The organism is Pseudomonas sp. GD04091 (genome assembly GCF_029836165.1).
Lineage (GTDB): Bacteria > Pseudomonadota > Gammaproteobacteria > Pseudomonadales > Pseudomonadaceae > Aquipseudomonas.
In genome coordinates this window covers 1-98,902 of the sequence record NZ_JAOEBG010000022.1, presented here as the reverse complement: position 1 = coordinate 98,902, position 98,902 = coordinate 1, and the positions used below count along the sequence as shown (strand labels likewise).

Genomic DNA, 98,902 nt, shown 5'->3' with positions numbered 1-98,902 from the left:
CCCTTTCGCGACGCCAGGCCGCTCCCACAGGGGAGGGGGGACAGTTGCCTGCGCGACAGTGCAGCCCAAAGGAGTACACACAACAGCCGTCAAACAATACCGGCACTGTGCCACTTTTTTATGGCGCCAACCCTCCGTCGTCATCACCCCGTCACAAAATCGCAATAACTTCAGGCCCCGACCTCTCCACTCCCCTCCGCAGGAAGTTCGCGGCTATGCGCCTGAAGTGGCTGACCAATTTCAACACCCTGTTGCTGGTGACCGTGTGTATCGCCCTGGGCGCGACCCTGTGGTGGTCACAACGCGCCCTGGAACGTCCCTATCAACTGATGGAACGCTACCTGGGGCTGTCCCAGCAGTTCCAGAACGACGCCGCGCGCAATATCCAGGCTTACCTGGGCAGCGGCGACGCCCTGCGCCATGCCGCGGCCATGGAAGCCAACCAGCGGCTGCAGGCGGCGCTGGCCGACTGGCCGGAAGATCTGTCGGCCAAGCTACGCCCAAGCCTGGACGGCCTGCAGGGTTTCACCGCCAACGAACTGCTCGCGGCCGGCAAGCTGGCCGGCGATCCCCAGGCCCTGCTGCTGCAGGCCGAACGGGAACTGGGGGCGAACCTCGAACAGCTGGCCGGTTACGCCCGCGACAGTGGCAGCGCCGAGGCCAGCCGTTACCAGGCGCCCTTGTTCGAGGCTTCGCTGCACCTCGCCCGCCTGTCCCTGGCCCGCGACAAGCTGGTCAGCAGCGGCCGCGCCGAGCTGGCCGACGAGGTGGAGCGCGAACTGCAAGTGATCGCCGCCCAGGCCCAGACCATCGACGACCTGCCATTGCTGGGCGTGACCCGCGCCGCCGAGTCCGGCGCCGATGACTTCGCCGCGATGATGGGCCTGGAATCCCAGGCCAACACCCAGCAGGAAGACGTCGCCGTGGGTCTCAAGCGCGAGCTGCACAGCCTGATCGGCCGCTACCCTGCCGAACTGCGGCGCACCCGCGAACAGATCGAACGCCGCGCCGCCCTGGCCACCAGCGCCGGCGAGCGCCTGGAGGCGGTGCAACAGGCCATCGCCGGCCTGGAGCCCGAGGTGCGCGGCCTGCACGCGACCATCGCCAGCGAGGTGCGCATCATCCAGGGCCTGATGATCGGCCTGATCCTGCTGATCGCGCTGCTCATCGACACCCTGCAACGGCGCCTGGCGCGGACCCTGACCGGCCTCGCCCCAGCCCTGTCGCGCTGGGCCGAGGGCGACTTCGCCCAGGCCATCGAACTGGGCAGGACCAACCGCGAGCTGCACGACATCCAGGAATCGCTCAACCGCCTGCGCCAGTACCTGGTGGAGCTGGTCGGCACCATCCGCCACAACGCCGAGCAGGTGGCCGGCAGCAGCCATGCCCTGGCCGGCATGAGCAGCGCGCTGCACGACGGCGCCGAGCGCCAGGCCGGCGACACCGCGCAGATCCGCGATGCCCTCGGCGAGCTGGAGGCGACCATCCAGCAGGTCGCCGGCGATGCCAGCGCCGCCGCCGAGGCCAGCCGCGACGCCGGCCGGGCCGTGGAACAGGGCCAGGCGGTGATCGGCCAGAGCCTGTCCGGCTTGCGCTCGCTGGTCGACGAGGTACAAGGCAACGCACGCATGATCGAGCAGCTCGCCGAGGAGTCCGCGACCATCGGCGGCGTGCTGACGGTGATCCGGGCAATCGCCGAGCAGACCAACCTGCTGGCCCTCAACGCCGCCATCGAGGCGGCCCGGGCTGGCGAGATGGGCCGCGGCTTCGCCGTGGTCGCCGACGAAGTGCGCTCGCTGGCCCAGCGCACCACCGGCGCCACCGGCGAGATCCAGGCGCTGATCGACCGTCTGCAGCAGGCCGCCCGCGATTCGGTGGTCGGCATGCGCGCGCAACTGGAGCATGCCGAGGCCACGGCCAGCCAGGCGCAATCGGCCGATGGCGCGCTGGACGAGATCGTCAGCGCCATCCGCACCATTGCCGACACGGCGGTGCGGATTGCCGACGTGACTGCGCAGCAGACCGGGGCGGTGAGCGAGATCCGCGATCACAGCGAGCGGATTCACGAGCTGGGTGAGGACAACCTGCAGCGCATCGGCGAGGGGCGCGAGCAGGGCGAGCAGTTGCTCAAGCTGGGTGGTGAGCTGAACACGGCGGTGCGGGCGTTCCGGCTATGACATCGGCATGGCCCGGATTGCGAGGGCTCTGCCCTCGATCGCGACACAAGGCCGCTCCTACAGGAAACCGCGCTGCCCTGTAGGAGCGGCCTTGTGTCGCGATGGGCCGCGCAGCGACCCCAATTTCGGCCAACTCCGCTATCATGCCCGCCACGTTCCACCTCGCGAGTCCGCCATGCGCCGCCTGCTTTTCCTGTTGTTCCTGCTGCTGGCCAGCCCCGCCTTCGCCACCGGCCTGCTCGACAACCGCCCCAGTGCCACCCTCGGCGCCACCGCCAACAGCGCCGATTTCCTGCCGGTGCACGAAGCCTTCAAGCTCAGCCTGGTCCAGGCCAACGCCCAGACCCTCAAGCTGCGCTTCGTCGCCACCGACGGCTACTACCTCTACCGTCACCGCTTCCAGTTCCGCACCGAGCCTGCGGACATCAAGCTGGGCACTCCGGACATCCCCAAGGGCGAGGCCAAGCACGACGAGTTCTTCGGCGATGTCGAGGTGTACCACGGGGTAGTCGACATCGAACTGCCACGCAGCGACGCGCGGGCCTTCACCCTAGTGGTGGGCTACCAGGGCTGTGCCGACAAGGGCCTGTGCTATCCGCCGGAAACCGAGCGGTTGCGCATCGACGGCGAAGGCGCCCCGCAGCCGGCGACCGCCGAACCGGGTTGGAACTGGAAATCGCTGCTGCTGTTCTTCCTCGCCGGGGTCGGCCTGACCTTCACCCCTTGCGTGCTGCCGATGCTGCCGATCCTCTCCGGCGTGGTCCTGCGCGGCCAGGTCGGCGGCCTGCGCGGGCTGGCACTGTCGCTGGCCTATGTGCTGCCGATGGCGGCGAGCTTCGCCGTGCTCGGCGCGCTGATGGGCCTGTTCGGCGCCGGCCTGAACCTGCAGGCGCGCCTGCAATCGGCCTGGGTGCTGGTACCGTTCGCCGCGTTCTTCGTGTTGTTCGCCCTGGCCATGTTCGGCCTGTTCGACATCAAGCTGCCGCAGGCGCTGAGCAGTCGCCTGGACCGCCTCGCCCACCGCACCAGGGGCGGCTCGCTACTCGGCGCGGCGGTGCTTGGGGTGCTGTCCAGCCTGCTGGTCTCGCCGTGCGTGTCAGCGCCGCTGGCCGGTGCGCTGCTGTACATCAGCGCCAGCGGTGACGCGCTTGGAGGGGCCCTGAAGCTGTTCGCCCTCGGCCTGGGCATGGGGGCGCCACTGTTGCTGGTGGCCACCGGCGGCGCGGCGTGGCTGCCGAAGAGCGGGCCATGGATGAACACAGTGAAGAACGCCATCGGCGTGCTGTTGCTGGGCCTGGCCATCGGCCTGCTCAGCCGTGTGCTGCCGGGGCCGCTCACCCTGCTGCTGATCGGCCTGCTGGCGGCGGGGGTGGCGTTGTTCCTCGGCGCCCTGGAGTTCGTGGTCAAGACGCCGCGCCAGCGCCTGGCACAACTGCTCGGCCTGGCCCTGCTGGTCTATGCCCTGGCCTGCTGGTATGGCGCCCTGAGCGGCCAGGGCGATCCCCTGCGCCCGCTGCCGCAACCGGTCGTGGCCGGCAGCGCCGTGGTGACCAGAGCCGACGCCTGGCAGACCATCACCACACCCGCCGCCCTCGACGCCGCCCTGGCCGAGGCCAAGGCGGCAGGCCAACCGGTACTGCTCGACTGGTACGCCGACTGGTGCATCAGCTGCAAGGTGATCGAGCATGAAGTACTCAACGCGCCACAGGTCCAGCCGCAACTGGGCGTCTTCCGCCTGCTGCGCTTCGACATCACCGAGAGCAACGCCGAGCAGCGCGCCCTGCTCGACCGCTACCGCCTGTTCGGCCCGCCCGCGCTGATGTTCTTTGCCGCGAACGGCAGCGAAATGACCGCCGATCGGGTCATTGGCGAGATAAATGCCGGCGACTTTGCTGAAGTCGTCGCGCGCGTGCGCGGCCAACTGGGTCTATAACTTCCCGCTACCTGTGAAAAATCTCGCGGCCAGTGACCAGACTTAATCATCTGGTCACATACTTTGCGCGAACCTCGGACATCGTGCTGGCTATTGCCGGGAACTGGACACCCATCACTTGTTGCGGCATAGTCGCCGCGCTATGTCGAATTGCCCTACAAAACCAAGGAATCGCAGATGGCAACGCTACTGGTGCTGCACGGCCCCAACCTGAACCTGCTCGGCACCCGCGAACCGGGCCACTATGGCGCCGCCACCCTGGCGCAGATCAATCAGGACCTGGAGCAGCGCGCCCGCGCCGCCGGCCACCATCTGCAATACCTGCAGAGCAATGCCGAGTACGAATTGATCGATCGCATCCACGCCGCACGCAACGAAGGCGTGGACTTCATCCTGATCAATCCGGCCGCTTTCACCCACACCAGCGTCGCATTACGTGACGCATTGCTCGCGGTGAGCATCCCATTCATCGAAGTGCACCTGTCCAACGTGCACAAGCGTGAACCGTTCCGTCACCACTCCTACTTCTCCGATGTCGCGGTAGGGGTGATCTGCGGCCTTGGCGCCACCGGCTACCGGTTGGCCCTGGAGTCCGCGCTGGAACACCTGGCTGCCAACGCACAGCCCTGATGACACAAGGCCTTGGCCCCTTTCGGGCCGAGGCTCATGAAGAAACGTTTTCGACACGTTTTCAAATTACGTCCCCGACCGAACCTTGGGAGTTGATGATTAATGGATATCCGTAAAGTCAAGAAGCTGATCGAACTGCTGGAAGAGTCTGGCATCGACGAACTGGAGATCAAGGAAGGCGAAGAGTCCGTTCGCATCAGCCGTCACAGCAAGACCCCGGCCGGCGCTCAGTACTTCGCCGCTCCGGCGCCGATGGCCGCTCCGGTCGCCGCCGCACCGGTCGCCGCAGTTGCTCCAGTAGCCGAAGCCGCTGCCGCCGCACCCGCCCTGAAAGGCACCGTGGTCCGCTCGCCGATGGTCGGCACCTTCTACCGCAAGCCGTCGCCGACCTCGCCGAACTTCGCTGAAGTCGGCCAGGCCGTGAAGAAAGGCGACACCCTGTGCATCGTCGAAGCCATGAAGATGATGAACCACATCGAAGCCGACATCGGCGGTGTGATCGACGCCATCCTGGTAGAAGACGGTCAGCCGGTTGAGTTCGACCAGCCGCTGTTCACCATCGTTTGATTCGCGGAGAACCAACGATGTCTGGGAAACTTGAAAAAGTTCTGATCGCCAACCGTGGGGAAATTGCCCTGCGGATCCTGCGTGCCTGCAAAGAGCTGGGCATCAAGACCGTCGCCGTGCACTCCACCGCCGACCGTGAACTGATGCACCTGGGCCTGGCAGACGAGTCGGTCTGCATCGGCCCTGCATCGTCCAAGGAGTCCTACCTGCACATCCCGGCGATCATCGCCGCCGCCGAAGTGACAGGCGCCACCGCCATCCACCCGGGCTACGGCTTCCTCGCGGAAAACGCCGACTTCGCCGAGCAGGTGGAAAAGTCCGGTTTCGCCTTCATCGGCCCGAAAGCCGACACCATTCGCCTGATGGGCGACAAGGTCTCGGCCAAGGACGCGATGATCAAATCGGGCGTGCCGACCGTGCCGGGCTCCGACGGCCCGCTGCCGGAAGATGAAGAAACCGCGCTGGCGATCGCCCGCGAGGTGGGTTACCCGGTGATCATCAAGGCCGCCGGTGGCGGTGGTGGTCGCGGCATGCGCGTGGTGCACAAGGAAGAGGACCTGATTTCCTCGGCCAAGCTCACCCGTACCGAAGCCGGTGCCGCCTTCGGCAACCCGATGGTGTATCTCGAGAAGTTCCTGACCAACCCACGTCACGTGGAAGTCCAGGTACTGTCCGACGGCCAGGGCAACGCCATCCACCTGGGCGACCGCGACTGCTCGCTGCAGCGCCGTCACCAGAAGGTACTGGAAGAAGCCCCGGCCCCGGGCATCGACGAGAAGGCCCGCCAGGAAGTCTTCAAGCGTTGCGTCGATGCGTGCATCGAGATCGGCTACCGCGGTGCCGGTACCTTCGAGTTCCTGTACGAAAACGGCCGCTTCTACTTCATCGAGATGAACACCCGCGTCCAGGTGGAGCACCCGGTTTCGGAAATGGTCACCGGCATCGACATCGTCAAGGAGATGCTCAGCATCGCCGCTGGCAACAAGCTGTCGTTCCGCCAGGAAGACGTGGTGATCCGCGGCCACTCGCTGGAGTGCCGGATCAACGCCGAAGACCCGAAGAAGTTCATCCCGAGCCCTGGCAAGGTGAAGCACTTCCACGCACCGGGCGGCAACGGCGTTCGCGTCGATTCGCACCTGTACAGCGGTTACTCGGTTCCGCCGAACTACGACTCGCTGATCGGCAAGCTGATCACCTACGGCAAGGACCGCGACGAAGCCATGGCGCGCATGCGCAATGCCCTGGACGAGATCGTCGTCGACGGCATCAAGACCAACATCCCGCTGCACCGCGACCTGGTGCGTGATGAAGGTTTCTGCAAAGGCGGCGTCAACATCCACTACCTCGAGCACAAACTGGCCAACCAGGAGTGATCGCGTTAGCGTGATGAACAAGCCCCGGCCCTGTGCCGGGGTTTTTTATTGCCCTTCAGAAGGCCTTCCCGGTCGCTCCCACAACGAGTGCGGTATCTTCAGGTCCACCGTCCTCTACAAACCCCCTGCACTCGCGTAAACTGGCGGCCTTTTCGCGCAGCCTCGGGCTGCCCCTGTCGATTTCCCAAAGGTGCCCGCCATGCCCTGGCTGCAAGTACGCCTGGCCATCAGCCCGGAACAAGCCGAAACCTACGAAGACGCCCTGCTGGAAGTGGGTGCCGTCTCGGTGACCTTCATGGACGCCGAAGACCAGCCGATCTTCGAGCCGGACCTCAACACCACCCCTCTGTGGTCGCACACCCACTTGCTGGCCCTGTTCGAGGCCGACGCCGAGCCCGAGCAGGTATTCGCCCACCTGCGTCTGCTGACCGCCGCCGAACTGCCCGAGCACCACGCCGAGGTGATCGAGGACCAGGACTGGGAGCGCAGCTGGATGGACAACTTCCAGCCCATGCGCTTCGGCCAGCGCCTGTGGATCGTGCCGAGCTGGCACGAGGCCCCGGAGAAGGACGCGGTCAACCTGCTGCTCGACCCGGGCCTGGCCTTCGGCACCGGCACCCATCCGACCACCGCCCTGTGCCTGGAGTGGCTCGACGGCCAGCAGCTCGACGGCACGCAGGTGCTGGACTTCGGCTGCGGCTCGGGCATCCTCGCCATCGCCGCGCTGCTGCTTGGCGCCCGTGAGGCGATCGGTACCGACATCGACGTGCAAGCCCTGGAAGCGTCGCGTGACAATGCCCAGCGCAATGGCATCGCCGACGAACTGTTCGCCCTGTACCTGCCCGAACAGATGCCGGCCATGCAGGCCGACGTGCTGGTCGCCAACATCCTCGCCGGTCCGCTGGTGTCGCTGGCGCCGCAACTGTCCGGCCTGGTGCGCCCCGGCGGCCTGCTGGCATTGTCGGGCATCCTCGCCGAACAGGGCGAGGAAGTGGCCGCCGCCTATGCCGCCGATTTCGACCTCGACCCGATCGTCGTGCGCGACGGCTGGGTACGCATCAGTGGTCGCCGCCGCTAAGCGCGCCTAGAATCAATTCCTGCACAGCTCCCCGGATCGCCGCATGACCGACAGTTTCGTCACCCAGTGCCCGCATTGCCAGACCAGCTTTCGCGTCACCCACCACCAGCTGAGCCTGGCCCGTGGCGTGGTGCGCTGCGGCAACTGCCTGCAGGTGTTCAACGCGGCGAAACAGCTGCTGGAGCAGAACCGCGCGACCAGCGCCGAGGCCAGCGCCGCCGCGCCGACGCCAGAACCCGCCGCGCCAGCGGCACCGGCAGCCGAACCTCTGGGCGAAAGCCCGATACCCGGCGAAGACAGCTGGGCGGTGACTGCCGAGGAGCTGGACGCCCTGGACCTTGACCAGGAACTGGCACGCCTCGAACGGCGCACCCCGGGTGACCGCCGCGGCGCCGGCCCGAAGGGCGTGCTGCAGGCACGGCGTGACGACCAGGGCGCTGACGAACACGCCGACGAACTGTTCGGTACCGCCACCGACGAACCGCTGCAGCCTGCGCCGGAGCGCAATGAGGCGCCGGTACTGGTCGAGCAGGAGCCGCTGGAGCTCGAACCTGTCGACGATGACCGCACGGAGCCTACCCTCGGAACCGCCGACCTCGACCAGGACGACGAGCCACCCGTACGCCATCAGCCCCGCGCCGAAGACCTCGACGAACCGTTGGAGCGCCTTTCCACCCGCGACGAGCCGGTGCCGGAGACTGGCCTGTCGGCGCTCGATGGCGAAGGCCGCAGCGAGCATTTCTCGGCCCGCGACGACGAACCCGACGAGCAGCCCGACCAGCGCCTGGAGCCGAGCCTGGCCAACAAGCCCGAGCGCCCGCGCAAGGAACCCCTGGTCGATGTAGTCGATGACCCGTTGCAGCTGGGCTGGGAAAAACCTGCACCGAACTGGGGCAAGCGCTTGCTGTGGGGTTTCCTGACACTCCTGGCCGCCGGGGCGCTGGCCTTCCAGTATGTCTGGTTCCACTTCGACGAAATGGCCCGCCAGGACCAGTACCGCCCCTGGTTCCAGCAGGTGTGCCCGATGCTCGGCTGCCAGGTGCCGACCCGCGTCGACATCTCGCGGATCAAGAGCAGCAACCTGGTGGTGCGCAGCCACCCCGACTTCAAGGGCGCGCTGATCGTCGACGCGATCATCTACAACCGCGCGCCCTTCGCCCAGCCCTTCCCACTGCTGGAGCTGCGCTTCGCCGACCTCAACGGCCAGCTGATCGCCAGCCGACGCTTCAAGCCCAGCGAGTACCTTTCCGGCGAGCTGGCCGGGCGCGGCGAGATGCCGAGCCAGACCCCGATCCACATCGCCCTGGACATCCTCGACCCGGGACCGAAGGCGGTGAATTACAGCCTCAGCTTCCGCTCCCCTGAATAAGCGACCAGCGGCACGCCCGCCCGGCAGCCACGCCGCACAAGCGGTCTTGTGCCGCGAAAGGGCTGCAAAGCAGCCCGAGATTCGCGCAAACAACGCGAAAACAGGGATTTACAGCTGCAGGTCATAACGCCACAACTGTTCAGATTTTATCCAGATTCATCTTTATCCGGTCATCGAGAGCGGGTATCATGCCAACCCTTTTTCGAACTCCAATGATTCGGCCCCACAACAGGGAACACCTATGTCGGCGGTACGCATCGGCCCTTATACACTGCAGAACAACCTGATCCTGGCACCCATGGCCGGGGTCACGGACCAACCTTTCCGCACCCTGTGCAAACGCCTCGGCGCGGGCATGGTGGTATCGGAGATGGTGTCCAGCGACATGCGCCTGTGGAACAGCCGCAAGTCGAGCCTGCGGCGCATTCACGAAGGCGATCCCGAGCCCCGCTCGGTGCAGATCGCCGGCGGCGACGCGCAGATGATGGCCGAGGCGGCACGCGCGAACGTGGAGGCCGGCGCCCAGATCATCGACATCAACATGGGCTGCCCGGCAAAAAAAGTCTGCAACAAGGCCGCCGGCTCTGCTTTATTGAGAGACGAGGCCCTGGTCAGCGAGATCCTTCACGCCGTGGTCGGCGCTGTGCAGGTTCCGGTGACGCTGAAGATTCGCACCGGCTGGGACCGGGCGAACAAGAACGGCCTGAATGTGGCGAAGATCGCCGAACAGGCCGGCATCCAGGCGCTGGCGGTACATGGCCGCACACGCGCCGACCTGTACACCGGCGAAGCCGAGTACGACACCATCGCCGCCATCAAGCAGGCGGTGTCGATCCCGGTCTTCGCCAACGGCGATATCACCTCGCCACAGAAGGCCCGGGCGGTGCTGGACGCCACCGGGGTCGACGGCCTGCTGATCGGCCGTGCCGCCCAGGGGCGGCCGTGGATCTTCCGCGAGATCGAGCATTACCTGCGCACGGGCGAGCACCTGCCCGCACCGGCGCTGGACGAAGTGGAACGCATTCTGCTGGAACACCTGGCCGCGTTGCATGCCTTCTATGGCGATGTGATGGGCGTGCGTATCGCCCGCAAGCACGTTGGCTGGTACCTGGCGACCCGACCCGGCGGCAAGGAGTTCCGCAGCCGGTTCAACGCTTTGCAAGACACACAAGCGCAGTGCGCCAACGTTCAGGCTTATTTCGCCGAACGTCGACAGAGCCTTGGCACAGAGGACGAACAAGGGGTGGCCGCATGACGATGATGACCGAGACATTAGTGAGTGGAACAACGCCCGTGAGCGACAACGTCAACCTCAAGCAGCACCTGAACACGCCGAGCGAAGAGGGCCAGACCCTTCGCGGCAGTGTCGAGAAGGCGCTGCACAACTACTTCGCCCACCTGGAAGGCGCCACCGTCACGGACGTGTACAACCTGGTGCTCTCGGAAGTCGAGGCACCGCTGCTCGAAAGCGTGATGAACTACGTCAAGGGCAACCAGACCAAGGCCAGCGAGATGCTCGGACTCAACCGAGGCACGCTGCGCAAGAAGCTCAAGCAGTACGATCTGTTGTAAGGCCAGACTCCCATACAGAAAAGGCGCTCATGCAAAAAGGCGCCTTTTTTTGACTTCACCGCGTTATGGAATCCGAAATGACCGACCAGACTACCCGCCTGCCGATCCGCCGCGCCCTGATCAGCGTCTCCGACAAGACCGGTATCCTCGAATTCGCCCGTGAGCTGCAACAGCTCGGTGTCGAGATCCTGTCCACCGGCGGCACCTACAAGCTGCTCAAGGACAACGGCGTGAACGCGGTGGAAGTGGCCGACTACACCGGCTTCGCCGAAATGATGGACGGCCGGGTCAAGACCCTGCATCCGAAGATCCACGGTGGCATCCTCGGCCGTCGCGGCACCGACGACGCCATCATGAACGAGCACGGCATCAAGCCGATCGACCTGGTCGCGGTCAACCTGTATCCGTTCGAAGCCACCATCTCCAAGCCAGGCTGTGACCTGCCGACCGCCATCGAGAACATCGACATCGGCGGCCCGACCATGGTCCGCTCGGCGGCGAAGAACCACAAGGACGTCGCCATCGTGGTCAACGCCAGCGACTACGCCGGCGTCCTGGAAAACCTCAAGGCCGGCGGCCTGACCTACGCCCAGCGCTTCGACCTGATGCTCAAGGCCTTCGAGCACACCGCCGCCTACGACGGCATGATCGCCAACTACATGGGCACCATCGACCAGGCGAAAGAAGCCCTGTCGACCGAAGACCGCAGCGCATTCCCGCGCACCTTCAACAGCCAGTTCGTCAAGGCCCAGGAAATGCGCTACGGCGAGAACCCGCACCAGAGCGCGGCGTTCTACGTCGAGGCGAAGAAGGGCGAGGCCAGCATCTCCACCGCCATCCAGCTGCAAGGCAAGGAGCTGTCGTTCAACAACGTGGCCGACACCGACGCCGCGCTGGAGTGCGTGAAGAGCTTCGTCAAGCCGGCCTGCGTCATCGTCAAGCACGCCAACCCGTGCGGCGTGGCCGTGGTCCCCGAGGACGAAGGCGGCATCCGCAAGGCCTACGACCTGGCCTACGCCACCGACACCGAGTCGGCGTTCGGCGGCATCATCGCCTTCAACCGCGAACTGGACGGTGAAACCGCCAAAGCCATCGTCGAGCGCCAGTTCGTCGAAGTGATCATTGCCCCGAAAATTTCCCAGGCCGCCCGCGAAGTCGTGGCCGCCAAGCAGAACGTGCGTCTGCTCGAGTGCGGCGAGTGGCCAGCCGAGCGCGCCGCGGGTTGGGACTTCAAGCGTGTCAACGGTGGTCTGCTGGTGCAGAGCCGCGACATCGGCATGATCAGCGCCGACGACCTGAAGATCGTCACCAAGCGTGCGCCGACCGAGCAGGAGATCCACGACCTGGTGTTCGCCTGGAAAGTGGCCAAGTTCGTCAAGTCCAACGCTATCGTCTACGCCAAGAACCGTCAGACCATCGGTGTCGGCGCCGGCCAGATGAGCCGCGTCAACTCCGCGCGCATCGCCGCGATCAAGGCCGAGCATGCCGGCCTGCAGGTACAGGGCGCGGTCATGGCCTCGGATGCGTTCTTCCCGTTCCGTGACGGCATCGACAACGCCGCCAAGGTGGGTATCAGCGCCGTGATCCAGCCAGGTGGCTCGATGCGTGATGCCGAGGTGATTGCTGCCGCTGATGAAGCCGGCATCGCCATGGTGTTCACCGGCATGCGCCACTTCCGCCACTAAACAGATGCCGGGCCGATCCCGGTCCCTGCAGGAGCGGCCTTGTGTCGCGAAAGGGCTGCGAAGCAGCCCCAGGGTTGATGCAGCAATTCAGAAATCCTGGGGCCGCTACGCGCCCCTTTCGCGACACAAGGCCGCTCCTGCAGGGAACGCGGATCGCCGTCATACAGCATTCGAGGTTTTGACATGAAAGTTTTGATCATCGGCAGCGGCGGCCGTGAACACGCCCTGGCCTGGAAAGTCGCCCAGGACCCACGCGTCGAGAAAGTCTTCGTCGCCCCCGGCAACGCCGGCACCGCCACCGAAGCCAAGTGCGAGAACGTCGCCATCGACGTCACCGCCCTGGAGCAACTGGCCGACTTCGCCGAGCAGAACGTCGACCTGACCATCGTCGGCCCCGAGGCGCCGCTGGTCATTGGCGTGGTGGACCTGTTCCGCAGCCGTGGCCTGGACTGCTTCGGCCCGACCAAGGGCGCGGCCCAGCTGGAAGGTTCCAAGGCCTTCACCAAGGACTTCCTGGCCCGCCACAAGATCCCCACCGCCGACTACCAGAACTTCACCGAGATCGAGCCGGCCCTGGCCTACCTGCGCGAGAAAGGCGCGCCGATCGTGATCAAGGCCGACGGCCTGGCCGCCGGCAAGGGCGTGATCGTCGCCATGACCCTGCAGGAAGCCGAGGACGCCGTGCGCGACATGCTCGCCGGCAACGCCTTCGGTGAGGCCGGTTCGCGGGTGGTGATCGAAGAGTTCCTCGACGGCGAGGAAGCCAGCTTCATCGTCATGGTCGACGGCCACAACGTGCTGCCAATGGCCACCAGCCAAGACCACAAGCGCGTCGGCAACCAGGACACCGGCCCCAACACCGGCGGCATGGGCGCCTACTCGCCAGCCCCGGTGGTCACCGCCGAGGTGCACCAGCGCGTCATGGACCAGGTGATCTGGCCGACCGTGCGCGGCATGGCCGAGGAAGGCAACGTCTACACCGGTTTCCTCTACGCCGGCCTGATGATCGACAAGGCGGGCAACCCCAAGGTCATCGAGTTCAACTGCCGCTTCGGCGACCCCGAGACCCAGCCGGTCATGCTGCGCCTGGAGTCGAGCCTGGTGCTGCTGATCGAAGCCGCTTTCGCCAAGGCCCTGGACAAGGTCGAGGCGCAATGGGATCCGCGCCCGAGCCTGGGCGTGGTGCTGGCCGCCGGGGGCTACCCGGGCGACTACGCCAAGGGCGCCGTGATCAGCGGCCTGGACGCCGCCGCCAAGCTCGAAGGCAAGGTGTTCCATGCCGGCACCTCGCTCAAGGATGGCCAGGTGGTGACCAATGGCGGCCGCGTGCTGTGCGCCACCGCGATGGGCAGCACCGTTGCCCAGGCCCAGCAGCAAGCCTACCGCCTGGCCGAGCAGGTCAAGTGGGACGGCAGCTTCTACCGTACCGACATCGGCTACCGGGCCATCGCCCGCGAGCGCGGTGAACACCAGCAGTAAATCGCAGCGCATGGCCGCGACGCTTCGCGCGCGGCCTTCGGCTCGTCGTCGGGGCCCCCTGGGGCCTTGCCTTCGCCTTGGCGCGCCGCGCATAGTGGTTACCCGGCACATCAGCTAAGAAGGGATTTCGTCGTGCGTCGGCTTCGGATTGCCATTGCCCAGATCGTCAGCCTGCTGACCCTGCTCTGCCTGATTCCGGCCTATGCCGAACCGAGCGCGGGTTGGTCCGTGCTGCTCGACGAGCAGGCCAACCTGCAGCTTTCCGACGTACGCTCCGAGCGTTACCGCAACCAGTTCAGCCCGCTGGCCCTCGACGAACTGGACGCCGCCCTCCCTGACCAGGCCCTCTGGCTGCACTATCGCCTCGAGCCTGGCGAGCAGGAGCAACTGGTGCGCATCTTCGCGCCCGACCTTTCACGCATCGACCTCTACGCCCTGGAAGGCGACAGGTTGCTGCGCCAGCTGCACCATGGTCGCCAGAGCGAAAGCAATGCCGCCAGCCTGCATGGCAGTGACCATGTGCTACCCCTGCCGCGCAGCAGCCAACCTGTGGAAATCTACCTGCGGCTGGTCTCGGAGCATCAGCTGCGCCCGGCCATCAGCCTCGAATCCTCGGCCCACGCCGCCTCCGACCAACGCCTGCCCCTGCTGTTCGGCCTGTTGTTCGGCGGCCTGGTGATGCTGATCCTGCACAACCTGATCCGCTTCGCCTATACCCGCTCCTACACCACCTTGACCCTGGCGCTGTACCACGCCCTGATGCTGCTCAGCGCCCTGATCCTGCTCAACCTCAGCGGCCCGTGGTGGCACCTGTGGTACAGCGCCCAGACCCCGGCGGCCTACCTCACCCTGGTGCTGGCGGGCCTGGCCGGGCTGTACTTCACCCTGCACTTCTTTTCCCCCTGCAGTTCGGCGCAGCTCAACCGGCTGCTGCACACCGAGATGCTGGTGGCCGCCGTCAGCGGCCTGGTGCTGCTGTTCGTCGACACGCTCCCGCTGAACCTGATGACCTACGCCCTGCTCGCCCTGGGCAGCGTCAGCATGCTGCTGGTGAGCAGCTATCACTGGTACAAGGGCTACGCCCCGGCTCGCCTGTTCGCCCTGGCCATGCTGGTGTTCAACCTGGGCGGCCTGGTGCTGCTCCCGGCCCTGCTCGGCCTGACCCGTACCTCGATGCCATGGCTGCTGTGCATTCTCATGGCGCTGACCGTGGTCAGCGGCCTGTTGCTCAACCTTGCGGTCAGCGAGCGCCTGCGCCGCATCAGCGAGGAGCGCTTCCGCGCCAGCCGCGCCCTGGCCGCCAGCGACGCCGAGATCAACGCCAAGGCGGAGTTCCTGGCCAAGATCAGCCACGAGATCCGCACACCGATGAACGGTGTGCTGGGCATGACCGAACTGCTGCTGGGCACGCCGCTGTCGGTCAAGCAACGCGACTACGTGCAGACCATCCATAGCGCCGGCAACGAACTGCTCACCCTGATCAACGAGATCCTCGACATCTCCAAGCTCGAGTCGCGGCAGATCGAGCTGGACGACGTGCAGTTCGACCTCAACGCCCTGATCGAAGACTGTCTGAACATCTTCCGGGCCAAGGCCGAGCAGCAGAACATCGAGCTGATCAGCTTCACCCAGCCCCAGGTCCCACGGGTGATCAGCGGCGACCCGACACGCCTGCGCCAGGCGCTGTCCAGCCTGCTGGACAACGCCCTGAAAAACACCGACCAGGGCGAGATCCTGCTGGTGGTGGCGCTGGAGCAGCGCGGCGGTGGCCCACGCCTGCGCATCGCCGTGCAGGACAGCGGCGAGCCGATGCCGCCCGCCGAGCGCGACGCCCTGCTGCAGGCCGAACTGCACAGCCGTCATTTCCTCTCCAGCAACAAGCTCGGCGGCCACCTGGGATTGGTGATCGCCAAGCAACTGATCGGCCTGATGCAGGGCGAGTTCGGCATCAAGACCAGCACCAGCCTGGGCAACACCCTGTGGCTCACCCTACCGCTGGACCCACAGCGCCTGGAACAGCCGCCCACCGACCTCGATGGCCCGTTGCGCGATGCACGGGTGCTGGTGGTGGACGACAACGACACCTGCCGCAAAGTGCTGGTGCAGCAATGCAGCGCCTGGGGCATGAACGTCAGCGCGGTGCCGTCCGGCAAGGAAGCCCTGGCGCTGCTGCGAACCAAGGCGCACCTGCGCGACTACTTCGACGCAGTGCTGCTGGACCAGAACATGCCGGGCATGACCGGCATGCAGCTGGCGGCGAAGATCAAGGAAGACCCGAGCCTGAACCACGACATCCTGGTGGTCATGCTCACCGGCATCAGCAACGCGCCGAGCAAGGTCATCGCCCGCAATGCCGGGGTCAAGCGCATTCTCGCCAAACCGGTGGCCGGCTACACCCTCAAGACCACGCTGGCCGAGGAGCTCGCCCTGCGTGGCCGTGAACAGGCACCGGCGATCCAGCCGCCTGGCACGCCGCCACCGCTGGACCTGCCCAGGGATTTCCGCATCCTGGTGGCCGAAGACAACAGCATCTCCACCAAGGTCATCCGCGGCATGCTCGGCAAGCTCAACCTCGAGCCGGACACCGCCAGCAATGGCGAGGAAGCCCTGCAGGCGATGAAGGCCAAGCATTACGACCTGGTGCTGATGGACTGCGAGATGCCGGTGCTCGACGGCTTCTCCGCCACTCAGCAGCTACGCGCCTGGGAGACCGCCAACCAGCGCCCGCGCACCCCGGTGGTGGCGCTGACCGCGCACATTCTCAGCGAACACAAGGAGCGCGCGCGCCTGGCCGGCATGGATGGACACATGGCCAAGCCGGTGGAGCTGTCGCAGTTGCGCGAGCTGATCCAGTTCTGGGCCGGGCAGCGGCAGGTGGTGTCCGACGACACCACGCAGATCCTGTAGCGCGGTTGTAGCGAAGCAGGCAGCGCAACATGGCACCCGCTCGCGGCTGAAGCCGCTCCCGCAGGTTCCGTGCTATACAGTGGCCACCCATTCCCGCCGCGGACCCGCCCTCATGCTCCATGAGTTGTTCAGCGTCTACCTGAAAATGCTCGTGCTCTACAGCCCGTTCTTCGTGTTGTCGTGCTTCATCGGCCTGACCCGCGGCCACTCCAGCAAGGAACGCAAGCAACTGGCCTGGCGCGTGGCCATCGCCACGCTGATCGCCAGCGTGCTGCTCTACCTGTTCGGGCGGGTGATCTTCGGCGTGTTCGGCATCACCGCCGACGCTTTCCGCATCGGTGCGGGCTCGGTGCTGTTCATCTCGGCGCTGGGCATGGCCCAGGGCAAGTCGGCGATCCAGACCGACAACGTGCAGCAGGACGTGACCATCGTGCCGCTGACCATCCCGTTGACCGTCGGCCCAGGCACCATCGGCGCGTTGCTGGTGATGGGGGTGGGCCAGCCGCACTGGGACGACAAGCTGCTGGCCATCGTCAGCATCGCCCTGGCCAGCTTCACCGTGGGCCTGGTGCTGTACCTCTCGCACCGCATCGAGCGCATCCTCGGCGACCAGGGCCTGCAGATCGTCAGCCGGCTGATGGGGCTGTTCGTCTGCGCCCTGGCGGCGCAGATCATCTTTACCGGGATCAAGGGGTATCTGCTGCCCTGAGCCGCCTCAGGCAGGCCCGGCGCGGCACGTCAAATCTGCAAGGAAAGAATCTGCTGCCGAGCGATCTTCTCCAATTGTTGCTCCACGGCACCGCGATGTGTCCCATCGAAGTTCTGTGTATTGAAACGCACCAGCTCGGCCTGGATGCGGGTCGCTTTACGCCTGCGATAGAGAAACCCCGTGGTCATCTGTTCGACATCGCAAGCTTCATGGTAAAGCACCAGGTCGACATACCCAGGTTTGCTTGGCGCGCACGGCAGCAACTGGAATACCCTGCGCTCCCTGGCGCGACGCTCGAAATTGAACAACGCCCAGTCGTTCTCGGCCAGCCCTCCCATGGCGAGGCCTATCACTGTCGAGTAGCGCTCACCGGCCGTGGCGTCGATACGGCGCAACGCTGCATCCACTACCCTGCCCCGATCGGGTTGCGGCCAAAGCTCCCGATCCGCCGTCCAGGCGTCCCAACCGTAGAACTGCAATTTCCTGCGGTAATAGCTGAACCAGTCGGTCACCAACCCCGCGTCGTAATCCATGCGGGTGGCATATTCAGCGCCCAACGCCGCCAGTTGCACCGCACTGCGCTGCTGCGCCGTGATGCCCGGCAGGAACGCCACCAGGCTGCTGCCCACCACCGCACCTCTGTTCTTGTCCATGCCTCACTTGCCTCCTCACGGCCCCGCCCAGCCACGGGCTGCGCTGGGCAGCCCGCGGCACGTAGGCCAGGAATCAGAATTCGTATTCAAGGACGTTCTGGGTACGCCGCTCACCCAGGCGGGTCTCCACATGCCCGCGCACACGGGCGTAGTGGTTGGTGTTGAAGGCCAGCAGGGCGGTGCCGGAGTAGTGATAGTTGTCGGTGCTTTTCCACTCGAAGGCCACGGTGTCCAGGTCGCGCGCCATGCCCTTGGTGCTGACGGCCGTCAGCAGCATCATCAGCTCGCCCTCCGCCGTCTCGAGGCAGGTGGTCAGGCCGATGGTGCCGCTCTGCCTTTGCGTGTAGTTGTGCTTGAAGATCTCCTGGGCTTCGGTGATGTTGCCCAGGCTCTCGATGGCCTGCATGGCGACGTTGCCCAGCGCCTCGGCGACCGGTCCGCCGAAGGCGGCCTGGCCGACGATCTTGATCGCCTTGAACGCCACGCTACCCAGCGTCAGGGATTGCGCGTCGGTCATCTCCCGCTCGTAGGTGCGACGCACGGTCAGCCAGCCCAGATCCTCCATCACCTTGAGGTTCTGCTTGTACCAGTTCTCGCTCTGGTCCTCGCTGTCGTACAGCCGCGAAGCCACCAGCGACGCGAACTGGTAGGAGTTCATCACATCGATGCGATTCTGCAGGCTCATGCCCGCGGCGAAGGTCATCAGCGACTGCTCGACGACGGCGGCGCTGTTGGTGTCGGTAATCAGCTTGGTGTTCATCATGCGAATCCTTGAGTCAGAACCCGGCGGGCGCCGGGTGAGACTCGAAGGCTATGCATGTCAGAAAGGGCCGTTCAGCAGGTCGGCCTTCCCCGCAGATCAGGCTTTCGCCGGGTACCAGCGCGGGGTGTACACCCACAGGCTGCCGTCGGCGCGGGGGAAGGTGCAGGTGGTTGAGGAGCCGACCAGGACCATGGTGCGCATGTCGACCATTTCCGGCGTCAACTCGCCCAGGGTGACCACCCGCAAGGTCTGCCCTGGCCGGCCGATATCGCGACCCAGCACCACCGGCGTCCGCGCCTCGCGATGCTGGCGCACCACTTCAAGGGCGCGCCCCAACTGGTGCGGACGGGCCTTGGAGATCGGATTGTAGAACGCCAGCACCAGGTCCGCCCGGGCGGCCAGGTCGAGGCGTTTTTCGATGATCGACCAAGGCTTGAGGTTGTCCGACAGCGACATCACGCAGAAGTCGTGCCCCAGGGGCGCGCCAGCCTGCGCGGCGGTGGCCAGCGAGGCCGACACGCCGGGCAGGATCTGCAGGTCGACACGTTGCCAGGCCAGATCGGCGGACTCGTGCAAGGCCTCCAGCACCGCGGCGGCCATGGCGAACACACCAGGGTCGCCCGACGACACCACCACCACTGAACGCCCCTGGGCCGCCAGCTCGAAGGCATGGCGGGCGCGCTGCATTTCTTCGCGGTTGTCGGTGCAGTGCAGCACCTGGTCATCACGGAACGGGCCGGCCATGCGCACATAGGTCTCGTAGCCGAGCACATCCTCGGCCCGCGCCAGCTCGGCCTTGACCGCTGGCACCATCAGTTCGGCGGCGCCCGGGCCCAGACCGATCACCGCCAGGCGGCCACGACGGCGTCCCACGCGCTCGATATCGACTGGCGCGGCGGCAACCGCAATGGCCAGGCCGGCCGCGGGCTCGACGCGCGCCTGTGGCAGTGCGTCGAGCAGCAGCTGCTCCAGGCTCGCCGCCGCCGGGGCAAAGCGCAATGCGACGTTCAGCGCCCGCGCGGCCTCGTGCAGGGCAGGCTCGGCCATGTCGGCCTCGCTCGCCAGCAGGCCGGCCAGCGCGGCGTCGGCGATGCCCGCCGCCTGCAAGGCGTCACGCACGCGCTGCGCGGGGTCGGCGATGCCGGCCGCCACGGCCACCACCACGCACCGCGAATGGATCAGCAGTTCGTCACGGCTGGCCGGGCGCGCGGCACAGCCCACGTGAATGGTGCGCCGGGCGTCATCACTGGCCGGCAGCTGCGCCTGGTCGAGCCATGGCGCGTCACCCTCGATGCGCACGGTTTCGCCGGCCAGCAGGTCAGAGACGAAGCGCTTGCCCTGCTCCAGGTCCGCCAGCGCATAGCCCGGCGGCGGGTCGAGCAGGCAGGTGCCGAAACGCAGCTCGCCGCTGGTGGTGATGGCCGGACTCACGCCCAGCGCCTCGGCGATTTCCCGGGCCATCAGGTTGACCCCGCCCAGGCCGCCGAGCAGCGGCACCACCGCGCTGCCGTCCTCGGCCACCGCCAGCACCGGTGGCTCGGCGCCCTTCTCGTCGAGCAGCGCCGCGAGGCTGCGGATGACGATGCCCGCCGCGCACAGCGCGATGATCGGCGTGCCCTGCCGGTACAACCCGCGCAGGGTGTCGCCGAATGAGGCGTAGAACTGCTCGGCCTGCGCCACGCGCCCCTGCAGGCCATGGATCACGGCCTGTGGATAGCGCTGCTGGATACGCTGCGCGGTGCCCAGGCTGCCCGGGCCGAGAATGACGATCGCCGGCGCGTTGCTCATCCCTGCCATTTTTCACCCGGCACGATGATCAGCGAAAAGTACGGCGAGGACTGCGGATCGACCTCGTCCAGCGGGACGATCTTCTGGTTGGCCATGGTCGCCCGCTCGACGTACAGCGCGCGCCCATCCAGGCCCAGCTCGCCCAGCACCTGGCGGACCTTGGGGAAGTTACGGCCCAGCTTCATGACCACCGCCGCGTCGGCATCGGCCAGTCGGCGCTTGAGCTCGTCATGGGGCAGCACGCCGGAGAGCACGGTGAGGGTCTGGTTGCGATACACCAACGGCGCGCCCAGTACCGAGGCGCCACCGAGCATCGAGCAGACGCCTGGAATCACCTGCGCTTCATAGCGCGAGGCCAGGCGGTCGTGCAGGTACATGTAGGAACCGTAGAAGAACGGGTCGCCTTCGCAGATCACCGCCACATCGCGCCCCGCATCCAGGTGTTCGGCCACCTGCACGCTCGCCTCGTCATAGAAGTCGCTGATCACCTGCTCGTAGGACAGCGGCGCCGGCAACGCCTCGGTGGTCAGCGGGTACACCAGCGGCAGCAGGGTCTGTTCGGTCTGCAAGTGCGTCTCGATGATGCCAAAGGCATTGCCACGCTTGCCCTTGGCGACGAAGTAGGCCACCACCGGCGCCTCGCGCAGCAGGCGCAGGGCCTTGACCGTGATCAGTTCGGGATCGCCCGGGCCCACGCCCAGGCCCAGTAGTCGTCCACGCGCGTGCATCACTCCACCTCCGTGGCCAGGGCGTTGACCGCGGCGGCGGCCATGGCGCTGCCACCCAATCGGCCCTGCATGATCACGAACGGCACGCCACGGCTGTCAGCGGCGAGCATGGCCTTGGACTCGGCAGCGCCGACGAAGCCGACCGGGAAACCGAGGATCAGCGCCGGCTTCGGCGCGCCGGCATCGAGCATCTCCAGCAGGTAGAACAGTGCAGTCGGCGCGTTGCCGATCACCACCACGCTGCCTTCCAGATGAGGCCGCCACAGCTCCAGGGCCACCGCCGAGCGGGTGTTGCCCTCGGCCTTGGCCAGGTCCGGCACGCCCGGGTCGCGCAGGGTGCAGATCACCGGGTTGTTCGCCGGCAGCCGGGCGCGGGTGATGCCTTCGGCGACCATGTGCGCATCACAGAGGATCGGCGCGCCTTTTGCCAGGGCTTCGCGCCCGGCAGTACCGGCACCTTCGGAGAACTGCAGGCCATCGATGGCCTCGACCATGCCGCAGGCATGGATCACGCGCACGGCGAGCTTTTCGAGATCGGCGGGGATTCGCTCGAGCCGGGCTTCCTCGCGGATGATGCGGAAGGAATTGCGATAGATCTCCTGACCATCGCGGATGTAGTCAATCATCAAGGTGCTCCGTCGGCAGGTCGAGCATGGCGCCTGCTTCTTCTGGGGTGAGGTTGGCTGCGCGCAGCCTGCCGAAGCCCGGCAGGCGCGCATCGCGCAAGTAAAGGTCGTAACGGCCCGGGGCACGGGCCAGCAGGGTGGCCGGGGCAACGTGGGCCACGGCGCAGGAACGTGGGCAGGCCGACAGGTGCACGCCGGCAGGCGCGCCCTGGTGCAAGCGGCTGGCCAGGATGAGGGCGTCGGCCTTGGTGTCGGCCTGGGCCTTGGCGCAGCCACGGGAGCCGGTGCAGGCGGTGACGCGCGCCAGTGGATGCTCGCCGTGGCAGAGCATGCCCAACGCCGTCAGTTGGTCGCGAGCGGTCTGCACCTGGTTCGGCGCGAGGGAGGTCAGCACCATGCTCTGCCAGGGGCTCAGGCGCAAGCTGCCATCGCCCCACTGTCGGGCGATACGGGCAGCACCGCGCAACATGGCGGGGGTAAGGCGCCCCAGTGGCGGCGCAACGCCCAGGGCCACGCCCTGGCACTGGGGCAACACGCCCAGCCAAGGGCTCGTCGCCGCCGGGCGCCGCCTGGCCAGCAGCGTGGCGTCACGCTGGATCGGCAGCCCTTCGAGCAAGCGCGCCAGCGGAACGACCTGGAGCAATTGGCGCATGCGCGACTGCTCGGGCGTCGCCAGGTCGAGGAAACGCTCCAGCACCGCACGCACCAGCGCCAGCCCCTGCTCCACCGGCACCGCACCCAGCGCCTGGCCATCCGACGGGCTGCCTGCGAGACCGAACCGCAGCCAGGTATGCCCTTCATGCCGCGTGGCGGACAACCACAGATCATGGGGGTGCTCGAGCATCGCCAGGCTCTCGCCGCCATCGAGCTGCACGGCGAACTTGGCCGACAGTTCATGAAAGCGCGGCGTGTTTTCCAACAGTTCGAGGACCTGCCCGGCCAAAGGCCGGGTGTCGAGCAGCATGCCTGGATCGAGCCCGGCCAGCGGGCTGAGCATCAGGTTGCGCACATCGTCGCCGGCCGCATCACGCGGGCCGAGGCCGGCCGCCAGCAGATGCCCGACCAGGCCTTGATGATCGGCGCCGATGCCGCGAATCTGCAGGTTGGCCCGGTTGGTGGCCTCGATCACGCCGCCGGCGAAGCGCTCGGCGGCCTCGGCCACCGCCTCGGCCTGGTCGGCCAGCAGCAGGCCGCCCGGCAGCTTGATCCGGCAGATGCCGCCGTCGCGCGCGGCGACGATGCGCCACAACCCCGGACAGGCCGAGGGACGGGGGGAAGCTTCGGGGGGCAGGGGCGGCGTCAAGAGGGCATCCGGCAATCGTGAAAGTGCGCTTCAGTGTAGAAGGCGCGGTATTATGCCTGCTTTGTCCGGCGGCATGAAAAGCCGGTGGTCGAACGTTCAATTTCGGGGCTGCTGCGCAGCCCTTTCGCGGCACAAGGCCGCTCCTACAGGGATGGCGTCGTACCTGTAGGAGCGGCCTTGCGCCACGAAAGGGGCACGCAGTGCCCCATCCGGTGTTGAAGAGGACACGATGGCCCCCTGGCTGACAGTAATAGGCATCGGCGAAGACGGTTTCAGCGGCCTGGGCAAACAGGCCCGCCGCGCCCTGCTGTCCGCCACCCGAATCATCGGGGCCCCACGCCAGCTGGCGCTGCTACCACGCTGCGTGACCGCCGAGCAGCTGCACTGGCCCAGCCCTTTCTCGCTGACCCCGGTCATGGCCCTGCGCGGCGAGCCGGTGTGCGTACTGGCCAGCGGCGACCCGATGTTCTACGGCGTCGGCGCCAGCCTGGCGCGCCAGCTGCCCGCCGAGGAACTGCAGGTGCTGTCGATGCCCTCCTCTTGCGCCCTCGCCGCCGCCCGCCTGGCCTGGCCGTTGCAGGACGTGCAGGTGGTCTCGGCGGTGGCCCGCCCGCTGGCCGCGCTCAATGCCCACCTGCACAGCGGCGTGCGCCTGCTGGTGCTGAGCAACGACGAGAGCAGCCCGGCGGCCATTGCCGCGCAGCTGCGCGAGCGTGGCTTCGGCCCCAGCCGTCTCCAGGTGTTCGAACACCTCGGCGGCCCGCAGGAGCGAATGCTGAGCGGCACCGCCGACAACTGGCCACACACCGACATCGCCACGCTCAACCTGGTCGCCATCCAGTGCCAGGCCTCGCCTGACACCCCGCGCCTGCCGCGAGTGGCCGGTCTGCCCGACAGCGCCTTCCGTCACGACGGCCAACTGACCAAGCGCGACGTACGAGCGATCACCCTGGCCCGCCTCGCCCCGCAACCCGGCGAGCTGCTGTGGGACGTGGGCGCCGGTTGCGGTTCCATCGGCATCGAGTGGATGCGCGCCCACCCCAGTTGCCGCACCCTGGCAGTCGAAGCCGACGAAGGCCGCCAGGGCTTCATCGAATACAACCGCGACACCCTCGGCGTACCCGGCCTGCAGCTAGTCTGCGGCAAGGCACCCGAAGCGTTGTCTGGGCTGGAGCGTCCGGATGCAATCTTCATCGGCGGCGGCGTCACCCGCGAAGGCGTGCTCGACCTGTGCTGGGAGCGCCTGCTGCCGGGCGGGCGCCTTGTTGCAAATGCCGTCACGCTGCAAAGCGAGGTCGCCCTGGCACAGTTTCGCGAGCAGCACGGCGGCGAACTGAGCCGCCTTCACATCGCCCATACTCAACCATTGGGCAGTTTCGACACCTGGCGCCAGGCCCTGCCAATCACCCTGCTCGACGTGGTGAAACCCCACGATGCGTGAAGAAACCCGCGAGCAGCCCGCTCCCCTGCGCAGCGGCCTGACCACCGGCAGCTGTGCCACCGCCACCAGCCTGGCCGCGGCACGCCTGCTGTTGACCGGCCAGCACAACGATGCGGTGGAGATCACCCTGCCCAAGGGCAAACAGGTGCAGATGCGCCTGGAGTTCTGCCATCTCAAGGGCGACGCCGCCGAGGCCGGTACCCTGAAGGATGCCGGCGACGACCCCGACGTCACCCACGGTGCCCTGCTCTACAGCCAGGTGCGCCTGCTCGCCGAGCCTGGCGTTCGCTTCGTCGCCGGCAGTGGCGTCGGCACCGTGACTCGCCCGGGGCTAGTGCTGGCGGTCGGTGAACCGGCCATCAACCCGGTCCCCCGCAAGATGATCAGCGACCACCTGCTGCAACTGGCCAGCGACTGTGGCTACAGGGGCGGCTTCGAGGTCACGGTCAACGTGCAGGGCGGCGAGCAGCTGGCCCTGAAGACCATGAACCCCCGCCTGGGCATCCTCGGCGGGCTGTCGATCCTGGGTACCAGCGGTATCGTCCGGCCGTTCTCCTGCTCGGCCTACATCGCCTCGATCCACCAAGGCATCGATGTCGCCCACACCAACGGCTACCCCCATATCGCTGCCTGCACCGGCAACGCCAGCGAAGACACCATGCGCCGGGTCTACAACCTGCCGGAGATCGCCCTGATCGAAATGGGCGACTTCGTCGGCGCCGTGCTCAAGCACTTGCGCAAGGTGCCGGTGCCGCGCCTCACGCTATGCGGTGGCTTCGGCAAGATCAGCAAGCTGGCGGCCGGCCACATGGACCTGCACAGCCGCCATTCGAGCATCGACCTGCCGCAGCTGGCGGGCTGGGCGGCGGCCATTGGCGCGGACCAGGCACTGCAACAGGCGATCATCGCCGCCAACACCAGCCAGCAGGCCCTCGCCCTCGCGCATGCCGCCGGCATCGCCCTGGGCGATGAGGTGTGCCGCCACGCCCTGGCCTTCGCCCGCAGCGTGGTGCCTGCCCTGGTGCAGGTGGAAGTGTTCGCCATCGACCGCCAGGGCGGCATCGTCGGCAAGGCAGGTGTGGCATGAATGGCCGCATCCTGCTGCTCGGCGGCGTCACCGAAGCCCTGGCCATCGCCCGACGACTCGGCCCACAGCATGTCTATAGCCTCGCTGGCATCGGCCGCATTCCCCAGGACCTCACCTGCCAGGTGCGGGTCGGCGGCTATGGCGGCGCCGAAGGCCTGGCCGAGTACCTTCACGATGCCGGCATCGACCTGCTGATCGACGCCACCCATCCCTATGCTGCGCAGATCAGCCGCAACGCGGCTCTCGCCGCACGCAGCGCCGGCATTCCCTGCTGGGCCCTGCGCCGCCCGGCGTGGCAGGCACAACCCGGCGATGACTGGCGCGAAGTCGAGGACTGGGCCGGGCTGATCGAGGCGCTGGCCCCGTTCGAGCGCCCCTTGTTCACCCTTGGTCGCGAGCCCCTGCAACACCTGGACGACATTCCACCACACCAGTTCTGGACCCTGCGCGCGCTCGAGGCGTGCCCTGCCAATGAACGCTGCGAGGTGATCGGTGCTCGCGGGCCCTTCCTCATCGACGATGAGCGTGCCCTGTTCGCACGTCGGCGGATCGACGTGCTGGTGAGCAAGAACAGCGGCAGCACAGCCACCGAGCCGAAACTGGAGGTGGCACGGGAGCGTGGGGTGCCGGTGCTGGTTCTAAAGCGGCCGCTGCTGCCGGAAGTGGATCGGGAGTTTCAAGATTCGGGTCTGCTGCTGGATGCGCTTGGCCTGCCTGAAGCCTGAACCGCACCACGTATATCCCGTTGACATATCCATCTGCGGAATTAAACTCCGGACATACATTTGCGCTTTCAAGGAGGCCCATCATGGACCAAGGTGCAGTCTTCAAAAGCAACCGCAGCCAGGCTATCCGCATGCCAAAAGCCCTCGCCCTTCCAGAAGACGTCACCCGCGTGGACATCGTCGCGGTCGGGCGCTCGCGCATCATCTCGCCCGCCGGCGAAGCCTGGGACAGCTGGTTCGAGGGTGACGACGTGAGTGCGGACTTCATGGCCTGCCGGGAACAGCCCGCCGACCAGGAGCGAGAAGGACTCTGATGCTCAGGTACATGCTCGATACCAACATCTGCATCTTCACCATCAAGAACAAGCCACAGGCCGTGCGTGACGCGTTCAACCGCCACCACGGCCAACTGGCCATGAGCACCATGACGTTGATGGAACTGATCTACGGCGCGGAGAAGTCCGCCGCACCGGAACGCAACCTTGCCATTGTCGAAGGCTTCGCCGCACGGCTCGAAGTGCTCGACTACGACATCCCAGCCGCTGCACACACCGCCCAGCTGCGTGCCGAACTGGCCAAGGCTGGCACACCGATCGGCCCCTATGACCAGATGATCGCCGGACATGCCAGGGCACGTGGCCTGGTACTGGTGACCAACAACCTGCGCGAGTTCCAACGTGTTCCCGGCTTGCGGGTGGAGGACTGGCTTACACCCTGCCCTTGAGCCAGCGATGGCCTGGTGCCACAGACCTGCCGTAAACTCACCCTCCCCCAACTGGAAGGCTCCACCCATATGGAAATGCAATGGTGGATCTGGCTCGTCTTCGGCGTGGCCCTGATCCTGCTGGAACTGGTCCTGCCCACGTTCTTCATTCTCTGGTTCGGCATCGGCGCCGTGCTGGTGTCGCTCATCTCGCTGCTCGCCCCGAGCCTGCAACTCGATATGCAAGGCCTGCTGTGGGTAGTGTTCTCGTCGCTCACCACCGTGCTCTGGTTCAAGGTGTTCCGCCGCAAGAAGCCGGATGTACGCTGGACCGCCGACAGCGTGATCGGCGAGGTCGGCCTGCTGACCACCAGCGTGTCGCAGTTCCAGAAAGGCCGCGTGCGCTTCCAGAAACCGATCCTCGGCAACGAGGAATGGACCTGCGTCGCCGACAACGACATCCCCGCCGGCGAGCGCGTGCGCCTGGCCGCCATCGAAGGCAACATCGCCCGGGTCACCCGGGCCTGAATCCGCACTAAAAGGAAGTTCGCAAGCATGACCAGCCTCATCGTCGTCGGCACCCTCGCCGCATTCGTCCTGATCACCGTGTTCAAGGGGGTGCGCATCGTGCCCCAGGGCGAGGAATGGATCGTCGAGCGCCTGGGCCGCTACCACAGCACCCTCAAGCCCGGCCTGAACATCGTCATCCCTTACATGGACGTGGTCGCCTACCGCCTGCCGACCAAGGACATCATCCTCGACGTGCAGCAGCAGGAGATCATCACCAAGGACAACGCGGTGATCGTCGCCAACGCCCTGTGCTTCGCCAAGGTGGTCGACCCGCAGAAGGCCTCGTACGGCGTGCAGAACTTCTCGTTCGCCGTCACCAGCCTGACCATGACCTCGCTGCGCGCCATCGTCGGCGCCATGGACCTGGACGAGGCGCTGTCCAGCCGCGAGCAGATCAAGGCACGCCTGCGCGAGGCGATGTCCGAGCAGACCGAAGACTGGGGCGTGACCGTGCGCTCGGTGGAGATCCAGGACATCAAGCCATCGCCGAGCATGCAGACCGCCATGGAGCGCCAGGCCGCCGCCGAGCGTGAGCGTAAAGCCGACGTGACCCGCGCCGAAGGCAACAAGCAGGCGGCGATTCTCGAGGCCGAGGCACGCCTGCAGGCGGCCAAGCTGGATGCCGAAGCCCAGGTCAACCTGGCCGAAGCCTCGGCGCGGGCGATCACCCTGGTCAAGGAGGCGGTGGGCAGCGAGACCGTGCCGGCCATGTACCTGCTGGGTGAGCGGTATATCGGGGCAATGGAGAACCTGGCGGCCAGCGACAATTCGAAAGTCGTGGTACTGCCGGCCGACCTGCAGGAGACCGTGCGCGGGCTGCTGGGGCGTGGCAAGGCCTGATAGCGCCGGGGGCGCTTTGCGCCCCTTTCGCGACACAAGGCCGCTCCCACAGGGAATCGCATCCTCCTGTGGAAGCGGCCTTGTGTCGCGACGGCAGCCCCAGGTGCGGCACTTCACCGCACCCCGGCATTTTTACCTATACTCCGCCGTACAATAGCCATCACGATTCCTGACCGGATCTCTCCATGCCCCCACGTCGGCACATCGCCTGGATAGCCTGCCTTGCAGTGCTGTTCAACCTGCTGGCCATGCCGCTGTCCTCCGCCGCGCCCAAGGGCCCGGCCGAGCAGCTGCTGTGGGGGGCTTTCTGCTCCAGCATGGCCGGCAAGGCCAAGGTCGATGTCCAGGGCCTGGCCAAGATCGACCTGGGCACGCAAAACGACGACAGCGCCAGCATGATGAACTGCTGGTGCTGCCTGGGCGCGGCGCCCTTGCTGGCCCTGCCTGGCTACCCGCCACAGTTGCACAACCCTCCCGCGCTCCCCGCAGGTCACCTGCCGCAACTTGCCGACTACCAACCCACGCCGCGCCAGCTCTGGCCCGCGCTCAATCCCCGTGCCTCTCCGCTGGCCTGAGTTCACTACGCTGTCTGCCTGAACCTCAACAGATCGGAGACTCACCCATGCTCAAGCAAGCCCTCGTCCTGGCCGCCCTGCTGCTGCCCACGGCTTTCGCCAACGCCCACGAGTACAGCGTCGGCGACCTGCACATCGCCCACCCTTGGTCGCTGGAGCTGCCGCCGAACGCGCCCAACGTCGCGGCCTACTTCGTCGTGCACAACAACGGCAAGGCCGATGACCGCCTGCTTTCGGTGGACACGCCGATCAGCACCGACGCCCAGCTGCACGAGCATGCGATGAGCGCCGCCGGCGCGATGAAGATGCAGCAGGTGCAGAGCGTGGTGGTGCCCGCCGGCAAAGACCTGTCCTTCGCCCCCAGCGCCTACCACGTGATGATCATGCAGCCCAAGGACCGCAGCCTGCTGACCGATGGCAAGCGCTTCCCGCTGATCCTGCACTTCGAGAAAGCCGGTGACGTCACCGTCGAGGTCGCCGTGCAGAAGCAGCCGCCCGCCGACCAGGCGACGCACGAGCACGCGCACTGATCCATAGCTGACTGGCGCTCGCCATGAGCCTGCCGCGCTACAGCTCCGTCCGCAGCACCCGCCCTGATCGCAGGCGCGTCGGTGGCGGCTGGCTGAGCCTGTTCGCCATGTGGATGATCTTCATCGGCCCGCTGGTTTCCCAGTCGATGCCGATGGAGCATCACGCCGGCATGTCCATGGACATGTCGATGGCCATGCCCATGGAGCACGGCCACGATCACCACCACGGCCAAGGCAACGACGGCCAGCTGCATGTGATGTGGGAGAAGTGCGGCTACTGCAGCCTGCTGTTCAACTGCCCCGCCCTGCCCCAGACCCTCAGCCCGCTCAGCGCGGGCAGCGCCACCCCAGCCGCCCACCTCACCGTCGCCACGCGCCAGGGCCATGCCCGGCAGGCTGTATTCCCCGGCGCCCGCAGCCGCGCGCCACCCCGTTCGATCGTCGCCTGAACACAGCACGCTAAACGCCCGAGGCCAGGAGGCTTCGCGCTGACTCATGACTGATCGACTGGAATCATTATGTCCGGCTGCACCCCTGTTTTTGCCCTTTCCCTGCGTGGCACCGTCGCCGTGCTCTGCGGCTCGCTGCTCGCGCCACTGGCCCTCGCCGCCGAAACCGGCCACGAAGGCCACGGTCACGACCCGGCCGAACTGAGCCCGACGGTGATCACCGCCATCGCCCCGAGCTCGCCGCTGACCGTGGTCACCAACCCCAAGGACCCACGCCAGCCCGTGCCCGCCAGCGACGGCGCCGACTACCTCAAGACCATCCCCGGCTTCTCGGCGATCCGCTCCGGTGGCACCAACGGTGACCCGGTGCTGCGCGGCATGTTCGGCTCGCGCCTGAACATCCTCACCAATGGCGGCGTGATGCTCGGCGCCTGCCCCAACCGCATGGACGCCCCTACCTCGTACATCTCGCCGGAAACCTACGACCGCCTCACCGTGATCAAAGGCCCGCAAAGCGTGATCTGGGGCCCGGGCGGCTCGGCCGGGACGATCCTGTTCGACCGCGAGCCGGAGAAGTTCGGCGAGCTGGGCAGCCGCGTGAACGCCAGCCTGCTGGCCGGCTCCAACGGCCGCTTCGACAAAGTGCTGGATGCCGCCGCCGGCAACCGCCTCGGCTACGTGCGCTTCGTCGGCAACCAGTCGCGCTCGGACGACTACGAGGACGGCAACGGCGACACCGTGCCCTCGCGCTGGGACAAGTGGAACGGCGACGTCGCCCTGGGCTGGACCCCAGACGCAGACACCCTGCTCGAACTCACCGCCGGCAAGGGCGACGGCGAAGCCCGTTACGCCGGGCGCGGCATGGACGGCTCGCAGTTCAAGCGCGAAAGCCTGGGGCTGCGCTTCGAGAAGTCCAACCTCGGCGAGGTGCTCGACAAGGTCGAGGCCCAGGTCTACTACAACTACGCCGACCACGTGATGGACAACTACAGCCTGCGCACCCCGTCGGGCAGCGGCATGATGGGCATGCCCATGGTCAGCAACGTCGACCGCCGCACCCTCGGCGCGCGGATCAAGGCCACCTGGCGCTGGGCCGACGTGCAGCTGATCAGCGGCATCGACGCGCAGACCAACGAACACCGCCAGCGCGGCGGCATGGGCATCGATGCGCACAAGGGCAAGCCCTGGACCAAGGACGCCGACTTCCACAACTACGGCGCCTTCGGCGAGCTGACCTGGTACGCCACCGGCGAGGATCGCCTGATCACCGGCGCACGCCTGGACCGCGCCTCGGCCCGCGACTTCCGCAAGGGCAGCGCCACCGAAGGCGATACCCGCGCCGACACCCTGCCCAGCGGCTTCGTGCGCTACGAGCATGACCTGGCGGCGATCCCGGCCACCACCTACATCGGCCTCGGCCACGCCCAGCGCTTCCCCGACTACTGGGAGCTGTTCTCGCCCAAGCTGGCCCCCGCAGGTTCGGTGAACGCCTTCGACGGCATCAAGCCGGAGAAGACCACCCAGCTCGACTTCGGCATCCAGTACCGCGACGAGCGCCTGGAGGCCTGGGCCTCGGGCTATGTCGGGCAGATCCGCGACTACATCCTGTTCGACTACCGCCCCGGCATGATGGGCATGCTCAGCTCCCAGGCGCAGAACATCGACGCCCGGGTCATGGGCGGCGAGCTGGGCGCGGCCTACAAGCTCACCGAGCGCTGGAAGGCCGATGCGACACTCGCCTACGCTTGGGGCAAGAACAGCAGCGATGGCAAGGCGCTGCCGCAGATGCCACCCTTGGAAAGCCGCCTGGGCCTGACCTACAGCCGCGACGCCTGGAGCGTCGGCACCCTGTGGCGGCTGGTGGCGGCGCAGAACCGCATCGCCCAGAACCAGGGCAACGTGGTCGGCAAGGACTACGAGAAGAGCGGCGGCTTCGGCGTGTTCTCGCTCAACGGCGCCTACAAGGTCAACAGCAACCTCAAGCTCAGCGCGGGCGTCGACAACCTGTTCGACAAGGCTTACGCCGAGCACCTGAACCTGGCCGGGAATGCCGGGTTCGGCTACCCGGCGGCGGACCCGCAACCGGTGAACGAGCCAGGCAGGACCTTCTGGACCAAGGTCGACATCAGCTTCTGACAATAACGAACGGGCGCGGGCCTGACCGCGCCCCACTCAGGTCCAAGGGAGGCTCCCGTGAGCAAACCAACCCCCTCGTTCTACAACCTGGCGTGGCGCTGGCACTTCTATGCCGGGCTGTTCGTCGCGCCGTTCATGATCCTGCTGGCGATCACCGGGATCATCTACCTATTCAAGCCTCAGCTCGATCCACTGATGTACCGCGAGCTGATGGTAGTCGAGGCCGGCCACCACCGGCAGAACGCCGACACGCTGCTGGCCGCTGTGCGCCAGGCTTATCCACAAGGGCACGTGGGCCAGTACCTGCCGCCGGTGAATGCCGAGCGCAGCGCGCAGTTCGTGGTGCATGACGCGGGCCGCGAGCTGAATGTCTTCGTCGACCCGTACAGCGGCAAAGTGCTGGGCGCGCAGGACGGCAAGCAGAATCTGCAGGCCATCGCCCGCGCCCTGCATGGCGAGCTGATGGTCGGCACGCTCGGCGACCGGCTGGTGGAACTGGCCGCCGGCTGGGGCATCGTCCTGGTGGTGTCCGGCCTTTATCTCTGGTGGCCACGCGGACGCAGCAGCGCGGGCGTGCTGTGGCCGCGCTTCAGCGCACGCGGCCGGGTGCTGTGGCGCGACCTGCACGCCGTCACCGGTTTCTGGGGTTCGGCCCTGCTGCTGCTGATGCTGCTCAGCGGCATGACCTGGACCGGGCTGTGGGGCAAACAGTACGCCGACCTGTGGAACCGCTTCCCGGCGGCCATGTGGAACGACGTGCCCAAGTCCGATAAAGAAGCGCGCGACCTCAACAGCGCGCATCGCCAGACCGTGCCCTGGGCCATGGAGAACACGCCGATGCCGGTGTCCGGCGCCCATGCCGAACATGCCGGGCACCACATGATGGACCAGGCACCCGCGGCACCGCAGGTGAGCCTGCAACAGGTCGAGGACGTAGCCAGCCTGCGCAAGGTCGAGCCGGGCTACAGCATCACCCTGCCGACCACTGCCGATGGTGTGTTCACCATCGCGGTGTTCGCCGACGATCCGCGCAACGACGCCACCCTGCATGTGGACCAGTACACCGGGAAGGTGCTGGCCGATGTGCGCTGGCAGGACTACAGCCCGGTGGCCCGCGCCACGGAGCTGGGAGTGATGCTGCACGAAGGGAAGATGTTCGGGCCGCTGAACCAGATCGTGATTTTGATCGTATGCCTGATGATCCTGCTGGGCTCGGTGAGCGGGCTGGTGATGTGGTGGAAGCGCAAGCCGGCCGGTGGGCTGGGCGTGCCGCCGCTGCGTCATGACCTGCCGCGCTGGAAGATGGCGGTGGGGGTGATGGTGGTGCTGGGGGTCGCCTTCCCGCTGGTGGGGATCTCGATGGTGGTGATGTGGGGGGTGGATAGCCTGGTGGTGAGACGCCGAGCCATGGTCCAGGCTTGAGATTGCCGGGGGCGCTTTGCGCCCCTTTCCGACCGGTCCGACGCCTCGGCAAGGCCGCTCCTACAGGGGATCGCGGTCGCCTGTAGGAGCGGCCTTGTGTCGCGAAAGGGCTGCGCAGCAGCCCAGGATCTGTGACGCATCCATTGACCACAGTCATGTCGAACAACGCGCTGCACCGCCAAGATCGTGCCGATCTGCCACACCCGCGATCGGAACGCGACGTGATAGCCTACCCGGCTTTCACTCACAAAAAGACTGACCCTCAATGGAATGCAGCCCATGACCCGGACCTCCCAGACACCCTCCGAAGAGCAGCACCTGCAACGCAACCTGACCAACCGCCACATCCAGCTCATCGCCATCGGCGGCGCCATCGGCACCGGCCTGTTCATGGGTTCGGGCAAGACCATCAGCCTGGCCGGCCCGTCGATCATCTTCGTCTACATGATCATCGGCTTCATGCTGTTCTTCGTCATGCGCGCCATGGGCGAGCTGCTGCTGTCGAACCTCAACTACAAGTCGTTCATCGATTTCTCCGCCGATCTGCTCGGCCCCTGGGCCGGCTACTTCACCGGCTGGACCTACTGGTTCTGCTGGGTGGTCACCGGCATCGCCGACGTGGTGGCGATCGCCGCCTACACACAATTCTGGTTCCCCGACCTGCCACAGTGGATACCGGCGCTGAGCTGCGTGGCCCTGTTGCTGTCGCTGAACCTGGTGACCGTGAAGCTGTTCGGCGAAATGGAATTCTGGTTCGCCCTGATCAAGATCATCGCCATCATGGGCCTGGTCGCCACCGGTCTGTACATGGTCATCACCGGCTTCCAGTCGCCGAGCGGGCACACCGCGACCCTGGCCAACCTGTGGAATGACGGTGGGATGTTCCCCAACGGCATGCTCGGCTTCTTCGCCGGCTTCCAGATCGCCGTGTTCGCCTTCGTCGGCATCGAGCTGGTGGGCACCACCGCCGCCGAGGCGAAGAACCCCGAGCGCACCCTGCCGCGGGCGATCAACTCGATCCCGATCCGCATCATCGTGTTCTACGTGCTGGCGCTGATCGCGATCATGGCGGTCACCCCTTGGCGCGACGTGGTGCCGGGCAAGAGCCCGTTCGTCGAGCTGTTCGTGCTGGCCGGCCTGCCGGCGGCGGCGAGCATCATCAACTTCGTGGTGCTGACCTCGGCGGCCTCGTCGGCCAACAGCGGGGTGTTCTCCACTAGCCGCATGCTGTTCGGCCTGGCCCAGGAGGGCGATGCACCCAAGGCGTTCGAGAAACTCTCACGCCGCGCGGTGCCGGCCAACGGCCTGTACTTCTCCTGCACCTGCCTGCTGCTGGGCGCGGTGCTGATCTACCTGGTACCCAACGTGATCGAAGCCTTCACCCTGGTGACGACGGTGTCGGCGGTGCTGTTCATGTTCGTGTGGACGCTGATCCTGCTGTCGTATCTGAGCTACCGCAAACAGCGTGCGGCGCTGCATGAGCAATCCACCTACAAGATGCCGGGTGGGCGCTTCATGTGCTACGTGTGCCTGGTGTTCTTCGCCGGCATCCTGGTGCTGCTGAGCCTGGAAGCGGATACGCGCTCGGCGCTGCTGGTGACGCCAATCTGGTTCGTGATTCTGGCGGTGACCTATCAGTTCGTGCGCAGCAAGCGCCAGCCACGTGCGGCGGTGCGTGAAGCATCTAACAACTGATCCGGCCAATGGGGCCGCTGCGCGGCCCTTTCGCGACACAAGGCCGCTCCTACAGGGGGAACGCGATCATCTGTAGGAGCGGCCTTGTGTCGCGAAAGGGCTGCGCAGCAGCCCCGGCGATTGTCAGCCTTGCTCCAAGCCTTCGAGCACCGCCTCGGCCAGCGCCAGACCTTTCTCCAGCGAGTTCTCCGTCGCCGTCAGCAAACTACGCAACGGCTCCTGCGCCTTTTCCAGCGCAGCGGCATTGGTCTCATACGCTGCTTTCAACGCCGCCACGGCACACACCAGCGCATCCTCGCTATCGACCCCGGCCTGCACCGAGAGCATCGGATCGTGGGCGTGATTGCAGGTGCCAAAGTGGGCACTGGCGGTGACGGGACGTGATTTGCGGGGGGTGAGGTTGACCAGCGATTCCTGGTTCATGGCTGCACCTCTCGATGAAAGGTGGCGATTTCAGCAAATGCGAACGGTGGATCTGGAACGATCTTCTTGAGCATGGTGCATCTCCTTGCGGCTCTCCGTAATGACGCTCCGCACCCACACGCCAATATGGGTGGACGGAGCCGTGCGGGTTGGCGTGCCGGACAGAGAGAGCCGGTGAGCCCGGAGGCTCCCACACACGGCTCCGCCCATAACGGGTGCAGCCATGCAGGACACTGCTAAAAGTGCCCGCTCTCTGTATCCGGGACGCCAATCCCGAACCGCAGAAACTACTGCGGTGCGGCACGGTACTCAAGTACCGCTTATGTGTCAAAAGTGTTCATCGCCCCCGGCCCCAATCCTGTGCAGGCCCGGCCTGCAAGCACCATCCTGGCCCCACCCCGCGCCCCGATTCGTCGCACAACCGCTCTATCACGCACATTCCATCACCCGGCACAGCCCTTGCAATCTCCGACCAGGCCAACACCCACCATCACATCGGAGTGAGCACATGAAGCGACGCAGTCTGATCAAGGCCTTCACCCTCAGCGCATCGATCGCCGCGATGGGCCTGAGCTGGAGCATCCAGGCCGCCGAGACCATCAAGGTCGGCATCCTGCATTCGCTGTCGGGGACCATGGCGATATCCGAGACCTCGCTCAAGGACATGGCGCTGATGACCATCGACCAGATCAACGCCAAGGGCGGGGTCAACGGCAAGCAGCTCGAGGCGGTGGTGGTGGACCCGGCGTCCAACTGGCCGCTGTTCGCCGAGAAGAGCCGCCAGCTGCTGACCCAGGACAAGGTGGCGGTGGTGTTCGGCTGCTGGACCTCGGTGTCGCGCAAATCCGTGCTGCCGGTGTTCGAGGAGCTCAACGGCCTGCTGTTCTACCCGGTGCAGTACGAGGGTGAAGAGATGTCGCCGAACGTGTTCTACACCGGTGCCGCGCCCAACCAGCAGGCGATCCCCGCCGTCGAGTACCTGATGAGCGAGGACGGCGGCGGCGCCAAGCGCTTCTTCCTGCTGGGCACCGACTATGTCTACCCGCGCACCACCAACAAGATCCTGCGCGCCTTCCTGCACAGCAAGGGCGTGGCCGACAAGGACATCGAGGAGGTGTACACGCCGTTCGGCCACAGCGATTACCAGACCATCGTCGCCAACATCAAGAAGTTCTCCGCCGGCGGCAGGACGGCGGTCATCTCCACGGTCAACGGCGACTCCAACGTGCCGTTCTACAAGGAGCTGGCCAACCAGGGCCTGAAGGCTACCGATGTGCCGGTGGTGGCGTTCTCGGTGGGCGAAGAGGAACTGCGCGGCATCGACACCAAGCCGCTGGTGGGTCACCTGGCGGCGTGGAACTACTTCGAGTCTGTGGATAACCCGGTGAACCAGAAGTTCGTCGCCGACTGGAAGGCCTATGCCAAGGCCAAGAACCTGCCAGGCGCCGACAAGGCGGTGACCAACGACCCGATGGAGGCCACCTACGTGGGCATTCACATGTGGGCGCAGGCGGCGCAGAAGGCTGGCAGCACCGATGTGGACAAGGTGCGCGAGGCGCTGGCCGGGCAGAGCTTCGAGGCGCCGTCGGGTTTCACCCTGACCATGGACAAGAGCAACCACCACCTGCACAAGCCGGTGATGATCGGCGAGATCCAGGATGACGGGCAGTTCAGTGTTGTGTGGGAGACCGAGCAGCCGTTGCGGGCGCAGCCTTGGAGTCCGTTCATTCCGGGGAATGACAAGCGGCCTGATTATGCGGTGAAAGGCAACTGAGTGACTGGGGGCCGCTTTGCGGCCCTTTCGCGACACAAGGCCGCTCCCACAGGTAGATCGCGTTCCAATGTGGGAGCGGCCTTGTGTCGCGATCGAGGGCGAAGCCCTCGCCTTACCCTGACTTCACAGGAATACCTAATGCTCAGATTCCTGCTCACGCTCTTGTTATTACTGCCCCTGGCCACCCAAGCCAGTGAAGGTGAATTCTTCCTCACCGCCAAGCCCGCCGAACAGGCACGCCTGCTCGAAACCTGGGCCGCGCAACCCGATGCCGCCCGCCTGGCGCTGCTGGAAAACCTGCGCCAGGGCCGCATCGCCGACAACGACAACCGCAAACTGCGCCTGAACAATCGCCTGCGCGGCCTGATCGACAACGCCCTGGCCAGCCACCAACTGTTCAGCGACCAGACCAACATCCGCCTGGCCGCCGCCCAGCAATTGCAGAAAACCGCGCAACCCGCGCAGATGGCCTTCCTCGACCGCCGCTTCGCCAGCGAACCGGACGCCGCCGTGCACGCCGCCCTCGGCCTGGCCCTGGCCAACCTGCAACTGGGCGCCAGCGAACCCGCGGTACGCCTGGCCGCCGTGCGCCTGCTCGGCGAAACCGGCGACCCGCTGGCCCGCACCCGCCTTGAAGCGCTGCTGCAACCCGATGCAGAAGCCGACCCGGGCGTGCGCACCGCTGCTGAAACCAGCCTGGCCCAGGTCAAGCGCAAGCTGCTGGTCGGCGAACTGCTCGGCCAGGCCTTCAGCGGCCTGTCGCTGGGCTCGATCCTGCTGCTGGCGGCGCTGGGCCTGGCGATCACCTTCGGCCTGCTGGGCGTGATCAACATGGCCCATGGCGAAATGCTGATGCTCGGCGCCTACAGCACCTACATGGTCCAGGTGCTGCTGCAGCGCTACGCCCCCGGCGCCATCGAGTTCTACCCGCTGATCGCCCTGCCGGTGGCCTTCGCCGTCAGCGCGGGCGTCGGCATGGCGCTGGAGCGCACGGTGATCCGTCACCTCTACGGCCGACCGCTGGAAACCCTGCTGGCCACCTGGGGCATCAGCCTGATCCTGATCCAGGCCGTGCGGTTGATCTTCGGCGCGCAGAACGTCGAGGTGAGCAACCCGGCCTGGCTGTCCGGTGGCATCCAGGTGCTGCCCAACCTGGTGCTGCCCTACAACCGCCTGGTGATCATCGGCTTCGCCCTGGCGGTGGTGCTGCTCACCTGGCTGCTGCTCAACCGCACGCGGCTGGGCCTGAACGTGCGCGCGGTCACCCAGAACCGCAACATGGCGGCTTGCTGTGGGGTATCCACTGGCCGCGTCGACATGCTCGCCTTCGGCCTCGGCTCCGGTATCGCCGGGCTCGGTGGCGTGGCCCTGAGCCAGGTCGGCAACGTCGGGCCGGACCTGGGCCAGAGCTACATCATCGACTCGTTCCTGGTGGTGGTGCTCGGCGGCGTCGGCCAGCTGGCTGGCAGCCTGTGGGCGGCCTTCGGGCTGGGTATCGCCAACAAACTGCTGGAGCCGCAGATCGGTGCGGTGCTGGGCAAGATCCTCATCCTTGCGCTGATCATTCTGTTCATCCAGAAGCGCCCGCAAGGCCTGTTCGCCCTCAAGGGACGGGTAATCGACTGATGAACCAGCCATTGATTGTCACTGCCTCGCGCAAGGCCGGCACCCAGGTGTCGCTGGCCGTCGGCGCCGTTGTCGTCCTGGTGCTGCTGGCCCTGCCGTTGCTGTCGCTGCTGCCCGACGGACACACGCTGCAGGTCTCGGCCTACACCCTGACTCTGGTCGGCAAGATCCTCTGCTACGCCATCGTCGCCCTGGCCCTGGACCTGGTCTGGGGCTATGCCGGGCTGCTGTCGCTGGGCCACGGCCTGTTCTTCGCCCTGGGTGGCTACGCCATGGGCATGTACCTGATGCGCCAGGCGGCCGGCGACGGGCTGCCGGGGTTCATGACCTTCCTGTCGTGGAGCGAGCTGCCCTGGTACTGGGCCGGCACCCAGCACTTCGCCTGGGCGCTGTGCCTGGTGGTGCTCGCACCGGGCTTGCTGGCGCTGGCGTTCGGTTTCTTCGCCTTCCGCTCGCGGATCAAGGGCGTGTACTTCTCGATCATGACCCAGGCGCTGACCTTCGCCGGCATGCTGCTGTTCTTTCGCAACGAGACCGGCTTTGGCGGCAACAACGGCTTCACCAGCTTTCGCACCATCCTCGGCTTCGACATCGCCGCCCAGGGCACCCGGGCCGTGCTGTTCCTGCTCACGGTCGGCCTGCTGCTGGCCAGCCTGTACCTGTGCTGGCGCCTGACCCAGAGCAAGTTCGGTCGCCTGCTCACCGCCGTGCGCGATGCGGAGAACCGCCTGATGTTCTGTGGCTACGACCCGCGTGGTTTCAAGCTGCTGGTATGGGTGCTCAGCGCCGTGCTGTGCGGCCTGGCCGGGGCGCTGTACGTGCCGCAGGTAGGCATCATCAACCCCAGCGAGATGTCGCCGACCAATTCCATCGAGGCCGCCGTGTGGGTGGCCCTGGGCGGGCGCGGCACGCTGATCGGCCCGCTGCTCGGCGCCGGCCTGGTCAATGGCATGAAGAGCTGGTTCACCGTCGCGTTCCCGGAATACTGGCTGTTCTTCCTCGGCGCGCTGTTCATTCTGGTGACCCTGTACCTGCCCAAGGGCGTGGTCGGCCTTGTGAAGAAAAGGAGACAGCCATGAGAGGCGTGCCCCCGGCGCATCCGGAATTCATGCTGGAACCGGTGTTCGACCAGATCGGCAGCGGTCGTGAAGCCATCGGCCTGGGCCGGCGCCGCGAGGCCGGGCTCGACACCCGCCACGGCACGGTGCTGAGCCTGGAGGGCATCAGCGTCAGCTTCGATGGCTTCAAGGCGCTCAACGACCTGAACCTGTACATCGGCGTCGGCGAGCTGCGCTGCATCATCGGCCCCAACGGCGCCGGCAAGACCACGATGATGGACGTGATCACCGGCAAGACCCGCCCCGACACGGGCAGCGCATTCTTCGGCGACACCCTCGACCTGACCCGCATGAGCGAGTGCCAGATCGCCCAGGCCGGCATTGGGCGCAAGTTCCAGAAGCCCACGGTGTTCGAGGCGCTGACAGTGTTCGAGAACCTCGAGCTGGCGCTCAAGGCCGACAAGTCGGTGTGGGCCAGCCTGTTCGCGCGGTTGTCCGGCGAGCAGCGCCAGCGCATCGAAGAGGTGCTGGCCACCCTGCGCCTGCTGCCCCTGGCCCAGCGCCAGGCGGGGTTGCTGTCCCATGGCCAGAAGCAGTTCCTGGAGATCGGCATGCTGCTGGTGCAGGAGCCGCGCCTGCTGTTGCTCGACGAACCGGTGGCAGGGATGACCGATGCCGAGACCGAGTTCACCGCCGAGCTGTTCCGTTCGTTGGCGGGCAAGCATTCGCTGATGGTGGTGGAACATGACATGGGCTTCGTCGGCAGCATTGCCGACCATGTGACGGTGTTGCATCAGGGGAGTGTGCTGGCGGAGGGGTCGCTGGAACAGGTGCAGACGGATGAGCGGGTGGTCGAGGTGTACCTAGGCCGCTGAATCTCTGGGCCTGCTGCGCAGCCCTCTCGCGACACAAGGCCGCAGTCCTGTAGGAGCGGCCTTGTGTCGCGAAAGGGCCGCAAGGCGGCCCCAATAGCCAAAATGCAAACACTCCAGGAACCGCACATGCTGAAAATCGACACCCTGCACCAGTACTACGGCGGCAGCCACATCCTGCGCGGCCTGTCCTTCGAGGCGAAGGTCGGCGAAGTCACCTGCCTGCTGGGCCGCAACGGCGTGGGCAAGACCACCCTGCTGCGCTGCCTGATGGGCCTGCTGCCGGCCCGCGAGGGCCGCGTGGAGTGGGAAGGCAAGCCGATCACCACGCTCAAGCCCCAACAGCGGGTCCAGGCCGGCATCGCCTACGTGCCGCAGGGCCGCGAGATCTTCCCGCGCCTGACCGTCGAGGAAAACCTGCTGATGGGCCTGTCACGCTTCCCCGCCCGCGAGGCGCGGGAAGTCCCGGCCTTCATCTACGAACTGTTCCCGGTGCTGGAGCAGATGAAACAACGCCGTGGCGGCGACCTCTCGGGCGGCCAGCAGCAACAGCTGGCCATCGGCCGCGCGCTGGCCAGCCGCCCGCGCCTGCTGATCCTCGACGAGCCCACCGAAGGCATCCAGCCCTCGGTGATCAAGGAGATCGGCGCGGTGATCCGCAAGCTGGCCGACCGTGGCGACATGGCCATCCTGCTGGTGGAGCAGTTCTACGACTTCGCCGAGGAACTGGCCGACCAATACCTGGTCATGGCCCGCGGCGAAATCGTCCAGCGCGGCCGGGGCGAAAACATGCAGGCCGAAGGTGTGCGCGGCCTGGTTACCATTTAATCTGCAACCACTTCCCTTGCGAGACGCTGTCATGAGTTACCAGATCCGCGACGCCCTGACCGACGACGTGCCGGGCATCCTCGACATCTACAACGACGCCGTGGCCAACACCACGGCGATCTGGAACGAAACCCCGGTGGACCTGGCCAATCGCCTGGCCTGGTTCGAGGCCCGCGCGCAGCAGGGCTATCCGATCCTGGTAGCGGTGGATGACAGTGGCGTGCTGGGCTATGCCTCGTTCGGTGACTGGCGGCCGTTCGAAGGTTTTCGGCATACCGTCGAGCATTCGGTCTATATCCGTGGCGACCAGCGCGGCAAGGGCCTGGGTCCCGTCCTGATGGAGGCGCTGATCGAACGGGCTCGCGGCTGCGACAAGCACGTGATGGTCGCCGCCATCGAGAGTGGCAATGCAGCGTCGATCCGCCTGCACGAACGGCTGGGCTTCAGCATCACCGGACAGATGCCGCAGGTGGGGGTGAAGTTCGGCCGCTGGCTGGACCTGACCTTCATGCAGCTTTACCTGGACGACAATACCCTTCCCCCTTCAAGGACCTGAAGCCCATGAACAGCGCCCAACTGCACCGCGTGACCCACGAAGGCCTGGCGTACTACCGCGACGGCCTGGTGGCCCTTTTGCTCGATGCGGTGCGCCAGGGCGCTTCGGTGGGGTTTCTTGCCGAAATCGATGAACAGCAAGCCAAGGCTTACTTCGATGAGGTGAAGGCAAAGCTGGCCAGTGGCGAGCAACTGCTCTGGGTCATTGCCCTGGGGCAGGAGGTGCTGGGCAGCGTGCAGTTGGGGCTGTGCCTGAAGCCCAACGGGCTGAACCGCGGCGAGGTGCAGAAGCTGCTGGTGCACAGCGATGCGCGGCGGCGTGGGCTGGGGCAGCAGTTGATGGGGGCGCTGGAGGCCGAGGCGCGGCGGATCGGGCGGGGGATGCTGTTTCTCGATACCGAGGCCGGGTCCGAAGCCGAGGCGTTCTATCGGGCGCAGGGGTACAGCAAGGCGGGGGAGATTCCGGATTATGCCTGCGGCCCGGACGGGGTTTATCGGGCGACGGCGTTGTACTTCAAAGTCATCGCGAAAGTCTCGTGAAGCTGGGGGCGCCTTGCGCCCCTTTCGCGACACAAGGCCGCTCCTACAGACGACCGCGATCCCTTGTAGGAGCGGCCTTGTGTCGCGAAAGGGCTGCGCAGCAGCCCCAGATTCTCACAGGTCATACCCGTCACATCTGGGTAAACCTACCCAACCGCTGCTTCAACATGCTGTTCTCGCTGCGCAACTGCTGCACCTCTTCCAGCAATTCCAACGCCAGCGCCACCCCTTCCCACTCCAGCTCCAGCTCCTGATGCAGCTTCACCGCGCGCTTCAACGTCACCGGCGCGCGATCATCGAACACCCATTCCTCCGGCGTTCGCCCCGAAGGTTCAACGATGCCGTGCTCGACGATCTCGATCACCCAGTCGGCCGATACATCGGCCTCCTGGCAAAGGGTACGCATGTCCAGTTGAACGATCAGGGTGCTGCTCATGATCACTTACTCCATTGAGTCCTCGGATTGAACGCGGCTTTCTCGGAGAGCTGGGTCCACAATGCGCGAACTGCGTCATCGGATTGGGTGGGCATGACCACCTTGAGCTGGGCATACAGGTCGCCGCGCTCGCCCTGCTTGTTCAAAAGGCCCATGCCCTTGACCCGCAGGCGCTGGCCGCTCTGGCTGTCGGGGCGGATGGTCAGGTTGATCTTGCCGGTCAGGGTCGGCACCGCCACCTTGGCGCCGAGCGCCGCTTCCCACGGCGCCAGCGGCACGGTGATGATCAGGTCATGACCTTCGACATCGAACAGCGGGTGCGGTGCCATGCGAATGGTCAGGAACAGGTCGCCATTGGCGCCGCCACCGACACCCGGCGCACCCTGGCCCTTGAGGCGGATGCGCTCGCCGTCGGTCACTCCGGCGGGGATCTTCACGTTCAGGGTCTTGGTGGTGAACCCGGTGCGCTGCCCGGCGCCGTTGGTCTGCGGCACCTGGAAGCTGATCTGCTTGGATTCCTTGTTCAGGGTCTCTTCGAGGAAGACCGCCAGTTCCAGTTCCACGTCCTGCCCTCGCCTGCCGGCACTGCGTTGCTGCCGGCCACCGCCGCCACCGAAGGGGTTGCCGCCCCGGGCGCCGAAGATCGAGCTGAAGAAATCGGAAAAATCGCCGCCCTCGAAGCCGCCGCCACTGCCGCCGCGCGACTCCCAGCCAGGCGGCGCCTGGAACGGCCGGCCATGCTGGCCGCCGTACTTGCGGATCTCGTCGTACTCGGCGCGCTTGTCCTTGTCGCCGAGCACTTCGTAGGCCTCGTTGGCCTCCTTGAACTTGTCCTCGGCGTCACGCTCCTTGCTGACGTCGGGGTGATACTTGCGCGCGAGCTTGCGGTACGCGGCCTTGATCGCCTTCTCGTCCGCGCTCGCCTCGACGCCGAGTATCTTGTAATAGTCTTTGAAGTCCATCTATGGATCACCGATGTGAATGTACGTATTGCTACTGAAGATTGGGGTCAAGCATAGCCTTTCAAGGTTCATCCGGGGTTGCGCTATCGCAGACGACCGGTCTTGATTTAGCCGCAGACTCGCATAAACTGCGCGGCCGTTTTGCCTCCGGAAGCTCTCCCTCATGTCTGACGTATCCCCGGCCCGCGCCCTCGGCATCGACTTCGGCACCTCCAACTCCACGGTCGGCTGGCACCGCCCGGGCGTCGAATCGCTGATCGCCCTGGAAGACGGCAAGATCACCCTGCCGTCGGTGGTCTTCTTCAACATCGAGGAGCGTCGACCGGTGTATGGCCGCCTGGCCCTGCACGAATACCTGGAAGGCTACGAAGGCCGCCTGATGCGCTCGCTCAAGAGCCTGCTGGGCTCCAAGCTGATCAAGCACGACACCAGCGTGCTGGGCAGCGCCCTGCCGTTCAAGGACCTGCTGGGCATGTTCATCGGCGAGCTGAAAAAGCGTGCCGAAGCCGATGCCGGTCGTGACTTCGACCAAGTGGTGCTGGGCCGCCCGGTGTTCTTCGTCGACGAAGACCCGGCCGCCGACCAGGAGGCCGAGGACACCCTGGCCGAGGTTGCGCGCAAGATCGGCTTCAAGGACGTGTCGTTCCAGTACGAGCCGATCGCCGCGGCGTTCGACTACGAGTCGGGCATCAGCCGTGAAGAGCTGGTGCTGATCGTCGATATCGGCGGCGGTACCTCGGACTTCACCCTGATCCGCCTGTCGCCCGAGCGCCATCTGGTGGACGAGCGCCAGGACGACATCCTCGCCACCGGCGGCGTGCACATCGGCGGAACCGACTTCGACAAGCAGTTGAGCCTGCAGGGCGTGATGCCGCTGTTCGGCTACGGCAGCCGGATGAAGAGCGGTGCGCTGATGCCCACCAGCTACCACCTCAACCTGGCCACCTGGCACACCATCAACGCCCTGTACGCGCAGAAATCGCAGCTGGCCCTGGGCAACATGCGCTACGACATCGAGGACACCCTCGGCATCGACCGCCTGTTCAACCTGATCGAGCAGCGCGCCGGGCACTGGCTGGCGATGGAAGTGGAGGCCAGCAAGATCGAGCTGACCGACCGCGACAGCCGCCGCATCGACCTGGGCCGGGTCGAGCCGGCCCTGGCCGCCGAGCTGACCCGGGCGCTGTTCGAGGACGCCATCGACGGGTTGCTGCAGCGGGTGCGCGGCAGCGTCACCGAGCTGCTGGCCAAGGCTGGCGTCAGCGAGGGGCAGGTGGACACGGTGTTCTTCACCGGTGGTTCCAGCGGTATCCCGGCGCTGCGCAACAGCGTGGCGGCGATGCTGCCCAATGCGCGGCATGTGGAAGGCAACATCTTCGGCAGCATCGGCAGCGGGCTGGCGATCGAAGCGCGCAAGCGCTACGGCGCCGCCTGAACAATCCCGGGGCCGCCTTGCGGCCCTTTCGCGACACAAGGCCGCTCCCACAGAAGATGTGGGAGCGGCCTTGTGTCGCGAAAGGGCCCCAGCAATCTGTCAGACCAACTCCGCCCGCTTCAACTCACTCTTCAGGTAGGCGTAATAGATCGGCCCCGCCACCACCCCCGGCAACCCGAACGCCGCCTCGAACACCAGCATCGCCAGCAACAGCTCCCAGGCCTTGGCACTGATCTGCCCGCCGACGATCCGCGCGTTGAGGAAATACTCGACCTTGTGGATGACGATCAGGTACCCCAGCGCCGCCGCCGCCACCCAGATCGACAGCGACAAGCCGACAATGGTGATCAGGGTGTTGGACATCAGATTGCCGATCACCGGCAGCAGCCCAAGCAGGAACGTCAGCACGATCAGCGTCTTGGTCAGCGGCAGGTGCACGCCGAACAGTGGCAGCACCACGGCGAGAAAGATGCCGGTGAACACGGTGTTGAGCAGCGAGATCTTGATCTGCGCGAAGACGATGTTGCGAAACGCCTGCACCAGCAGGCTCAGGCGCTCGAACAGCGCCGCGGCCAGGGGCTTGCGCCGGGACAGGTCGGGCAGGCGCTGCAAGGCGACGATGGCGCCGAGGATCATGCCGATCAGCAGCGTCACGAACATGTGCGCCATGCCTTTGCCGACCAGTTGCAGATCGCTCAGGTGGCTCTTGATCCAGTCGCCGATGGCCACCTTGAACTCGGCGGCGCTGGCCGGCAGGTAGGCTTCGATGAACGGCGGCAGCTGGCCACGGGCGCGCTCGACCAGGCCCATGAACTTGTCCAGCGAAGCGCCGGGGTTCTCGGCTTCGTGCAGCAGGAAGCTGAAGGCGCCGGCGATCAGCAGCGTGAGCGTGCTCACCACCAGCGTGCCCAGCAGGGCCACCGCCAGCCAGCGCGCGCGCTGCCCGGCAATCAGCGGCTGCAGCCTGGGGGTGAGCATGTTGACCAGCTCGTAAACCAGCAGGCCGGCCAGCAGGCTCGGCAACAGCTTCAGGGGCAGCGCCAGCAGCAGGCCGGCCATGACGATGACCCAGCTGGCGAGGGTGATCTGGCGAGGGGTGAAGGTCATACGGCCTCAACGGCAGACAGCGGAAGGACCCGCAGTCTGCCAGCGTTCACGGCAGAGGCATAGGCACAGGTCATTTCTTCTTCAGGCAGTCGCTCATGAAGGCCTTGCGCTCGTCGCCCTTGAGGGTCTTGGCGGTGGCGTCGGCGTTGCAGGTCTTCATCTTCTCCTGCTGCGTCTGGGGCACATCCTTCTTCAGGCAGGTGCTCATGAACGCCTTGCGCTCGTCACCCTTGAGGGCCTTGGCGGTGGCGTCGGCGTTGCAGGTTTTCATCTTTTCCTGTTGCGCGGTGGCGGCGAATCCTTGCCCGGCGATCAACATGCCCAACACCAGCAGAGGTACGTGCAGCAGCTTCATGGAGTGGTCTCCTTGTTTGCGCGCCCGATGCGCGCTCGTCGAGCACAGTGTAGACAAGATTTCTTACATCTCCGTGCGCGCCCGGCGCCGGTACTGTTCCGGCGTGCAGTGGGCCTGACGCTGGAACATGGCGATGAAGGCCGAGGCGCTGCTGTAGCCAAGGTCGAAGGCAATCGCCTGGATCGATGTGCCCGCTTCGAGCGCTTCGATCGCCCGCAGAAAGCGCAGGCGCAGGCGCCATTCGCCGAAACTCATCCCCAGCTCGCGCAGGAACTGCCGGGCCAGGGTGCGTTCGCTGACATGCACCTGCGCCGCCCAGTGGGCGAGGGGGCGGTTGTCGCCTGGCTCGCCATGCAGCGCCTCGAGGACCTGGCGCAGGCTGTCGCTGCGGGCGAACGGCAGGTAGCAGGTCTGGGTCGGCGCCAGGTGCAGCTGGTCGACCAGCACCTGGACCAGGCGCTGGTCGCGCTCGTCCTGGGCGATGTGCAGGTCGCGGTGGGCGAAGTCGCCGAGGATGGCCTTGAGGATGTCGCTGATCACCAGACTGCAGGGTTGCGCCGGCAGTTCGGCGCACAGGCTGCGCTCGAGGTAGACCGAGCGGTAGACGATGGCCTGGGGGTTGTAGCAGCCATGCTCGGTGTCCGGCGGTACCCAGACGGCGTAGTGCGGGGGCGAGATGAAACGCTGGCCCTCGACGTCCAGGTGCATCAGGCCGTGGGCGGCGTAGTTGAGCTGGCCCCAGGGGTGACGGTGCGGGGCGCTGTGGGTGTCGGCGCCGAATTCGTCGTAGCGGAAGTACACCGGCGCGGGAAGCTGGTTGAACTGCGGGATGTCGAGGTACTTGCGGGTCATGCTGTCTGCTTCGCGGGGTGGGTTGTCTGGATTGGAGTATAGAGTTTCAGACAGACAGCCGATAATACCGGTCAATCAGGGCCTGCTGCGCAGGCCTTTCGCGGGCAAGCCCGCTCTCACAGGCTCGGCGCCATCCCTGTGGGGGCGGGCTTGCCCGCGAAAGGCGGTAAAGCGGCCCCAGTCTGTCACTTTGAGTACCCGTTGCATGAACTACCTCTTCCCCCTCCTCGCCATCTTCATCTGGGCCGGCAACACGGTGGTCACCAAGCTGTCCGCCGATGCCATCTTCCCCGCCGAGATCGGCTTCTATCGCTGGCTGCTGGCCGGTCTGCTGTTCACCCCGTTCCTGCTGCCGCAGGTCTGGCGCAACCGCGCGGCGATCCGCCCACACCTGGGCAAGGTCTTCGTGCTGGGCGTACTGGGCATGGCCATCTACCAGAGCCTGGCGTACTTCGCCGCCGGCATCACCAGCGCCACCAACATGGGCATCATTCTCTCGCTGATGCCGTTGATGGCCCTGGCGCTGTCCATCGCCTGGCTCGGCCAACGCCTGAGCTATGGCGCGCTGCTGGGCGCGCTGGTGTCGTTCGTCGGCGTGCTGGAGGTGGTCTCGGCCGGCCAGCCCGCCACGTTGCTGCACCACGGCCTGAACGGCGGCGACCTGATGATGCTGGTGGCGACCTTCGCCTACGCGCTGTACAGCTTCCTGCTGAAGAAATGGCAACTGCGCCTGCCGCCGTTGCAACTGCTGTACCTGCAGGTGCTGGTGGCAATCCTGGTGCTGCTGCCGCTGTTCCTGCTGTCAGCGAAAACCGGCTTGAACGCCGGGAACATCGGCCTGGTGCTGTATGCCTGCGTGCTGGCCTCGATGGTCGCGCCGCTGGTGTGGATGCAGGCCGTGCACCGCCTGGGGCCGAGCCGCACCACGCTGTTCTTCAACCTGCTGCCGGTGGTCACGGCGGTGATCGCTGCGGTGGTGCTGGATGAGCAGCTGGCCAGTTATCACCTGGTTGGCGGCCTTCTGACACTGGTCGGCGTGCTGCTGGCTGAACGTTGGACCAAGCCGGTAAGGCGTTGACCGCCGGGGAGCGCTGCGCGCTCCTTTCGCGACACAAGGCCGCTCCCACAGGTCAAGCACATGACTCAAGGACAGCACTGCTCCTGTGGGAGCGGCCTTGTGTCGCGAAAGGGCTGCAAAGCAGCCCCAAGGCTCGTCACAGCCCCGCAGCCTTGAGCCGGGCGGCATGCTCGGCGAACAGCCGCACCGGTTCAGCCCCCTTGCCCACCGCGCCCAGCGACTGGTTGACGATATCCAGGTGATCGAGCGGATAGTCATCACCGATCACCTGACCCAGGTGCGAACTGAAGCGCCCGACCATGCCGTCGCATTGCCCCTTCTCCCTGACAAAGCTGCGGGCAAACAGCCGGCAAAATCGGTTGCTGCCATCGAATCGGTTCAGGCCCTGGTCGGTGCGCCCCGGTTGCAGGGTTCCGGACCAGGAGTAATAGCGCACCCCGTTCACTTCCGGCGGCCCCTCGCCACCCCAGACCTCGGGCAACCCCTGTGGATAAGCCTGGTTGAACAGTGCCACCCCGGCACTGGTCAGCGACTGGTGCGAAGCGTGCACGTCGATCGGCAGCGGATCGCGGCGCCAGCCGGTCTCCAGCCAACCCAGCACCACAGCGAAGCCATGCAGCACGGCCTTGAGGATGCGCCCCCGAGGCGAGTCGCCAGGTGCCGTGCGTTCGAGATGATCGGCCAGCTCCGAGCCATGGTTGGGGCCGGCCACCGACGTCACCGAAGCCACCCGGTCAGGCCGCTTCGCCGCCGCATAGCGGGCGCTGAGCGCGCCCTGGCTATGGCCGATCAGGTTGACCTTCTCGGCTCCGGTGCGCTGACAGATCTCTTCGATGATCAACAGCAACTGCTCGCCCCGCACCTCGCTGGAATGCAACGGCGAAACCTGCACCGGGAACACCTGGGCGCCGCCCCGGCGCAACGCCGGAACGATACCGAACCAGTAGGGATACAGCAGCGCCCGCACGAAACCGAGCATGCCCGGCACCAGCACCAGTGGATAACGCGTGGCCAGTTCCTGACTCATCACCCCTGCCCTCTTCCGTGGACGACCGGCCAACACTACAGCGCCGCCGACGACATTCGCAATCGAACTCCCGGCGCGCCGTGCGGTTCCAAGCAGAACAGACCCTGAGCAAGGAGCGGGACCATGTACAAGCAGACCCTGGCCATCCTTCTGGCAAGCGCCACCCTCGCCGCCTGTGGCAGTCGCCCGGAAAACCCGGTGGACTACGTCACCTACCGCGACGAACCGCTGGTCAAGCAGGTGGAACATGGCATGACCATGCAGAAAGTCATCGCCATCGGTGGCCGTCCGTCGAATGCCGTCGACCTGCCCCACGGCGGCACCTGCAACGACTACATCCTCAACCGCGACGGCCACCAGCAGCCCTACTACGTGCGTTTCGACGCCACCGGCCATGTCGACGCCAAGGGTTTCAAGACCTGCAAGCAGCGCCAGGAAGACAGTGATGCCGTGCCCGGCGCATGACCCCCATGATCCTTTCGGAGATGAACATGAGCGTTGAACTGACCGATGTTAAGACCCTGCGCGAACGCGCCCGCCAGCACGTCGAGCAAGGCGCGGTGACCGAGGGTTACCATGCCGACCGCGAGAAGATCCTGCGCCTGCTCAACGAGTCGCTGGCCACCGAGCTGGTCTGCACCCTGCGCTACAAGCGGCACTACTTCATGGCCAGCGGCATCAAGGCCAGCGTCGCCGCCGAAGAGTTCCTCGAGCACGCCACCCAGGAAGCCGAGCACGCCGACAAGCTGGCCGAGCGCATCGTGCAGCTGGGCGGCGAGCCGGACTTCAACCCGGACAACCTGAGCAAGAACTCCCACGCCCAGTACGTGGCGGGCAGTTCGCTGAAGGAGATGGTGCTGGAAGACCTGGTGGCCGAGCGTATCGCCATCGACAGCTACCGCGAGATCATCCAGTACATCGGTGACAAGGACCCGACCACGCGGCGCATCTTCGAGGACATCCTGGCCCAGGAGGAAGAGCACGCGGACGACATGTCGGATCTGCTGCAAGGGCTTTGACGGTATCCCCCGCGACCCCGCCCGGCGACGTGGTCGCGGGGCGGGCCTCCCTGGCCATCAATCGCGCAACGCCGCGAACGCCTGCCACATTTCCTGGGCGAATACCTGCGGTTGCTCGAACGCCGCGAAATGCCCGCCCCGGTCGACCTCGTTCCAGTAGAACAGCTCGGCATACGCCGCCTGTGCCCAGGCCTTGGGCGGCTGGAAGGTCTCGCCGGGAAACACGGTGGCGGCCATCGGCACCTGAATGCGCTCGGATGACGCGCGCACCGCCGAGAAGAAGCCACGGTCGCGAATGGTCCTGCCCACCCCCTCCCAATACAGCCGCGCGCTGGAGGCGCCGGTACCGGTGAACCAGTACAGCGAGATGTCATCGAGCATCTGGTCATGGCTCAACGCATCTTCCGGCCGCCCCTGGTTGTCGGTCCACTCCCAGAATTTCTCGTACATCCACATGGCCAGCGCCAGCGGTGAATCGTTCAGCGCATAACCGATGGTCTGCGGACGCGTGTTCATCTGGTCGGCATAGCCGGACATCTGGTCCAGGTAGTGCTCCACATCCGCCAGGGCGCGCAGTTCCGCGGCACTGGGTTGCTCCGGAGTCTGCTCGGGCACCACCAGCAACAGGTTCACGTGGGCCGCCAGCAGACCCTGCGGGCGTTGGCTGGCCAAGGCGTGCGTGATCGCCGAACCCCAATCGCCACCCTGGGCCACCCACCGCGAATAACCGAGCCTGTCGTTCATCAGTACTGCCCAGGCGCGGGCAATGCGCTGCGGATTCCAGCCCAGCTCGGTGGGCTTTTCCGAGAAGCCATAGCCGGGGATCGACGGAACCACGACATGGAAGGCGTCCTCGGCCCGCCCGCCAAAGCGGGTGGGATGGGTCAGGCGCTCGATGACATCCAGGAACTCCACCACCGAGCCCGGCCAGCCATGGGTCAGCAGGATCGGCAGCGCCTCGGCATGCGGCGAGCGGGCGTGGATGAAGTGAATGGCGACACCGTCGATCTCGCTGTGGAACTGCTCGAAACGGTTGATGCGCGCCTCGAAACGGCGCCAGTCATAGCGGTGCAGCCAATGCTCGACCAGAGCCTTGGCGGCCTCCAACGGCACGCCCTGTGACCAGTCGTCGACCAGTTCGGGGTCAGGCCAGCGGATCAGGCGCAGGCGCTGGTGCAGGTCGTCGATGGCAGGGCCTGTGGCGCATGGCGTTGGTGGAGTACGAGCGGCCTGCCTTCGAGCGCCAGATCGATGCCTTTCTCACGGCGCTGGGGCTGTAGCCGGTCGCATATCGAGACCCGACTACCGCTCAGCCTTTGCTCTTCACCGCCGCCGGAGCCTTGCCCGACCTCATCTGCTGCAGCAACGGCGTGCACTGGTTCGGTACATCCCCGCTGCTCGGCGCGATCAGCGCCAGCAGCCCCGCCGCCGGCCCCGCCACCACGCCCAACGCGACCATGCCCGCGCCCCGCAGTGCCAGCGGCACTGCCTGCACGCCGGCGCTCGGCTTGGCAAACGGCCCGCGCACGTACAGTGGCGAACGCAGCGAGAACAGGCGCAGCCCCTTGGATTCGGGGCTGATCTTCAGGTCCAGCTGCTCGCTGGCGAAGTTGGCCGTGCCATTGATATGGATGATCGCGTTCTCCGTGTCGAAGACGAACAGGCGGGTGGTGGCCAGGCCCTGCTTGACGCCGACATCGGCCGCCGCGCAGTTGATCTTCACCTCTTCGTCGCCGAACAGCTTGCCGATCACGTAGTTGCCCACGTTGAGCCCGGCGATCTCCATCAGACCGCGACTGATCGCGCCGTCGTTGACCAGCAGGCGCAGGTCGCCGTCGGCTGTGCCCAGCAGCGCCGCCACCGAGTTGCCCCTGCCGCTGATGTCGGCGTCGCCGTTGAGTTCGCCGAAGCTGGTCTGCATGGGCGCGAAACCGGGAAACAGCTGCTTGAGCTTGAAGCCACGGGCGGTCAACTGGGCACGGCCCTGCATCGGCGTGCTGCGCCCGTCCAGGCGGATATTGGCGTCGAGGTTGCCACCGGCCACGCCGAAACGCAGGGGTTGCAGGCGCAGCAGGCCGTCTTCGAGGATCACATGGGCAGAGAGATCGTTGAACGGTAGTTTCTCGCTATGCACGATGCGCTTGCCGGCGAAGGTCACGTCAGCGTCCATGGCCCGCCAGCGTTCGGTACGAAACGCCTCGACCGGCAGCACCTTGTCGGCCGGTTGCTTGCTGGCGCCGCCCCGGGCCTTCTGCTCGCTGTTGGAATCGGCGCCGATCAGAGGTGCCAGGTCCTTGAACAACAGCTGGTTGGACACCAGGTTGCCCGACAATCTGGGCCGGGGCTGGCTGGCGACGAAGGCCAGGTCGCCGTGGATATCGCTGTCGCCGATCTTGCCGTTGAAGCCCTCGTAGCGAAAGTGCGCGCCCTGGGGGTCATGCAGGTTGGCGCTCAGGCGGCCATCGGTGGCGTAGGCCGGCGTGTCGGGCAGGGTCACGCCGGTCAGCGGATAGAGATTGCCCAGACTGCTGCCGGAGAGTTTCAGACGCAGGTCGAGGGCCCCCAGGTTGCGCGGATCGGTCAGGGTGCCGGCGAGGGCCACATGGGTATCGCCGAGGCGCACATCGGCCTGCAGTGGGAACGGCTGGCTGGCGTCCTGCAACGCCAGCAGGCCACCGATCTTGCCGGTACCGGTCACCGACAGGCCCTTGTAACGACCCTGGGCCTTGAGGCCGAACGCGTAGTCCTGGGCCTTGCCGGCCTTCTCGGCGCGGGCCTTGCCGACGATGTCGCTGAACGGTACCGGCTTGCCCAGCGGATCGATCTGCACCTTCATGCTGGTTTTCAGGGTCTGGTCGTCGAAGCTGACGTTGCCTTGATCGAAACCTATGGCGCCGATGTCCAGCACCCATGACGAAGGGGCTTCGTTGTCGTCCTTGGGCCCGAAGTCGAATTCCCAGTTGGCCCGGCCATCGGCCAGGCGGGTGAGACTGGCGGTGGGTTTGACCAGGTCGATACGGGGGATGCTGATGCGCTGGACGATCAACGGCAGCGGCGCCAGGCGCAAGTCCACACGTTCCAGGCCGACCATGCGCGGCTCCTTGAGCCAGTCGGGGTTGCCCAGGGTGAGGTCTTCGGCGGTGAAGTGCGGCCAGGGCACGAACGCGCGCCAGCCACCTTCCTCAGGTTCGGTGCGCCAGTGCACGGCGAGGTTGCCATTGATCGCGAAGGGGCGGTGCAGGGCTTCGGATACTTTCTCGTTGAGCAGCGGCTTGACGCGGTTCCAGTCGAAGGTGGCGATCACCACCACCAGGATCGCCAGCAGGGTGGCGAGGGTGGCGAAGGTCCAGATGAGGATTCTGGCGGGTCGCGTCATTGCGTGATTCTCCTGACTGCGTGGCGACGATGGCACTCAGTATGTCGGACTGATGAAACGTCGCCGGGTTTAATCCGGACGGCATGATAGCGAAGTTTTTCCTGTCGCCTTTCTCAGCTTTTCGTCGAGCAGCCAGCAGGTGTTACCGGGGGAGCAACGTGCCACTATTTCGGCGAATCCCCTGTAAACACTGATCCAGAGCAGCCGCAACCCAGTATCAATTGCATCGATTGTTACCATTATCCTGATGAACTTCTCTCTGGAGTTACCGGGCGTAGCATTGGCTCCGTAACCACTTTCCAGCCCCCGAGAGGAGCACCGAATCATGAAACGCCATCTGCTGCTGAGCCTGACCCTGTCCGTACTGGCTGCCAACGCCTTCGCCCTGCCGGCCGAAGACCAGCACCTGACCGCCGAATCGCGCTCCAGCGCCGCAACCGTCAGCCAGCCGCTGAAGACCTTGGCAGAAGGTGGCGCCGAGCGTCTGCAGGAACGCGCCGGCCGCGTCGCCGAGGGCGGCTCCGATCGTCTGATCGAACGCAACAACCGCGTCGCCGAAGGTGGCTCCGATCGTCTGATCGAACGCAACAACCGCGTCGCCGAAGGTGGCTCCGACCGCCTGATCGAACGCAACAACCGCGTCGCCGAAGGTGGCTCCGATCGCCTGATCGAGCGCAACAACCGCGTCGCCGAAGGTGGCTCCGATCGTCTGAACGAACGCAACAACCGTGTAGCCGAGGGTGGCTCGGATCGTCTGGTCGAAATCAGCCGCGTGAGCTGATCGCCATGGCCACGTACAACAACCCTCCCCACTGCGCCTGCTCCCCTCCAAAGCCCGATCACTGTTGATCGGGCTTTTTCTTTTCTCCCCCCTGTTATTTCTGCCAGTTTCGGCTGCCCTGACCTGTTGGTAGCGTTGCCTAGTCCCGGTCGCTTGTTCAGCCCTAGCGAAACCCGCGTGCCTTACCGGAGCCAATGACTGCAATTGAGCATCAAGCGCACCCAGTGCCAGGAGGCATCGTGAACCGGATTGCATTTCTTCCTTCCCAGCAACCCTACGACTGGCTCACCAGCGATCTCGTGACCCTCATCGCCCGCCCTGCCGAAAGTGCCGAGGCAGCCAGGCACAAGCTGGCGCAGCTGCTGGCTCGACCAGAGCTCAGCGGCGATACCCTGCTGAACGACCTTCCGCGCCTGCTCGACCTGCATCGCGTCAGCGCGATGCATGACGTCGCGCTGGCATCGATGCTGAGCATCCACTTCAACTTGTGCATGGGCACGATCAAGAGCCAGGGCAGCGACAGTGCCTATGTCGGGCATCTGTATGCGCAATTGAACGAGGGCAAGGCCATCGGCGTGTTCCTGGCGACCGAGCTGGGCTATGGCAACAACCTGTTTTCCCTGGAAAGCGAAGCCCACTACAGCCCCGACACGCAGACGTTCGTCCTGACCTCGCCCACCACCCGCTCCTTCAAGTTCATGCCCAATACCACCGCCGGTGGCCTCGGGAAGATTGCCGTGGTCATGGCAAGGCTGCTGTGCAACGGGTGCAATCACGGCGTGTTTCCATTTCTGCTGCCGTTGCACGACCACGAGGGCATTCGCCCGGGCGTGCGTATCAGCCCTCTGGGAGAGAAACCTGGATACCACCTGGACAATGCGATCACCTCGTTCCACAACGTGGTCCTGCCCTTTGACGCATTGCTGCAAAAGGGCATCGCCCGCTTCACGCGAGCAGGCGACTTCGACTCGCTGGGTCGAAGCAGGAGCCAGCGCTTTCTGCTGTCGATGGACCGCGTACAAGCCGGCAAGATGTGCATGGCGGCGTTTTCCCTGGCAGGAACCGAAGCCGCACTGCGGATCAATCTGCGCTACTCGCAGGACCGTCGCAGTTTTGGCGTTCGCGGCTCGCAGCGGCTGCTGGATTACCCGACCTACCGCAACCCGCTGATCTGCGATATCGCCTCGACACACGTCCACAACGCCTGGCTCGACCACTTCGTCGCCCATTTCGGAGACGACGCCATGGCCGTGATGCGACGCGAACAGCTCAATGAACTGGCGATGCTCAAGGCATCGAGCACCTGGAACAATCAACGCGTGCTGGTGCGCATCAGGGAACGATGCGGTGCCCAGGGCCTGTTTTCGGTCAACAGGATCATCGGTTACTTCCAGGCGAACAATGGCGCGATCACCGCCGAGGGCGACAACCTGGTCATCATGCTCAAGGCCGCCAGGTTCTTCTTCGGCATCGGGCACAGCCAGCAGGTATCCACCTCGCTGCCTGGCAGTATCGAATCGCTGCTCGCGCCCCTGAATCGGTGCATCTGCGCGCTGCATGATTCGCACAAGCAGGCAGCGGACTCACCCTCGCATGCAGAGCACCTGCTACTGTCGGCCAGCTTGCTGGGCATCCGCCTGGCGGCATTGCGCTTCACCGAGCAACGGTTCGACCGGGTGCAACTGGCGATGCTGGAGCTGTATCTGCTGGATCAGCTGGAGCACCACTGCGCCACCCTGGTTGGCACGGGCGCGGCCACCCCGGCTCAGGCCCAGGGGTGGCTGAGCCACAGGCGGGCGCTGCTGGACGAATACGGTGAACGGATCCTGGAAATGGCACAGCGGTCCATTCCCGACCGGCTGATGCCACAGACCCCCATCTCCTCGGGCGACTACATCGATCACTTTGCGCGCCAGCATCTTCGATAGCGCTCGGCCGACTCGTCACGGGTTTTGACTTTTTCCGGTGAGCCAATAAAGTGCTGGGTTCCACCCCGATACGATGTGTGCCCATGCTGCCGCGCGCCGAACAGAAGCTACAGACCCGCCAGGCCCTGCTGGATGCCGCCTGCCTGCTCATGGAGAGCGGCCGTGGTTTCGGCAGCATCAGCCTGCGCGAGGTGGCCAAGGCCGCCGGCATCGTGCCCACGGGTTTCTATCGCCACTTCCCCGACCTGGATGCCCTGGGCCTGGCGCTGGTCGCCGAGGTCGACACCACCTTCCGCCAGACCATCCGCCTGGTGCGCCACAACGAGTTCGAGCTGGGCGGCATCACCGACGCCTCGGTGCGCATCTTCCTCGACGTGGTCGCCGCGCACCGGGCGCAGTTCCTGTTCCTCGCCCGCGAGCAGTACGGCGGCTCGCAACCGGTGCGCCAGGCCATCGCCCGGCTGCGTCTGGACATCAGCAGCGACCTGGCGACGGACCTTGCGCGCATGCCGCGCTGGCAGCACCTGGACGGCGCGGCCCTGGCGGTGATGGCCGACCTGGTGGTGAAGACCGTGTTCGCCACCCTGCCCGAACTGATCGACAGCCCGGAGCCTGGTCATCCACAGCTGCTGACAGCGCAAGAGAAGATCACCCAGCAGCTGCGCTTCATCTTCGTCGGCGCACGGCATTGGCAGGGGCTGGGCAATCCGGGTTAGCCACGGCGGCCTCTTCGCGGGCGCAAGCTGACGACACCGTCAGTTCTGCTACCATGGCGCCCTGCCCGACCGTCACGAGCGCCACCATGTCCGACCCCCGCCCCGCATTGACCCGTTTCCGCCAGCATTTCGCCGAGTGCATCGTGCCGCTGTGGCAAGGTCCAGGCTGGAACGCCGACATGGCCCTGCCCTACGAGGCGCTCGACATCCAGCACCGCCCGCTGCCAGTGCAGCGCTACCGGGCCATGGCCTGCGCTCGCCAGCTGTACCTGTTCAGCAGCCGCATCGAGCAACCGGGCGCGGCCGAGCGAGCAGCCGCGCTGTTCCGCTCGCTGCAGAAGCACTTCCACGACGCCGAACACGGCGGCTGGTTCTACAGCATCGATGCCGAAGGCAAGCCGCTGGACCGGCGCAAGGACCTCTACACCCACGCCTTCATCGTCTTCGCCTGCGCCCACTACTGGGGCAAGGTGGGCGACGGGTTGGTGGAAGCCACGCTCAATGGCGCGCTCGAAGTCGTTGCCGGGCAGTTCGCCCGGGACGATGGCCTGTACGAGGCCAGCCTTGGCGAAGACTGGTCGCAGCTGGGCAGCGGCCCGCTGCAGAACCCGCAGATGCACCTGGCCGAGGCGTTCCTGCAGGTGCTGGCCGTGCGCGAGGACGACGATGTGCGCCATGCGCTGCTGCAGCTGTGCGATGCGCTGCAGGCGCAGTTCATCGAGCCGACCCATGGGTTGATGCTGGAAAAGCCGCGCGGGGCTGTGGATAACTGGTTCGAGCCGGGGCACCAGTTCGAATGGTTCTACCTGCTCGACACCTCGCCGCTGCTGCGCGGGAGTGACCTTCACAGCTCCATCAGCCGTGCCTTCGAATATGCCGAACAGTGCGGGGTGAAGGATTCGGCGGTGCTGGCGATGCTGGATGTCGACGGCCAGGTGCTCGATGCGACCCAGCGGATCTGGGCGCAGGCGGAGTATCTGCGGGCGCTGGCGCTACGACAGGGGAGCGAGGCGAAGCTGCTGGAGCAGTTGCAGGCGCTGCAGTCGCGATTCCTGCATGCGGGCGGCTGGCATGAATGCCGCGATGGCAGTGGCGCGGTCAGCCGGCATGACATGCCCTCGACGACCCCTTATCACCTGGCGACCTGCCTGGAAGGCTTGCCACGCCAAGTCTGACGCATTCACGGGTAAACCCGCTCCCACAGACATGCGAGGCCTGTAGGAGCGGGTTTACCCGCGAATGGGCCGCAAAGCGGCCCCCATCACATGATTCAGCCTTTGGCCGACCGATCGATCGAGAATCCCGCCCAGTCCTGGCTCACCGGCATCAGCTCGAGGCTGTTGATGTTGATGTGCGCCGGCTGGTTGAGGATCCAGAAGATGGTCTCGGCGATATCCTGCGGCTGGATCGGCTCGGCGCCCGCATAGGTGGCGTCATACTTGGCCTGATCACCACCGAAGCGCACCAGCGAGAACTCGCTCTCGCACAGCCCTGGCTCGATGTTGCTCACCCGCACACCGGTCCCCCGCAGATCGCAGCGCAGGCTCAGCGAGAACTGGCCGACGAAGGCCTTGGTGCCGCCATACACATTGGCGCCCGGGTACGGATAGTTGCCCGCCACCGACCCGACATTGAGGATCGACGCCCCGCGCCCATGGGCGATCAGCCGCGGCAGCAGCAGGCGCGTGGTGTACATCAGCCCTTTGATGTTGGTGTCGACCATGGTTTCCCAGTCGTCCAGGCTGCAGTTCTGCGCGGCATCCACGCCCAGCGCGAGCCCCGCGTTGTTGACCAGGCCCTGCAGCTTGTCGAAGGTCGGTGGCAGGCTGGCGATGGCAGCCTCCATCGCCTGGCGATCACGCACATCGACCACCAGGCCATGCACTTCGGTCTTGGTCGCCAGTTCCTTGCACAGCGCATCCAGGCGCTCCTTGCGCCGCCCGGTGAGCACCAGTTTCCAGCCGGCGTCGGCGAAACGGCGGGCGGTGGCCTCACCGAAGCCGGAAGTCGCGCCAGTGATGAATACGGTGGATGTCATGCTCTTCTCCTTAGCGGTGGATTGTCGTCGACAGGCCTCGCAGCATGCCCGGCGCAGGGTTCGACGACAACCGTCTCGACAGCTGATCAAAAAACGTACGAAGCCGCCAAACCCCCATGATAGAAGGCTCTGGCCAGGCTATGCGCACCTTATCCACAAGCCTTTCCCCATGGATTGGGGGCAACTCGTCGGGTCAGGGGAACCATTGAGGCTGTGGACATCTGCCCATGATGGCGCAACGCTTTCAATCATGCCGCTTGCGGCGGTCTGTCCAAGGTTTTTGCACAGAGTTATCCACAGACTGCCTATTACTGTGGAGCCTTCCAGGAGACTTGGAAAAACCCTGTGGAATCATCGCTGAACAGCGTCTGATCAAAAAACGAGCAAAGTCATGAAGGCTAGGGAATACACGGGATACAGCCAGGTGCCACCATGTTTTCCACAGGCGGTTCCACATAATCCGTGGAAAGTTTTCAACCTGTGGAAACAAGGGCTTGCAGTGGGGTTGTGGAGTGTTTCAAGAAAGATATGCGACAAGTTGTCCACATTCGTTGCAAAGGGGCTGGGGCTGCCTTGCAGCCCTTTCGCCGGCAAGCCGGCTCCCACAGGGATATTGCATGCCCTGCTCTTGTGGAGCCGGCTTGCCGGCGAAAGGGCCGCGCTGTGGCCCCCGCCACTGTTCAGTGCCCGCCCAGGTAGGCGTTGCGCACCTCCTCGTTGACCAACAGCTCCTGCCCGGTCCCGGTCATGCGGATCTGCCCGTTGACCATCACATAGGCCCGGTCCGACAGCTTCAGCGCATGGTTGGCGTTCTGCTCGACGAGGAAGATGGTCATCCCGGTCTGCGCCAGTTCGCGCAGGGTGGAGAAGATCTGCTTGACCACGATCGGTGCCAGCCCCAGGGACGGCTCGTCGAGCAGCAACAGCTTGGGCCGACTCATCAGCGCCCGGGCGATGGCAAGCATCTGCTGCTCGCCGCCGGACATGGTCATGGCGCGCTGGTTGCGCCGCTCCTTCAACCGCGGGAACAGCTCGAACATGCGCTGCATGTCCTCACCGGCATGCTTGTCGCCGATCGGGATGGTGCCCATCATCAGGTTTTCCTCGACGGTCATGTCGGGGAACACCCGACGACCTTCCGGGGACTGGGCGATGCCGTTGGAGGCGATGTAGTGCGACGACTTGCGGGTGATGTCGGTGCCGCGGTAGACGATCTGCCCGGAAGCCGCCCGCGGCTGCCCGAAGATCGACATCAGCAGCGTCGACTTGCCCGCGCCGTTGGCGCCGATCAGGCTCACCGTCTCGCCTTCGTCGATGTGCATCGAGACTTTCTTCAGGGCCTGGATCGGCCCGTAGAACACGTCCAGGTCCTTCAGTTCGAGAATGGGTGCACTCATGTCAGTTCCTCTTCGTCGGCACCCAGGTAGGCGGCGATCACCGTCGGGTTGTGGCGGATCTCCTGCGGCGCGCCCTCGGCGATCACGTTGCCGTGGTCGAGCACCACGATATGGTCGGAGATGCTCATGACCATGCCCATGTCGTGCTCGATCAGCACCACGGTGATGTCGTGCTCGTCACGCAGCACGCGGATCATCCGGCTCAGCGCCTCGGTCTCCTGCGGGTTGAGGCCGGCCGCCGGTTCGTCCAGGCAGATGATCTTCGGCCGCGTGCACATGGCCCGGGCGATCTCCAGGCGGCGCTGCTGGCCGTAGGACAGTTCGCCGGCCAGACGGTTGGCGCAATCGACCAGGTCGACCACCTCCAGCCAGTAGAACGCATGGTCGAGGGCGTCGCTTTCGGCCTTGCGGTAGCCAGGGGTGTTGAGCACCCCGGCCAGCAGGTTGCGGTTGACCCACATGTGCTGGGCCACCAGCAGGTTCTCCACCACCGACATTTCCTTGAACAGGCGGATGTTCTGGAAGGTGCGTGCCAGCCCCGCGCGGTTGACCAGGTGGGTACCGCCGAACATCTTGTAGTACAGCCGGTTGGCGAAACGGGCCGGGGACACGAAGTCCGCTGCCTGGAAACGCTCGCCGAGCAGCTGGATGACGTTGGTGTGACTGCCGCGCACGTTCAGCTCGATGCGCCCGCCACTGGCCTTGTAGAAACCGGTGAGGCAGTTGAACACGGTGGTCTTGCCCGCGCCGTTGGGGCCGATCAGGGCGAAGATCTGGTTGCGCCTCACCTTGAGGCTGACATCGCTGAGCGCCTTGATGCCACCGAACTGCATCATCAGGTTGTCGACCGACAGAATGATTTCGTCGCTCATGGCGCCACTCCTTTACGCGGGACCACGCCGGTACGGCTGATACGGATCAGCCCCCGCGGCCGCCAGATCATCATCAGCACCATCAGCACGCCGAACAGCAGCACTCGGTATTCGGAGAAGCTGCGCAGCAGCTCCGGCGCCACGGTCAGCACGAAGGCCGCGATCACCACGCCGACGGTAGAGCCCATGCCGCCCAGCACCACGATCGCCAGGATCAGCGCCGACTCGAAGAAGGTGAACGACGAAGGGTTGACGAACCCCTGGTAAGTGGCGAAGAACACCCCCGCCAGGCCAGCGGTGGAGGCGCCCAGGGTGAAAGCCGAGAGCTTGACCAGCACGTGGTTCAGCCCCATGGAACGGCAGGCGATCTCGTCTTCGCGCAGGGCTTCCCAGGCGCGGCCCACCGGCATGCGGGTCAGCCGGTGCTTGATGTACAGCACCGCCAGCACCACCAGGAACAGCACTGCGTAGATGAACACGAACTTCAGGTTGGCGTTGTATTCAAAGCCGAAGAACTCGTGGATCGGCACGCCGCCGTCCTTGGCCCGACGCCCGAACTCCAGGCCCAGGAAGGTCGGCGACGGCGCCGGCATGCCGTTCGGGCCACCGGTGAACGACAGCCAGTTGTTCAACACCAGGCGAATGATTTCACCGAAGCCGAGGGTGACGATGGCCAGGTAGTCCCCGTGCATCCGCAACACCGGAAACCCAAGGATGCATCCAGCCAGCGCCGCGGCGATGGCTGCCAGCGGCAGCACGCTCCAGAAACCCAGGCCCAGGTACTGGTAGCCCAGCGCCAGGCCATAGGCGCCGATGGCATAGAACGCCACGTAGCCCAGGTCGAGCAGACCGGCCAGGCCGACCACGATGTTCAGGCCCAGCCCCAGCAGCACGTAGATCAGGCCGAGGATGACCACGGTCAGCAGGTACTTGTTGGCGAAGATCGGGAACACGATGGCGATGACGATCAGCGCCGGGATGATGTAGCGCAGCCGCGACTTGTAGTCCGGCGCCAGCACATGCACGCCCGAGCCACCGCTGTCGAAGCCCTGGAGTATGCGCTGGCCGGTGGGCGTCTGCAGGAACAGGCTGAGGATGAAGCGCCCGAGCATCACCCCGCCGACCAGCCAGGCGACGCGTTTGGGCTCGGCATTGAAGCTGTAGCCGTCGAGCACCACGCCGACGACCGGGCCAAAGACGATGAGGGCCAGCAGGCCGGCGACCAGGGTCTCCAGCAGGCTGCGTTTGAGATCGAAACCCCTGGCAGGGGCAATGGAGGCAGTATTGGCAGCGGACATGTTCACACCTTAGCCACGAGCGGGCGACCCAGCAGGCCTTGGGGACGGAAGATGAGGATCAGCACCAGCAGCGAGAAGCTGAACACGTCCTTGTAGTCGGAGTTGATCAGGCCCGAGAACAGCGATTCGGAAATGCCCAGGATGATCCCGCCGAGCATCGCCCCTGGCAGCGAGCCGATGCCGCCGAGCACCGCGGCGGTGAACGCCTTGATGCCGATGATGAAGCCGGCGTAGAAGTCGAAGGTGCCGTAGTTCATGGTGATCAGCACGCCGGCCAGCGCCGCCATCACCGCGCCGATGACGAACACGTAGGAGATCACCCGGTCGGTGTTGATGCCCAGGATCGAGGCCATTTTTCGGTCTTGCTGGGTGGCACGGCACATGCGGCCGAGCTTGGTGTACTTGATCACATAGGTCAGCAGGGCCATGCCGGCGAACGCCGCCACCAGGATGAAGATCTTGGTGTAGGTCAATTGCACGAAGCCGGTGCCCACTTCGACGCGCACGGCGCCTTCGAGCAGGGTCGGCACGCCTTGCTGGCGGGCGCCCTGGCTGATCTGCGCGTAGTTCTGCAGGATCAGCGAGATGCCGATGGCGCTGATCAGAGGCGCCAGGCGGGTGGAGTTGCGCAGGGGTTTGTAGGCGATGCGTTCGATGGTGAAGCCATAGACGCCGGTAACGACGATGGTGAACAACAACGTGCCGAGCATCAGCAGCGGGAAGGATTCGATACCGAAGTAGGCCAGCAATGCCAGGCTGATCGCCGCGAGGTACGCGGAGATCATGTACACCTCGCCGTGCGCGAAGTTGATCATGCCGATGATGCCATAGACCATTGTGTAGCCGATGGCGATCAGGCCATAGACCGACCCGAGAGTCAGGCCGTTGACCAGTTGCTGCAGGAAAATACCATCCATAACGCAATCTCACCTGATTGAGATTGCACGAGCGCCGACCACGGCGGGCCACGGATGAGGCGACCCTCGCAGCGCAGAACTGTGCATATCTACGGACAAGGACAGGTACCGCGGGGCTGCGGCCTGGGCGCTCTGGCGCCCAGGCCGGATGCCGTTGTTATTTTTGTTTTTCCAGCTGGTGGTACTTGCCGTTGGCGTCCCACTGGTAGACCACGTAGTCGGAGACGGTCAGGTCACCCTTGCTGTCCCACTTCTTCTCGCCCATGACGGTCTGCACCGGGTTGGCCTTGAGCCACTTGGCGGCATCCTCGCCCTTGTTCGACTTGGCGCCGTTGAACGCGGCGGCCAGCGCCTGGACCGAGGCGTAGGCGTACAGGGTGTAGCCTTCCGGCTCGGTGCCGGCCTTGCGGAACTCCTCGACCACCGCCTTGCTGTCGGGCAGCAGGCGCGGGTCGGCGCCGAAGGTCATGTACACGCCGTTGGTGTACTGCGCGCCGCCCGCGGTGGCCACCAGCTCGTCGGTGACGATGCCGTCGTCGGACATGAACGCCACGTCCTTCAGGCCCTGCTCGCGCAGCTGGCGCACCAGCGGGCCGGCCTCCGGATGCAGGCCGCCGAAGTAGACGACATCGGCGCCCTGCGCGCGGATCTTGGTGACCACGGCGCTGAAGTCCTTCTCGCCACGGGTCAGGCCCTCGTACAACACAGGCTTCACGCCGCGCTTCTCCAGCTGCGCCTTGGTCGCATCGGCCAGGCCCTGGCCATAGGTGTCCTTGTCGTGCAGCACCACGACCTTCTTGCCCTTGAGCACATCGACGATGTAGTTGCCGGCGACGATGCCTTGCTGGTCGTCACGGCCGCACATGCGGAACATCGCGGAAAGACCGCGCTCGGTGACCTGCGGGTTGGTCGAGCCCGGGGTGATGGCGATCACGCCGGCCTCGTCGTAGACCTCGGAGGCGGGGATGGTGTTGGAGGAGCAGAAGTGGCCGACCACGCCGATGACCTTGTCCTGGTCGACCAGGCGGTTGGCCACGGATACGGCCTGCTTGGGCTCGCAGGCGTCGTCGCCCTTGACCAGGACGATCTTCTCGCCGTTCACGCCACCGGCTGCGTTGATCTTGTCGGCAGCCGCCTGGGCACCTTTCATGTACTGCTCGCCAAACGCTGCGTTGGCCCCGGTCATCGGGCCCGCGACGCCGATCTTGATGTCGGCCTGAACATACGAAGAAACACCCAGTGCGGTGGCCACGGCCAGTGCCAGGAAACCTTTCTTGTAAAACGTCTGCGACATGAGGTGGTGCTCCTAGAGTATTTTTTTTGGTTGGCACTACAACTTCTCAGCCCTGTGCTCCGAGCAAGGGCCGTGCCATTGGTTTTGTCTTCCGGGAAAACACACTGTGGGGGGCGCGACGAGGCGACCGGCGGCCTTTTCTTTATTGAGCGTGCAACCGTCTGCCTCACGGCAAGCGCCACCGACACGCCTAGACAAGGAGCAACCACCGAGCGCCATCATTGCAACCCTTGCAAGTGTTAACGTGCAACCGTCCTGTAACAGCGGACGTCACCGAACTGCACACCGCTGGTGCGCGACTGCTACAGGCAGCACTGTTTCAAGGCTAGCCGGTGCACGGAAAAACACCTGCTTTGCCTCTTCACCGCTAAATCCGCCCTTACAGGTGTGCCCGCGGCCCCAGTGAGAGCGGGTTTAGCCGCGAAGAGGCCGGCACAGGCGCAACAACCCCCAAAGGCTGGCACAATAGCCGCCATTGCCCGCCCTGGAGCTTCCCCCTGATGAGCGAAAGCGCATTCGCCGAGCGCATCGTGCACAACCTGCTCGACACCGACTTCTACAAACTGACGATGATGCAGGCGGTACTGCACAACTACCCGGACGCCGACGTCGAATGGGAGTTTCGCTGTCGCAACGGCGAGGACCTGCGCCCTTACCTGGGCGAGATCCGCCACCAGCTCGAACTGCTCAGCGAGCTCACCCTGGACGATGGCCAGCTGGCCTTCCTCGAGCGCATCAGCTTCCTCAAGCCGGACTTCCTGCGCTTCCTGCGCCTGTTCCGTTTCAACCTGCGCTACGTGCGCATCGGCATCGAGCACGACCAGCTGTTCCTGCGCCTGCGTGGCCCCTGGCTGCACGTGATCCTGTTCGAGGTGCCGCTGCTGGCCATCATCAGCGAGGTGCGCAATCGCCACCTGCACCCACGCATGCGTCTGGCCGAGGCCCGCGACCAGCTCTATCGCAAGTTCGACTGGCTGCGCGCCCATGCCAGCGACGACGAGCTGGCCCACCTGCAGGTGGCCGACTTCGGCACCCGCCGGCGCTTTTCCGGCCGGGTGCAGGAAGAGGTGGTGCGCGTGCTGCGCGATGACTTCCCGGCCCGCTTCGTCGGCACCAGCAACGTCGACCTGGCATGGAAACTGGATATCAAGCCCCTGGGCACCATGGCCCACGAGTGGATCATGGCCCACCAGCAGCTCGGCCCCCGGCTGATCGACAGCCAGATCGCCGCGCTGGACTGCTGGGTCCGCGAGTACCGTGGCCTGCTGGGCATCGCCCTGACGGACTGCATCACCATGGATGCCTTCCTCAACGATTTCGATCTGTACTTCGCCAAGCTGTTCGATGGCTTGCGCCACGACTCGGGCGAGCCGGTGGCCTGGGCCGAGAAGGCCATCGCCCATTACCAGAAGCTGGGCATCGACCCGATGACCAAGACGCTGGTGTTCTCCGATGGCCTGAACCTGACCCGCTCGCTGGAAATCTTCCGCGCGCTGCGCGGGCGCATCAATGTCAGCTTCGGCATCGGCACCAACCTGACCTGCGACATCCCCGGCGTGGCACCGATGAACATCGTGCTTAAAATGACCGACTGCAACGGCTCGCCGGTGGCGAAGATCTCCGACGAAGCCGCCAAGACCCAGTGCCGCGACGAGAACTTCGTCGCCTACCTGCGTCATGTATTCAAAGTCCCCAACAAGGAGTAACCCATGCAAGCCGTTCAGCAAGAGATTGCCCAGGCGCTCAAGGTGCAGCCGCCGTTCGCCGACGCCGCCGCGCTCGAGCAGGAAGTCGTCCGGCGCGTGGCCTTCATCAAGGACTGCCTGCACAACGCCCGGCTCAAGACCCTGGTGCTGGGCATCAGCGGTGGCGTCGACTCGCTGACCGCCGCCCTGCTCGCCCAACGCGCCATCGACGAGCTGCGCGCCGAGACAGGCGACAACGCCTACCGCTTCATCGCCGTGCGCCTGCCGTACCAGGTGCAGCATGACGAGCACGACGCCCAGGCTTGCCTGGACGTGATCAAGGCCGACGAGGTGCATACGGTCGATATCGCCCCGGCAGTGCGTACCCTGGCCGCCGAGGTGAAAGCGCTGGAAGGAGGTTCGCCAACCCTGGTGGACTTCGTCGTCGGCAACACCAAGGCACGCATGCGCATGGTGGCGCAGTACACCATCGCCGGCGCCCGCGCGGGGCTGGTGATCGGCACCGATCACGCCGCCGAGGCGGTGATGGGCTTCTTCACCAAGTTCGGTGACGGGGCCTGCGACCTGGCGCCGCTGAGCGGGCTGGTGAAAAACCAGGTGCGGGCGATCGCGCGCAGCTTCGGCGCGCCGGAATCGCTGGTAGAGAAGGTGCCGACCGCGGACCTGGAAGACCTCGAGCCGGGCAAGCCAGACGAAGCGTCACATGGCGTGACCTACCAGCAGATCGATGCCTTCCTGCATGGGCAGCCGGTCGATCAGGAGGCGTTCGACATCATCGTCGCCACCTACCGCAAGACCCAGCACAAGCGCGAGCTGCCGTTCGCGCCTTGAGGACAGTGGGGCTGCTGCGCAGCCCCTTCGCGACACAAGGCCGCTCCCACAGGGAAATGCAATCCCCCTGTGGGAGCGGCCTTGTGTCGCGAAGGGAGGGCAAAGCCCTCCCCTCGTTTCAAATCGTCATTACTTGACGATAACCTTGCCCTTCATCATCGAGATGTGGCCCGGGAAGGTGCAGAAGAAGCTGTAGTCGCCACCGGCTTCCAGCTTGGAAGTGTCGAACTTCACTTCGGTTTCTTTCTCTGGTGCGCCGATCATCGCGGTGTGGGCGATGATGTTGGCGTTGTCTTCCTTCAGGTAGCCCTTGTCGATGCCCTGGCTCATGCCTTCAGTGGCAATGCCCTGCATGTCGGCGGTCTTGCTGATCACCAGGTTGTGGCCCATGACGTTCTTCGGCAGGTTGCCGGAATGGGTCAGTTTGACGGTGAATTCCTTGCAGCTCTTGTCGACGGTGAATTCCTTGGTGTTGAAGGACATCTGGTCAGTCGAGTCGACAGTCACCGAGCACTTGTCAGCAGCGAAGACAGAGGCGCTGGCGAGGGTCAGCAGGGATACCGCTACAGCTTTCGCAAACATCATGAATCTCCTTGGCAGGGTTTTATCAATTGCGAGACTGCCTGAAAACCGGACGCCCGTACCTGATGTGGGTCAAGGGGTGTCAAGTGGCCAGCCAGTAGATTTGTTCAATGGATTGTATACAACCAATCAAAGTGCACATCATGCCCTCTTGATAGACGATGCGACAACCTCTCATTTAGGAGTCGAATGAAATGTCCCTGTCCAATTTCATGAACAGCCTGCTCGCCGCCTACGCCCACGGCGCCAGCGGCTCGGTCCGCGAATTCTCCCGCCCAGAGTGAATCCCCTTGGAAGCGACAGGCATGCGCCTTACCCTGTGCGCGCATGTAAAGGGAGATAAGCAATGCCTGTACGTTCCGTTTGTGTCTTCTGCGGCGCCAGCATCGGCGCCAACCCTGCCTACCGCGAAGCCGCCGTCGCCCTGGGCCAGGCCATCGCCCGCCGTGGCCTGACGCTGGTCTACGGCGGTGGCGCGGTCGGCCTGATGGGTACTGTCGCCGATGCCGCCATGGCCGCAGGAGGCGAAGTCATCGGCATCATCCCCGAAAGCCTGATGAACGCCGAAATAGGCCACAAGGGCCTGACCCGCCTGGAAGTGGTGGACGGCATGCATGCGCGCAAGGCACGCATGGCCGAACTCAGCGATGCCTTCATCGCCCTGCCGGGTGGCCTGGGTACGCTGGAGGAGCTGTTCGAAGTGTGGACCTGGGGGCAACTGGGCTATCACGCCAAGCCGCTGGGGTTGCTCGATGTGAACGGGTTCTACGAGAAGCTGGGCGGGTTCCTCGACCATATCGTCGAAGAGGGCTTCGTGCGGCCGCAGCACCGGGCGATGCTGTTGCTCGGGAAGCAGTCGAATGAACTGCTGGAGGGGATGGAGCGGTTCGAGTCGCCGGTGTTGCCGAAGTGGGTCGACAAGCAGCCGGATTGAAGGCTGAAATCCTGGGACCGCTTCGCGACACAAGGCCGCTCCTACAGGAGATTGCATTCGCCTGTAGGAGCGGCCTTGTGTCGCGAAAGGGCTGCGCAGCAGCCCCCAAATGGACCAGTTAGCGCGGAATGACCGGCTGACGCGGCTTCTTGCCTTTGCCGCCCTTGGCCGCTTCCTTGCGCTCCTTGGCCGCCTGCTGGTTGCGGGCAAACGCCTCGGCCTTGGCCTTCTCGCGCTTGTCCCACGGCTTGCTGCCGTCGCTGGCGCGCGGTGGCAGGCCGGTGTGCTGGGTGAGGATCTTCTGGTCCTTGCCCACCTTGTGGCTGCCGGCCGGGGTCGAGTTCTTGCGCCGGGCACTCTGGTAGGTGTCGGTCTGCGGCTGGTGCAACGGGATCAGCTGGTGCTTGCCCGGCCCGATCAGGTCGGCGCGGCCCATGCGCTGCAGCGCTTCGCGCAGCATCGGCCAGCCCTTCGGGTCGTGGTAGCGCAGGAACGCCTTGTGCAGTCGGCGCTGTTCCTCGCTCTTGACGATCTCCACCCCTTCGCTCTTGTAGGTGACCTTGCGCAGCGGGTTCTTGCCCGAGTGGTACATGGCGGTAGCCGACGCCATCGGCGAGGGGTAGAACGCCTGCACCTGGTCGGCACGGAAACCGTTGCCCTTGAGCCACAGGGCAAGGTTCATCATGTCCTCGTCGGTGGTGCCCGGGTGCGCGGCGATGAAGTACGGGATCAGGTACTGCTCCTTGCCCGCCTCCTTCGAGAACTTCTCGAACATGCGCTTGAAGCGGTCGTAGGTACCGATGCCCGGCTTCATCATCTTGTCCAGCGGGCCACGCTCGGTGTGCTCCGGAGCGATCTTCAGGTAGCCGCCGACGTGGTGGGTGACCAGCTCGCGCACGTACTCCGGCGACTCCACCGCCAGGTCGTAGCGCAGGCCCGAGGCGATCAGGATCTTCTTCACCCCCGGCAGGGCACGGGCCTTGCGGTACAGCTCGATCAGCGAGCTGTGGTCGGTGTTGAGGTTCTCGCAGATGCCCGGGAACACGCACGACGGCTTGCGGCAGTGCTTCTCGATGTCGTGGCTCTTGCAGGCGATGCGGTACATGTTGGCGGTCGGGCCGCCAAGGTCGGAGACCACGCCGGTGAAGCCCGGCACCTTGTCGCGCATCTCCTCGATCTCGTGCAGGATCGACTCGTGGGAGCGGTTCTGGATGATCCGACCTTCGTGCTCGGTGATCGAGCAGAAGGTGCAGCCACCGAAGCAGCCACGCATGATGTTCACCGAGAAACGGATCATCTCGTACGCCGGGATGCGCTCCTTGCCATAGGCCGGGTGCGGAATGCGCGCATAGGGCATGCCGAACACGTAGTCCATCTCTTCGGTGGTCATGGGGATGGGTGGCGGGTTGAACCACACATCCACCTCGCCATGCTTCTGCACCAGGGCGCGGGCGTTGCCCGGGTTGGTCTCCAAGTGCAGCACGCGGTTGGCGTGAGCGTAGAGGACCGGGTCGTTGCGCACCTTCTCGAACGACGGCAGGCGGATCACCGACTTCTCGCGGGTCACCCGTGGGCTGTCGAGGATCTGCACCACCTTGGCTTCGTTCGGGTCTTCCTGCTCGCCTTTGGCCTGCTCGATGGCGCAGGCCTGGGTGTCCTGGGTGTTGACGTACGGATTGATGATCTTGTCCACGCGGCCCGGACGGTCGATGCGGGTGGAGTCGATCTCGTACCAGCCTTCCGGCGTGTCACGACGAATGAACGCGGTACCGCGCACATCGGTGATGCCTTCGATGGCTTCGCCCTGGGACAGGCGCTGGGCGACCTCGACGATCGCCCGCTCGGCGTTGCCGTACAACAGGATGTCGGCGCTGGCGTCGATCAGGATCGAGTGGCGAACCTTGTCCTGCCAGTAGTCGTAGTGGGCGATGCGGCGCAGCGAGGCCTCGATGCCCCCCAGCACGATCGGCACATGCTTGTAGGCTTCCTTGCAGCGCTGGCTGTACACCAGGCTGGCACGGTCCGGGCGCTTGCCGGCCAAGCCGCCAGGGGTGTAGGCGTCGTCGGAACGGATCTTCTTGTCCGCGGTGTAGCGGTTGATCATCGAATCCATGTTGCCGGCCGCGACACCGAAGAACAGGTTCGGCTCGCCGAGCTTCATGAAGTCGTCCTTCGACTGCCAGTTCGGCTGGGCGATGATGCCTACGCGAAAGCCCTGGGCCTCGAGCAGGCGGCCGATGATGGCCATGCCGAACGACGCATGGTCGACGTAGGCGTCACCGGTCACGATGATGATGTCGCAGGAATCCCAGCCGAGCTGATCCATCTCCTCCCTGCTCATCGGCAGGAACGGCGCTGGCCCGAAACATTCGGCCCAGTACTTGGGATAGTCGTAGAGTGGTTTGGCTGCTTGCATGTCAGTGACCGGTTCTGGTGTGCAGGGAAATCGCGGGCGCGGAATATAGCACAAATTTTGACCAAATCCGACGGTGATGGTCGGATTCATCGAGCGCATGGAAAACCCTGTGGGAGCGGGCAAGCCCGCTCCCACAGGGTCCCCAGTCAGGTCTTATTCGTCGTCGTCGAAGTTGTACATGCCCGGCGCGAGGTTCTCGAAGCGGGTGTACTTGCCGATGAACGCCAGGCGCACGAAGCCGATGGGGCCGTTACGCTGCTTGCCGATGATGATCTCGGCCACGCCCTTGTGCTCGGTCTCGGGGTGATACACCTCGTCCCGGTAAACGAACATGATCACGTCGGCGTCCTGCTCGATCGCTCCGGATTCACGCAGGTCGGAGTTGACCGGGCGCTTGTTGGGGCGCTGCTCCAGGGAGCGGTTGAGCTGCGACAGGGCGATCACCGGGCAGTTGAACTCCTTGGCCAGCGCCTTGAGCGAGCGGGAGATCTCGGAAATCTCGTTGGTCCGGTTGTCACCGGCCGATCCTGGAATCTGCATGAGCTGCAGGTAGTCGACCATGATCATGGCGATCTCGCCATGCTCACGCGCCAGTCGGCGGGTACGCGCACGCATCTCCGAAGGGCTGATACCCGCGGTATCGTCGATGAACAGCTTGCGGTCGTTGAGCAGGTTGACCGCCGAGGTCAGCCGCGGCCAGTCGTCGTCGTCCAGCTGGCCGGAACGCACCTTGGTCTGGTCGATACGGCCAAGGGACGAGAGCATACGCATGATCAGCGATTCACCAGGCATCTCGAGGGAGAACACCAGCACCACCTTGTCGCTGCGCAACACGGCGTTTTCCACCAGGTTCATGGCGAAGGTGGTCTTGCCCATCGACGGACGGCCGGCAACGATGACCAGGTCGGCGGCCTGCAGGCCGCTGGTCTTTTCGTCCAGATCGGTGAATCCGGTGGAAACACCGGTGATGTCGCTGTCGGAGTTGAACAGCGTGTCGATGCGGTCGATGGCCATGGTCAACAGCTCGTTGACCCCCACAGGACCACCGGTCTTGGGCCGCGCCTCGGCGATCTGGAAGATCTGCCGTTCGGCGTCATCGAGGATTTCTTCGGCGTTGCGGCCCTGGGGGTTGAAGGCGTTGTCGGCGATATCGGTACTGATGCTGATCAGCTGGCGCAGCGTCGCGCGCTCGCGGATGATCGCGGCGTAGGCCTTGATGTTGGCCACCGATGGCGTGTTCTTGGCCAGTTCGGCGAGGTAGGCCAGGCCGCCCACCTGGGTCGAGACGCCTTCCTTGTCCAGCTGCTCGTGCAGCGTCACCACGTCGAATGGCTGGTTCGCGTCCACCAGCTTGTGGATGGCACGGAAGATCAGGCGGTGGTCATGCCGATAGAAATCGCCGTCCGATACCTGGTCCAGCACCCGCTCCCAGGCGTTGTTGTCCAGCATCAGGCCACCGAGCACGGCCTGTTCGGCCTCGATGGAATGCGGCGGCACCTTCAGGGCAGCGGTTTGCAGGTCGAGTTGCTCGGGGGTGGTGATCTCGTTCATGGCCACGCAGGAATTCGGGTAGATGAAAAAGACAAAGGGCACGGCCTGCAAGACAGGACCGTGCCCGATGTTAACCGCCTGACCCGCAAGGGGCCAGTCGATTACAGCAGCTTAGGCAGCTACGACGACCACGCGTACGGTGGCTTCGACGTCGCTGTGCAGGTGCACGGCTACGTCGTATTCGCCAACCTGACGGATGGTGCCGTTCGGCAGACGAACTTCAGCCTTGGCCACTTCGACGCCGGAGGCGGTCAGGGCGTCAGCGATGTCGTGGGTGCCGATCGAACCGAACAGCTTGCCTTCGTCGCCAGCGGTGGCAGTGATGGTCACTTCCAGCTCGGCCAGTTGGGCAGCGCGGCTTTCAGCCGAAGCTTTCTTGTCTGCTGCGGCTTTTTCCAGCTCGGCGCGGCGCTCTTCGAACGCGGCCAGGTTGGCGGCGTTGGCAACGGTGGCCTTGCCGAACGGCAGCAGGTAGTTACGGCCGTAACCGGCCTTAACATTTACTTTGTCGCCCAGGTTGCCCAGGTTAGCGACTTTTTCCAGCAGGATCAGTTCCATTTGGTAAAACCTCTTAACTTTTAACCTTCACCGTTCGCGGAGTCGTCACCCTGCGAAGGGGACTTGCGACCGCGAAAATCAATCAGGCTGTCGACTATGGCCAGGACCACGAGCAACGGATACATCAACTGCATCAGCAGCGGCAGCGTCACGTACATCCCCACCAGCCAGAATCCGGCCAGTCGCCCCTGTGCCACCAGCCCATGAACCAGGGCGATACCACACAGAAGCAGTACCAGGCTCGACGCCGATGCCAGCACGATGAACTGCGGCCCGAGGAACGGACCCAGCACCATCAGCGACACCAGTGCCAGCATCGGCACCTTGGGCAGCCTCAGTTCGCGGAATTCGCGACCGAAACCACCGGGGTTGTACAACGCAGCCTGCCAATAACGCGCCAGCATCAACGCCAGCACGCTGAACAACTGCAGCATCACTGCACTGGAAGCGATCAGCAGCGGGCCGATCAGCTCACCGGGAAGTACCGGCTTGCCTTCGAACTGCGGCAGGGCTTTTTCAAGCGCCTTGGCCAATACCTCGAAGGTTTCACGCAGTACCAGGTCGAGGATCAGGCTGTACAACAAGCCCAACACGACACTCGCCAGCAGTATCCGGGCCCAGGAATGCTCGGCGCGCAACAGCGCGGCCAGCCCCAGCGTGCCGAGGAACACCAGCAAGGTGCTCGGCTCGCCGAAGACCCACATGGCCAGGCCGGGCAAAAGGCCCCAGGCGATGACCGATGAAGCGTCCTTGAACCCGCGCCGCAGGAACACCAGGCTCCCGGCGGCGGCACTCAACCAGAACAGCAGCGGCAGTACCGCGCTGATGACCACCACCAGGGTGGCCTGCACACGACCGCGCATGATGAAGCTTGCTAACGCTCGCATGCCTATCCCTTGCTACTTAGTCGACGACCCGGTCTCAGCGGCCGTGGCTGTCGGTGTAGGGCAGCAGGGCCAGGAAGCGGGCGCGCTTGATAGCGGTAGCCAGCTGACGCTGATAACGAGCTTTGGTACCGGTGATGCGGCTTGGAACGATCTTGCCGGTTTCGGATACGTAAGCTTTCAGGGTGTTGAGATCTTTGAAGTCGATCTCTTTCACGTCTTCAGCAGTGAAGCGGCAGAATTTACGACGACGGAAGAAACGTGCCATGTGATTGGCTCCTCAAAAGGTCCGTGGATTACTCGTCAGCGTTATCGCTGTTGTCGCTGTCATTGCTGTCGTCGCCTTCGGCGCCATCAGCATGCTCAGGACGTTCACGACGCTCACGGCGCTCGCTGCGGTTCTCTTCGGCCTTGAGCATCTCGGACGGGCCGGTAACGGCTTCGTCACGACGGATGACCAGGTTACGGATCACGGCATCGTTGTAGCGGAAGTTGTCTTCCAGCTCGGCCAGGGCCTTGCCGGTGCACTCAACGTTCAGCATCACGTAGTGAGCCTTGTGAACATTGTTGATTGCGTAGGCCAGCTGACGACGGCCCCAGTCTTCCAGGCGGTGGATCTTGCCACCATCTTCTTCGATCAGCTTGGTGTAACGCTCAACCATGCCGCCGACTTGCTCGCTCTGGTCCGGGTGAACCAGGAAGATGATTTCGTAATGACGCATGAATGCTCCTTACGGGTTAGTAGTCTGCCAGCAACCTGGTCAGACAAGGAGTGAATGACACTGTATGTCTTGCCCCAGCGAGAAGGCACATGTGCGCCTGCCTGCTCGGCAAGGGGCGCAATTGTAGAGAAGGCTGGAGGGACAAGCAAGGAGGCTGGCGATTATTTGAACAGCCGGAAACATATTCAGGCCATACCGTACAAGTCTGAGAAGAGTGGCGTGGGAGCGGGCTTGCCCCGCGATGACGTTATCAAACCTACCATCGCTATCGCGGGGCAAACCCGCTCCACGCACATTACCCGCTCAGCGCTTGCCCTGACGCTGCCTCACGGCCTCGAACAGGCACACCCCGGTCGCCACCGAGACATTGAGGCTGCTGACGCTACCGGCCATCGGCAGCTTGACCAGAAAGTCGCAGTGCTCGCGAGTCAGGCGGCGCATGCCCTTGCCTTCCGCGCCCATGATCATCACCAGCGGCCCGGTCAGGTCCTGCTGGTAGATCTCCTGCTCGGCCTCGCCGGCGGTGCCGACCACCCACAGCCCACGCTGCTGAAGTTTTTCCAGGGTACGGGCCAGGTTGGTCACGGCCACCAGCGGCATCACCTCGGCGGCGCCGCAGGCGACCTTGCGCACCACCCCGGTCAGCGTGGCCGACTTGTCCTTCGGGATCACCACGGCGGTGGCGCCGGCCGCATCGGCGGTGCGCAGGCACGCGCCGAGGTTGTGCGGGTCGGTCACGCCATCGAGCACCAGGATCAAGGGCGGGGTTTCAGTGCGCTCGAGCAGCTCGTCGAGCATCGCCTCGCCCCACACCTGGCTCGGGCTCACCTCGGCGACCACGCCCTGGTGCACGCCCTCGACCCAGGCATCGAGCTCGCGGCGCTCGGCCTGGCCGACCTGGACACGGTTCTCGGCGGCCAGTGCCAGCAATGCCTGGATGCGCGGCTCGCTGCGCCCTTCCGACAACCAGATCTGCTTGACCCGCTTGGGATGGTGCTGCAGCAGTGCCTGCACGGCATGCACGCCGTAGATCTTTTCCAGCTGACTCATGACTTGTTCTTGCCTTTACGTGGCGCGCCGGTCTTCGACGGCCCCTTGCGGTGCTTGGTCTTGCCCGAAGCCTTGGCGCCCTTGTCGGCCTTGCCGGCGGCGTGGCCACCCTGCTTCGCCTCGCTCATCAGCGCCTTTTTCATCTCGCGGCTCTTGCGCACTTCGGCGTTGCGCTGAACGGCGTCTTTCGGGAAGTACGCCTCGGCGCTTTCGCTCTTGCGGCTGCGCGGCTTTGGCGAGATCTTCGCCTCGGTCGCGGGTGCGGCCGGGGTCGCAGGCTCGGTCGAGGCCGCGCGCGGCTTGCGCCCGACCGGTGCATTGACGGCCGCCTCGGACATCTCGAAGTCGATCTTGCGCTGCTCGAGGTCGACGCGCATGACCTTCACCTCCACCGTGTCGCCCAGGCGGAAGCTGCGGCCGCTACGCTCGCCGGACAGACGGTGGTGTACCGGATCGAAGTGGTAGTAGTCGCCCGGCAGGGCACTGACGTGCACCAGGCCTTCGACGTAGATGTCGGTCAGTTCGATGAACAAGCCGAAGCCGGTCACCGCGGTGATCACACCCGGGAACGTCTCGCCGACGCGGTCGCGCATGTACTCGCACTTGAGCCAGTTGACCACGTCACGGGTCGCCTCGTCGGCGCGACGCTCGGTCATCGAGCACTGCTCGCCCAGCTGGTCGAGGGTGTTCTCGTCGTACGGGTAGATGCGCGCCTTGGGAATGCTCATGGCGCCGGCACGCTTGACGTGCGGGGTATCGACCTTCGAGCGGATCACGCTGCGGATGGCGCGGTGCACCAGCAGGTCCGGGTAACGACGGATCGGCGAGGTGAAGTGGGTGTAGGCCTCGTAGTTCAGGCCGAAGTGGCCGTTGTTCTCGACGCTGTACACCGCCTGGCTCAGCGAGCGCAGCATGACGGTCTGGATCAGGTGGAAATCCGGGCGCCCGGCGATGCTCGCCAGCAGTTGCTGGTAGTCCTTCGGCGACGGCTCCTTGCCCTTGTGCAGGCTCAGGCCCAGCTCGCCGAGGAAGGCGCGCAGCTTTTCCAGGCGCTCCGGCGGCGGACCGTCGTGAACACGGTACAGGGCCGGCACGCCGTGCTTGTGCAGGAACTCGGCGGTGGCAACGTTGGCCGCCAGCATGCATTCCTCGATCAGCTTGTGGGCGTCGTTGCGCACGGTCGGACGAATTTCGTCGATCTTGCGGTCTTCACCGAAGATGATCCGGGTTTCCTGGGTTTCGAAGTCGATCGCGCCACGGGTGTGGCGGGCCGCCACCAGCGCCTTGTACAGCGCGTAGAGGTTCTTCAGGTCGGGCACTACCGCGCTGTACTCCTCGCGCAGGGCCTTGCCCTCACGAGTGCGGGCGTGTTCGAGCATGCTGCTGACCTTGTTGTAGGTCAGGCGAGCATGGGAATGGATGACCGCTTCGTAGAACTGGTAGTCGACCATCTGGCCGGCCTTGTTGATGGTCATCTCGCAGACCATGGCCAGGCGATCGACGTGCGGGTTCAGCGAGCACAGGCCGTTGGACAGCTCCTCGGGCAGCATCGGCACGACGCGCTCGGGGAAGTACACCGAGTTACCGCGCTGCTGCGCTTCGATGTCCAGGGCCGAGCCCAGGCGCACGTAGCTGGAAACGTCGGCGATCGCCACGTACAGGCGCCAGCCGCCGGAGAACAGGCGCAGCTTGCCTTGCGGCTCGCAATAAACGGCGTCGTCGAAGTCGCGGGCATCCTCGCCGTCGATGGTGACGAACGGCAGATGGCGCAGGTCGACACGCTTCTCCTTGTCCTTCTCCTCGACTTCGGAGCGGAACTTGCGCGCCTCCTTGATCACCTCTTTCGGCCAGACATGCGGGATGTCATAGCTGCGCAAGGCGATGTCGATCTCCATGCCCGGAGCCATGTAGTTGCCGATGACTTCGATCACGTCGCCCTGGGGCTGGAAGCGCGGGGTCGGCCAGTGGGTGATCTTGATCGACACGAACTGGCCGATCTTGGCCCCACCGTTGCGTCCGGCGGTCACCAGCACTTCCTGCTGGATCTTCGGGTTGTCCGGGGTCACGTAGCCGATGCCGCCTTCTTCGAAGTAACGGCCGACCACGCTCTCGTGGGCACGGGAAATGATCTCGACCAGCACGCCTTCACGGCGTCCACGGCGGTCGACGCCGGAGACCCGGGCCAGACCACGGTCGCCGTCGAACACCAGGCGCATCTGCGCCGGGCTGAGGAACAGGTCCTCGCTGCCGTCGTCGGGGATGAGGAAACCGAAACCGTCACGATGGCCGGAGACGCGGCCGCAGATCAGGTCGAGCTTGTCTACCGGGGCATAGGTGCCGCGCCGGGTATAGATAAGCTGGCCGTCGCGCTCCATGGCGCGCAGCCGGCGACGCAGGGCTTCGATCTGATCTTCCTCGTACAGACCGAACTCGACCGCCAGCTCTTCCCGAGCGGCCGGTTCGCCACGGTCGGCGAGGCGCTGCAAGATCAGCTCACGGCTGGGAATGGGGTTCTCGTATTTTTCCGCTTCGCGAGCGGCCTCGGGATCGAGGGATTGCCAATCGGCCATCAGAAGGGGTTCACCTTGGTGTATATAGAGGGGAATTCTGGCATAGGCGTATTGAAACCGGAAATGTCAGCCTTGGACAGCCCTGATGGAGTGTCCAGCTCGCGGCAATCGCCCTGCGGAATCAACAACTTGAATTTTTTGAATTTTTTTTCGTTTGGGGGCTTTACAGCCTTCAGGAGCGTCCGTATAGTGCGCACCACAACGACGGACAACCCCGAAGTTGTAGTAGAGATGAACGGCGCTGTAAAGCATCTTGTAATCTCGAATGTGTGCCCAGGTGGCGGAATTGGTAGACGCGCTGGTTTCAGGTATCAGTGACTTAACGGTCGTGGAAGTTCGAGTCTTCTCCTGGGCACCAAGATTTTCAAGTAACAGATGACCAAGGATCTGTTACTGCTGTGTGAAAGCGAACGATGGTCGCCTTCAGCAGATGATGCAAAGCTTTGCCCAGGTGGCGGAATTGGTAGACGCGCTGGTTTCAGGTATCAGTGACTTAACGGTCGTGGAAGTTCGAGTCTTCTCCTGGGCACCATACAAAAACCCACTAGCTTGCTAGTGGGTTTTTTCTTGCCTGCGATTTCTAGCAGACCATCACCCACCCCACAGCCCACGCCCCTGCGCTCTGGCGGCGCCCATGAATTTCCCGTCATCCGGCCACTTGAGAAACGATTTCGTTTACCATTGTTTCCAAATATGTAGCCGTAAGCGAGGAAGTACCCGCATGACGATCCGCCCGCAACCGCTGATGCGCACCCTGGCCGCCGCAGTTCTGAGCCTGGTGATCGGCGCTCCGGCCGCCCTGGCAGACGAACCGGTCACGTTGACGATGTACAACGGCCAGCACAAGGAAATCGGCGAAGCCATCGCCAAGGCCTACGAGGCCAAGACCGGCATCCATATCAACATCCGCAAGGGCAGCAGCAACCAGCTGGCCAGCCAGATCATCGAGGAAGGCGCACGCTCGCCGGCCGACATCATCTATACCGAAGAGTCGCCACCCCTGAACAACCTCGGCGAACTGGGCCTGCTGGCGAAGATCGACGACGCCACGCTGAACATGCTGCCCAAGGAATACGTCGGCGCCAATGGCACCTGGATGGGCGTCACCGCCCGTACCCGCGTGGTGGTGTACAACCCGAAGAAGATCGACGAGAAAGACCTGCCGACCACGGTGATGGATTTCTCCGGCCCCGAATGGGACGGTCGCGTCGGTTACGTCCCCACCAGCGGTGCCTTCCAGGAGCAGGCCGTGGCCATCCTCAAGATGCACGGTCGCGAAGCCACCGAAGAGTGGCTGACCGGCCTGAAGGCCTTCGGCAAGACCTACACCAACAACATGGTCGCCCTGAAAGCCGTGGAGAAGGGTGAAGTCACCGCCGTGCTGGTCAACAACTACTACTGGTACGCCCTGGAACGCGAGCGCGGCAAGCTCGACTCCAAGCTGTACTACCTGGCCGACGGCGACGCCGGCAACCTGGTGACCATCTCCGGCGCCGGCGCAGTCAAGGCCAGCAAGCACCCGAAAGAAGCCCAGGCCTTGCTCAACTGGATGGCCAGTGAAGAAGGCCAGCGCGTGATCACCCAGACCACCGCCGAATATCCGCTGCACAAAGGCATGGTCTCGGACCGCGGCCTGAAGCCGTTCGAGGAACTGCGTCCGCCGAAGATCTCGCCGGCCGACCTGGGCAATGCCGAGGAAGCCATCGAGCTCGAGCGCGAGATTGGCCTGCTCTGATGACCGCCGCCCTGCCCTCGCCTGCCTTGTCGCGCTTCGTCCCGAAACGCAAGCGCCCGTCCATCTGGGTGCTGCTGCCGGTGCTGTTCCTCGTGGCGATGAGCCTGCTGCCATTGCTGTACGTCGGGCTCAAGGCCTCGGAAGCCGGCTGGCACGAGGCGCTACGTCTGCTCTGGCGGCCTTTCGTCTGGGGGTTGCTGCGCAATACCCTGCTGCTGATGGTGGGTGTCACCGCGCTGTGCCTGTTGGTCGGCGTGGCCCTGGCCTGGCTGCTGGAGCGTAGCGACCTGCCGGGCCGGCGTCTGTGGGGCGTGGTGCTGTGCCTACCCTTTGCCGTGCCCTCGTTCGTCAGCAGCTTCACCTGGGTGTCGCTGAGTTCGGACTTCGAAGGGCTGGGCGGGGCGATCCTGGTCATGGCGTTGTCCAAGTACCCGCTGGTATTCCTGCCAGTGGCGGCCACCCTGCGCAACCTCGACACATCGCTGGAGGAATCGGCGCGCACTCTTGGCTGCAGCCGCTGGGGCGTGTTCCACCAGATCACCCTGCCCCTGCTGTGGCCATCGATGCTCGGTGGCGCACTACTGATCGCACTGCACATGCTGGTGGAGTTCGGCGCCCTGTCGATCCTTGGCCTGCAGACCTTCACCACGGCGATCTACCAGCAGTTCGAACTGGAATTCAGCAACGCCAACGCCGCCATGCTCTCGGCAGTGTTGCTGGTGCTGTGCCTGGCAATGCTGTGGCTGGAGCTGCGGGTGCGCGGCAAGGGCCGTCATGTGCGCATTGGCCAGGGCGTGGCGCGCCGCGCGCAACCCGTGCGCCTGCGCGCCTGGATGCCGCTGGGGCAGCTGTTCTGCCTGGCCCTGGCGGTGCTGGGCAGCGGCATTCCGCTGGCCATGCTCGGCTACTGGCTGAGTGTCGGCACATCGGCGGCATTCCCGGTGGCGGCCATCGGCAAGGCCCTTGCCACCTCGCTGTCGGTGTCGCTGGGCGGCGCTGGCTTCTGCGTGTTGCTGGCCCTGCCGATCAGCTTCCTGGTGGTGCGCTACAAGGGCCGCCTGGCGATCTGGGCCGAACGCCTGCCATATCTGCTGCACGCCCTGCCCGGCCTGGTCATCGCCCTGACCCTGGTGTTCTTCGCCTTGCACTACGTGCCGGCGCTGTACCAGACCACCGCGCTGCTGATCCTGGCCTACGCGCTGCTGTTCCTGCCCCTGGCCCAGTCGCCGGTGCGCACCGCGCTGAACAAGGCCTCGCCGACCCTGGAGGAGGCCGCTCGCACGCTGGGCGCGAGCAGTTTCGCGGCGTTCTGCCGAGTCACCCTGCCGATCATCTTCCCGGCGATGGCGGCGGCTTTTGCCCTGGTATTCCTGGATGCGATGAAGGAGCTGACCGCGACCCTGCTGCTCAGCCCCACCGGCATGACCACCTTGGCCACCGAGGTGTGGGCGCACACCGCCAACGTCGAGTTCGCGGCGGCGGCGCCTTATGCGGCATTGCTGATCGTGGTGTCGGGGTTGCCGGTGTATCTGCTGACTACGCGGATGTATCTGAACAAGGCGTGACACCTGCCGGGGCCGCTTTGCGGCCCTATCGCGACACAAGGCCGCTCCCACAAGTACTGCACCAACCTCAGGATCAGCGCCGAGCCTATGGGAGCGGCCTTGTGTCGCGATGCGAGGGCGCAGCCCTCGCCCAAGTCAGGCCCTGAACTGCCCCAGGCTGGCCCGCAGCTGCGCCGCCAGGTCATCCAGCACCTTGCTGCTGGCCGTGGTCTGCATCACCACCTCGGCTGAACGCTCGGCCTGGGCATGGATGGTTTCCACCCGCCCACGTACCGCCTGCGCACCATTGGCCTGCTGTTCCGCCGCACGGGTAGCCAGGCCGATCGCCGCATGCACCTGCTCGACCGCCGCCTGCACCGACTGCTGGCGCCGCTCGTTGTCACGCAGCACCAGCAAGCCTTCGCTGGCCTGGCGCCCGGCCTGGCTGATGGTCGCCACCGCTTCCTTGGCCCCTTGCTGCAAGGCGGCGATGTGCGACTGGATATCCCCCGTCGAACTCTGCGTCTTGCTCGCCAGCGCCCGCACCTCGTCAGCCACCACGGCGAAGCCACGCCCGGTTTCCCCCGCACGCGCCGCCTCGATGGCGGCATTGAGCGCCAACAGGTTGGTCTGCTCGGCGATACCATGGATCACCGTCAATACCACTTCGATCTGCTCGCTCTGCTTGGCCAGTCGCTCGATCACCTGCGAGCCGGTCTGCACCTCGCCGGCCAGGTTCTCGATCAATCGCGCCAGTTGCGTCGAGGCACGGCTGTTCTCGTCGGTGGCCTGACGAATGTCCACCACCTGCTGCAACGCCGCCTGCATGGCGTGGCTCTCGGCCTGGGCTTCGTCGGCCATGCTCGACAGGTCGCGCAGGCTGGCCGCCACTTCATCGCGCTGCAGGGCCGCAGCGGCATCGGCACCGGCGTTGCGCTGGGCCATCGCGCCGATCTCGACCCCGGTACGCTGGGCCACCTCGCCCGCCTCGCGCACGATCGGCTGCAGTTTGTCGACAAAACGATTGACCGCCGAGGCCATGTCGCCAATTTCGTCGCGACTGTCCAGGGTCACCCGCTTGGTCAGGTCACCTTCTCCGGCCGCCAGGTCATTCAGGGCCGCGATCAGCAGACGCAACTTGTTCACCACCCGCCGCCCCAGCACCACGGCCACCACCAGCAATACGCCCAGCCCCACCAGCACCAGACCCAGACCGATGCGCCAGCGCAGCTCGGCGGCAGCGTCGCGCACGGTCTGCGCAGTGTTGGCCTGCATCGCGACAGCGCTGTTCTGCGCGGTCTCCAGGCGTGCCCGCAACGCCTTGCCGCTGTCGGCGGCGGCGGCCACCAGGCTGTCGCCGACCAGTTGCTCGCCGCTGGCGATCAGCGCCGCGAAGCGCTGATCGAGAGCCTTGAGCTCCTGGTCGACGCCTGCGGTGGAGACCCCCATCAGCACCTTGCCGATCTCGGCGCCGTTGGGGCTGATCGAGGCCTCGACGAAGTACACCGACGGATCCTTGCGCGCCGCATCCAGCACCTTGTCCAGCGCCCGCTCGCCCTGCCCCTTCTCGATCAACGCCTGGTTGATCGGGTTCTGCCGGTTGAGGTAACGGGTCAGGTGCTGCCCCTGGGCATCGTCGTAGATCACGAACAAGACGTTGGGATTGCGCTGGGCGCGGCGGGCGAAATCCGAGAGCGTCGGCACGTCGTTGTCCCAGATCGCCCTAGGCGCCACCGAGGCCAGCAACTCGGCCATGTCGTTGGCCGAATCCTTGAGGTTCTTCTCGAGGGTCGCGCGCAGTTGCTGCTGCTCGCCCTGCAGGCGCTCGGAAAGACCAGCACTGAGACGCTGGCGGGTACTGGTCGAAAGATTGTCGAGCCCGGCACGGACATCCTGCCCGGCCTGTTCCAGCTCCGTGGCCAGCTGGCGGCTGTCGTTGCCCAGGCGCTCGCCCAGATCGGCCTCCAGCGCGGTGACCGTGCTCCGCGTCAGTGCGACGGCAACCAGCACCTGCACCAGAAGAGCGATACCAAGCGCAACAAACACAGGCCGCAGGAGGCGGCTTCGTAACAGTGAAAGGATGGCAGACACGTTGTAACCCTCGTGTTTCTGGCGCCATTACTTTGATGGCATCTACAGAAACTTCTTACAGCAAGGGTTGTGCCTAAGCAGCAGGTAAAAATGCCAAAGCGAACGGAGAAGGAAGGCATTCATGCGTGGGTGCGGCGAACCACCGCTTCCACGCATCCATCACAAAGCAAAACGCCGCGCCCCCCTTGCGGGAGCACGGCGTTCAATCAGCGACCGAAGTGGCCGATCAGGCGAACGGATGACGCAGCACGATGGTCTCGTTGCGATCCGGGCCGGTCGAGATGATGTCGATCGGCGCGCCGATCAGTTGCTCGATGCGGGTGATGTAGGCACGCGCGTTGGCCGGCAGCTCTTCCAGGGTCTTGGCGCCCAGGGTCGACTCGCTCCAGCCCGGCAGCTCTTCATACACCGGCTGCAGGCCGATGTAGCTGTCGGCATCGGTCGGCGCTTCGATGACTGCGCCGTTCTCGTCCTTGTAGCCGACGCAGATGTTGATGGTCTCCAGGCCGTCCAGCACGTCCAGCTTGGTCAGGCAGATGCCCGAGATGCTGTTGACGTCAATGGCGCGACGCAGGATGACGGCATCGAACCAGCCGCAACGACGGGCACGGCCGGTGGTGGAGCCGAACTCGTGGCCACGCTTGGCCAGGGTCGCACCGGTCTCGTCGAACAGTTCGGTCGGGAACGGACCGGAACCGACGCGAGTGGTGTAGGCCTTGGTGATGCCCAGGATGTAGTCCAGGTACATCGGGCCAACGCCGGAACCGGTGGAGATGCCGCCGGCGGTGGTGTTGGAGCTGGTGACGTACGGGTAGGTACCGTGGTCGATGTCCAGCAGCGAACCCTGGGCGCCTTCGAACATGATATCCTTGCCGGCGCGGCGCAGCTGGTGCAGTTCGGCGGTGACGTCGAGCATCATCGGCTTGAGCTGCTCGGCATAGGCCATGCACTCGTCCAGGGTCTGCTGGAAGTCGATGGCCGGCTCTTTGTAGTAGTTCACCAGCTGGAAGTTATGGTAATCCAGCAGCTCACCGAGCTTGGCGGCGAAACGCTCACGATGGAACAGGTCGCCCACGCGCAGGCCGCGACGCGCCACCTTGTCTTCGTAGGCCGGGCCGATGCCGCGACCGGTGGTGCCGATCTTGGCTTCGCCACGGGCTTTCTCACGGGCCTGGTCGAGGGCCACGTGGTACGACAGGATCAGTGGAGCAGCCGGGCTGATGCGCAGGCGCTCGCGCACTGGCACGCCCTTCTCTTCCAGCTTGGTGATTTCACGCATCAGCGCATCAGGGGCAACGACCACGCCGTTGCCGATCAGGCACTGCACGCCTTCGCGCAGGATGCCGGACGGGATCAGGTGCAGCACGGTCTTCTCACCGTTGATGACCAGGGTGTGGCCCGCGTTGTGACCGCCCTGATAACGCACTACGGCGGCAGCATGTTCGGTCAGCAGATCGACGATCTTGCCTTTGCCCTCATCACCCCACTGGGTGCCCAGGACGACGACATTCTTACCCATAACACTTGTCCTCATTCACGCAAACTTGGTTGCCGGCCCATTGCCGGCGAAGAATCTCAATGGGTCAGCGGCAGAACCTGCCAGCGCCCGTCTTGCTGAATCAATTGTCGATCACAATCCGCCTCGAGAGCAGCACTCAGCGGTTGACCAGGCAGGGCCTGGACCACGCGCTGGCCCTCGGTGCGCAACTGGCAGACCATCTGCCAGAGGGCCGCATCGCTGCTGTCCGGCATCCAGATGCCGCCGGCAGGCAATACGACCTCAGCTCGCCCCAGTGTGACCAGGGTCTTCAAATCCGTGGAGAAACCAGTGGCCGGGCGCGCCCGGCCGAAATCGGCGCCGATGTCGTCGTAGCGACCGCCCTGGGCGATCGACTGACCTTCGCCCGGGACGAACACGGCGAATACCACGCCGGTGTGATAGTGGTAGCCGCGCAGCTCGCCGAGGTCGAAGTACAGCGGCAGGTCCGGGTAACGCGCGGCCAGGCGGTCGGCGATGGCCAGCAGGTCGTCCAGCGCCGCCAGCACGCTGGCCGGGGCACGGCCCAGGCGCACACGGGCCTCGGCCAACACCTCGCGGCCACCGCACAGCTCGACCAGGGCACGCAGCATGCCGCCCAGGTCTTTCGGCAGGTCAGCGGTCAGCGCCTGCACCTCGTCGACGGCCTTGCGTTGCAGGGCATCGAACAGTTGCTGCTCGACCGCGCCCGAGAGGCCCGCGGCACGCGCCAGGCCGCGGTAGATGCCGACATGGCCGAGATCCATGTGTACATCCGGCACATCGGTCAGTTGCAGCGTGGCGAGCATCAGGCTGATCACTTCGACATCGCTGGTGGGGCTGGCGTCGCCATACAGCTCGGCGCCCAGCTGGATCGGGCTGCGCGAGGTGGACAGGGCACGCGGCTGGGCGTGCAGCACGCTGCCGGCGTAGCACAGGCGGCTCGGACCTTCACGGCGCAGGGTGTGGGCGTCGATGCGCGCCACCTGCGGAGTGAAGTCGGCGCGAAAGCCCATCAGGCGGCCCGACTGCGGGTCGACGACCTTGAAGGTGCGCTGGTCCAGGTCCTGGCCGGCGCCGGTGAGCAGCGACTCCAGGTACTCGATATGCGGCGTGACGACCAGTTCGTAACCCCAACTCTGGAACAGGTCCAACACCTGACGCCGCGCGATCTCGATGCGCGCCGCCTCAGGTGGCAGTACTTCCTCGATGCCATCTGGCAGCAGCCAGCGGTCTACCGTTGCCATTACGCCATTTCCCCTCTGGTCCGGGCGGCCTGCCCGCAGGCGGGCCGTGAGTAAAGCAGGCATTGGCGCACAATAGCGGGCAGCACCGATCCCAGCGCAACCACCGTAGCCAATACCCTCGAATTGCCTTGCGTCCTGACCAACCCATCAACTGGCGCTCGACCAATCAACCTTGCAGACGCAAAAAAGCCGGGAATTTCCCGGCTGCCGCATCATACACCCCTTTTCATTCAGGATGCACCCCGCCTGGCATTTTAGCTGCCAGACGGGGGCTTCCCTCATGAGAGCAACATCAGGGCTTGCTCTTGTCCAGGTAACGGAAGAACTCGTTCTTCGGGTCCAGGACCAGCACATCGCTCTTGCTGGAGAAGCTTTCGCGGTAAGCCTGCAGGCTACGGTGGAACGCATAGAAATCGGCGTCCTGGCTGTAGGCCTTGGCGTAGATGGCAGCCGCCTGGGCGTCGCCGTCACCGCGGGTCTCTTCCGCTTCACGATAGGCCTCGGCCAGCAGCACACGGCGCTGACGGTCGGCGTCGGCACGAATACCTTCGGCCAGTTCGTTACCCTTGGCACGGTGCTCGCGGGCCTCACGCTCACGCTCGGTGCTCATGCGGTCGAACACGCTGCGGTTGACTTCCTTGGGCAGGTCGATGGCCTTGACGCGAACGTCGACCACTTCGATACCCAGCTCCTTGCTGGCCATGCGGTTCAGCGAAGCGGTGATGTCAGCCATGAGCGCATCACGCTCACCGGACACCACTTCGTGCAGGGTGCGCTTACCGAACTGGTCACGCAGGCCGCTTTCCAGACGGCGCGACAGACGCTCGTCGGCGATCTGCTTCATGCCCGAGGTCGCAGTGTAGAAGCGCTCGGCGTCCTTGACCCGCCACTTGGCGTAGGCGTCGACCATCACGGCTTTCTTCTCCAGCGTCAGGAAACGCTGGGTCGGGGCATCGAGGGTCATCAGGCGGGCGTCGAACTTGCGCACCTGGTTGACGTACGGCACCTTCACATGCAGGCCAGGCTGGACATCCGCCTTGACCACGCGACCGAACTGCAGCAGCACCGCGCGTTCGGTTTGCGAAACGATGTAGAAGCAGTTCCAGGCGACGATCGCCAGCACCACGGCGCCGATCAGGGCGAACAGCGATTTATTGCTCATCAGCGGCTCTCCCTGGAACGCAGCGGCGGTTGTTGCTGTTGCAGGTCCTGCGCGGCACGCGCGGCGGCATCATTGACCGACGGCGATACGCTGACCGGAGCTGCAGGGTTGTTGCGGCTGCCTTCGACCATCTTGTCCAGTGGCAGGTAGAGCAGGTTGTTCTGCCCATCCTTGGTCGCCACCATGACCTTGCTGGAGTTGCTGTACACCTCCTGCATGGTTTCCAGGTACAGACGCTGACGCGTGACGTCCGGCGCCTTGCGGTACTCGGCAACCAGCTTGGTGAAGCGGTCGGCCTCACCCTTGGCACGGGCGATGACTTCATCGCGGTAGCCGTTGGCGTCCTCGATGATGCGCTGCGCCTGGCCGCGGGCCTCGGGCACCACGCCATTGGCGTAGGACTCGGCCTGGTTGCGGGCACGCTGCTCGTCTTCCCGGGCACGGATCACGTCATCGAAGGCTTCCTGCACTTCACGCGGGGCTGCCGCGCTCTGTACGTTGACCTGGGTAACGGTGATACCGGTGCGGTAGGTGTCGAGGAAGCGCTGCAGGCGTTCGCGGATATCCACGGCCATCTGCTCGCGGCCTTCGGTCAGCACCTGGTCCATCGAGGTGGAACCCACCACGTGGCGCAGGGCGCTGTCGGTCGCATGCTGCAGGCTGACTTCCGGCTGGTCGACGTTGAGCACGAAGTCCTGCAGGTTGCTGATGCGGTACTGCACGGTCAGCGGCACCTCGACGATGTTCTCGTCCTCGGTGAGCATCTGCCCCTGCTTGGTGTAGGCCCGCTCGCGGGTCACGTTTTCCATGAACTTGCGGTCAATGGGCGGGAAGTAGATGTTCAGGCCGGGACCGACGGTCTCGTAGTACTTGCCGAAGCGCAGCACCACGGCCTGCTCCTGCTCGTCCACCACGTACACGGCGTTGTACAGCCAGATGGCCGCCAGCACCGCCAGGCCAATGCCCAGCAGGCCAAGGCTGCCGCCCTTGCCAATGTTGCGGTCACCACCGCCACCGCGTTTCTTGCCACTGCCGAACATGCCGTTCAGGCTGTCCTGCAGCTTGCGGAAGGCCTCGTCCAGATCCGGTGGACCTTTCTTGTCGCCACCACCGCCGCCGCCGTTACGGCGACCGCCCCAGGGATCCTGATTGTTCGAGTTGCCACCCGGCTCGTTCCAAGCCATAGCGCTCTCCATCTGATAAAGCAAAGACGCGCCCACGGCGCGCCGTCCAATGCTACAGAATGCCTGTCACCGCTGCCCGACGACCTCGCCGGGCATTTATTGCAAAGTGTGTTGCTCGACAAACACTTGCGGCTCCATGCCTTCGCGGCTGACCAGGCGATTCAACTCGACCCTGGGCAGTCGCACGCTCAGCAGGCTGCGCCCTTCTTCATCATGCTCTTCACTCTGCACCGCGCCCAAAGCAAAGAATTGCGCGCGCAAGCGGGCAAAACGCTGCTCAAGGCACAGGGTTCCGACGTAAAGATCGTCCCCCAGCAACTCGGCAATCGCCTGGCCGACCAGCTCCAGGCCTCGTCCATCACGTGCCGACACCCAGACCCGCTGCGGCTTGCCGTCGGCATCACGCTGGATCTGCGGCTCGACATCTTCGAGCAGGTCGAGTTTGTTATACACCTCGAGGATCGGCAAGCTCTCGGCACCGATCTCGCCCAGCACCGCCAGCACCTGCTCGATCTGCTCCATGCGCTCGGGCTCATGGGCGTCGATCACGTGCAGCAGCAGGTCGGAGTTGCTCGACTCTTCGAGCGTAGCCCGAAAAGCCTCGACCAGCTTGTGCGGCAGGTGGCGGATGAAGCCCACGGTGTCGGCCAGCACGATCGGCCCCAGGTCGTTCAGCTCCAGCCGGCGCAACGTCGGATCGAGCGTGGCGAACAGTTGGTCCGCGGCATACACCTCGGATTGCGTGAGTGCGTTGAACAGGGTCGACTTGCCGGCGTTGGTGTAGCCCACCAGTGACACCGAAGGGATATCCGCGCGCTTGCGTCCGCGCCGGGCCTGCTCACGCTGGCTGCGCACCTTCTCCAGGCGCGCCTTGATCTGGCGCAGGCGAACCCGCAGCAGACGGCGGTCGGTTTCCAGCTGGGTCTCACCCGGGCCGCGCAGGCCGATACCGCCTTTCTGCCGCTCGAGGTGGGTCCAGCCGCGCACCAGCCGCGTGCTCATGTGCTCGAGCTGGGCCAGTTCGACCTGCAGCTTGCCTTCATGAGTCCGCGCCCGCTGGGCGAAGATATCGAGGATCAGCCCGGTGCGGTCCAGCACGCGACACTCGAAGACGCGTTCGAGGTTGCGTTCCTGGCTGGGCGTGAGGGTGTGATTGAAAATCACCAGGTCGGCTTCGGCGGATTGAACCAGGTCGCGCAACTCCTCGACCTTGCCGCTGCCGATCAGAAACTTGGCGGTGGGCTGATGCCGCGCCACTGTCACCAGCGAAACGATATCGGCTCCGGCCGACAGCGCCAGCTCCTGAAACTCCTGCGGGTCTTCGCGCGCCTCAGGGTTCTGACCTTCCAAGTGAACGAGCAGCGCTCGCTCACCACCACCGTGGCGCTCAAAGAACAATGCAGGCTCCTACTTTCAAGCGTTACCTGGCTCGCTGTCGCCATGTTCGGCGTCGGACGGGCTCGGCAGGCGAATCGCGCGGGCAGGGACGACCGTCGAAATGGCGTGCTTGTAGACCATCTGGCTGACAGTGTTCTTCAGCAGCACGACGAACTGGTCGAAGGATTCGATCTGACCCTGCAGTTTGATCCCGTTGACCAGATAGATCGAAACCGGGACTCGTTCTTTTCTCAAGGTGTTCAAGTAAGGGTCTTGTAGCGAATGCCCTTTTGACATATGCCGCACTCCTGTAAGGATCAATAGTAGAAAATCAAGAAAATCGATAAATTATGCCGCCCTTCGCAAGAATAGACGGCAAATGGCAGGGACTCAGCTCAATATGGAGACGGCCCCCAGGTATTTCAAGGTGCGGGACAGATTGTCGCAGGCCAGGCTATCCAGCCAGTGAACCTCGGACCAGCCGCGCAGCCAGGTGAATTGGCGCTTGGCCAGCTGGCGCGTGGCAATGATACCGCGTTCACGCATCTCATTCTCAGTCAACTTGCCGTCGAGATGATCCCAGACCTGTCGATAGCCCACAGCCCGTATAGACGGCAGTTCCGCGTGCAAGTCACTTCTGGCCCGCAGCGATCGGACCTCATCGACGAAGCCCTGTTCCAGCATCTGCGAAAATCGTAACGCAATTCGCTCATGCAAAATGTGACGATCTGTAGGCGCTATCGCCAGGCTGGCGACAGTATAGGGCAAATGCCCACTCGCGCCTGCGTCTGCGCCGCTACTTTCCGCGAATTGACGCTGACGGTGGACCGTCATGCTCTCGCCGCTCACTCGGTACACCTCGAGCGCGCGGATCACACGCTGCGGGTCATTCGGGTGAATGCGCGCCGCCGACTCCGGGTCGACCTCGGCCAGCTGGCGGTGCAGTTCGGCCAGCCCAAGCGCCTGTGCCTGCGCCTCGAGCTCGGCACGCACCGTGGCATCGGCCGCCGGCATGTCCGCCAGGCCGTCGACCAGCGCCTTGTAATACAGCATGGTGCCGCCCACCAGCAGCGGAATCTTGCCCCGCGCGGTGATCTCGGCCATCGCCTCGAGGGCATCGGTGCAAAAACGCTTGGCCGAGTAGCTTTCGGCCGGGTCGAGAATGTCGATCAACCGATGCGGATGGGCGGCCAGCAGCTCCTTCGACGGTTTGGCGGTGCCGATGTCCATGCCGCGGTAGACCAGCGCCGAGTCGACGCTGATCAGCTCGCACGGCAGCACCTTGGTCAGCTCGATGGCCAGATCGGTCTTGCCGGCCGCGGTCGGGCCCATGAGAAATATCGCCGGGGGCTTGCCACGCATGTCATCGCCCCCGCAGGAACAGCTTGTCCAGGTCGTCCAGGCCCATCTGGGTCCAGGTCGGACGGCCATGGTTGCACTGACCGCTGCGCTCGGTGTTTTCCATGTCACGCAACAGCGCGTTCATCTCGGGGATGGCAAGGCGCCGGTTGGCGCGTACCGCGCCGTGGCAGGCCATGGTCCCGAGCAGTTCGTTCAGGTGGGCCTGGATACGGTCGCTGGTGCCGTACTCCATGAGATCGGCGAGCACGTCCTGGACCAGGCGGTTGGCCTCGGCTTGCTTGAGCAGCGCCGGAATCTGGCGGATGGCCAGGGTTTCCGGGCCCAGGCGCTGCAACTCGAAGCCCAGGCGCTGGAACCACTGGGCGTGCTCCTCGGCGCAGTCGGCCTCGCGCTGGCTCAGCGCCAGCGACTCCGGTACCAGCAATGGCTGGCCGCTGAGGCCTTCGCTGGCCATGGCCACCTTGAGCCGCTCGTACATGATCCGTTCATGGGCCGCGTGCATGTCCACCAACACCAGGCCGACCGCGTTCTCGGCAAGGATATAGATACCCTTGAGCTGCGCCAGCGCATAGCCCAGCGGCGGGATGTCGCCCTGGCTTTCAGGCAATGCGCTCGGCGTGACCGCGACGTTCTCCAGCGGCGCATAGAACTCGCGGTAGACCGCCTGCGCCTCGCCGGCCTGCAGCGGCTGCGAAGGCCGGGGCGTGTACTGGTACTGATAGCCCGCGCCGGAACCGCCCGAGGAAAACGACTGCCGAGCCTCGCCCTGGGGTTGCTCCAGCACAGGCGAGGCCAGGCGCATCTCGCCTTGCGGACCAAACTCGCCAGCCTGTTGTCCGCTCGGGCGGATGAGCTCGCTGGTCGCGGCGGGCGCGGCTAGCTGATCCTCCGGGCGCACATCGGCCAAGGCGCGGTGCAAGGTGCCATACAGGAAATCGTGGACCATCCGCCCTTCGCGGAAACGCACTTCGTGCTTGGTCGGGTGCACGTTGACGTCGACGCCGGTCGGGTCACATTCGAGGAACAGCACGAAGGTCGGATGCCGACCATTGAACAGCACGTCACGATAGGCCTGGCGCACCGCATGGGCGACCAGCTTGTCGCGCACGGCGCGGCCGTTGACGAAGAAATACTGCAAGTCGGCCTGGCTGCGCGAGAAGGTCGGCAAGCCGACCCAGCCCCACAACCGCAGGCCGTTGCGCTCGACATCGATCGGCAGCGCCTGCTCGAGGAAGCCGGGCCCGCAGATGGTGCCGACACGCCGCGCCCGCGCCATTTCGTCGATGGCCTCATGCAGGCTGAAGATGGTCTTGCCGTTGTGACGCAGATGGAAGCCCACGTCGAAACGCGCCAACGCCAGGCGCCGGATGACTTCCTGCAGGTGATCGAATTCGGTCTTCTCGGCCTTGAGGAACTTGCGCCGGGCGGGGGTATTGAAGAACAGATCGCGCACTTCCACCGAGGTGCCGACCGGGTGTGCCGCCGGCTGCACTCGTGGGGTCATGTCGCGGCCTTCGGTCTCCACCTGCCAGGCCTCGCTGGCCTCGGCGGTGCGCGAGGTCAGGGTCAGGCGCGCCACCGAGCTGATCGATGCCAGCGCCTCGCCACGGAACCCCAGGCTGAGCACGCCTTCGAGGTCTTCCAGCTCGCGAATTTTGCTGGTGGCGTGCCGCGCCAGGGCCAGGGGCAGGTCGTCCGGAGCGATGCCGCCACCGTTGTCGCGTACCCGCAACAGCTTCACCCCGCCCTGCTCGACCTCGACCTCGATGCGCCGGGCGCCGGAGTCGAGGCTGTTCTCCAGCAACTCCTTGACCACCGACGCGGGGCGCTCGACCACCTCGCCCGCGGCGATCTGGTTGGCCAGCCGCGGACTGAGCAGCTGGATACGCGAACCGCCACTCATTGCTGGGACGCCAGGGTAGTGGCGGGGATGTCGAGGTGCTGGCCGACCTTCAACTCATCGCTCTTGAGGTTGTTGCTGCTGCGCAGGCTGGCGACGCTGACCTGGTAGCGCACCGCGATCATCGCCAGCGTCTCGCCGGGGCGTACGGAGTGCTCGCGCGGCCCCTGGGCGATCTTGCCACTGTCGCGCAGCCAGGCGATGTAGGTGCCTGGCGGAGGGTTCTGCTGGAAGAACTGGCGCACGCCGGTATGGATCGAACGCGCCAGCGCCTGCTGGTGGCCGCGCGTGGCCAGCTTGGCCGCCTCGTTGGCATTGGAGATGAACCCGGTCTCAACGAGGATCGACGGGATATCCGGCGATTTCAGCACCATGAAGCCGGCCTGCTCCACTCGCTGCTTGTGCAGCGGCGTGACCCGGCCCATGTTGCCCAGCACCTTCTGCCCGACGTTGAGACTGGAGCTGAGCGTGGCGGTCATCGACAGGTCGAGCAGCACACCGGCCAGCATCCGGTCCTTGTCGTCGAGGCTGACGTTGCCGGCGCCGCCGATCAGGTCGGAACGGTTTTCCGTGTCGGCCAGCCAGCGCGCGGTCTCGGACGTGGCGCCTCGGTCAGACAAGGCGAACACCGAGGCACCGAAGGCGGCCTTGGACGGCGCGGCGTCGGCATGGATCGAAACGAACAGGTCGGCGCCCTTCTTGCGGGCGATCTCGGTACGCTTGCGCAACGGGATGAAGTAGTCGCCGGTGCGAGTCAACTCGGCGCGGTAGCCTTTCTCGGTGTTGATCTGACGCTGCAGCTCCTTGGCGATCTGCAGCACGATGTCTTTCTCGTGCTGCCCACGCGAACCCGAGGCGCCCGGGTCTTCGCCGCCGTGGCCGGCGTCGATGGCGATCACGATGTCACGCTTGCCGGACGGTGCCGGCGGCAGCTTGATCGCCGGTTGCGCCGGGCTGACAGGCACTGCCGGCGTGGTAGCCGGTGGTTGCGGGGTCGGTGGCGGCGTCGGGTTGCTGGCCGCGATGGCGTCGGCTTCCTGGTCGTACAGGTCGACCACCAGACGGTTGCCGTATTGGGCATTCGGCGCCAAGGTGAAGCTCTTCGGCGAGACGGCCTTTTTCAGGTCGACCACCACGCGCAGGTCGGTAGGCGTGCGCTGCGCCGAGCGCACGCTGGTGATCGGCGTATTCGAAGTGGAGACGTTCAATGCTCCGCCCAGGGTGGCGCCATTGATGTCGATCACCAGACGATCAGGCGCGGTGAGGGTGAAGACGCTGTGCTGCACAGGCCCGGACAGGTCGAAGACCAGCCGCGTGTTGTCCGGAGCGCGCCACAGACGCATGCTCTTGACTTGAGTGACGGCCAGCGCGTCAACGGTCACCGCTGTCAGCAGCAGCCCAACGACGGCGACCAGTGCGCGTATGCGCATACCTTTCCCCACTTACTGTTTGAATTCTTCGGCCAGAACGGCACACCAGGCTTCGCCGCGTGCCCCCTGCGGCGACAGGTTCAGCGAACGTCCGCCCGCTTGCGGGCTTATGGTAATGGTCAGGTCGGGCTTTGGCAAAACGCCCGCGCCTTTATCTGGCCATTCGAACAGGCATAGCGGGTCACCCTCGAAATAGTCGCGAATACCCATGAACTCGAGTTCTTCCGGGTCGACCAGACGGTACAGGTCGAAGTGGAAGGCACGGATCTCGCCAATTTCGTAGGGTTCGACCACGGTGAAGGTCGGGCTTTTCACCGGGCCGGCGTGGCCCAGACCGCGGATCAGACCACGCGACAGCGTGGTCTTGCCGGCGCCCAGATCGCCCTCGAGAAAAATCACACCGTGACCTTTGGTCACTTCGGCCAGTTTGGCGCCAAAGGCGACGGTGGCTGGCTCGTCGGCCAGAAACAGGGTTATGCCTGACACGCTGAATGCTCCTCCAACAACTTTCTTATGAGCGGGACCAGATCGCTGGCCGCCAGCCCTCTACCTTGAACACCCAGGCGCTCGCCAGCACAGGCGTGCAGCCATACTCCCAGGCACGCGGCCTGCCAGGCATCCAGCCCCTGGGCCAGCAACGCCGCCAGCACGCCGGTCAGCACGTCACCCAGCCCGGCGCCGGCCATGGCCGGGTGCCCGCGCCCGCACAGGGCCAATCGCCCGGTGGCGTCTGCCACCAGCGTGCCGGCGCCCTTGAGCACACAGACACTGGCGTAGCGCCGGGCCAACTTGCGCACCGCCCCTGGCCGGTCGGCCTGCACCGCCTCGGTGGATACGCCCAGCAGCCGCGCCGCCTCGCCCGGATGCGGGGTAAGAATGCTACCGCTGGGCAAGGCCAGCGGCGCACCGGCCAGCAGATTGAGCGCATCGGCGTCCCAGATCTGCGGCAGGTGCGCGTGGCTGACCGCCGACAGCAGGCTGCGCCCCCAGGCCGCCTGGCCCAGGCCTGGCCCGACCACCAGCACCGAAGCCCGCGCAAGTGGGCCCAGCAGCTGATTGGCCGAACGCACCCCCAGCCACATCGTCTCCGGCAGGCGGGTCAACCCGGCGCAGACATGTTCGGGACGGGTCGCCACACTGACCAACCCGGCGCCGCAACGCAGCGCCGCCTCGGCACTGAGCATGACCGCGCCGCCAGTCCCCAGGTCACCGCCGACCACCAGCACATGGCCGAAGTCGCCCTTGTGGGCATCGACCGCGCGCGGCGGCAACCTGGCCAAAGTCAGGCTGCTCAGCGGTAATGGGGGGTGTTTGGTCTGAGGCATGGGGTCAAAGGCTCCGATGTCTGGCAGAATTATACGCACCTGTGCCTGTAATGCCTTATCCATCCATGTCCGCCACTACTCCAGATATCGCCACACTGGCCCAATCGATCAAGGATTGGGGCCGCGAACTCGGTTTTGCCCACGTCGGCATCGCCGGGCTCGACCTTGGCGAACACGAACAGCACCTGCAGCGCTGGCTGGCGGCCGGCTACAACGGCGAGATGGAGTACATGGGCGACCATGGCAACAAGCGCTCGCGCCCGGCCGAGCTGATTCCCGGCACGTTGCGGGTGATCTCGCTGCGCATGGACTACCTGCCTGGCGACACGCAGATGGCCAAGCGCCTGGCGGAGCCGGAAAAGGCCTATATCTCGCGCTATGCCCTGGGCCGGGACTATCACAAGCTGGTGCGCAAACGCGTGCAGCACTTCGCCGACCGCATCCAGGAGGCCATCGGCCCGTTCGGCTACCGCGCCTTCGTCGACAGCGCCCCGGTGCTGGAGAAAGCCCTGGCCCAGGAAGCTGGCCTGGGCTGGATCGGCAAGAACACCTTGCTGCTCAACCGCAAGGCCGGCAGCTATTTCTTCCTCGCCGAGCTGTTCGTCGACCTGCCGTTGCCGATCGACGGGGTGCAGGGCAGCGATCATTGCGGCCGCTGCCAGGCGTGCCTGGACATCTGTCCGACCCAGGCCTTCGTCGGGCCTTACCAGCTCGATGCGCGGCGCTGCATCTCGTACCTGACCATCGAGTTGCGCCACGCGATCCCGGTGGAGCTGCGCCCATTGATCGGCAACCGGGTGTTCGGTTGCGACGACTGCCAGATCGTCTGTCCGTGGAACCGCTTCGCCAAGACCACCACCGAGGATGACTTCATGCCCCGCCGCGGGCTGGACAACATCGAACTGGCCGAGCTGTTCCTGTGGGACGAGAAGCGCTTCCTCGCCCGCACCGAAGGCTCGCCCCTGCGGCGGGCGGGATATGAGCGGTTTCTGCGCAACCTGGCAGTGGGGTTGGGTAACGCGCCGTCGACCATTCCGGTGCTGGAGGCGCTCAACACGCGGCGGGATGATCCATCAGAGCTGGTACGCGAACACGTAGAGTGGGCGCTCGCTCGCCACAACGCGCTCTGACCACGCCTCTCTGCCGGC

Annotated in this window: 89 protein-coding genes and 2 tRNA genes; 49 read left to right on the top strand and 42 right to left on the bottom strand. The window is 65.2% G+C overall.

The annotated features are described in order from the left end of the window. The first annotated feature begins 215 nt into the window (after positions 1-215). The 13 genes from N7422_RS21915 to N7422_RS21855 all read left to right on the top strand — a co-directional run bounded on the left by N7422_RS21915 (position 216) and on the right by N7422_RS21855 (position 17,479). On the top strand, positions 216-2,177 hold the full coding sequence (locus N7422_RS21915) for a methyl-accepting chemotaxis protein (RefSeq protein WP_279808495.1): 1,962 nt from the start codon (positions 216-218) through the stop codon (positions 2,175-2,177). A gap of 175 nt (positions 2,178-2,352) precedes the next feature. Further along, the gene (locus N7422_RS21910) at positions 2,353-4,110 is read left to right on the top strand and encodes a protein-disulfide reductase DsbD (RefSeq protein ID WP_279808494.1); all 1,758 of its coding nucleotides are present in this window, start codon (positions 2,353-2,355) and stop codon (positions 4,108-4,110) included. 177 nt (positions 4,111-4,287) lie between these two features. Continuing rightward, positions 4,288-4,740, top strand: coding sequence for a type II 3-dehydroquinate dehydratase (gene aroQ / locus N7422_RS21905; RefSeq protein ID WP_011535870.1), 453 nt, complete (start codon positions 4,288-4,290; stop codon positions 4,738-4,740). A gap of 102 nt (positions 4,741-4,842) precedes the next feature. Continuing rightward, complete coding sequence (gene accB / locus N7422_RS21900) at positions 4,843-5,307, top strand: acetyl-CoA carboxylase biotin carboxyl carrier protein (protein ID WP_279808493.1); 465 nt, start codon at positions 4,843-4,845, stop codon at positions 5,305-5,307. A 17-nt stretch (positions 5,308-5,324) separates the two neighbouring features. Continuing rightward, positions 5,325-6,680: an acetyl-CoA carboxylase biotin carboxylase subunit gene (accC, locus tag N7422_RS21895; RefSeq protein ID WP_279808492.1), complete on the top strand. Its 1,356-nt coding sequence runs from the start codon at positions 5,325-5,327 to the stop codon at positions 6,678-6,680. A gap of 199 nt (positions 6,681-6,879) precedes the next feature. After that, positions 6,880-7,758, top strand: a complete 879-nt coding sequence (prmA, locus tag N7422_RS21890) for a 50S ribosomal protein L11 methyltransferase (RefSeq protein ID WP_279808491.1) — start codon at positions 6,880-6,882, stop codon at positions 7,756-7,758. 43 nt (positions 7,759-7,801) lie between these two features. Continuing rightward, complete coding sequence (locus N7422_RS21885; protein ID WP_279808490.1) at positions 7,802-9,127, top strand: DUF3426 domain-containing protein; 1,326 nt, start codon at positions 7,802-7,804, stop codon at positions 9,125-9,127. 241 nt (positions 9,128-9,368) lie between these two features. Continuing rightward, positions 9,369-10,382 carry a tRNA dihydrouridine synthase DusB gene (gene dusB, locus N7422_RS21880; protein WP_279808489.1) on the top strand — a complete coding sequence of 338 codons (1,014 nt, stop codon included), beginning with the start codon at positions 9,369-9,371 and terminating at the stop codon, positions 10,380-10,382. After that, positions 10,379-10,699 (top strand): DNA-binding transcriptional regulator Fis, encoded by a 321-nt coding sequence (gene fis / locus N7422_RS21875; protein ID WP_134692528.1) that lies wholly within the window; start codon positions 10,379-10,381, stop codon positions 10,697-10,699. Before dusB ends, fis begins: the two co-directional genes overlap by 4 nt. A 77-nt stretch (positions 10,700-10,776) precedes the next feature. Continuing rightward, positions 10,777-12,384 carry a bifunctional phosphoribosylaminoimidazolecarboxamide formyltransferase/IMP cyclohydrolase gene (gene purH / locus N7422_RS21870; RefSeq protein WP_279808487.1) on the top strand — a complete coding sequence of 536 codons (1,608 nt, stop codon included), beginning with the start codon at positions 10,777-10,779 and terminating at the stop codon, positions 12,382-12,384. A 183-nt stretch (positions 12,385-12,567) separates the two neighbouring features. Beyond that, on the top strand, positions 12,568-13,863 hold the full coding sequence (gene purD / locus N7422_RS21865; protein ID WP_279808486.1) for a phosphoribosylamine--glycine ligase: 1,296 nt from the start codon (positions 12,568-12,570) through the stop codon (positions 13,861-13,863). A 132-nt stretch (positions 13,864-13,995) separates the two neighbouring features. Continuing rightward, the gene (locus N7422_RS21860) at positions 13,996-16,770 is read left to right on the top strand and encodes a hybrid sensor histidine kinase/response regulator (RefSeq protein WP_279808485.1); all 2,775 of its coding nucleotides are present in this window, start codon (positions 13,996-13,998) and stop codon (positions 16,768-16,770) included. A gap of 112 nt (positions 16,771-16,882) precedes the next feature. Next, the gene (locus N7422_RS21855) at positions 16,883-17,479 is read left to right on the top strand and encodes a MarC family protein (protein WP_279808484.1); all 597 of its coding nucleotides are present in this window, start codon (positions 16,883-16,885) and stop codon (positions 17,477-17,479) included. A gap of 29 nt (positions 17,480-17,508) precedes the next feature. Here N7422_RS21855 and N7422_RS21850 read toward each other — a convergent pair whose 3' ends face one another. From N7422_RS21850 to cobG, 6 genes are all read right to left on the bottom strand, one after another. Beyond that, positions 17,509-18,132, bottom strand: coding sequence for a hypothetical protein (locus N7422_RS21850; RefSeq protein WP_279808483.1), 624 nt, complete (start codon positions 18,130-18,132; stop codon positions 17,509-17,511). 73 nt (positions 18,133-18,205) lie between these two features. After that, positions 18,206-18,892, bottom strand: a complete 687-nt coding sequence (locus N7422_RS21845) for a hypothetical protein (protein WP_279808482.1) — start codon at positions 18,890-18,892, stop codon at positions 18,206-18,208. Between the two features lie 99 nt (positions 18,893-18,991). Beyond that, on the bottom strand, positions 18,992-20,683 hold the full coding sequence (gene cobJ, locus N7422_RS21840; RefSeq protein WP_279808481.1) for a precorrin-3B C(17)-methyltransferase: 1,692 nt from the start codon (positions 20,681-20,683) through the stop codon (positions 18,992-18,994). After that, complete coding sequence (locus tag N7422_RS21835; RefSeq protein WP_279808480.1) at positions 20,680-21,411, bottom strand: precorrin-2 C(20)-methyltransferase; 732 nt, start codon at positions 21,409-21,411, stop codon at positions 20,680-20,682. Before N7422_RS21835 ends, cobJ begins: the two co-directional genes overlap by 4 nt. Next, on the bottom strand, positions 21,411-22,037 hold the full coding sequence (locus N7422_RS21830) for a precorrin-8X methylmutase (RefSeq protein WP_279808479.1): 627 nt from the start codon (positions 22,035-22,037) through the stop codon (positions 21,411-21,413). The genes N7422_RS21835 and N7422_RS21830 overlap by 1 nt, the downstream gene beginning before the upstream one ends. Further along, on the bottom strand, positions 22,030-23,340 hold the full coding sequence (cobG, locus tag N7422_RS21825) for a precorrin-3B synthase (RefSeq protein WP_279808478.1): 1,311 nt from the start codon (positions 23,338-23,340) through the stop codon (positions 22,030-22,032). Before cobG ends, N7422_RS21830 begins: the two co-directional genes overlap by 8 nt. Before the next feature lie 229 nt (positions 23,341-23,569). Here cobG and cbiE point away from each other — a divergent pair, with 229 nt between their 5' ends. The 13 genes from cbiE to cycA all read left to right on the top strand — a co-directional run bounded on the left by cbiE (position 23,570) and on the right by cycA (position 35,513). Further along, complete coding sequence (gene cbiE, locus N7422_RS21820) at positions 23,570-24,781, top strand: precorrin-6y C5,15-methyltransferase (decarboxylating) subunit CbiE (protein WP_279808477.1); 1,212 nt, start codon at positions 23,570-23,572, stop codon at positions 24,779-24,781. Continuing rightward, positions 24,774-25,868, top strand: a complete 1,095-nt coding sequence (locus N7422_RS21815) for a cobalt-precorrin-5B (C(1))-methyltransferase (RefSeq protein WP_279808476.1) — start codon at positions 24,774-24,776, stop codon at positions 25,866-25,868. The genes cbiE and N7422_RS21815 overlap by 8 nt, the downstream gene beginning before the upstream one ends. After that, entirely contained in the window at positions 25,865-26,593 is a 729-nt protein-coding gene (locus tag N7422_RS21810; protein ID WP_279808475.1) for a cobalt-precorrin-6A reductase, read from the top strand. Before N7422_RS21815 ends, N7422_RS21810 begins: the two co-directional genes overlap by 4 nt. Before the next feature lie 83 nt (positions 26,594-26,676). After that, positions 26,677-26,907, top strand: coding sequence for a type II toxin-antitoxin system VapB family antitoxin (gene vapB, locus N7422_RS21805; protein WP_279808474.1), 231 nt, complete (start codon positions 26,677-26,679; stop codon positions 26,905-26,907). Further along, positions 26,907-27,317, top strand: a complete 411-nt coding sequence (vapC, locus tag N7422_RS21800) for a tRNA(fMet)-specific endonuclease VapC (protein ID WP_279808473.1) — start codon at positions 26,907-26,909, stop codon at positions 27,315-27,317. The genes vapB and vapC overlap by 1 nt, the downstream gene beginning before the upstream one ends. Before the next feature lie 69 nt (positions 27,318-27,386). Then, positions 27,387-27,824 (top strand): NfeD family protein, encoded by a 438-nt coding sequence (locus N7422_RS21795; protein WP_279808472.1) that lies wholly within the window; start codon positions 27,387-27,389, stop codon positions 27,822-27,824. Positions 27,825-27,851: 27 nt separating this feature from the next. Next, positions 27,852-28,706: an SPFH/Band 7/PHB domain protein gene (locus N7422_RS21790; RefSeq protein WP_279808471.1), complete on the top strand. Its 855-nt coding sequence runs from the start codon at positions 27,852-27,854 to the stop codon at positions 28,704-28,706. A gap of 185 nt (positions 28,707-28,891) precedes the next feature. Then, positions 28,892-29,281 (top strand): DUF2946 domain-containing protein, encoded by a 390-nt coding sequence (locus tag N7422_RS21785; RefSeq protein WP_279808470.1) that lies wholly within the window; start codon positions 28,892-28,894, stop codon positions 29,279-29,281. Positions 29,282-29,328: 47 nt separating this feature from the next. Beyond that, on the top strand, positions 29,329-29,811 hold the full coding sequence (locus tag N7422_RS21780; protein WP_279808469.1) for a copper chaperone PCu(A)C: 483 nt from the start codon (positions 29,329-29,331) through the stop codon (positions 29,809-29,811). Between the two features lie 23 nt (positions 29,812-29,834). Next, on the top strand, positions 29,835-30,260 hold the full coding sequence (locus N7422_RS21775; protein ID WP_279808468.1) for a DUF2946 domain-containing protein: 426 nt from the start codon (positions 29,835-29,837) through the stop codon (positions 30,258-30,260). 69 nt (positions 30,261-30,329) lie between these two features. Beyond that, positions 30,330-32,396 (top strand): TonB-dependent copper receptor, encoded by a 2,067-nt coding sequence (locus N7422_RS21770; RefSeq protein WP_279808467.1) that lies wholly within the window; start codon positions 30,330-30,332, stop codon positions 32,394-32,396. 57 nt (positions 32,397-32,453) lie between these two features. Beyond that, on the top strand, positions 32,454-33,818 hold the full coding sequence (locus N7422_RS21765; RefSeq protein WP_279808466.1) for a PepSY domain-containing protein: 1,365 nt from the start codon (positions 32,454-32,456) through the stop codon (positions 33,816-33,818). A gap of 279 nt (positions 33,819-34,097) precedes the next feature. After that, positions 34,098-35,513, top strand: coding sequence for a D-serine/D-alanine/glycine transporter (cycA, locus tag N7422_RS21760; protein WP_279808465.1), 1,416 nt, complete (start codon positions 34,098-34,100; stop codon positions 35,511-35,513). 123 nt (positions 35,514-35,636) lie between these two features. Here the strand turns inward: cycA and N7422_RS21755 are convergent, their stop codons facing one another. After that, positions 35,637-35,936 carry a hypothetical protein gene (locus N7422_RS21755; protein ID WP_279808464.1) on the bottom strand — a complete coding sequence of 100 codons (300 nt, stop codon included), beginning with the start codon at positions 35,934-35,936 and terminating at the stop codon, positions 35,637-35,639. A 508-nt stretch (positions 35,937-36,444) separates the two neighbouring features. On the opposite strand from N7422_RS21755, the gene urtA reads away from it, so the two are divergent. From urtA to N7422_RS21720, 7 genes are all read left to right on the top strand, one after another. Then, positions 36,445-37,710, top strand: a complete 1,266-nt coding sequence (gene urtA, locus N7422_RS21750) for an urea ABC transporter substrate-binding protein (protein WP_279808463.1) — start codon at positions 36,445-36,447, stop codon at positions 37,708-37,710. Positions 37,711-37,848: 138 nt separating this feature from the next. Further along, positions 37,849-39,336: an urea ABC transporter permease subunit UrtB gene (gene urtB / locus N7422_RS21745; RefSeq protein ID WP_279808462.1), complete on the top strand. Its 1,488-nt coding sequence runs from the start codon at positions 37,849-37,851 to the stop codon at positions 39,334-39,336. Next, the gene (gene urtC, locus N7422_RS21740; protein ID WP_279808461.1) at positions 39,336-40,415 is read left to right on the top strand and encodes an urea ABC transporter permease subunit UrtC; all 1,080 of its coding nucleotides are present in this window, start codon (positions 39,336-39,338) and stop codon (positions 40,413-40,415) included. Before urtB ends, urtC begins: the two co-directional genes overlap by 1 nt. Continuing rightward, complete coding sequence (gene urtD / locus N7422_RS21735) at positions 40,412-41,269, top strand: urea ABC transporter ATP-binding protein UrtD (protein ID WP_279808460.1); 858 nt, start codon at positions 40,412-40,414, stop codon at positions 41,267-41,269. The genes urtC and urtD overlap by 4 nt, the downstream gene beginning before the upstream one ends. A gap of 126 nt (positions 41,270-41,395) precedes the next feature. After that, a complete protein-coding gene (gene urtE / locus N7422_RS21730) occupies positions 41,396-42,094 on the top strand; it encodes an urea ABC transporter ATP-binding subunit UrtE (protein ID WP_062572701.1) in 699 nt (232 codons plus the stop codon). A 31-nt stretch (positions 42,095-42,125) separates the two neighbouring features. Beyond that, positions 42,126-42,650: a GNAT family N-acetyltransferase gene (locus tag N7422_RS21725; protein WP_279808459.1), complete on the top strand. Its 525-nt coding sequence runs from the start codon at positions 42,126-42,128 to the stop codon at positions 42,648-42,650. Between the two features lie 5 nt (positions 42,651-42,655). Next, on the top strand, positions 42,656-43,189 hold the full coding sequence (locus N7422_RS21720; RefSeq protein WP_279808458.1) for a GNAT family N-acetyltransferase: 534 nt from the start codon (positions 42,656-42,658) through the stop codon (positions 43,187-43,189). A gap of 130 nt (positions 43,190-43,319) precedes the next feature. On the opposite strand, the gene N7422_RS21715 is transcribed toward N7422_RS21720, so the two are convergent. Both N7422_RS21715 and cbpA read right to left on the bottom strand, forming a co-directional pair. Continuing rightward, entirely contained in the window at positions 43,320-43,625 is a 306-nt protein-coding gene (locus N7422_RS21715) for a chaperone modulator CbpM (protein WP_011535907.1), read from the bottom strand. 2 nt (positions 43,626-43,627) lie between these two features. After that, the gene (gene cbpA, locus N7422_RS21710) at positions 43,628-44,587 is read right to left on the bottom strand and encodes a curved DNA-binding protein (RefSeq protein WP_279808457.1); all 960 of its coding nucleotides are present in this window, start codon (positions 44,585-44,587) and stop codon (positions 43,628-43,630) included. A 163-nt stretch (positions 44,588-44,750) separates the two neighbouring features. Between cbpA and N7422_RS21705 the strand changes: the two genes are divergently transcribed. After that, a complete protein-coding gene (locus N7422_RS21705; RefSeq protein WP_279808456.1) occupies positions 44,751-46,022 on the top strand; it encodes an Hsp70 family protein in 1,272 nt (423 codons plus the stop codon). Positions 46,023-46,121: 99 nt separating this feature from the next. Here the strand turns inward: N7422_RS21705 and N7422_RS21700 are convergent, their stop codons facing one another. The 3 genes from N7422_RS21700 to N7422_RS21690 form a co-directional block, all read right to left on the bottom strand. Then, complete coding sequence (locus tag N7422_RS21700) at positions 46,122-47,129, bottom strand: hypothetical protein (RefSeq protein WP_279808455.1); 1,008 nt, start codon at positions 47,127-47,129, stop codon at positions 46,122-46,124. 70 nt (positions 47,130-47,199) lie between these two features. Next, positions 47,200-47,484 carry a PsiF family protein gene (locus tag N7422_RS21695; RefSeq protein WP_279808454.1) on the bottom strand — a complete coding sequence of 95 codons (285 nt, stop codon included), beginning with the start codon at positions 47,482-47,484 and terminating at the stop codon, positions 47,200-47,202. Between the two features lie 63 nt (positions 47,485-47,547). Further along, positions 47,548-48,336 carry a helix-turn-helix transcriptional regulator gene (locus tag N7422_RS21690; RefSeq protein ID WP_279808453.1) on the bottom strand — a complete coding sequence of 263 codons (789 nt, stop codon included), beginning with the start codon at positions 48,334-48,336 and terminating at the stop codon, positions 47,548-47,550. A 205-nt stretch (positions 48,337-48,541) separates the two neighbouring features. Here N7422_RS21690 and N7422_RS21685 point away from each other — a divergent pair, with 205 nt between their 5' ends. Further along, a complete protein-coding gene (locus N7422_RS21685; RefSeq protein ID WP_279808452.1) occupies positions 48,542-49,414 on the top strand; it encodes a DMT family transporter in 873 nt (290 codons plus the stop codon). Between the two features lie 136 nt (positions 49,415-49,550). Here the strand turns inward: N7422_RS21685 and N7422_RS21680 are convergent, their stop codons facing one another. Continuing rightward, positions 49,551-50,441 carry a triacylglycerol lipase gene (locus N7422_RS21680; protein ID WP_279808451.1) on the bottom strand — a complete coding sequence of 297 codons (891 nt, stop codon included), beginning with the start codon at positions 50,439-50,441 and terminating at the stop codon, positions 49,551-49,553. A gap of 123 nt (positions 50,442-50,564) precedes the next feature. On the opposite strand from N7422_RS21680, the gene osmE reads away from it, so the two are divergent. Next, complete coding sequence (gene osmE, locus N7422_RS21675; protein ID WP_279808450.1) at positions 50,565-50,906, top strand: osmotically-inducible lipoprotein OsmE; 342 nt, start codon at positions 50,565-50,567, stop codon at positions 50,904-50,906. Between the two features lie 26 nt (positions 50,907-50,932). Next, positions 50,933-51,460: a ferritin-like domain-containing protein gene (locus N7422_RS21670; RefSeq protein WP_279808449.1), complete on the top strand. Its 528-nt coding sequence runs from the start codon at positions 50,933-50,935 to the stop codon at positions 51,458-51,460. Between the two features lie 57 nt (positions 51,461-51,517). Here N7422_RS21670 and N7422_RS21665 read toward each other — a convergent pair whose 3' ends face one another. Together N7422_RS21665 and N7422_RS21660 are read right to left on the bottom strand one after the other, a co-directional pair. Then, positions 51,518-52,621: an epoxide hydrolase gene (locus N7422_RS21665; RefSeq protein WP_279808498.1), complete on the bottom strand. Its 1,104-nt coding sequence runs from the start codon at positions 52,619-52,621 to the stop codon at positions 51,518-51,520. Positions 52,622-52,769: 148 nt separating this feature from the next. Further along, positions 52,770-54,836, bottom strand: coding sequence for an AsmA family protein (locus N7422_RS21660; RefSeq protein WP_279808448.1), 2,067 nt, complete (start codon positions 54,834-54,836; stop codon positions 52,770-52,772). Positions 54,837-55,161: 325 nt separating this feature from the next. Here N7422_RS21660 and N7422_RS21655 point away from each other — a divergent pair, with 325 nt between their 5' ends. From N7422_RS21655 to N7422_RS21640, 4 genes are all read left to right on the top strand, one after another. After that, positions 55,162-55,617, top strand: a complete 456-nt coding sequence (locus N7422_RS21655; protein WP_279808447.1) for a phage infection protein — start codon at positions 55,162-55,164, stop codon at positions 55,615-55,617. Between the two features lie 239 nt (positions 55,618-55,856). Further along, entirely contained in the window at positions 55,857-57,545 is a 1,689-nt protein-coding gene (locus tag N7422_RS21650; RefSeq protein WP_279808446.1) for a hypothetical protein, read from the top strand. 83 nt (positions 57,546-57,628) lie between these two features. Then, on the top strand, positions 57,629-58,261 hold the full coding sequence (locus N7422_RS21645) for a TetR family transcriptional regulator (protein WP_279808445.1): 633 nt from the start codon (positions 57,629-57,631) through the stop codon (positions 58,259-58,261). Between the two features lie 86 nt (positions 58,262-58,347). After that, the gene (locus N7422_RS21640; protein WP_279808444.1) at positions 58,348-59,436 is read left to right on the top strand and encodes an AGE family epimerase/isomerase; all 1,089 of its coding nucleotides are present in this window, start codon (positions 58,348-58,350) and stop codon (positions 59,434-59,436) included. A gap of 95 nt (positions 59,437-59,531) precedes the next feature. Here N7422_RS21640 and N7422_RS21635 read toward each other — a convergent pair whose 3' ends face one another. From N7422_RS21635 to N7422_RS21610, 6 genes are all read right to left on the bottom strand, one after another. Further along, positions 59,532-60,299: an SDR family oxidoreductase gene (locus N7422_RS21635; protein WP_279808443.1), complete on the bottom strand. Its 768-nt coding sequence runs from the start codon at positions 60,297-60,299 to the stop codon at positions 59,532-59,534. A gap of 680 nt (positions 60,300-60,979) precedes the next feature. Continuing rightward, positions 60,980-61,696 (bottom strand): ABC transporter ATP-binding protein, encoded by a 717-nt coding sequence (locus tag N7422_RS21630; RefSeq protein ID WP_279808442.1) that lies wholly within the window; start codon positions 61,694-61,696, stop codon positions 60,980-60,982. Beyond that, positions 61,693-62,568, bottom strand: coding sequence for an ATP-binding cassette domain-containing protein (locus tag N7422_RS21625; RefSeq protein WP_279808441.1), 876 nt, complete (start codon positions 62,566-62,568; stop codon positions 61,693-61,695). Before N7422_RS21625 ends, N7422_RS21630 begins: the two co-directional genes overlap by 4 nt. After that, positions 62,565-63,866, bottom strand: coding sequence for a high-affinity branched-chain amino acid ABC transporter permease LivM (livM, locus tag N7422_RS21620; protein WP_279808440.1), 1,302 nt, complete (start codon positions 63,864-63,866; stop codon positions 62,565-62,567). Before livM ends, N7422_RS21625 begins: the two co-directional genes overlap by 4 nt. Before the next feature lie 2 nt (positions 63,867-63,868). Continuing rightward, complete coding sequence (locus tag N7422_RS21615; protein ID WP_279808439.1) at positions 63,869-64,783, bottom strand: branched-chain amino acid ABC transporter permease LivH; 915 nt, start codon at positions 64,781-64,783, stop codon at positions 63,869-63,871. A 157-nt stretch (positions 64,784-64,940) separates the two neighbouring features. Next, complete coding sequence (locus tag N7422_RS21610; protein ID WP_279808438.1) at positions 64,941-66,077, bottom strand: branched-chain amino acid ABC transporter substrate-binding protein; 1,137 nt, start codon at positions 66,075-66,077, stop codon at positions 64,941-64,943. A 500-nt stretch (positions 66,078-66,577) separates the two neighbouring features. Here N7422_RS21610 and pncB point away from each other — a divergent pair, with 500 nt between their 5' ends. Together pncB and nadE are read left to right on the top strand one after the other, a co-directional pair. Continuing rightward, positions 66,578-67,783: a nicotinate phosphoribosyltransferase gene (pncB, locus tag N7422_RS21605; RefSeq protein ID WP_279808437.1), complete on the top strand. Its 1,206-nt coding sequence runs from the start codon at positions 66,578-66,580 to the stop codon at positions 67,781-67,783. A gap of 3 nt (positions 67,784-67,786) precedes the next feature. Further along, the gene (gene nadE, locus N7422_RS21600) at positions 67,787-68,614 is read left to right on the top strand and encodes an ammonia-dependent NAD(+) synthetase (protein WP_279808436.1); all 828 of its coding nucleotides are present in this window, start codon (positions 67,787-67,789) and stop codon (positions 68,612-68,614) included. 129 nt (positions 68,615-68,743) lie between these two features. On the opposite strand, the gene azu is transcribed toward nadE, so the two are convergent. Beyond that, positions 68,744-69,196 carry an azurin gene (gene azu / locus N7422_RS21595; RefSeq protein ID WP_279808435.1) on the bottom strand — a complete coding sequence of 151 codons (453 nt, stop codon included), beginning with the start codon at positions 69,194-69,196 and terminating at the stop codon, positions 68,744-68,746. 346 nt (positions 69,197-69,542) lie between these two features. On the opposite strand from azu, the gene N7422_RS21590 reads away from it, so the two are divergent. Next, on the top strand, positions 69,543-70,130 hold the full coding sequence (locus tag N7422_RS21590; RefSeq protein WP_279808434.1) for a TIGR00730 family Rossman fold protein: 588 nt from the start codon (positions 69,543-69,545) through the stop codon (positions 70,128-70,130). A gap of 118 nt (positions 70,131-70,248) precedes the next feature. Here N7422_RS21590 and N7422_RS21585 read toward each other — a convergent pair whose 3' ends face one another. The 8 genes from N7422_RS21585 to rnr form a co-directional block, all read right to left on the bottom strand. Next, on the bottom strand, positions 70,249-72,546 hold the full coding sequence (locus N7422_RS21585) for a YgiQ family radical SAM protein (protein ID WP_279808433.1): 2,298 nt from the start codon (positions 72,544-72,546) through the stop codon (positions 70,249-70,251). Positions 72,547-72,699: 153 nt separating this feature from the next. After that, a complete protein-coding gene (gene dnaB / locus N7422_RS21580; protein WP_279808432.1) occupies positions 72,700-74,097 on the bottom strand; it encodes a replicative DNA helicase in 1,398 nt (465 codons plus the stop codon). 111 nt (positions 74,098-74,208) lie between these two features. Then, a complete protein-coding gene (gene rplI, locus N7422_RS21575; RefSeq protein ID WP_134690280.1) occupies positions 74,209-74,655 on the bottom strand; it encodes a 50S ribosomal protein L9 in 447 nt (148 codons plus the stop codon). A gap of 20 nt (positions 74,656-74,675) precedes the next feature. Then, complete coding sequence (locus N7422_RS21570) at positions 74,676-75,542, bottom strand: hypothetical protein (protein WP_279808431.1); 867 nt, start codon at positions 75,540-75,542, stop codon at positions 74,676-74,678. Positions 75,543-75,576: 34 nt separating this feature from the next. Further along, positions 75,577-75,807, bottom strand: coding sequence for a 30S ribosomal protein S18 (gene rpsR, locus N7422_RS21565; RefSeq protein WP_003249563.1), 231 nt, complete (start codon positions 75,805-75,807; stop codon positions 75,577-75,579). A 28-nt stretch (positions 75,808-75,835) separates the two neighbouring features. Further along, the gene (gene rpsF, locus N7422_RS21560; protein WP_011535936.1) at positions 75,836-76,261 is read right to left on the bottom strand and encodes a 30S ribosomal protein S6; all 426 of its coding nucleotides are present in this window, start codon (positions 76,259-76,261) and stop codon (positions 75,836-75,838) included. A 303-nt stretch (positions 76,262-76,564) separates the two neighbouring features. Continuing rightward, on the bottom strand, positions 76,565-77,311 hold the full coding sequence (gene rlmB / locus N7422_RS21555; RefSeq protein WP_279808430.1) for a 23S rRNA (guanosine(2251)-2'-O)-methyltransferase RlmB: 747 nt from the start codon (positions 77,309-77,311) through the stop codon (positions 76,565-76,567). Further along, entirely contained in the window at positions 77,308-79,881 is a 2,574-nt protein-coding gene (gene rnr / locus N7422_RS21550) for a ribonuclease R (RefSeq protein ID WP_279808429.1), read from the bottom strand. Before rnr ends, rlmB begins: the two co-directional genes overlap by 4 nt. A 271-nt stretch (positions 79,882-80,152) precedes the next feature. Between rnr and N7422_RS21545 the strand changes: the two genes are divergently transcribed. The 4 genes from N7422_RS21545 (at position 80,153) to N7422_RS21530 (ending at position 83,181) form a co-directional block, all read left to right on the top strand. After that, positions 80,153-80,239 (top strand) — tRNA-Leu (locus N7422_RS21545). 87 nt (positions 80,240-80,326) lie between these two features. After that, positions 80,327-80,413 (top strand) — tRNA-Leu (locus N7422_RS21540). A 189-nt stretch (positions 80,414-80,602) separates the two neighbouring features. Further along, positions 80,603-81,616, top strand: a complete 1,014-nt coding sequence (locus tag N7422_RS21535) for an extracellular solute-binding protein (protein ID WP_279808428.1) — start codon at positions 80,603-80,605, stop codon at positions 81,614-81,616. Next, positions 81,616-83,181 carry an iron ABC transporter permease gene (locus tag N7422_RS21530; protein ID WP_279808427.1) on the top strand — a complete coding sequence of 522 codons (1,566 nt, stop codon included), beginning with the start codon at positions 81,616-81,618 and terminating at the stop codon, positions 83,179-83,181. Before N7422_RS21535 ends, N7422_RS21530 begins: the two co-directional genes overlap by 1 nt. 135 nt (positions 83,182-83,316) lie before the next feature. Here the strand turns inward: N7422_RS21530 and N7422_RS21525 are convergent, their stop codons facing one another. From N7422_RS21525 to N7422_RS21470, 12 genes are all read right to left on the bottom strand, one after another. After that, a complete protein-coding gene (locus N7422_RS21525; RefSeq protein ID WP_279808426.1) occupies positions 83,317-85,251 on the bottom strand; it encodes a methyl-accepting chemotaxis protein in 1,935 nt (644 codons plus the stop codon). Between the two features lie 226 nt (positions 85,252-85,477). Further along, entirely contained in the window at positions 85,478-86,770 is a 1,293-nt protein-coding gene (locus N7422_RS21520; RefSeq protein WP_279808425.1) for an adenylosuccinate synthase, read from the bottom strand. A gap of 56 nt (positions 86,771-86,826) precedes the next feature. Continuing rightward, on the bottom strand, positions 86,827-88,014 hold the full coding sequence (locus tag N7422_RS21515; RefSeq protein WP_279808424.1) for an ATP phosphoribosyltransferase regulatory subunit: 1,188 nt from the start codon (positions 88,012-88,014) through the stop codon (positions 86,827-86,829). A 292-nt stretch (positions 88,015-88,306) separates the two neighbouring features. Continuing rightward, positions 88,307-89,176 (bottom strand): protease modulator HflC, encoded by an 870-nt coding sequence (hflC, locus tag N7422_RS21510; RefSeq protein WP_110734902.1) that lies wholly within the window; start codon positions 89,174-89,176, stop codon positions 88,307-88,309. Beyond that, positions 89,176-90,360 carry an FtsH protease activity modulator HflK gene (hflK, locus tag N7422_RS21505; protein ID WP_279808423.1) on the bottom strand — a complete coding sequence of 395 codons (1,185 nt, stop codon included), beginning with the start codon at positions 90,358-90,360 and terminating at the stop codon, positions 89,176-89,178. The genes hflC and hflK overlap by 1 nt, the downstream gene beginning before the upstream one ends. 96 nt (positions 90,361-90,456) lie before the next feature. Further along, positions 90,457-91,758 carry a ribosome rescue GTPase HflX gene (gene hflX / locus N7422_RS21500; protein WP_279808422.1) on the bottom strand — a complete coding sequence of 434 codons (1,302 nt, stop codon included), beginning with the start codon at positions 91,756-91,758 and terminating at the stop codon, positions 90,457-90,459. Between the two features lie 15 nt (positions 91,759-91,773). Continuing rightward, positions 91,774-92,034, bottom strand: coding sequence for an RNA chaperone Hfq (gene hfq, locus N7422_RS21495; RefSeq protein ID WP_279808421.1), 261 nt, complete (start codon positions 92,032-92,034; stop codon positions 91,774-91,776). A gap of 93 nt (positions 92,035-92,127) precedes the next feature. Further along, positions 92,128-93,099, bottom strand: a complete 972-nt coding sequence (miaA, locus tag N7422_RS21490; RefSeq protein WP_279808420.1) for a tRNA (adenosine(37)-N6)-dimethylallyltransferase MiaA — start codon at positions 93,097-93,099, stop codon at positions 92,128-92,130. A gap of 1 nt (position 93,100) precedes the next feature. Continuing rightward, positions 93,101-95,002 (bottom strand): DNA mismatch repair endonuclease MutL, encoded by a 1,902-nt coding sequence (gene mutL, locus N7422_RS21485; RefSeq protein ID WP_279808419.1) that lies wholly within the window; start codon positions 95,000-95,002, stop codon positions 93,101-93,103. Beyond that, positions 94,999-96,429 carry an N-acetylmuramoyl-L-alanine amidase gene (locus N7422_RS21480; RefSeq protein WP_279808418.1) on the bottom strand — a complete coding sequence of 477 codons (1,431 nt, stop codon included), beginning with the start codon at positions 96,427-96,429 and terminating at the stop codon, positions 94,999-95,001. The genes mutL and N7422_RS21480 overlap by 4 nt, the downstream gene beginning before the upstream one ends. A 12-nt stretch (positions 96,430-96,441) precedes the next feature. Next, complete coding sequence (tsaE, locus tag N7422_RS21475; RefSeq protein ID WP_279808417.1) at positions 96,442-96,915, bottom strand: tRNA (adenosine(37)-N6)-threonylcarbamoyltransferase complex ATPase subunit type 1 TsaE; 474 nt, start codon at positions 96,913-96,915, stop codon at positions 96,442-96,444. Further along, a complete protein-coding gene (locus N7422_RS21470; RefSeq protein WP_279808416.1) occupies positions 96,903-97,754 on the bottom strand; it encodes an NAD(P)H-hydrate dehydratase in 852 nt (283 codons plus the stop codon). The genes tsaE and N7422_RS21470 overlap by 13 nt, the downstream gene beginning before the upstream one ends. A 65-nt stretch (positions 97,755-97,819) precedes the next feature. Here N7422_RS21470 and queG point away from each other — a divergent pair, with 65 nt between their 5' ends. After that, on the top strand, positions 97,820-98,884 hold the full coding sequence (queG, locus tag N7422_RS21465; RefSeq protein WP_279808496.1) for a tRNA epoxyqueuosine(34) reductase QueG: 1,065 nt from the start codon (positions 97,820-97,822) through the stop codon (positions 98,882-98,884). Positions 98,885-98,902 lie beyond the last annotated feature (18 nt).

Coding starts and splice junctions, on each gene's coding strand:
- cycA (WP_279808465.1), top strand. CDS start 34,098: ATGACCCGGACCTCCCAGACACCCTCCGAAGAGCAGCACCTGCAACGC.
- N7422_RS21535 (WP_279808428.1), top strand. CDS start 80,603: ATGACGATCCGCCCGCAACCGCTGATGCGCACCCTGGCCGCCGCAGTT.
- N7422_RS21520 (WP_279808425.1), bottom strand. CDS start 86,770: ATGGGTAAGAATGTCGTCGTCCTGGGCACCCAGTGGGGTGATGAGGGC.
- N7422_RS21790 (WP_279808471.1), top strand. CDS start 27,852: ATGACCAGCCTCATCGTCGTCGGCACCCTCGCCGCATTCGTCCTGATC.
- osmE (WP_279808450.1), top strand. CDS start 50,565: ATGTACAAGCAGACCCTGGCCATCCTTCTGGCAAGCGCCACCCTCGCC.
- vapB (WP_279808474.1), top strand. CDS start 26,677: ATGGACCAAGGTGCAGTCTTCAAAAGCAACCGCAGCCAGGCTATCCGC.
- N7422_RS21845 (WP_279808482.1), bottom strand. CDS start 18,892: ATGAACACCAAGCTGATTACCGACACCAACAGCGCCGCCGTCGTCGAG.
- N7422_RS21855 (WP_279808484.1), top strand. CDS start 16,883: ATGCTCCATGAGTTGTTCAGCGTCTACCTGAAAATGCTCGTGCTCTAC.
- rnr (WP_279808429.1), bottom strand. CDS start 79,881: ATGGCCGATTGGCAATCCCTCGATCCCGAGGCCGCTCGCGAAGCGGAA.
- N7422_RS21850 (WP_279808483.1), bottom strand. CDS start 18,132: ATGGACAAGAACAGAGGTGCGGTGGTGGGCAGCAGCCTGGTGGCGTTC.
- nadE (WP_279808436.1), top strand. CDS start 67,787: ATGCAAGCCGTTCAGCAAGAGATTGCCCAGGCGCTCAAGGTGCAGCCG.
- N7422_RS21720 (WP_279808458.1), top strand. CDS start 42,656: ATGAACAGCGCCCAACTGCACCGCGTGACCCACGAAGGCCTGGCGTAC.
- N7422_RS21715 (WP_011535907.1), bottom strand. CDS start 43,625: ATGAGCAGCACCCTGATCGTTCAACTGGACATGCGTACCCTTTGCCAG.
- N7422_RS21655 (WP_279808447.1), top strand. CDS start 55,162: ATGAAACGCCATCTGCTGCTGAGCCTGACCCTGTCCGTACTGGCTGCC.
- N7422_RS21480 (WP_279808418.1), bottom strand. CDS start 96,429: ATGCGCATACGCGCACTGGTCGCCGTCGTTGGGCTGCTGCTGACAGCG.
- pncB (WP_279808437.1), top strand. CDS start 66,578: ATGAGCGAAAGCGCATTCGCCGAGCGCATCGTGCACAACCTGCTCGAC.
- hflC (WP_110734902.1), bottom strand. CDS start 89,176: ATGAGCAATAAATCGCTGTTCGCCCTGATCGGCGCCGTGGTGCTGGCG.
- N7422_RS21635 (WP_279808443.1), bottom strand. CDS start 60,299: ATGACATCCACCGTATTCATCACTGGCGCGACTTCCGGCTTCGGTGAG.
- rlmB (WP_279808430.1), bottom strand. CDS start 77,311: ATGAGTCAGCTGGAAAAGATCTACGGCGTGCATGCCGTGCAGGCACTG.
- N7422_RS21610 (WP_279808438.1), bottom strand. CDS start 66,077: ATGTCGCAGACGTTTTACAAGAAAGGTTTCCTGGCACTGGCCGTGGCC.
- N7422_RS21775 (WP_279808468.1), top strand. CDS start 29,835: ATGAGCCTGCCGCGCTACAGCTCCGTCCGCAGCACCCGCCCTGATCGC.
- hflK (WP_279808423.1), bottom strand. CDS start 90,360: ATGGCTTGGAACGAGCCGGGTGGCAACTCGAACAATCAGGATCCCTGG.
- N7422_RS21670 (WP_279808449.1), top strand. CDS start 50,933: ATGAGCGTTGAACTGACCGATGTTAAGACCCTGCGCGAACGCGCCCGC.
- rplI (WP_134690280.1), bottom strand. CDS start 74,655: ATGGAACTGATCCTGCTGGAAAAAGTCGCTAACCTGGGCAACCTGGGC.
- accB (WP_279808493.1), top strand. CDS start 4,843: ATGGATATCCGTAAAGTCAAGAAGCTGATCGAACTGCTGGAAGAGTCT.
- N7422_RS21705 (WP_279808456.1), top strand. CDS start 44,751: ATGTCTGACGTATCCCCGGCCCGCGCCCTCGGCATCGACTTCGGCACC.
- N7422_RS21515 (WP_279808424.1), bottom strand. CDS start 88,014: ATGGCAACGGTAGACCGCTGGCTGCTGCCAGATGGCATCGAGGAAGTA.
- N7422_RS21570 (WP_279808431.1), bottom strand. CDS start 75,542: ATGCGAGCGTTAGCAAGCTTCATCATGCGCGGTCGTGTGCAGGCCACC.
- rpsF (WP_011535936.1), bottom strand. CDS start 76,261: ATGCGTCATTACGAAATCATCTTCCTGGTTCACCCGGACCAGAGCGAG.
- N7422_RS21780 (WP_279808469.1), top strand. CDS start 29,329: ATGCTCAAGCAAGCCCTCGTCCTGGCCGCCCTGCTGCTGCCCACGGCT.
- N7422_RS21530 (WP_279808427.1), top strand. CDS start 81,616: ATGACCGCCGCCCTGCCCTCGCCTGCCTTGTCGCGCTTCGTCCCGAAA.
- N7422_RS21690 (WP_279808453.1), bottom strand. CDS start 48,336: ATGACCCGCAAGTACCTCGACATCCCGCAGTTCAACCAGCTTCCCGCG.
- N7422_RS21590 (WP_279808434.1), top strand. CDS start 69,543: ATGCCTGTACGTTCCGTTTGTGTCTTCTGCGGCGCCAGCATCGGCGCC.
- urtE (WP_062572701.1), top strand. CDS start 41,396: ATGCTGAAAATCGACACCCTGCACCAGTACTACGGCGGCAGCCACATC.
- N7422_RS21615 (WP_279808439.1), bottom strand. CDS start 64,783: ATGGATGGTATTTTCCTGCAGCAACTGGTCAACGGCCTGACTCTCGGG.
- N7422_RS21770 (WP_279808467.1), top strand. CDS start 30,330: ATGTCCGGCTGCACCCCTGTTTTTGCCCTTTCCCTGCGTGGCACCGTC.
- purH (WP_279808487.1), top strand. CDS start 10,777: ATGACCGACCAGACTACCCGCCTGCCGATCCGCCGCGCCCTGATCAGC.
- prmA (WP_279808491.1), top strand. CDS start 6,880: ATGCCCTGGCTGCAAGTACGCCTGGCCATCAGCCCGGAACAAGCCGAA.
- cobJ (WP_279808481.1), bottom strand. CDS start 20,683: ATGAGCAACGCGCCGGCGATCGTCATTCTCGGCCCGGGCAGCCTGGGC.
- N7422_RS21910 (WP_279808494.1), top strand. CDS start 2,353: ATGCGCCGCCTGCTTTTCCTGTTGTTCCTGCTGCTGGCCAGCCCCGCC.
- cbpA (WP_279808457.1), bottom strand. CDS start 44,587: ATGGACTTCAAAGACTATTACAAGATACTCGGCGTCGAGGCGAGCGCG.
- N7422_RS21680 (WP_279808451.1), bottom strand. CDS start 50,441: ATGAGTCAGGAACTGGCCACGCGTTATCCACTGGTGCTGGTGCCGGGC.
- N7422_RS21630 (WP_279808442.1), bottom strand. CDS start 61,696: ATGAGTGCACCCATTCTCGAACTGAAGGACCTGGACGTGTTCTACGGG.
- rpsR (WP_003249563.1), bottom strand. CDS start 75,807: ATGGCACGTTTCTTCCGTCGTCGTAAATTCTGCCGCTTCACTGCTGAA.
- mutL (WP_279808419.1), bottom strand. CDS start 95,002: ATGAGTGGCGGTTCGCGTATCCAGCTGCTCAGTCCGCGGCTGGCCAAC.
- cbiE (WP_279808477.1), top strand. CDS start 23,570: ATGGCCCCCTGGCTGACAGTAATAGGCATCGGCGAAGACGGTTTCAGC.
- N7422_RS21625 (WP_279808441.1), bottom strand. CDS start 62,568: ATGAGCGACGAAATCATTCTGTCGGTCGACAACCTGATGATGCAGTTC.
- N7422_RS21755 (WP_279808464.1), bottom strand. CDS start 35,936: ATGAACCAGGAATCGCTGGTCAACCTCACCCCCCGCAAATCACGTCCC.
- N7422_RS21785 (WP_279808470.1), top strand. CDS start 28,892: ATGCCCCCACGTCGGCACATCGCCTGGATAGCCTGCCTTGCAGTGCTG.
- N7422_RS21830 (WP_279808479.1), bottom strand. CDS start 22,037: ATGATTGACTACATCCGCGATGGTCAGGAGATCTATCGCAATTCCTTC.
- N7422_RS21795 (WP_279808472.1), top strand. CDS start 27,387: ATGGAAATGCAATGGTGGATCTGGCTCGTCTTCGGCGTGGCCCTGATC.
- N7422_RS21685 (WP_279808452.1), top strand. CDS start 48,542: ATGAACTACCTCTTCCCCCTCCTCGCCATCTTCATCTGGGCCGGCAAC.
- vapC (WP_279808473.1), top strand. CDS start 26,907: ATGCTCAGGTACATGCTCGATACCAACATCTGCATCTTCACCATCAAG.
- accC (WP_279808492.1), top strand. CDS start 5,325: ATGTCTGGGAAACTTGAAAAAGTTCTGATCGCCAACCGTGGGGAAATT.
- purD (WP_279808486.1), top strand. CDS start 12,568: ATGAAAGTTTTGATCATCGGCAGCGGCGGCCGTGAACACGCCCTGGCC.
- N7422_RS21810 (WP_279808475.1), top strand. CDS start 25,865: ATGAATGGCCGCATCCTGCTGCTCGGCGGCGTCACCGAAGCCCTGGCC.
- N7422_RS21695 (WP_279808454.1), bottom strand. CDS start 47,484: ATGAAGCTGCTGCACGTACCTCTGCTGGTGTTGGGCATGTTGATCGCC.
- aroQ (WP_011535870.1), top strand. CDS start 4,288: ATGGCAACGCTACTGGTGCTGCACGGCCCCAACCTGAACCTGCTCGGC.
- N7422_RS21815 (WP_279808476.1), top strand. CDS start 24,774: ATGCGTGAAGAAACCCGCGAGCAGCCCGCTCCCCTGCGCAGCGGCCTG.
- fis (WP_134692528.1), top strand. CDS start 10,379: ATGACGATGATGACCGAGACATTAGTGAGTGGAACAACGCCCGTGAGC.
- N7422_RS21585 (WP_279808433.1), bottom strand. CDS start 72,546: ATGCAAGCAGCCAAACCACTCTACGACTATCCCAAGTACTGGGCCGAA.
- hfq (WP_279808421.1), bottom strand. CDS start 92,034: ATGTCAAAAGGGCATTCGCTACAAGACCCTTACTTGAACACCTTGAGA.
- N7422_RS21660 (WP_279808448.1), bottom strand. CDS start 54,836: ATGACGCGACCCGCCAGAATCCTCATCTGGACCTTCGCCACCCTCGCC.
- queG (WP_279808496.1), top strand. CDS start 97,820: ATGTCCGCCACTACTCCAGATATCGCCACACTGGCCCAATCGATCAAG.
- azu (WP_279808435.1), bottom strand. CDS start 69,196: ATGTTTGCGAAAGCTGTAGCGGTATCCCTGCTGACCCTCGCCAGCGCC.
- urtD (WP_279808460.1), top strand. CDS start 40,412: ATGAGAGGCGTGCCCCCGGCGCATCCGGAATTCATGCTGGAACCGGTG.
- N7422_RS21640 (WP_279808444.1), top strand. CDS start 58,348: ATGTCCGACCCCCGCCCCGCATTGACCCGTTTCCGCCAGCATTTCGCC.
- livM (WP_279808440.1), bottom strand. CDS start 63,866: ATGTCCGCTGCCAATACTGCCTCCATTGCCCCTGCCAGGGGTTTCGAT.
- N7422_RS21725 (WP_279808459.1), top strand. CDS start 42,126: ATGAGTTACCAGATCCGCGACGCCCTGACCGACGACGTGCCGGGCATC.
- N7422_RS21885 (WP_279808490.1), top strand. CDS start 7,802: ATGACCGACAGTTTCGTCACCCAGTGCCCGCATTGCCAGACCAGCTTT.
- N7422_RS21700 (WP_279808455.1), bottom strand. CDS start 47,129: ATGACCTTCACCCCTCGCCAGATCACCCTCGCCAGCTGGGTCATCGTC.
- N7422_RS21835 (WP_279808480.1), bottom strand. CDS start 21,411: ATGCACGCGCGTGGACGACTACTGGGCCTGGGCGTGGGCCCGGGCGAT.
- miaA (WP_279808420.1), bottom strand. CDS start 93,099: ATGCGTGGCAAGCCCCCGGCGATATTTCTCATGGGCCCGACCGCGGCC.
- N7422_RS21470 (WP_279808416.1), bottom strand. CDS start 97,754: ATGCCTCAGACCAAACACCCCCCATTACCGCTGAGCAGCCTGACTTTG.
- urtA (WP_279808463.1), top strand. CDS start 36,445: ATGAAGCGACGCAGTCTGATCAAGGCCTTCACCCTCAGCGCATCGATC.
- dnaB (WP_279808432.1), bottom strand. CDS start 74,097: ATGAACGAGATCACCACCCCCGAGCAACTCGACCTGCAAACCGCTGCC.
- N7422_RS21645 (WP_279808445.1), top strand. CDS start 57,629: ATGCTGCCGCGCGCCGAACAGAAGCTACAGACCCGCCAGGCCCTGCTG.
- dusB (WP_279808489.1), top strand. CDS start 9,369: ATGTCGGCGGTACGCATCGGCCCTTATACACTGCAGAACAACCTGATC.
- urtB (WP_279808462.1), top strand. CDS start 37,849: ATGCTCAGATTCCTGCTCACGCTCTTGTTATTACTGCCCCTGGCCACC.
- N7422_RS21915 (WP_279808495.1), top strand. CDS start 216: ATGCGCCTGAAGTGGCTGACCAATTTCAACACCCTGTTGCTGGTGACC.
- urtC (WP_279808461.1), top strand. CDS start 39,336: ATGAACCAGCCATTGATTGTCACTGCCTCGCGCAAGGCCGGCACCCAG.